This is a genomic window from Effusibacillus dendaii, assembly GCF_015097055.1.
Lineage (GTDB): Bacteria > Bacillota > Bacilli > Tumebacillales > Effusibacillaceae > Effusibacillus > Effusibacillus dendaii.
Genome location: NZ_AP023366.1, coordinates 3,330,778 through 3,446,120, shown reverse-complemented (window position 1 = coordinate 3,446,120; position 115,343 = coordinate 3,330,778). Strand labels below are relative to the sequence as shown.

Sequence of the window (115,343 nt, the reverse complement as noted above, 5' to 3'; positions counted from 1 at the left end):
AAAAAAATGATTGATATTTATGAAGCGTTGGTTGCCGAAAACATGGACATCAGTTACAGCAGCGTCAAGCGTTTCATTCGGTTAAAGGTGGAGAAACCACAGGAAGCCTTCATCAAGGAGCGCTACTTGCCGGGCAACGTGTGCGAATTCGACTGGGGCGAAGTGAAATTGACAGTCAATGGCAAGCTGCAGACGTTTCAGATGGCGGTATTTACGCCGGCCTATAGCAACTACCGATATGCCTATTTGTTTACCAAACAGACGACGGAATGCTTTCAAGAGGCGCATGCGCTGTTTTTTCAAGAGGTAGGCGGCGTATTCCAGACGATGGTGTATGACAACATGAAAGTCGCGGTGAAACGCTTTGTCGGTACGGAAAAACAACCGACCGACGGGCTTCTACAGTTGTCCATTTATTACGGGTTCCGTTTTCGATTTTGCAATATCCACAGCGGCAACGAGAAAGGCCATGTGGAACGGAGTGTGGAAGTGGTTCGCCGCAAAGCGTTCGCCTTCCGGGACACCTTCGACACCCTGGGCGATGCGAATCGGTATGTGCATGAGGTTTGCATAAGACTGAACGGTAAACCGCAAGATACCCGGGACGGCTGCACCGCTGCGGAGTGTTTCGAACAAGAGCGTCCCTCCCTGCTGGCCTTGCCGCCAATGTTCGATGCAGCCCGTACCGTACATGCCCGGGTAGATAAGTATGCTACCGTCGTCGTGGACCAAAACCATTACTCCGTGCCGGATCATCTGGTTGGCAAGCTGGTCCTGGTCAAGATTTACTCGAACCGTATCCAGTGCTTCTACCAAGACTACAAAGTCGCGGAACACATCAGGCTTACCGGTAACCACGAATGGCGGCTGGAACTTGATCACTACCTGAACACGTTAAAGAAGAAGCCTGGTGCGTTCGCCGGTAGCGCGGCGCTGCAGCAGGCCCCACAGAAAATTAAAACGATGTACGAAAAGCATTATACCAGACGCGAGAAGGAATTTGTAGAGTTGTTGCAATTTATGCAAACCAGTGCAAGCTTAGCGGAAGTAGAGCACGCGATCGATGAACTGTGCCACATCCACCCGAGCCATGTCACGACCGACAAGATTAAAGTCCTATGCGCCAGAAGCCGGGAAACGGCTCCGCCTGCCGCGACGCTTTCGCAGACAGCGCAAGAGATTGCGGAGCGTGCGAAAGCGCATTTGCGTGCATACGACGACCTGTTTCAAACCCATATATCTGCACCGGAGGAGGCCATCGCATGAGTCATGCACCGCGCAAAGCGTGGAAAGAAGCCATTTTGGAATACAGCAAAGAACTGCGGCTCCCGATGATTCGCAAGCATCTGGATGAGCACGTCCAAGAGGCTAACCAGCGGGACGCCTGCTACGAAGAGTTTCTGGCGCAGCTCTTGGAGAAAGAATGTGATGCCCGGCGGGAGGCTTCCCGGTACAACCGGATTCGGATCGCCGAATTCACGCACAAGAAATATTTGGAGGATTTGTCGATCCAGGATCTGCCCGAGGACGCGCAGAAGAAGCTCAAGCTGCTCAAGACCCTGGAGTTTATCCCGGAAGGACGCAACGTCATTCTGGCAGGAAATCCGGGTACTGGCAAAACTCATGTCGCCATCGGGCTTGGTATGAAAGCCTGTCTGGAAGGCTACAAAGTGTGGTTTACAACCATCCCCTTGCTCGTCAACCGGATTAAGGAATGCCGAGCGGAACAAACGCTGCGCGTGTTTCAGAACCGCTTTGAGAAGTATGATCTGGTGATCGCCGATGAGATGGGATATATCTCGTTCGACAAAGAGGGCTCGGAACTTCTGTTTACCCACTTATCCCTCCGCGCCGGCCGGAAGTCGACGATTATTACGACGAATCTGTCATTTGAGCGCTGGGGTGAGATTTTTCAGGATCCGGTCATGACCGCTGCGATGATCGACCGACTGACGCACCAATCCTACATCGTGAACATGAACGGTAATTCGTACCGCATGAAAGAAACGAAGGAGTGGCTCTCCAAGCAGCAACTGGCGTAAAAGCATGAAGGAAATCGAATGGCGCGTCAAGCTGGGGCTTGAACCGGAGTTACCATTTTGATTCTATGGTTGATTCCCTCACCCAAGCTAAGTTCCAATTTTCACAGGTGGGGGAATTTTAAATGAGCGAATGGCGGAATTTTCAGTTGACAAATACACTGCATAGAGCCGGGGACTACGATTGTTTCAGACGGCCACAGTTCCTACAAACCGCTGGCGGAAATCGGCTATATCCATGAGTCAAAAGCTTATTACAAAGAAGACAAAGAAGATTTTCTCAAGATGCTTCACAATATCATTGGCAATGTGAAAGCCTACATTCAGGGGACGTATCACGGACTGGGGCCGGCATACATTCAGTCGTATTTCGATGAGTTCTGTTTTCGGTTTAACCGTCGATTTAATCCGAACGAAATCTTCGACCGCCTTTTGAATGCATGTGTTTTAGCAGATCCTCATCCGATGTCCTGAGGCAAGTGCATAGTCAGAACACACATTCGCATCCGGTCGTTTTTATGATATTCTATGCTTGTACAACAGAATCGGCTCCATGGGGCGGGTCGCTCATCCTCATTCCCAATAGGAAAGGGGGTGATGCCATGACAGTATACGAAGTGTTGTCGTTGATGGTAACGTTCGGTACACTACTTGTTGCTATACTGTGCATTCTTCAACAAAAAGAAGCAGACCCTTCACCTCATGACTGTGGTCTACTTCTCAGCTGAAAATGAGCCGACTCCCTTGCAGGGGCGACTGTTGTATGATGGCGCGGGTACTGCAACATCCGCGCTTTTTAATCTTTGTATTTAACACGTATTTTATCACAAGCCTCAGCAAATGCAAATTGCCCGCCTGCATAACCCGAACCGTATCCTCCAACGCCATTGGTCACACGTTGCTAATCCCAATTCAGCGCGTCTTTGGCAGCGTCTTTCACTTTTTCAAAAAAGGTTTTTTGCTGCTCGTTCGGTTTGACGCCGATTTCATCACCCAACTGGCGCAACAGATCTTTCTGTTTTTCGGTTAGATCGGTTGGCGTCAAGACGACAACACGAACATGCTGATCGCCATGCCGGGAACTGTTCAGTTGAGGCATCCCTTTGCCGCGCAAACGGAACGAAGTACCGGTCTGGGTGCCTTCCGGTATGCGAAGTTTCACTTTACCGTCAAGCGTTTGCACCTCAATCTCATCCCCTAACGCGGCCTGTACAAAGCTGATCGGCACCCGGCAGAACAGATCATCTCCGTCCCGCTCAAAAAACTCATGCTCCTGCACATAGATCACAATATACAGATCGCCCGGCGGAGCCCCTTTGTCTCCCGCCTCTCCGCCGCCGCTGATGCGAATGCGATTACCCGTGTCGACACCGGCTGGGATTTTGACGTTGATCCGTTTCCGTACCTTGACTTTGCCCTCGCCCCGGCATTCGTTACAAGGATCTTTAATGATTTGACCATCGCCGCCGCAGGCGGTACAGGGACGTCGGTTGACCATCCGTCCGAGCGGTGTATTCACCACCTGTTCCTGCATACCCGTCCCCCGGCAGACTGAACAGGTCTGCGGATGCGTACCCGGTTTGGCACCCGAACCATGGCAGGTCGGGCACTCTTCCGTACGGGGAATATCCAGTTCCCGTTCAATGCCACGGAACGCATCTTCCAGACTGATCTGCAGGTTGTACTGCAAATCGGCTCCACGGCGCGGCCCTCGCTGCCGCCCACCGCCGCCAAAAAACATGTCAAAAATATCTCCAAACCCGCCGCCAAAATCGCCGAATCCTCCCGCACCTGCACCGCCGCCGAACCCGGCACCCGGATCCGCGTGACCGAACTGGTCGTAGCGAGCTCTTTTTTCCTGGTCGGAAAGCACTTCGTACGCTTCCGTCACTTCTTTGAATTTGGCTTCCGCGCTCGGATCATCTTTATTCACATCCGGGTGATATTTACGGGCTAATTTTCGGTACGCTTTCTTTATCTCGTCCTCGCTGGCGTTTTTACTTACACCAAGCACTTCGTAAAAATCCCGTTTGCTCAAGGACGCCCCTCCCTTACTCGCAACTGTGATTCACCCTATACATAAACAAAACAAAACTTGGCTTCCGCCAAGCCTCTGGCGCAGGCGGAAGCCAAAGTTACACCCGCCAAAGTGCTTGTCGCTTTGGCGGGGCCGCTTGCATTTGATTCTCTACGCTTACTTCTCTTCTTTCACTTCTGTGTATTCGGCGTCAACGACCGTATCATCTTTCTTGCCTGCGTTTGCGCCCGCATCAGCGCCGCCCGCCTCCTGTGCCTGCGCCGCCTGTTCGTACAGTTTGATTGACAGTTGCTGCACCACTTGGCTCAATTCGTCCGATGCTTTCTTGATCGCTTCCGTATCGGTGCCATTCAGCGCTTCTTTTAATTTATCTTTCGCTGCGTTTGCTTTGTCGACTTCCGCTTGATCCACTTTTCCTTCCAGATCTTTCAGTGTCTTTTCAGTGGTATAAACCAGCGTATCCGCCGTATTCCGAATTTCCACTTCTTCCCGCCGTTTGCGGTCGGCGTCGGCGTTCATTTCCGCCTCTTTTACCATCCGCTCGATTTCATCCTTATTCAAGCCGGACGAAGAGGTGATCGTGATCTTCTGGCTCTTGCCGGTTCCACGGTCTTTCGCCGATACGTTTACAATTCCGTTTGCGTCAATATCGAATGTCACTTCGATCTGCGGAATGCCGCGCGGTGCGGGTGGAATATCGCTTAACGTAAAGCGGCCCAACGTTTTGTTGTCACGAGCAAATTCTCGCTCCCCTTGCAGAACGTGAATTTCCACAGAAGTCTGATTGTCTGCCGCCGTCGAGAACACCTGGCTCTTCGAAGTCGGGATCGTCGTATTGCGTTCAATCAGCTTGGTCATTACACCGCCCAATGTTTCAATTCCGAGTGAAAGCGGCGTCACGTCAAGCAAGAGTACATCTTTTACTTCTCCCGTCAGCACGCCTGCCTGAATGGCAGCTCCAACCGCCACCACTTCGTCCGGGTTAACTCCTTTTGTCGGTTCCTTGCCAATCAATTTCTTGATTGCTTCCTGTACAGCCGGAATCCGCGTCGAACCCCCGACCAGAATTACCTTATCGATCTGCGATGCCGACAAGCCCGCGTCACTCAACGCCTGGCGTGTCGGGCCGAGTGTCGACTCCACCAAATCAGCCGTCAATTCTTCAAATTTGGCACGCGTCAAATTCACTTCCAGGTGTTTCGGGCCGCTTGCGTCAGCCGAGATAAACGGCAACGAAATCGTTGTCGTCAAAACACCGGACAGCTCTTTTTTCGCCTTTTCCGCCGCATCTTTCAAACGCTGCATCGCCATTTTATCGTTTTTCAGGTCAATTCCCGTATCACGTTTAAACGTGTCGATCAAATATTGCATAATGCGCTCGTCAAAATCGTCTCCGCCCAGACGGTTGTTCCCGCTCGTTGCCTTCACTTCGAACACGCCGTCACCCAATTCGAGAATCGAAACGTCGAACGTACCGCCACCAAGGTCGTAGACAAGAATCGTGCCTTCTTCTTCTTTATCAAGACCGTAAGCGAGAGCGGCTGCCGTCGGCTCGTTGACAATCCGCAGCACTTCCAGACCGGCAATTTGACCCGCGTCTTTTGTCGCCTGCCGCTGCGAATCGTTGAAGTATGCCGGAACGGTAATCACCGCTTGCGTAACCGTTTGACCCAGATACGCTTCTGCGTCCGATTTCAGTTTTTGCAAAATCATCGCCGAAATCTCCTGCGGCGTGTACTCTTTGCCTTCCACTGTTACTTTATGGTTGGTGCCCATATAACGCTTAATCGAGATGACCGTATTTTCCGGATTGGTGACAGCCTGCCGTTTTGCCACGTCACCTACCATTCGTTCGCCATTTTTGATCGCCAAAACAGACGGAGTGGTGCGGCCTCCTTCCGCGTTCGGAATGACAACCGGTTCTCCGCCTTCCATCACGGCAACGCAAGAGTTTGTTGTCCCCAAGTCAATGCCTATTACTTTGCTCATCGTATAAGCCTCCTACAGCAATTAGTAATCACACATACATAAATCAAATCTAGCAGCAAGGAATTCGAGAAGCGCCATCTACTCTGCCACTTTCACCATTGCGGGACGTATAACCCGCTCATGCATCAAATACCCTTTGCGAAGTTCTTCCACGACCGTGCCGGATGCGTGTTCATCGCTTGGCACCTGCATGACCGCTTCGTGCAGATTTGGATCAAACGGCAGACCCACCGCCTCAATCGCTTTCAAACCTTCTTTTTCCAAACTGCTTTGCAGTTGGCGGTAGACCATTTCCACACCTTTTTTGAGCGATTCAGCATCTGATGTATCCGCCGCCAAAGCAAGCTGGAAATTGTCCAATGCAGGCAGAATTTCCTGTACAAAGCGAAGAGCCCCGAATTTGCCCAGATCCTCTTTTTCCTGTCGGGCCCGCTTACGGAAATTGTCAAAATCGGCTCCGGTCCGCAGCAGCCGATTCTGCAAATCCTGTACTTCCTGCGTCAAACGGTCGACTTCCGCCAAAAGTTCCTCTCGCGAACGGGAATCTTCCGCCGCCGCGTTTTCCCCATCGGCAGCTTCGGGAGTTGCCGCTGCTTCCTGCTCGGTTTCTTCCATTTGTTTCTGATCCTGGTTCATAAGGTCCCTCCCTGCGTGGATGTTAACCCGTTCGTGCTGGTCAATCGAGACGGGTCATTGTCGATGTAAACGTGTCATCAGATCGGACAGAAGGATCGTCAGATAGTCCATAACTCCGATCACCCGCCCGTACTCCATCCTCGTCGGCCCCAATACTCCGATCGTTCCGGCCGGTTTCCCATCTATATAATAACTGGTGGTCACCAACGAGCAATCCTTCAATTGTTCCAGATCATTCTCCATGCCGATTCGCACCTGAATGCCAGGCATATCGTTTTGGGTCAGCAGATGCACAATATCTTGGTTCGTTTCCAACATATCAAGCAACGGACGCAACTTTTCCACATCCTGGAACTCGGGCTGATTGAGAATTTTGGTGGTTCCGCCGAGATACAGGCGATCATCTTTTTCAAGCGGAACAATTTGATCCAACATCGTCATGACGCCTTCGAACCTGTGAATATAGCGGTTCAGTTCCCCCATAATCTCACTGTACAGCTTCGCTTTCAACTGATTGAGGGAAATGCCGATCAGTTTTTCGTTTAAGATGGCGACAAATTTTTGGATGTCGTCCGTTGAAATTCCATCCGGCACCGACACCTTCTTGTTTTCCACATGTCCGCTGTCGGTTACAATGATCGCTACAGCCGTACGTTCCGACAGGGGAATCAGTTGAATATGTTTCAGTTTATTTTCCTGCAGTTGCGGCCCCAACACCAGCGCCGTGTAGTTGGTCAGGCTGGACAAAATTTGCGCCGTCTGCTGCACCGTTTGCTCCATGACATCAATCTGATCAATGATCGTTTTCTTTAGAAGCTGTATCTCTTCCCGCGTCAACCGGAACGGATGAACAAGATTATCCACGTAGAAACGGTATCCTTTTTGGGAGGGTATACGGCCTGCCGACGTATGCGGCTGTTCCAAAAAGCCCATATCCTCCAAATCGGACATTACATTCCGGATCGTTGCCGGAGAAAAGCTGACTTCCGTATGTTTGGAGATCGTGCGTGAACCAACCGGCTCTGCCGATCGAATATAATCCTCAACGATCATGCGTAAGATCATTTGCTGACGTTCTGTCAACATCACATACGCCCCCTTTTGTTAGCACTCTTTGAAGCCGAGTGCTAATCGCTACCTAAAAAATATCAAATCACGCTTCCCCTGTCAACTGACCAAAAACCCCATGAATACTTCATTCGCAAGCGGCAGCGCCTGTCTGGTCAGCCGAACGTTCGTTCCATCGTCTTGCAGCCACTGTTTTTGTACATATTGTTCGATCACATCGCCAAACGCTTCGTACAGGCTGATCCCGTGCCGCTTCCGGAAACGTTTGTGCTCAACGCCTTTAATCAAACGAAGCCCCAAAATCATTGTATCTTCCTGCTGAATTTCCGGTGAAATTTGCTCCCGTTCGACAATCGGCCGCCTGCCGGCCAGGCTTTCTTCGATATACTCCGGTACGCTGTGGCGAATCACATAGCGTTCTCCGCCGACATACCCGTGCGCCCCGGCGCCTGCCGCTAAATACGGTTCATTTCGCCAGTACACCTGATTATGTCTGCATGCATGACCATTTTTTGCAAAATTGGAAATCTCATACATCCCATAGCCTTTGTTTTCCAACGTTTCCATCAACAGCAGATACATGGCCAAATCGTCTTCTTCCGGCGGCAGCTGCAGCTTGCCTCGTTCCTGCCAGACAGCAAACGGAGTGCCCTCCTCCACCTTAAGCGAATAGGCAGATATATGTTCCGGCTGCAGATCGATAATTTTTCGCAAGCTGTCCGCAAACATGTCAACCGTTTGCCCCGGCAGCCCAAACATCAGATCCAGATTAATTGACGAAAATCCGGCTTGACGCGCTTTTTCGTAACTATGATACACAGTCAGGCTGTCATGCAGCCGCCCCAGTTTTTTCAAAATCGAGTCGTCAAACGACTGCACGCCAAACGAAAGGCGATTCGCCCCGCCTTCTTTCAGCATCCGCAGCTTTTCCAGATTCACCGTGCCGGGATTTGCTTCCACCGAAACTTCCGCCCCATCCGCCAATCGAAAATAGCGGTGCAGCAGTTCCAACATCCGTTCCGTCTGCCGAACGTCAAACAAAGTCGGTGTACCGCCGCCAAAAAACACGGTCTGCAGCGGTTCCCACGGCAATTCTTCCGCCATCAGCCGCAGCTCCTGTTCGAGTGCGTCCAAATAACGATCCATCACATCTCCGGTTGATACATACGAATTAAAATCGCAATAGTAACACTTGCTGGCGCAGAACGGGATATGAATATAAAGAGAACTGGCTATCATCAAAAAACATCTCCGTTCGTTTCAAGCTGCCGCGAACCAACTGTCTCCCAAGCGCAGATTCTGCTTAATAACGGGTGCCTCCTAATGCGGTATGAACAAAAAACTTTTTGCGCGGGACTTCCATCCGCTCGCCAATCATCAGATGTTCCGTCCGTTTCTGGCAATATTGTTTCAACCGATGCAGCCAAACCTGGTCGACGGTCGGCACCAGCCGCAAAATTTCTCCAGCAATCTGCTCGGCAGAGCGTGGATCCGATTCGGCCCGGAAAGGTTGTCCATTGGCGTCAAACTCTGCCCGTTCCTGCCAGGGAAGCCGCGCCGACTGCGCCAAATAACCAATTGCATCGGGAACAATATTAATTTCAACCGTCCAGGAAAAAGCAAACGAACAAAACAGCAGTTCTTTGCGCTCCCATACATCAGCCGCAATTTCCACTACTTCGTCATTAAACGAAGCAATCACAATTCCGTTTTTACCCGATTTGACCATTTCCGCAAACGAACGGACAGGCAATCGCAACAGAGCGGCCAACGCGTGGGCCAAGGGTTCACTGCCCGCTCCCGCCGCCGCTACATACTGATATTTTGGAAAAACGGATATTTGCTCAATCAGGGTCTGCAGTCCGACCAGAACATTTGCCACCTGTTGGTAATCAAAATTGACAAACGTATAACGGCCTTCTGAATCGTTCGGTTCATTCGGATGGTCTTCTTCAAACAAACGAAGCAGAATGTTGCCATACTGTACAAAATGCCAATCGCGAATCGTGTCCGCGCCGTACGTCTGAAGACGCTGCAGCATCTGGCTCAAATAGACCAGCTGCAGGCGCCCCTCACCGCTCGCTTCATTGACCAGTTCGGCAAATTTGTGAACAACTGCCTCCGCTTCCTGCAACCTGCCGAGAAACATCAGCAACTGTGCCATGTAAAACGCAATGCTTGGCGCTTGTTCCAATTCAAACGCTTTTGCAAAGAACTGCAGCGCTTCCTCATGATAAAACTCTTTCATCAATACATAAGCAAATTCATAATTGGCGGCCGGAGCCTCAGGAGCCAGTTCCACGCAGCGGCACAAAGGGCCAAGAGCCGGACCGAACAATCCTTCCTGCACCAAATCGTAACCCAATCGAAAAAAACGCTTCCGGGTCGTTTACGTCAGCCACCACATTTTCAAACATTTCCGCTCCTTTATCCCGCTCCAACATGCGAAGCAAAAAAGCGCATTTTTCATAAACGCGAACGTCAAATTCGGGACGACGCAAAGCGAACTGCAAAATTTGCAGCGCTTCTTCATACTCTTCCGAATCGATTTTCTGTTCGGCGCTGGCAAGAATCTGTTCGATCACATTTGTTTCCGGCCTGTTTGTCTCCTGCTCCATCATAGCCTCCGGTTTCCACTAGTCCATTTTTAAAACGGCCATAAACGCTTCCTGCGGCACTTCCACCGAACCGACCTGCTTCATCCGCTTCTTGCCTTCCTTTTGTTTCTCAAGCAGTTTCCGTTTCCGCGAAATGTCGCCGCCATAACATTTGGCCAATACATTTTTACGCATCGCCTTAATCGTTTCCCTCGCAACCACCTTGTTTCCGATCGCTGCCTGAATCGGCACTTCAAACTGCTGACGGGGAATCAACTCTTTCAGTTTTTCGCACAAAATCCGCCCCCGGTCATATGCCTTATCACGGTGAACGATGAAAGACAGTGCGTCCACCACCTCACCATTCAGCAAAATATCCATCTTCACAAGGTTCGACGTCCGGTAGCCGATCAATTCATAATCAAACGACGCATACCCTTTCGTGCTCGATTTCAGGCGGTCAAAGAAATCATATACGATTTCGGTGAGCGGAACCTCGTAAATCAAGGTGACGCGTGTCTGGTCGAGATATTGCATATCGACGAAAACGCCACGCTTTTCCTGGCACAGTTCCATCACGGGACCGACATAATCTTTCGGTACAATAATAGATGCTTTCACGTACGGTTCTTCTACATGGTCAATGCGGCCCGTGTCCGGCATTTTGCTTGGATTGTCAATCTCAATCACTTCACCGTTGGTCGCGTATACGCGATACACCACACTCGGCGCCGTCGTAATCAGCGTTAAATTGTATTCCCGCTCCAACCGCTCCTGAATCACTTCCATATGCAGAAGTCCCAGGAACCCGCAACGAAAACCGAATCCGAGCGCAGACGACGTTTCCGGTTCATATTTCAGGGCCGCGTCGTTTAACTCCAATTTTTCAAGCGCTTCCCGCAAATCGTTGTAATCGGCTGTATCGACCGGATACAGCCCGCAGAACACCATCGGGTTGATGCCCCGATAACCGGGCAACGGCTCTGCTGCCGGTGCTTTTGCATCTGTTACCGTATCGCCCACACGTGTATGCTTGACGTTTTTGATCGAAGCGGCGATATAGCCGACATCGCCTACCATTAGTTCGTCGACCGGCGTCATGCGCGGTTTCAGCGCTCCGATTTCCACCACTTCATACTCGGCGCCAGTCGCCATCATCCGGATTTTCATGCCCGGCTTGATCGAGCCGTTGACCACCCGAACATAGACAATAACGCCTTTATACGGGTCAAAATGAGAGTCAAAAATCAGCGCCTGCAGACGTTCATCCGGATTCCCGGTTGGCGCCGGTATTTTTTGCACAATCTGTTCCAGTATTTCTTCAATGCCGATGCCGGCTTTGGCAGAAGCGAGCACCGCTTCTGACGCGTCAAGCCCGATCACATCCTCAATCTCCTGTTTGACCCGTTCCGGTTCGGCGGACGGCAGGTCGATTTTGTTAATGACCGGCAAAATTTCCAGATCGTTTTCCAATGCCAAATAAACGTTTGCCAACGTCTGCGCTTCAATTCCCTGTGCAGCATCGACGACCAGCAACGCCCCTTCGCAGGCGGCCAACGAACGGCTCACTTCGTATGTAAAATCGACGTGACCCGGTGTGTCGATCAGATGCAGGATATAGTCCTTGCCGTCTTTCGCCCGGTAATTTAACCGGACCGACTGCAGTTTGATGGTGATGCCCCGTTCTCTTTCCAGATCCATGTTGTCGAGCACCTGTTGCTGCATTTCACGCGCCTGCAACGTGCCGGTAAACTCCAAAATGCGATCGGCAAGCGTCGACTTGCCGTGGTCAATATGTGCAATAATCGAGAAATTCCGTATCATTTTTTGACGTTCTCTGGCGTCCATCGCATGTTCTCCCACTTTCAAAAAATGCTATCGAACATTATAACATATAAAAAGCGGCAGCACACTGGCTGTCGCTCTTCTGCCCTATTTCGCTATCTTATCGACAACGGCTGTCACCCATCGAATCAATTCTGCCGAAACAGTCTGCAGCGTGTGTCCCATTCCAACACTGGCCTGTTCAAACGAACTTCCCACCTGCAGCTTGGCCGCTTCAAACTGGCGGCTCCACCGGTCTCCCAATGTGCCGGGCGCCGATACGACCTGTTTGCCCAACACAGTGACTTGTACGGCCTGCCGGTTCGCATCGAGGTACACTGATTGGGGGGGACCTCCCGTTCCCACCAACGCCTGCATTCCCCGTTCCGCCGTCTGAAAGCCGACACCGATCATCGTTACCGTCAACGCCAGCAGACTGGCGTACAACAGCAACCTTTTAAATATCCGCATGATTTCGGGTCCTCCCTGTATCCGCTCTACAAATCTACTATCCTTAGTGTGTTCGGGAGGCCCTTCTTCTATACCATTGTTTGTCTCATTTGCTTTATTTCCCCTGTTGGGACGTTTTTTGCTCATCCGCCAACACGGAGGCGATCACGTCTGCCAGCAGATCGGCAGTTCGCTTTGCTTCTTCCAAAGTATTTTCCGGTCCGCCGATTTCAAATAAAATCGACTGCGGATGGAGGTCCTGATTGTATCGTGTGTCATAAGCCGTACTCCGCTTCGTATAGGCGCCTTTTGACAATCCGGGATACATCTGCTGCATTTTTTCATGCAGTTTCTTCGCAAACTCCTCATTTTTCTGATAATCTTTGTTGGAACCGCCAACAATCAGATAGACGCTGGCCACTTGCTGTCCGTTAATAACCGCCGTTGTTTTGTCGCGCGGCTGCGAATCACGGTGAATATCAAATACCATTTGAATGCTTTTGTTTTTGGCCAGTACGTCTTGCACCGTTTTTCTTGAATAATCATACGCATTGTCAAAGTTCCCCATCGTCCAATAATCCACTTTCGTTTGAATTGTCTCAATCTGTTTGGCTTCCAGTTTCTTGACCAACTCTTCGCCGACAAGCGTGATATTCTTGTCTTTATCGTAAGCCATATTGAAATCCTTTACGCCGTTTAAGTCAGGCAGATACGCTTCCCGGTTATGTGAATGATATACGTAGACAAGCGGCTTTCCTTTTGTCGGCACCGGTTCCGGCTGTGTGGAAGGAGGCTGGCCATCCCCTTGCTTTTGGTTCGGCGGCACTTCATCACCTGGCTGATATTTCGAGTCTTCCGTCAACGGTTCAAAATGGCTGACTGCCATGGCAGCAATCGATCCGCCCAGCATCGTTTCCGGATGTTCCACATTTACGTCAGTAAACAGGTAAAACAGCAACGAACTGAAACTTTCCTGCGGTTCTTTCGACCCCCCGGCGTGATTCGGATCGGCTGACGCGTAAAGTGGGATTTCCTGACCAATGATCGAATTAAGTGACTGATTGCTAATGGAATGCAGAAACCGGGACGCAACTGTATTTTGATTTTTGGCCTCCATCAATTGGGCCGCAAATATGCTCATGACAAAAAACAGAATCGCCATCGTCACGCTTAGCGCCACCACCAGAGCACGCATTCTGCCTGTCCCTATATTGATCGTGACAGTTCGAAACTGTCTGCTGCGCGGCATCGTTTCGGGTCTCATTCGCGACCGCAAGTGTGGTATATTCATAAAAAATGCCCCTCTCATCCTGTGTCTACCAGAATGATATGTTGCGAGAGTTGGCTTTATGACGGGCTTTTTAAGGCAAAAAAAAATGTCCGGCGCTTGTCCGGACATTTTTTTACTAGATTCAAAGTTTGTCAGGATTGCAGAAACATCGGCGCATCTTCCGGTGTAATCGACTGATGCAGGGCCATATTCAGCCCGTTTGCCACTACCGCTGCAATATCATCGATAAACCGGTCAATTTCTTTTGGCGTTACCATCAAATTTTGACCGAGCGGCTGCAGCACTTCATGAATCAGTCGTCTTCTTTCCTGATCATTGAAATTGTCAAACAGCTTGGCGCAGTCGTTGCCCGGTACAATTTGCGATAACCGTGACATCAGATGCTGCATTGTATCATGCGCGATCGTCACCGCATCGACGACGGTCGGCACTCCAATCGCCACAACGGGAACTCCCAGCGATTCTTTATTCAACGCTTTCCGTTTGTTTCCGACACCTGACCCCGGATTGATGCCCGTATCCGCCACCTGAATGGTCGTGTTCACCCGCTCCAGCGAGCGGGAAGCCAGTGCGTCAATGGCGATCACCAGATCGGGTTTCATATGCTGTACAATTCCATTTACAATTTCGCTTGTCTCAATTCCGGTGATGCCGAGCACTCCAGGCGATACGGCTGCCACCGGACGAAAGCCGTCGTTTAGCAATTCGGGCATGTGCGCATAGAGATGGCGCGTTACAAACACTTTCTTTGCAACGGAAGGACCCAAAGCGTCAGGAGTTACGTTCCAGTTGCCCAAGCCGACAATAAGAACACTCGCCTTATCCGGCAGATTAATGAATTTCTGCAGTTCCTCTGCAAACCGTTTCGCCACGTTTTGGTGCAGTTCAGGGTCTTTCTGCCGCAATCCGGGAATTTCAAACGTCAGGTAACTGCCTTCCTGCTTGCCCAGCATTTTGGCGGCCACTTGATCGGTGATCCGCATTTTCGTAATGCGAAATCCGTCCGCTTCTTCCTCTTCACTTTCGACACCAGGGATGGTCGCCGCTCCGTGTGTTGCTCCCGCCATCTGATGCGCTTCCAATGCCAAATCGGTGCGAACCGAATATCCTTCGTATGCATCTGTACGTTCTGTCTGTTCGTTCCGTTCCGTCTGTTCCATCCTCTCACCCCAACATTTGTCCTTTCGGCTAGATTTTGCAAAAGGCGAGCCATCTATACGGTTTAGGATAAACAGATTCGCAACGGGCCTAAAAATAATGAAAAATTAAGTTGCACTGCCGATTCCGACATGATAAAATATCCATTGTCCGTCAAGTAGGATCGTATCTATGCTGTAAGGAGGTGAACAGAGTGCCGAATATCAAATCTGCTATCAAAAGGGTAAAAATTACTCGTACGCGTACCCTTCGCAATGCTGCGGCAAAATCTACCCTTCGTACGGCGCTTAAAAAATTCGAGGCTGCGGTTGCAAACAATGATCTGGAAAACGCAAAAGCATTGTTGAGCCACGCAACCCGTACTTTGGATAAAGCGGTAACAAAGGGCATTATTCATAAAAACACGGCTGCCCGCAAAAAATCCCGTTTAACCAAAAAATTCAACAAACTGGGCGCTTAACGGAAATTCAAAACCCCCGATCACCGATCGGGGGTTTGCTGTGTGTCTGCCATCTGTTGTTTTGCCATTTCAATCATATGACGAACCATGGCACCGCCTAACTTGCCTCCCACTTTGCCAGCCTGCCGGGCGGTCAGATCCCCATTATCGCCATGTACGAGCGGCACACCCACTTCCTCTGCCGCTTCATATTTCACATCATTCGGATTTATAGCGCAGGAGGCACTTGGAGACCCGAACGTATCCCGGATCAGTTCACATTTTAGACGATCCAAACTGGCCTGCGCTTCAGGCACCAACAACCGATTGCGTCTGCGAGCCACAGCTTGCACCTCCGGTACCCCAGAATAAGAAGCTACCTTTCTAGGATGCCCCGCCATTCGCCACCACATGTGTGGCCGAATGCCGCATAGATCACTTATCCTGCCGTCCCTATTTTACCCTGCATGGTTAACAGGAACATTTCCAGCGCATGCCTGTCCCTGATACGCCCGGTTTTAATCTGATAGTCAATATCCCCCAGTTCCATAAGAAACCGTTCCAAATCCTGGCGTGAAAATCGTCTCGCCTGCTCCGCCGCGATTTTGCAGGCATATGGGTGCGCACCAATCTGCCCGGCAACCTGCTGAACCGATAGACCGCGGACAGTTTGAATTTTGACCTGCAGCATGATGCGGATTTGTCTGGCGATCATAAACAACAGGTAGACAGGCGACTGTTTATTTTTCAGCAAATCGCTCATCATCCGCAGCGCCTGTTCCGTCCGCAGGCGGACCACTTCGTCGACAAACACGAATATATCCTGCTCCAACGTACGGGAAGCGAGTGTGTTTACCATATCTTCATCGATCGTATTGTTCTCTCCCGCATAGTGCGAAAGTTTTTCCAATTCGGTATCAAGAAAGGTGAGGTTTGATCCGCACATAAAAAGCAGCCGATCCACCGCCTGCGATGTGATCGTTACCTTTTTCCTGCGGGCTGCCTGTGCCATCCAGGCTTTCAGTTCCTGTTCCTTAAGCGGCAGAAAAGCGGCCACTTTCCCGTTTTTTTGTGCCGCCTTAAAAATCTTTTTCCGCTCATCAAGCTTTTCAGCCGTCACCGTGCAGACAAACACAGATGTGGGAGAGGGGTTTTCCAAATAATGCAGCAGCGCATCCGTATCGTGTTCAAGGGATGATTTGGCGCTTGTAAAAACGGTCGCATTCTGCGCCACCACCAGCCGTTTCTCGCTCAAAAAAGGAAGCGTCTCCGCCTCCCTTACAGCCGTTTGGATTGGCACCTCGTCACAGTGAAAACGCTGCGTGCCAAGCGGATCGTCTGCGGCAACCGCCTGTTCAAGCGCTTCCAAAACTTCTTTCATCAGCAACGTTTCCGTTCCATACAGCAGGTAAACCGGATGAATGATCCCTTTTTCAATTTCCTGTACCAATTGTGAATACGACATGCCTTAACTCCTAAAAAGCCGCGTTTCCCTTTCCGAGAAACACGGCCCGAATTTTATACCGATTTGGTGAACTGCCTGTTTTTCTTCGCCAAAAGACCGATTCCGCCGATCGTCAGCAACCACTTCGCTTTCGATGCTTCCTTCATCAAAGCGGCAACAGATCTTTTTATCCGCATTCCCTTAACGTTTCCTACGCCGATATCCGATCCGAGCGAAGCGAGGGTTCCCATATAGTGGAAGGAGAACGGCTTAAGCGGTTGACCGTTTGTGATGGCCACAATATTGTCTACCACATGTTGTCCCATCTGCTGCGCCAATTGGGCAGTGGGAGGCAGCGGACGGCCGTCTTCTCCAACAAAACAAGCGGAGTCTCCCAGCACAAAAATATTCGAATAATTGACCGATTGGAGATATTCATTTACCTTAGCCCGACCGCGCGGATCGCAATCAAATCCGGCTTCCTGCAGCAGCGGGTTGGCGCGTACGCCGCCTGTCCAGATGATGGTTTTGGCATGAATTTGCTCACCGGTCGCCAATTCAACCAAATCTTGATCAACACGGACAATTTTTTCATTGGTGCGGACTTGCACTCCATGCTTGGACAATTGATGAAGGGCTTCTTCCTGCAAACCTTTATCCAGCATAGGAAGAATGGTTGGAGCCGCCTCCAGATTGATCAACTCGATTTTCGAATCCGGAATGTGGAATTTGCTCGCCAAATGCGGCAAATACTCAGCCAGTTCGCCACAGAGTTCAACCCCGGTCAATCCCGCTCCGCCCACTACAATCCGCAAACGGGCAGGATCTTTATCTGCTGCGTATTCGGCAAACATTTCTTCAATGTGGGAACGAATTTCTTTGGCGGTGTTCAAGCTGCGGAGCAGCAGGCTGTGTTCTGCCAAGCCAGGAATTCCGAAAAATTCAGGGGCATTCCCCAATGCAAAAATCAGATAATCAAATTCATATTCGCCTTTTTCTGTTATTACTTTCTTCTCCTTGGGACGAATTTCCTTCACCAAATCTTTTACGATGGTTACCTCTTTACTGTTCAAAATATCGGACAGCTCTACATAATAGGGATCAAAATCATTCCGACCGCCAGCCGGTTCATGCAATAAAGTGGTGAAATAATGATATGAATGCTTGTTAATAATTGTAAAAGGAATACGCCTTTTTTGCATATTCACGGCTGCCGCCATACCACCATAACCGGCACCCAGCAATAATACTTTTGCCATCTTGTTGTTTCCTCCTCGCACTCCACATCTCTGTTTGTTGTTCCTAGTGTTCGAATAAGTGGCGAAAGCCATACACCAATCCGATTTCGATGAATGGAACATATGCAGATGTATTTTGTGAAAAAATGAACTTACTTAATTATATCACAGACCGTTCATAAATGTACTACACATTTGTAACTTTTTTCACAAATATTTAAAATCGGCCTTTGCAACAGGCTTTTGCAGCCTCGCAGCACGTATTATGCGCCCCGCAAACGTGAGGAGGAGTCCCATTTGCGAATTCGCTGGAATCAATCCGCCTCGCCATCAATCGGGTCATCCTATCAGTATCGGGTTGTTAGCCGAACAGGAAGAACACAGGTGTTGCATCTGCGCTTCATGATGGTAACAGGTGTTGCACGATTTGCTTTCCAGCTGGATTGTTGGATGTCCGATGCCAAACCGGTTCCACATCGCATCCTGCACCTGCTGAATGATCTGTTCCCCCTGCTCGATCGTTGTAACCGTGACTGCCAAATGACAGGACATCATAATCTGGCTCTCTGTGATCGACCAGATGTGAAGATCGGTTACCGCACTCACTTCCGGAATAGAGAGTATCGCCTGTTCCACTTCCTCCGGGTCGATCTGACGAGGAGTAAATTCAAGCAAAATGTGTACGCCGTCCCACGCCATTCTAGCCGCCGCAACGGCAATCACCAGACCAATCAAGACAGATAATATGGCATCCACCTGATACCAGCCGGTAAAATAAATCACCGTCGCCCCGACCAAAACCGCAACGGATGACATCGCATCACCCAAGAAATGGAGCCAGGCGCTTTTGGCGTTCATGTTTTCTTTCTTTGTCCCCATCAGATAAGCGAGTATGGAATAAATTACAAGTCCGGCGAGCGTGATCGAGAATACCCAACCGCCCGATACGGGATGCGGTTCGAGATACTGCCGGTACCCCTCATAGATGATATACAATCCGACTCCTACAAGAATCAGGTTTGCCAGGAATGCGGTCAAAATCTCTGTTCGATACATGCCGAAACTGCGCCGTTTCGTGGCAGGTTTTACCGATTGTTTCACTCCCCACCAGCTTAGCAGGAGAGTTACCAAATCCCCCGCCAAATGCCACCCGTCTGAAGTTAAGGCGAGAGAGTCTGTTAAATATCCGCCGATCATTTTTAGTAAAAAAACAAGGAAGGTAAGCAGGATCCCGTAACTGATAATTTTCTCCGACGATAAGGCAACCGTCTGATACGCCTGCATGTTTTCCGTATTTGTCTGTGTCTGCATGCGCTTCTCCTCCATATGTCTGCTTCCTTTAATATACCACGAAAAACTAAGAAATGGCACAAAAATTTAAGTTAGATTTGTTATTTAGTCTGAAAACGCTTATCATTGTCATTTTTGGCCATTTACTTGATACTGAAAATTATTCTCAATAATTATTCTAATCTATTGTCAGGCCGAAAAAAGAGCCTGCCCCGAAAAAGTAATGAACATTACTCACGGGTTAAGCCCTTTGCTTTCATTCCTGCACATATCTTCGTTTACTGAAGATGGCGTCATTTGATGAAGATGACGTTTAATGCACATAACGTCCTTCCTTGGGAATTTCCGTACGATCAAAATCACGTGCCAGATTTTCCAGACCGCGCGTCAACTCTTCCCCCGACATCGGTCGGCCATGTCCGGTCACCGCAATTGACGGTTTTAACGCGGCAAGTTTTTTACCGATTCCCGCGACGCCTGCCAATCGGTTGTGAAATAGGCAGGGGGGCCGTGTAATTCCTGGTCTTGGATGATCACTTTAAAAGGCGATTCCTGCTTCACCGTAATAAATGCGTCTCCTGCAATAAGAGCTCGATCTTTTTCACGAAACAAGGAAATATGTCCGGTGCAACTGCCTCACCATCCGTTCCTCCAAACTTACTCAAATCTACACATAGGTAGCTTTGACGTTGAATTCCTGCTTCGTCGAGGCTGCCCCTGTGTTAGCAGGTCTTACGCTCTCTCCACAGGCTGTCGCCGTGGAACTCACGGCCAATTTCATCAGATTCCTTGCAGCATTCAAGTCTCGATCATGATGGATTCCGCACTCAGGGCATGTCCACTCGCGTATCGACAGTGGCATGTCCTCTTCCTTTGTGCCACAATCTGAGCATGCCTTGCTCGATGCAAACCACCTGTCTGCGACAATCACCCGTCCGCCTCGCATCGCCGTCTTATACTCCAACTGCCTGCGAAATTCATGAAAACCCATGTCGCCAACCGCTCGCGCCAAGCGATGATTCGTCATCATACCTTTGACGTTTAGGTCCTCGATCACGATCACGCCATATTGGCTCGCCAGGTTGGTCGTCAGCTTGTGCAACTCATCATGGCGAATGTTGGCGATCCGCACGTGGAGCTTCGCTAATTTCTGTTTCGCCTTCGCTCTGTTCTTTGAACCTTTTTGCTTACGCGATAGAGAGCGGGACAGACGGCGCAACCGTTTCAAAAGAGTCTTATAGGGCTTCGCTCCCGACACCATCGTCCCGTCCGACAAGGTGGCAAGACGATTGATTCCCAAATCCACACCGACGATGGCTTGGCTTTCGCTCATCGGCGGTACGTCTTCGGTGTCTACCGTAATACTGACAAACCACTTGCCCGCCTTACGCGAAATGGTGGCGGACATGATTTTGCCGGAAAACCTCAACGCTTCCTGCATCCGTACCCAACCAAGATTCGGGATGCGGATTCGCTTGCCACTGACCGCAAACTGATCGTTGGTCAACGTAAAACTGTCATGGACGCCTTTCTTTTTGAATGTGGGATACTTCGCGCGACCAGAAAAAAAGTTCCTGAACGCCTGCCCCAAATGGATGATCGCCATTTGCGGGGCGTTTTTCGTCACTTCGAGCATCCACGGAAACTGATCTCTTTTAATCGAGTTCAGTTGACGGCGAAGTGACGCTTCTGTCGGCTTTTCACCTGCTTCATACTGTCGCTTCCATTCTGCCAAGCCCCAATTGAAGGCAAAGCGAGCCACACCACACGCTTTTGCGAAGTAGGTGGACTGCTTGTTATTCGGTTGAAGCGCAATCTTATGGCTTCTCAGCATCCTCAACCACCCGCTTCATCCCTTCTATGAGCTTCTGGTTCTTGCGTAAACGCGAACCGTAGAGCCGTGCAGAAAACACCGTGATAATCTCCAAAACATCCTTGGCAAGATCTTCTTCAAACGTAGTGTCTTCGCCCTGGTTGAGAATCACCACTTCCACCTCTTTCGCCTCACAAATGGCGAAGACCAGCTCCGCACCAAAACGAAGGAGACGATCTTTGTGTGTGATGACCAGTCTGCCTACTTCGTCCTGCAAGATGGCGTGTAAGAGGCGTTTCAAACCTTTTTTGTGGTAGTTCATTCCCGATCCAAGGTCAGAAACCACTTCAAACGTCCACCCTTGCGAAGCGCAGTACATTTCAAGGACTTGTTTCTGTCGCTCCAAATCCTCTTTCTGATCGTGGCTTGATACTCTGGCATAGGCCACGGTTGTTCTGTCGCTGCGCTGAAGCCGGAACAATTCAGGCCGCAGTTTCACAAGATCGTATCGCCGATGGCCGCCGGGGGTAATTTCATCCGGTTGCAAACGGCCTTCTTTTTCCCATCGCCGGAGTGTTGTAATCGATACTCCCAACACCTTTGAAGCTTCGCCTATCGTTACTAATCTGTCCATATTGATAGTATACAGTCAGTTTTAGGCAGAATCAATGTTTACAGTTCAAGCCCCGCTTCTTACGGTTGTTACCGGAATAACTGTATGTTCGAATGGACTTTCCAAGAAAGTACCCCCCATCAGGAATTTGTGATTTGCAGATCACCTTCACCTCCAATATTGTTTCCCCTTGACAAAAGGCAATACGAGCAGTTTTCATAGCAACAGACCTGATTTTTATGAAAGCATTAGGTGTGCGGATGCAGCACTTTCAATGTTTGTCTCCGTCTGTACAGCACGGAAAGCAAAGCAGTGCCGCCAATCAGTAAAATCGAACCGCTCCCCGCAACGATAACATTTCTTGAAATCCGATTTGCCGTACGATCCGGATGGTTGGCTTTCCATTCGGAAGCGGCCGGATGATCCCGCACCTCTTCGGCTGTCAGAATGTGCTGCCGTTTCGGATCATAAAAAACGGTTGTCGTTCTGTAAGCCATCAGCCCCTTTTCTATTTCCGCCTCCGCGTATTGAAGCGCTTCCCCATTTTGAATCGAAATCAATTGCTGCTTGCGTGTTTCCAATTGCTTCTGTCGCTCGTCCAATCTGTTATACTCTTGGACTTGCTTGTCCACTTTCTGCTGAAACATGCTGCGCAGCATGGCCGCATCATCGGCCGTAAGCCGTCCATTGGAAAAATCGTTTTCCACTGCCTGAATTGAACTTTGCCTGTCTTCGCGTATGGCATTTGCCTGCGCTTTTTGGGCCGCTATCGTTTCGATTTGCTGCTCGATCGAAGACAGTTCCTGTTTTATTTCAGCAGCAGAAGGGGCTCTATTCTGCGGAGGCAATTTCTGCCATTCCCCGATTATAATGTTTGTCGCGTCATTCACTTGTAATTCCTTTTGCAAAAATGAAATGGCAGCTGATTTCCGCACCGGATCGGTATCCGCAGTGCCGCTTCCCATTTTCCAGAATCGGGAAGCTTGTCCACCGGCCGCTGCCCATACAACGACTGTCGCAACGAGAGTGCATAGTCCGACCAGCCAAAATTTCCGTTTTGCAAACATTCCACTTCCCTCCCTGCATCATCTAGTAGAAGATATGCAATCTATCTATTTTAATGACAGATTCATCGGGGTCATAATCCGATTCCCTTCGCGGGGATCATCCCGCAGCCAGTGTCAATGTTCTAACTATGAATTAAAGAAGGCCCCCTGCGGCGGCCTTCTTTAATACACTTTAATAACTTAATTTTTTGATATGCGTCCAGGTGCTCCAATCGTTTTGAGGAGCGGAAGATTTGCCCTGCGTTACGGCCGGTGTCGGCTGCAGCAGGAGTGCCGCCATCAGGCAGATGGCTGCGATTCCGCTTGTCATTTGCCGCACTGCGCCACCTCCTGTCATTCTCGATTATTCAGGCGACCACAAAACAAGATCGTTCGCGTTGGCGGTGTCATCCAACTGATAGCCGCCTGCTTTCATTATTGACACAATTTTCTCGGATATATCGTGCGTAGCCGAATTTGTATTCTGATCATCATTTCCTGGCCGGATATCCATACGGCCCGTCACCACATAAGTATCATCATGCTGTCCGTCAATTGACTGCAGTACCGAAACAGACTCCACCTGCCCCACTTCACGGATCTGAGAAATGAACTGTTCATCTGTAATCCGGTCGTTAGTCGGAACATGCGCGATAAAATCAACCTTATAACTGCCGTTGCCCTGCGAAATCACAACATCTGCATGTGGACTGCCTTCATCTGCCAAATCCAGTCGCGAATGGATCAACGTGCTCTGTTCGGCTTCCACCGAACCAAGCGGTATGTCGATCCGATTGCGCACCAACGTAACAGGAGCCCGTTCATCCATAATATCAATAAATTCCTTTACGAATGTCTCATACATCTCGATACCTCCTTCTTCACTAGGATTGGAAGGATCATTCCGACTTATGCAAAAACATGGAAAAGCCGACCGCCTGCGGCAGCATGTGCAGCACAGACGATCGACAGGGATGGAATTACTTCGACCGCTTCGCCATTTCATCCTCAGCCAAGCGGATCATTCTGCGGACCATATTCCCACCGATTTTGCCAACCTGTCCGGTGGTCATATTCTCCCAACCTTTTTCCATGAATGCTTTTAAGGAACACTGATCTTGTTTTGACCCATGACCGTTTCAATTTGCAGCCGGTTTCCATCCGTCGTGATCGTAACCGCCCCCGATTGGTCAGTTCGGAAGACGGTCGCCCCCTGTACAGTCAGATTTTTGATTGTCTGTGGACTAGGGTGATGGTAAAGATTCCGTTTACCTACCGATATAACAGCGACTTGCGGTCTGGATCGGGCGAGAAACTCCTCTGTGGAAGAATGCTGACTGCCATGATGCGCCACTTTCAGTACGTCAACCGGATGCAGGTACGGAAACAGATCCGGTTCCTCTTCGCCATCGATATCCCCCGTAAACAAAAAGGAGCGTCGGCCGTAAGAAAGTTCAAACACAATACAATTGGCGTTTGCATCGCTTCTCGTTCCCGTCCGGATGGCTCCTGGATGCAGAAACCGCCAGAACACCCCTGGTTCGATTGGCCATCCGACTCCCTCCAGAGATCTGTATACAGGGATGTTTTTTTCTTTCGCTTTACCCAAAATTTGCTGAAACACGCGGGCCGGATCGTCATAACCGGATACAATCAGGTGACGGATCTGTACCTGATTGATGACCGCCAAAAGCCCTTTTACATGATCCTCGTCCGCGTGTGTCACAACCAGATAATCGATGGCCGAAATCCCTTGATGACGCAGAAACGGCAGCACAATGCTTTCCCCCGGGTCAAAATCGGATTCCAGAAAAGACGGTGTTCCCCCGCCATCCACCAGAATTGCCTGTCCGCCAGGTGTTTCAATCAGCGCGCTGTCCCCTTGCCCAACATCCAGAAACGTAACGCGAAGCGGTTTAGGTTGCAGCAAATAAGCGGCTAACAGGAGTACCAGCAGAAAACCGGTCCCTATAGCAGCCTTGCTGCCCCAACCCTTGAACCGCTTAGCTGGAATAAAGCCTGATGTGCGGAAGGAATACTGGCCGAACTGCCGCTCCAGCCAGGCAGCGGCCTGTCGCCAGAACAGCAGCAACAACAGAAGCAGGTAAATCAACCAGACGCCCCATGTCGGCGGGCTGGCGATTGTCCATGTAAACTCAGCGGTCACATTCGACAGCCATACAATCGGCTTCATCAAACACCAAACCAGCACACGAACCAGTCCGACGAAAGGAATCGCCAGCCAGGGGTGAACCGATCCCAAAACAATCACCGCAAATCCGACAGGAACCAACACGAACATCAGCGGCATGGCATACAGATTGGCTGCCAAAGAAAACGGCGATACGCGATTGAAGAAGTAGATCAGGATTGGCAGAGAAGCAATTTGTGCGGCAATTGTAATGGCCAACGCGGATCGAATCCAGCGGGGACCGGGGAGTCGGCTTGCGATCCGAGGGGTCAAGAGAAACAAACCGATCGTGGTGACAAAGGAAAGCTGGAATCCAACATCACTTGTGACCATAGGCAGATAGAGCACAGAAATCAAAGCGGCCACTGCTACCATCGTAAAAAAATCGGCTTTTCTGCTGTGCGCGGAACCAAATACAGCCAAAGCGGCCATAAGCCCGGCCCTTACCACCGATGGGCCAGCACCCGCCAAACTGACAAAAATCACAATTATACAAATCACCATCGCATCGGAAAGCCGTTTCGGAAAGCGCAACCTTTTCAGCAAGAAGAACAGTGATCCCGCAATTAAACCAACGTTCATACCGGAAGCGGCCAACAGATGAGTCAAACTTAACGATTGAAAAGCCGATTTCCATTCGTCAGGCAATTCGTTTGCAAATCCCATTACCAAACCGCCAATCAGGTCCGCCTCAGTGGATGGAAATAACGTTTGTATCGTCTGTTCAGTATGCTGGCGCAGCGGTTCCATCAGAAATCCGTAGAAAGTGAACCGTTTTCCGTATGTTACACATTGCGCTTCGGTTCGGACTGTGATTCGCCCATGAGTTACTTTTCTGGCCAGAACTTTGCGATCATCGTAACCGCCAGGATTGCGTGCGGGAGAGGGTTCTTGCAGAATGCTGCGCAATTCTACCCTTGTGCCATAAGCCGGGAGCTGCTCTTTTGTCCGCACATCGGTAACTTCTACTCGATCTGTTAGCGAAACTTTTTCATTTCCTGCTTGCAAATGGTCAAGTAGAACGGTGTAGTGATATTTTCCGTTTCGTTTCTCGGATGCGCTTACAACTTCTCCGTAAGCGATGATCGATTTTTGATAATAAGGGGTTAAAAGATTGGGGTGAAAAGCGTCGTACGTTTGGCTGTAGAGAAAACCCGCGAAGAGGAAGCATACCATCAGGAGCGAAACAGGAAAGGGGCGATGCTGACGGTGTGTAATCCACCAGCCGAAGCAGACGATGGAAAAGCTGACCAGCGCAGACACAATTAGAACAGGAGGAGACTGGGAGGGCACAAAACCGGCGCACACCACACCGGCGAGAAAACAAATGACAAAACGAAACAACGTTCGGCGCAAAGGCACCACCTCGTACGAATTAAAAATAAACGGCTTGAGGGCAGGAGGGTCCACAGACCCTCCCTGAAAAAAAAGTACCGCAAGCCTCCGCCCGGCTGAACCGCTTCTCTTGCGGCCGAGACCGGACCGATTTTTACTGCTGGCTTTTACGCAGCGCTTGATCCAGATCGTAAATCAGATCGTCAACCGTTTCCGTTCCGATCGACAGACGAACCATATCCGGCGTTACACCGCTTGCTTTCTGTTGTTCTTCCGACAATTGCTGATGTGTGGTGCTGGCTGGATGGATGACGAGCGACTTCGAATCCCCCACGTTCGCCAGATGAGAGAACAGTTGGAGAGAATCGATAAACTTCCTTCCAGCGTCGACACCGCCTTTTATGCCGAATGTAAAAATGGCACCCTGTCCCTTTGGCAAATACTTCTGTGCCAGTTGATGGTAAGGGCTTGACGCGAGACCGGGGTAATTGACCCAGCTAACGTACTCATGTTTTTCCAGGTACTGTGCAACCGCAAGCGCGTTTTGCGAATGACGTTCCATGCGCAGATGAAGCGTCTCCAGCCCCTGCAGCATTTGAAACGCGTTGAACGGGGAAATGGCAGCCCCCATATCGCGCATGAGTTGAACGCGGGCTTTTACAATATACGCGAGATTCCCCAATGCTTCCGTGTAGGAAATTCCATGGTAGCTGGGATCTGGGTCAACCAGACCCGGGAATTTGCCGTTCGCCCAATCAAATGTACCGCCATCGACGATAATTCCACCGATGGAAGTACCATGCCCGCCGATAAACTTGGTGGCCGAATGTACCACAATATCCGCACCGTGTTCAATCGGGCGGCATAGATAAGGAGACGGGAAGGTGTTGTCAATGATCAAGGGCAGACCTGCCGCATGGGCAATATCCGCAACTGCCCGAATGTCGAGCACATCGATCCGCGGGTTGCCAATTGTTTCCGCGTAGACCGCTTTTGTCCGCTCCGTGATAGCGCGACGAAAGTTTTCCGGATCGTCCGGATCGACAAACTTCACATCAATGCCCAGTTTTTTTAATGTGATGGCAAACAGATTGTATGTACCGCCGTATAAGTTGGTGGAAGAAACGATTTCATCTCCAGGCCCGGCAATGTTTAAAATCGAGTAGGTAATCGCTGACTGCCCGGATGCTGTGGCAAGCGCTCCGACTCCGCCTTCGAGTGCAGCCACTCTTTTTTCAAAAACATCCTGCGTGGGATTCATGATTCTGGTGTAAATGTTGCCCGGTTCGGCCAAGGAAAACAGATTGGCCGCGTGCTCCGTATTGCGGAACACATAAGAAGTAGTTTGATAAATTGGCACTGCACGGGATCCGGTCGTCGGATCCGCTTCTTGTCCAGCATGTACAGATAAAGTTTCCAATCCCCATTTGCGTTCTGTCACAAATAACACCCCTTTTCGAAAATTATAACATTTTGATTCCGTTTAATTCACCGTAATTTGTTCCCGAAGCGATTCCAAAAGTTTCGGTCCAAATCCTTTTACCTTCAACAGATCATCCACCGATTGAAAAGGTCCCTGCCGTTCCCGAAACGCGACGATATCGTTTGCTCTGGTTGAACCAATCCCGTTAACAGCATCCAGTTCGGCGGCGGTCGCCGTATTGATGTTTACTTTTCGCTGCACGGAGCTGGCGGTGCTTGCGCCCGCTTCCTTTTCACCTTTGACGGGTATGACCAACATACCGCCGTCAACCAATTTTTGAGCCAGATTGACCGTTTGCAAATCGGCCTGATCGTTTGCGCCGCCTGCCGCCTGCAGCGCATCCGCAACCCGAGAACCGACCGGCAGCGTATAGACGCCCGGCAGATGGACAGCCCCTTTTACGTCCACTTTCATTTCGGTCACAGAATTGGGGACTGCGGATTTGGTCGGCACCTCCGACTGGCTCCCCGCTGAACCGGTCCCCGCAGGACTTATGTTTTGCGTCTGACTGGATGCCTCCCGATACTGTGCATCCGTTTTCGGCAGCGGTATGTTCGCAGACAAGCCGGGTCGCCCGTACATATAGATGCCTGACGCAACCAGAACGACCAGTAAAAAACCGATCAGAATCGCCTGTTCCCGTCTGCTTAATCGATACATGGAACCACCTCTTTTTCTCCCCCCTGATTCCTTTTCGATGTGCGCCCGGCAATCCCCTTCTGAGATTTTAAATTTTAGAAACTTGGATTACGGTCGAATCTTTTCAAAAATTTGCCGTATAGCAGCTACCACCATTTCCGGTTGTTTCACACAAAAAAAGGAAAAGTCCGAACGGAATTCGGCTTCTCCTGATGAAATGAAAACATATTTCATTCAACAGCTTATCAAGACTGTTTAATCCCCAATAAGCTTTCAATCTTTGGTTTGAGGTTCTGAAATCCTTTGTCTCCCGCAGCCCGGAAGAACAGCTTGCCTTCCTTATCAAACAGGAAAAAGGCAGGCACGAATTGATTTTGAAACTGATCTGTAACCTGGTGCAGATTATCAACAGCTACCGGCTGTGTGATGCCATATTCCGCAATGTCTTGTTTCACCTTTTCCAAATCCGTGTCGCTTTCCTGTTTCGGCATATGCACCCCGACAAATTGAAGTCCATACGGTTTATATGTATCCCGATATGCAACCACTTCCGGCATAACCTCGTGGCAGATATGGCAGGATACAGCCCAAAAATGCACTAACACGGGATGATTCTGCAACTGAGCGGGATCAAATCCTTGTGCATTGAACCATTCAGTTGCGCCATCAAGAGGAGGCAATGGGCTGCCTAATCGCATTGGCATATCGATATTCCTCCATTTGTGGAATCACAAGGTTTTTTGTCCCGGTTTCCAATCGGCCGGGCATAATCCCCCTGATTGCAGCGCTTCCAATACACGGAGCGTTTCATCCACACTGCGTCCGACATTCAGATCATGCACCACCTGATAACGCAGGATGCCCTCCGGATCAATAATAAACAGACCGCGTAGCGCCACACCTTTTTCCTCAATCAAAACATCATAATCGCGTGCCACTTGTTTGGTAATATCGGAAGCGAGCGGATAATTGACCTGACCAATTCCGTTCTTGTCGCGGGGTGTTTCAATCCATGCCCGGTGGACATATACGCTGTCCACAGATACTCCGAGAATTTCAGCGTCCAGATCGAAAAATTCTTGTGCACGATCGCTAATCGCTGTAATCTCAGTCGGACACACGAATGTAAAATCCATCGGCCAGAAGAATAAAACCAGCCACTTCCCTTTGTAATCTGCAAGACTCACTTCGTGGTTGAGCTTCTCCAAGTTTGTGGTGGTGAGCATTTTGAAATCGGGTGCTTTTTGTCCTACTAACGGCATTTGTAACCCTCCCTATGTAAATGGATTGCAAAATTAACCCAAGAGGCGCAAGAACCCCCTCTGTTCTTGCGCTTGGGTATTTCGGTTGACACCTGTATCGTAACCTAATAATAAATAATTATCAAGCATATAATCATTAGTTATTGCAAGATTTTCTGCATCTCTCATACGCGAGACGGCCTGCGGAATTGCACAGTCGTCTTTATCGAAAGCTTATGGGCTGCTTAGCAGCAAGCTCCTGGCTTTCCCGCTTCCTCCGAAGTACGGAAGGAGCTGCCGCAGCCGCACGTAGACACAGCATTTGGATTGGAGATTTTAAAACCGGCTTCCATAATGGAATCCACATAATCCACTACGGCACCGCTCAAAAACCTCGCACTTTGTGGATCAACCAGTACCCGGACACCGTTTTCCACCAGAACTTGGTTATCACTCTTGGCTGAATCCAACGCCATACCGTAAGAAAATCCGCTGCATCCTCCCGGCTTGATAAACACACGGAGAGCAACTCCCTGTTCTTTGTCTGCAAGCAAGTTTTTTACTTTATCTGCTGCCTTCTCTGTTAAAGTAAGCATCAAAATCTCCCCTTCACATGATTATGGTGGATTGGCAAACTGTCATGGTATATGATATCAGTGTGGTCCCATCGCTCGATACGGGAGTATGTCACTGCTGATAATCAGAAATGTTTATTTAAGAGCTCCGTTCATACTATAGAACGGGGCTGATTTATTTTCCCTCATCGTTCTTTGTGATGTGCTTATCATCAGTTTTTCTGACTATATGCCTTGTTTTAAAAAGGTTGCGAATTTGCAACCCGATTCAGTTCCATAGTACAATGAATTGAGATAGGATTCGAAAGTGAGGAAGCGCAATGTTAACACCCAGCATGGAAGATTACCTGGAGAAGATCTACGAACTGATGAAAGAAAAAGGCTATGCTCGAGTGTCTGACATTGCTTCATCATTGTCGGTACAGCCTTCCTCCGTCACCAAAATGATTCAAAAACTGGACGAACAAAACTATGTCACCTACGAAAAATATCGTGGCATTATTTTAACCCAGCGCGGCGAACAAATGGGCCATTTAATGAAGCAGCGGCATAGGATGTTGGAGATGTTTCTCCGCATGCTGGACGTTTCGGAGAAAACAATCGAAAAAGACGTGGAAGGCATTGAACACCACGTTAGCCCGAGCACGATGGATAGCTTGAAAAGCCTTGTGCTGTTTTTTGAACAATATCCAGAATGCTTGGAGGAATACCGGCAGTTTCGTCAACAACTGCGGGACCTGTCCGCAACGGACGGCGAAAGCCGCTGATGCAAGTACGCCTCCCTAGTGGGGCTTTTTTTCTTTGTACAACAGGAGAGGAGTGACTTTTTTTGTCGCAAAAAATCCGGGTGGGTGTTATATTCGGAGGCCAGTCGGGCGAACACGAAGTGTCGATTCATTCGGCCCGATCTGTAATGGAAAATCTCAACAGCGAAAAATACGATATTCTGCCAATCGGAATCAGCAAGCAGGGCGTTTGGCATGTGGGACTCAGCTCTTTTGAAGAATTAGGAGCAGAGATTCCCGATTCCTTAAGAAAAAGGATTCTTGTGGGATCGACAGCGGTCCCCTCGGAGAATGGCAATTTTTTGCCCGACTCCTCCCTTCGATCAGTCGACGTGATTATTCCGGTCTTGCATGGTCCGCATGGAGAAGACGGAACCGTCCAGGGATTGTTTGAACTGCTGGACGTTGCTTATGTAGGCGCCGGTGTGCTTGCGTCCGCTGTAGGCATGGACAAGGCAATGATGAAGTCAGCTTTTGCCCACGCCGGACTGCCGCAGTGCAAATACAAGGTGTATCTGCGTCATCATTGGGAGCAAAACTCCGAGTCCATCCTAAGCGATATTGAGAGGGAGTTGGGTTTCCCCTGCTTTGTTAAGCCTGCCAATTTAGGTTCTTCTGTAGGAATCTCGAAAGCGAAAGATCGTGAAAGTTTGATTCTGGCCATGCGGGAAGCAGCCCGATACGATCGAAAGATCGTCGTGGAAGAAGCGGTCAACGCACGTGAAATTGAAGTGGCCGTGCTTGGCAACGACGAGCCGCGTGCATCGGTTGCGGGCGAAATTGTACCGAAGGCAGATTTTTATGATTATAACGCGAAATATGTGAACGGCACATCAGAGTTGATAATTCCGGCCGAATTGACCGATCAAAAGATGTCGGAAGTACGCAAATTGGCGCTTCAAGCGTATCGGGCGATTGATGGGTCAGGTCTTTCGCGCGTCGATTTTTTCCTGGAACGTGAAACCGGACGATTGCTCGTCAACGAGATCAATACATTCCCCGGTTTTACCGTGTATTCCATGTACCCGAAGTTATGGGAAGCGACCGGACTGTCTTATGAAAACCTATTGGACGAATTGATCGGGCTGGCACTGGAACGCCACCGTGAGAAAAATCAGATATCCGGCTAACCGCTCACAGAAAACCCTCTATCTATACATTTGATAGAGGGTTTTCATTATTTACTTAAAACTGAATTCCTTCTGGATCGTATTCAATCGATGCCAATTGTTCTTGAGTCGATGCGGATACATTCTGTGTGCCGGCTGCGGCCTTTTCTGCTACCATTGTGATCTGGTCTATTGACCGAACCACTTGTTCCGCACCTGCTGACAGTTGTTGAATCGCCGCAGATACCTCTTGGATTTGAGTCGCCACTTCCGCTACGGACTGTTGAATCTGTTCAAATGAGGCACCCGCCGTATTCACCACATCAATTCCTACGGCTACATCTTTCGTGCCCGCTTCCATGGATTCAACCGCTTTGTGGATTCCTTATTGGATGGTCACCACATACTCCCCTATTTTTTTGGCCGATTGAGAAGATTCTTCCGCCAATTCCTGTATAATCGCCGCATTGTTTTCCGCTGCTTGATTGGACTGTTCGGCACTTGCCGTTAACTCTTCCGATGAGGCAGCTACTTGTTCAGAACAAAGCGCCACTTGACGAATCAATTTTTTCAAGTTGCTTGTCATAGTATTAAAATCATTTGCCAATTGGCCAATTTCATCTTTAATTTTCACCGATATCGACTCAATGGTTAAATCTCCGTGGGACACCTTTTCGACCTGCTCCACCATCAGTGAGATCGGTTTCATAATATGATTCGTAAACAGCCAAACAACAGCAGCCCCAATTATGAGGGCAATTCCTAAAGTAATAAGAAGAAGGTATAGAACCTGATTGGCTCCCTGGTTGAACTCACTTAAATAAGCCCCTGCGGCTACAATCCAACCCCAGTTCGGCTCCGCTTCCACATAAGTAATTTTTGATTCTACTGCTTTGGTAATGGGGTTAGGCCACATATATGAAAAAGACCCGCCGCCATTTGTTCCTGTTTGAACAAGTTCCTGACCCAGCATGACTCCATCTTCCGTTTTCAGATTCGTAAGATCTTGTCCCTCAATGGAAGGGTTCATTACGGATATCGCATTCTTATTGACAGCAAAAATATATCCTCTCTGACCGATAACATAACGTGGATTCATTGGGCGTTTATTATCTGCCCCTTTTTTGCCAAGAATCTCTTGGCGTACAATTTCTTAAGCTTCTTCAAGCGTTACATGTCCGGCCTTAACTTCTTTGTCCATTAAATTGACCTTGAATTAACACCGTTGAATCTACTTTACCCAATTTATGAATTAGGTTTACAGTTCTCTTCATTACTTCGCTTTTCGTAATCAGTCCCGGAATATCGGTAACATTTTCGCGGAGTTCGAGCAATTCTGAACGATAACGTTCTACCTGTGCCTCTATTTCTTTCAATTGTTCTTTTAACGTCAGCAGTTCGGTAATATCTCTCGAATTACACACAACCCGTTTAATATTTCCTTCACTATCAAAAATGGGATTTCCAGTAGCCATAACACGTTTCCCAAACTTCGTTTCCTGGATCATCGTTACCCTTTTACGTTCTTGCAGTACCTTCAGGGCTACCGAAGGTCTAACGGCAACATTTCTGCCAATCAACTCCTCTGCGGAAGCTTGAAAATTCCGCTCAAGTCCTTTATTGACATATAATGTAATACCTTGGCCGTCTGTTACGTACCATCATATGAAAATGCCAGGATTTCTAAAAGATCGTCCTTCAGTACAGTGAAGTCAATGGAAGCCATCAAATCACCCCTCACTTCCAGCTCAAAGGTCAAACTTAAGTTCCAAGCCCATTTTCAGATAAAATCTGCAACGATCTTATGAAAGGTTATTTGGCATACATACCTTTAACTGTAGCACATATAGAATCACTTTTTTACTGGTAATCTTCACAAGTGATTGGCGCGTGCAGCGAAATAGGGGGCGTTTTTCATGTCACGTCAACAGAAATACTCAAATGGGGAGGCAGGATGGACGAATACCGTTCCGAAGCAAGTATCTGCCTCATACCGTATACCATCTTTGAAAAAAAAGGGGGGCTTTTCATGTACGGAGTATTTGGAGGATATACCCGCTGGGCAGTTGTATTCTTGATCATCTTTGTTCTCTTCTTCCTGCTCGTTCCTGGCTACGGATACGGTGCAGGCGGAGGAGCCTACTAAGATTGAAAAACACCGGAAAGCCGGAAGCCCACTTCCGGCTTTCTCTTTACGCAAATCATTGAAACCAAATCTGTTAATACATCATCCTTACGAAGAGGTGGTGAACAATCAATGAACATTCAGCAACGCGCAAAAGGTTTGGTAGGAAAGAATGTTGCAGTCCGCCATAAGGACGGGAAGATTTACCACGGTGTACTCCATTCGGTTACGGATGACGGAATCATTGTCCGTCCTTTGGGTCCCGTTCACGCTGCCGCCAATGCAGACGAATTGGTTGTGCAACACGCAGATGCCTCCATCCAGCAGGAGGCCAATTCTGCGCCTGATGATGTAAACGCGGCGCCTGTTTGGTTTGCAGCCTGGTGGTTAATCGCTTGGGCATTGATTCTCGGTCTCTGGGCGGCGGCTTGGGGCAGCTGGGGATACCGGGCAGGAGGATATGCGCCCGGGTACCGCGCAGTTGTACCTAGATACGGAGTCACGCGAAGAGTGTATTGGTGATTCTTAGGGGATATTGGTTTTGCTAATAGTTAGGGCCGCTGTCAGCGGCCCTATGCGGTATTTCCTATTTCTGAACGGCGGATACTTGCTCCAATTGCTGCAGCACTGTCTCGTAATCCGACTGTTCCTGCGCTTTGAACTGCAAATTTCGATAACGGATGACGCCCTGTTGATCAATCACAAAAACGCTTCGTTTTGCCACCTGCATCTGCTCATCCAGAACTCCGTACATTTTGGCAGTTGTCCGATGCCAATCGGACAACAGAGGATACGGAAGCATGCCGAGTGACGCATTGAACACATTGAGCGAATAAATTTGATCGACACTAACAGCCAGCACTTCCGCACCCGCTTCTTGAATCCGCTGGTAATCCCTCTTCCAGAGGGCCAGTTCCGTAATTCAGCCAGGTGTAAACGCCAGCGGAAAAAACGCCAGCAATATCATTTTTCGACCGCGGTAATCAGATAATCTGACTTTCTGCTTGCCGCGTGTCCAAGACAGTTCAAACTCGGGGGCCGGTTCGCCAACATTCGGAACCATGTTCTCATCCTTCCTTTGTTGTCGATACCATTCATTATGCCCAAATTCTGTCAAACTACAATGTTGACCAGTTTACCGGGGACTACGATACATTTCTTGATCGGTTTGCCCGCCATCGCTTCACTGACTTTATCGGACTTCATCGCAAGTTCCTTAATTTCGTCCTCTGCCGTGTCTTTTGAAACGACAATTCGATCACGCAATTTGCCGTTTACCTGCACAGCGTATTCGATTTCGTCCTGAACCAGAGCGGCCGGATCAAAAACGGGCCAGTCTTGTTGATGCACGCTGTCCGTGTGTCCGACCATCCGCCACAACTCTTCCGTAATATGCGGCACAATCGGGGAAAGCAGCAAAATTACAGTTTGGATCGCATTCAGCTTGACACCTTTATCTGCTGTTTCCGGATACGCGTATACCGCGTTTACCAATTCCATAACGGCAGAAATCGCCGTGTTGAATTGATAGCGCTCACTGATGTCTTCTGTTACTTTTTTAATCGCATAATGAGTTTGCTGCCATAGTCTTTTCTCATCAGATCCGGTCACATTTATGGCCGGCCGGTTGGCAAACAGAGCCGAATGTGTATCAACAAGGCGGAATACTCGACCCAGGAACCGGTATGCACCCTCAACCGCCTGGTCGTTCCATTCCAAGTCCCGATCGGGGGGCGCCGCAAATAGAATAAACAGTCTGGCTGTATCGGCACCATATTTGTTGACAATGTCTTCCGGTGAGACCACATTTCCTTTTGATTTGGACATTTTGGCGCCTTCTTTGATCACCATGCCCTGGGTCAAAAGACTTTCAAACGGCTCTTCAAAATTGACCAGACCGGCGTCGAACAGCACTTTTGTGAAAAAGCGGGAATACAGCAAATGCAGCACAGCATGTTCAATGCCACCGATATACTTGTCAACCGGCAGCCATCGGTTTACCACGTCGGTATCAAACGGTCCGTCATTCTTTTTGGCAGACGGATACCGCATATAGTACCAGGAAGAATCGATAAACGTATCCATCGTATCCGTTTCGCGGATTGCATGGCCGCCGCAAGAAGGACATGTGGTATGAACAAAGTTTTCGTTCGTTGCCAATGGAGATTTACCCGCCACTTCAAACTCGACCTGTTCAGGCAGAAGAACCGGCAGTTGATCTTCTGGTACTGGCTGCGTACCGCAATTGTCACAATACACAATTGGAATCGGACATCCCCAATAGCGCTGGCGAGAGATCAGCCAGTCGCGCAAACGGTAGGAAGTTTTCCGTTCCCCTTTGCCTTCTTGCTCCAAATTGGCGGAAATGACGTCGATCGCTTCCAAATTGGGCAAACCGGTAAATTTGTCAGAGTCAACCAATCGACCATCTTCCGTATAAGCTTGCGTCAGAGGAAGCTGCAATTCACCAGCTTCCGGCTGAATCACAACCCGAATCGGCAGGTTGTATTTGGTCGCAAACTCAAAATCCCGCTGATCGTGTGCCGGTACGCCCATGACCGCACCTGTTCCATAATCGGGCAATACATAGTTTGCGATCCAGATGGGAACCGGATCACCCGTTTTGGGATGAATCGCATATTCACCTGTAAACATGCCAATTTTTTCAGAATCCACCGATGTCCGTTCAATCTCTGACTTCTTGCGGACTTCTTCAATAAATGCTTGAATTTCTGCTTTTTTCTTCGATTTGCGGGTAATTCGTTCAATCACGGGGTGTTCCGGCGCCAATACCAGATAGGTTACACCGTACAACGTATCAGGACGGGTGGTAAACACGGTAATCAGACCGTCGTGCTTATCGATTCCGAAAATGATCTCGGTACCGTTTGATTTGCCAATCCAATTCCGCTGCATGGTTTTTACCCGCTCAGGCCAACCGGACAGTTTGTCCAAATCGGTCAACAACCGCTCCGCATAATCGGTAATTCGCAGATACCATTGTTCAAGATCTTTTTTCACCACTTCCGTGCCGCAGCGCCAGCAGCAGCCCTCTTCCACCTGCTCATTGGCCAGTACGGTGGCACACTCGGGGCACCAGTTAACCGCCCCTTTTTTCTTGTAGGCAAGTCCTCTTTTATAAAACAGCAGGAACAACCACTGCGTCCATTTATAGTAATCCGGACGGCAGGTGGTCACTTCCAGATCCCAATCGTATGATACCCCTAATTCTTTTTGCTGTTTCCGCATAAAATCAATATTGTCATATGTCCACGGTGCCGGATGGCTTTTGTTCTTGATGGCAGCGTTTTCAGCCGGCATACCAAACGCATCCCAGCCCATCGGATGCAGTACGTTAAATCCCTGCATCCGTTTAAAACGGGCAACGACGTCACCGATCGAATAGACCCGCACATGCCCCATGTGAAGACGTCCGGACGGGTACGGGAACATCTCCAAACAATAAAAATACGGATTATCGGTCGCTTCTTTCGTTTTGTAAATTCCGTTCGTTTCCCATTGTTCCTGCCACTTTTTCTCGATTTCGCCCGGAGCATATTTTCTTTCACTCATCCGGATTGCCCCCATTCCACCACATAATAAAACCCCTCGCCCTGCAAAACATGCTAGGGACGAGAGGTTTGATGTCAATTCCCGCGGTACCACCCTGCTTGACAGATTTTGTCTGCCCACTCGAACGTCCGATAACGAGGACGAGACGTTTACAGGTACCAAAATCCCCGCAACTGTTCAGAGGTGAGTTCACCGTATGTAACCTGTCAACTCCCACCAACCGTTGACTCTCTGAAAGGTTCTTACTCGGGTACTACTCCTCATCCACACATTACCCTTTTCATTTCGTTATAAATATACGATTGTAAGTATACGCAAAGGGGCAATCCTTTGTCAAGAATCGACAATTATCTGAACTCCACCAACCCGTCGTCTGCCATCACGATGCTGCCGTTGATCACATCCGATTCGTCAGATGCAAGAAAGGCAACCACATTGGCAATCTGTTCCGGTGTCAACAGCCTGCGGCGCATATGTTTGCGTGCCATTACATCTTCCAGACCCGCATCTTTATATCCCTGCAGCATTTGTGTATCTACACCGCCGGGTGCAACCCCCACAACGCGAATTCCGTAAGGAGCCAATTCGAGCGCTGCTGCCTGCGTCATGATGCGGACCGCCCCTTTTGCCGCATGATACCCTATCACACCCGGTGTGCCAACATATGCATAGACAGACGCGGTGTTGATAATGACGCCTTTGCTACCGATCTGCTGCATTTTGCGACCTGCCGCCAGAATCCCATAGTAGACTCCATACTGGTTGACTTTTACAACTTTGTCGTAATCCTCCGGTTCATGCTGCAGTAACGGCTTGTTGACACCAGTGCCCGCGTTGTTAAACATCACATCAATTTTTCCATATGTATCCACCGCCGGTAATCACTGCCACTTTTCCCTGTAACCGCATCATATATCCCCCGTTTTTTACGACTTGTCCTATTTATACCATGTGGAACCAGAATCTTAAAACTTGACCTGATGATTGAAAAAAATCAAGTCCGAAAAAATACTTTTCGAACTTTAAACGTATCCTGAAGAATTGTCCAATTTTGCGGAAACGAATGTCCCAACATCCAGTAACTGATGCCGCGCAGTCCATGTTCCTGAACAAGATGCAGTTTGGCCAAAATCGAACGGGCATCTTCAAACCAAACCTGGCGCAGTTCTTGGTCAGCGCCCCGATACACGAATGTGGGAGAAGCCGATTCCGGATGAAAATGAATATGCGTGTTTGCCCGGACCGCCTGTTGAATGGAAGCTTGCGGCGAAATTCCCGCCGCCCGCTGCCCCTCTCGAAACGGCATCGGCCAATTGTATCCGTAAAGCGCCATGCCCATAAAAATTTTATCGGCCGGCATTACAGACGACGCATAACAAATGACTTTTTGTATCATATGCAAAGGAGCGATCGCCATCGGCGGACCACCCGCCCATCCCCATTCAAACGTGAGCAGAATAATCTGGTCGGCGATTTGACCCAACGCTGGATAATCGTAGGCTCCCACCCAGGGGTTAGAAGGATTGTCAGCCGTTTTGGGACCGGACGTAACCGCTACCGGAATCTTTTGAGGCTGCGCGCATTCTGACAATTCCCGGACAAAAGCGGTAAAATAGGCCCGATCCTGCGGATACAGATGTTCAAAATCGATGTTAATCCCATAATGGCCTTTTGATTGAACAAGATGCAAGATGTTTTGAATGGTTTGGCGGCGCAGCTGTCGGTCTTTTATGATCCAGCGGGCAAGTTCCGGATTGAACTGCGACCCGTCAAAATTGGTGATGGTAGCAAACGCTCCCACTCTTTCCTGCCGCATTTTGCTGAGCGCCTTTGCATCCGATAGATCACTCAGGGTTCCATCACGTTGCACTTGATAACTGAACAGGTCGGCAAATGTCAGACAGTCTGCCGTGTCATGCAAAATCTCCTCATCAAGTTCGCTTCCCGTCGGGATCAGAAACGCGTGCACATCGATCAAACGATGCGAACGGACCGGAACCGGCAGCCAGATTGTTTTCCCCGGCTCCAGGCTCTGTTCGGCAAACCGCTCATTGCTGGCTCGGACAATAAACGGGGGAAGTTTCTTTTGCTGCGAGATGGATTCCAGCGTATCACCCGGTTGGATTACATAACGCTCTAATGTGGTGCTCGGGCCTGCCGGGATGATCAGGCCCATGCCAGGAACAATATCATCTCCCTGCAATTGGTTGGCGGCCCTGATTCGTTCTGCCGTACCGTCGTAAAGTTCTGCAATGGAATAAAGTGTCTCTCCTGCCTTTACAACATGTACAAACATAATTTGTCCTCCCTTACAGCGTGGCTGTTACCTACTATATGAGGAGGACAAGTTGACATAAAACTATTTTTTCTTATCCGAACACTTCCCCGCCGCGTTTGTACTCGACATCCCCCATACCTTCGCGAACATTGGCGGTTCGAGCCACCGCAAAGAAAAAATCGGACAGGCGGTTTAAATAGCGACGCACCTCTTGATTGATCGGCTCTTCTTCCGCAAGCGTTACCACCCGCCGCTCCGCCCGCCTGGCGACCGTTCGGCAAACATGCAGAGCAGCCGAAACAGGGCTCCCGCCCGGCAAAACAAATCGTTTAATGGGTGGACACTCCGCATCGTACCGATCAATCCACTGTTCCAGACGAGTGACCATGTCTGCATTGATTTTGTATGTGATCTGCGACCCTTCCGGTGCTTTTACATATGCCAAATCGCCGCCTGCATCAAACAATTCGTGCTGAATTTCCGTCAAATCGGCAATCATATCTTGATATTTGCTGCGGTCCATCAAAACAATCGCCTGGCCAACGAACGAATTCAGCTCATCAACGGTACCGTAAGCCTCGACCCGGATCGAATCTTTCCGGACGCGTCCGCCAATCACGCCTGTCATTCCTTTGTCGCCTGTTCGCGTATAGATTTTCATTTGATCACACTTCTTTCCTCAAACATTTTCATGATCGAAAAAAGGCGTTCCATATCAAGCTCCGTTTCCACCGTATCGGCCCATTCGTCAAACGCTTCCTGCCGCCGACGGTGATTGGATACTGTTGTTTCAAGCGGTGCGAGTCCTTTCCCGATCCGAATCTGATCCAATAAGATTCTGCGGAATGAATCGTTATGTAAAATACCGTGTAAATACGTACCGATCACAGTGCCTGTTTCGTTCACCGCTCCCTCTTCCTGTTTTCGGCCATTTTCACTTTCCAGCCGGCAAAAGGGGGCCACCCGTTTTCCCCGCTCCGACTGCCCCATATGGATTTCGTATCCTTCCACTGGCAGACCGGACAAAACAGCCGATTGGGCTGGCAGCGTTAAAACGGTTCCTTGCGCCTGAACCGTTGTTTTCTGAGGTAAAAACCGGGTTGTCACGTCCAACAACCCCAATCCTTCTAATTCCGGCAGGTCAGACTCGACAAAATCGGGATCAAACAGACGGCTGCCCAACATCTGATAGCCGCCGCAAATGCCCAGGACCCGGCCATCTTTTGCCCGACACCGGATTGCCTCCGCCAAACCGGATCGTTTCAGCCAAACCAGATCGTCAACCGTGTTTTTAGTTCCCGGCAAGATGACTAAATCCGGCATTCCAAGCTGATCAACGTCAGCTACAAAGCGCAGCGATACATCCGGCTCAAACCGCAGCGGATCCACATCCGTAAAATTGGAGATAAAGGGAAACCGGATCACCGCTACATCAATCTGGTTTTGTCCTGCGGCCGCCGCAGTTAAGCTGTCCAATACAACCGAATCCTCGCTTTCAATATAGAGATTCCGCCGATAGGGAACTACGCCAAGCACCGGAATTCCAGTCCGTTTTTCCAGCCAGTCAATGCCTGGCGCAAGCAGGCGAATATCGCCGCGAAATTTATTGATAATAAAGCCTTTCACCCGGTTTCGTTCCGCCGCCTCAAGCAGTTCCAGCGTACCGACAATCGATGCGAAGACGCCGCCCCGATCAATATCCGCCACCAAAATCACAGGTGCGTCTGCCAGTTCGGCTATTTTCATATTCGCGATGTCCCGGCTTTTCAAATTGATCTCGGCCGGACTGCCTGCCCCTTCGATAATCAATACTTCAAATTCGCTTCGCAAACGGTCCAGCGACTCCTTAACCACCTGCAGAGCCTGCGGAATATAATTCTGCCGATATTCGACAGCCGACATATCCTGTAAGGGAACACCGCGCACCACCACTTGTGATGTCATATCCCCTTTGGGCTTTAATAAAATCGGATTCATGTCGACCGTCGCTTCCACGCCGGCAGCTTCGGCCTGAACACCCTGCGCCCGGCCAATCTCCTTGCCGTCACTCGTTACATACGAGTTGAGCGCCATATTTTGTGATTTGAAAGGCGCGACCCGGTACCCTTTTCTAGCAAAAATCCGGCAGAGCGCCGTACACAACAAACTTTTCCCGACGTCACTGGAGGTTCCCTGCACCATCAACCGTAAACTCAACAAAACTCCCCCTTTCATCCAGCAATCGCGAAAGAGGGAGTTCCAGCAATTCTTGAAAGGTGTACCCCAATTCGCGAGGGCAATCTGCACATCCGAGCATCATAAGGGGTCTGGCTTTACAGTGGCGCGACCGCCCGGGAATTTCACCCGGTTCCCTGCATGTAGCTTTTATCAACAGTTTACTTGAATGGAACCTTTCTGCCAATCAAATTGTTTACCGTATCTTCGCTTTAAAAAAATACCTTTTCGCTCCTTCGCCCGGTTCGTTCCAGTGAAAATCAGCACCGCATGTTACTTTTTCAAATCCTGCCTGGCGAAGCAGCCCTTCAATCACTTCTCGCGGATAAGCCCGCTGCCAATGGGTTTCCTGAAATCGACGATACACATCCGCTTCCGTTTTGGCAAAAAAAGTCACATCGTATTCTACTTCACACCGCCGTCCATCAAATCGACTTTGCCAGATGTACGCAATGTCCTCCCGAATATCATAGAACGTCTCTTGGCCCAACTCCTGTTCCAAATGATACGGCGTATGCATGTCAAACAGAAAAACGCCGTCCGGTTTCAATTGGGAGCGAATGGATTGGAACGCCGCCAACAAATCGGTTTCCTCCCGCAAATAATTGAGAGAATCGCAAAACGACACGGCACAGTCAACCGCTTCCGGCAGCCGCAAATGCCGCATATCCTGCTGCAAGAACCGCAAAAAAGGTGTGGGGCGATTCAGTTTCGCCTGCGCCCGCACCAGCATGTCCTCTGACAAGTCAACCGCACATACCTGATGTCCCAACTCCATCAAACGGATGGATAATGTGCCGGTTCCACAGCCAATGTCGGCGACTTTCAAGCGACGGTCCCCGCCAAATTCCTGCTGCATCGATTCTGTAAACAGCCCCAACCACAGATCATAGGGAGCATCTTCCATCAGCATATCGTAAAATTCCGCAAAATCGCGATACGTAGACCCCTGCATCTCATCACCCCAAATCAAACTTCTGTCCAGACTGCTGGCAGAAGGCCGTTTAAAGCTGTTAAAAAAACCCGATTCCGCGAAGAACCGGGCCAATCATTTATTATACGATACTCAACTCGTGTGCGTCGCTCCAAATTCGGTCAAGATTGTAAAATTCCCTTTCTTCTTCCCGGAACACATGAACCACCACGTCTCCGCAATCGATTAAAACCCATTTTGCCTCGTCGTACCCTTCCATCCCTTTAACTGTAATCCCTTTCTGCCCCATCTTTTCCTTTACCGCTTTTGCGATAGCTTGCACCTGAGTAGTGGAATTTCCGCTGCATAAGACGAAGTAATCCGCTATTACCGACAATCCTCGTATGTCGAGCATAACAATGTCTTTCGCCTTCTTGTCTGCGACCGCCGCAGCAGCCAAACGAGCATATTCCACCGTTTTTTCACCCATGCACTTGCCTCCTAGGAAATTAAGAATGGTTTTACTGCATTTTATGCCAAAAGAGTCTCAACGTCCCCGGCTGTCCTTCTGTTTCCGCCACAGATCATTTCGTGCAACGACAGACAGCGGAAAGATGGGGAGCCGACGTTTTAACAGGAACTCAATCGTGTTGTCCATCGACAGAGCGACTGCCTTGTCAAGATCCTCTTCTGCCACCTTGCGAATGTCCTCCACAGCAGGATAGTCACGCCCCGGTTCAATTGCATCGGCCAGGTAAACCACTTTTTCAAGCAGTGTCATGTTCGCCCGACCGGATGTATGATAGCGGCAGGCGTTCCTCACTTCCGGATCGACAATTCCGAACTCCTGCGGCGCAATTTCAGCCGCAATGTGGCCGTGAAGCAATTCGGTCACTTCAAAATAGGAATCGTCTATACCTAATTCTTTCGCCACCTGAACCAGTTTTTCCTCTGACCATTCCTTACAATAATCATGGATCCAGGCGGCCAACCTCGCCTGTTCCGGATTGACGCCATATTTTCGGGCCAAACGGTCAGCCGTTTCGACAACCCCTTCTACATGCTGAAACCGCTTTTCTTTCAAGGCCGATTTGACTTTCTCGCGAATTTCACTCTCCGTCATACAACCGATTCTCCTCGATAAAATGAATCACCCGGTCAGGAATCAAAAAATCAACTGCCTGCCGATTGCGGATTCGTTCTCTTAACCATGTGGAAGATATCTCAAGACCGGGCATGTCAACAAAATAAACCCGCTCTTCACTGCCGGGAATCTCCTTTTGCAAAAGCGCTTGGCATTTATCAAGGTCAAAACCTGGTCTCGCCATCCCAACTAAGCGGGCCAACTGCAGGATCTTGTCCGGTTGCCGCCAGTTCGGGAAATCGTGCAGCATATCGGCCCCCATAATAAAGTATAACTCGTCAGCAGGATATTCAGACCTGTAATGAGTCAGCGTATCCACCGTATAAGACGGCCCCTGCTGTGTGAGTTCCCAATCAGACACGGAAAAAACGGGATCGTACCCGGCAGCCAACACTACCATCTGCAGCCGTTTTTCAGCAGGGGTGACGGAAACCCCCATTTTATGCGGGGGAAATCCGGTTGGAATGAAAATGACCCGGTTCAGACCCAGAGCTTCCAACGCCACGCGGGCCGCCACCATGTGTCCAATGTGGATGGGATCAAAGGTGCCCCCAAAAAGCCCAATTTTCACTCCTTATCACTCCCGTATGGCAGATCGAATCTGTTTTTAGCGCGGCAGTTCGATCTGCTTTTGTTCGGCCGATTCCCTGTATAAAACGACCGTTTTACCGATTAATTGGACCAGTTCGGCGTTCGTGCCGTCCGCCAGCTGTTCCGCCACTTCCTCTTTGTCGTATTCACAATTGTTGAGAACCGATATTTTGATCAGTTCGCGCGCTTCAAGCGCCAGCGACACCTGTTCCAGCATGTTATCCGACACACCGCCTTTCCCTACCTGCATGACCGGGTTAAGGTGGTGCGCCAACGAACGCAGATATCTTTTTTGTTTGCCTGTCAGCATGCAGATCTTCCTTTCAAAAAATTAGAGCGACGATTCGATGGTTTTCCGCATCAGTTCGACAGGCGCATCCTCACCTGTCCACAGCGTGAACGCCTCCGCCCCTTGATATATGAACATTCCCAATCCACCATGCGTCTTTGCACCCCGCTTGGCCGCTTCCCACAGTAAACGAGTTTGACGCGGATTATAAATCAGATCGGATACCACCAATTTTTCATGCAAAAGGTCTGGCGGAAGCGGGATCTCCTGTTCATTTGGGTGCATGCCAACCGATGTGGTATTGACCAGCAGGTCTGCTTCACTGACCAATTCCGGTAAATCCTGGTAGGAAACTGCTTCCGCCGGACAAAACGTCCCAAGACGTTCGGCAAGTTCACGCCCCTTTTCCGGCGTCCGGTTGACGATTTGAATCCGTTTGGCGCCCTGCAGTGCCATTGCCGCCGCTACTGCCCGCGCTGCACCACCTGCTCCCAGCACCAAAACGTTCGCATCAGGCAATGATAATCTTGTTTCTTCCAAAAGTGAACGGACATAGCCGCTCCCATCCGTATTATGTCCAATCAGTGTACCTTTTTCATTGACAACTGTGTTGACTGCACCAATCAGTTTCGCTGCTGGACTCAATTCATCCAGACAAGCCATGATATCCACTTTATGCGGAATTGTTACGTTAACGCCGCGCATCCCCAATATCCGAATGCTTTCCGCAGCCGTTTTCAGTTGTTCGGGAAAAACATCAAACGCGACATATGTATACGGGAGTCCTTTAGCGCGAAACGCTGCATTTTGCATGAGTGGCGACCGGGAATGATGTATCGGATGACCGAACAAACCGATTAAAGTTAAATGCCCATTCGAATTCATGGTTCTCCCCCCCAACTCCATCCTACTATACCAAATTTTTAAGAAATAAAAAATCACCCTGTTTGTTTACACGGTCTTGCAATGGCCGTGTAAACAAACAGAGTGTGAAATGTTCGAAACCATTTTGACGGCTATCTTCGGAAATCGATATGAAGTACGACTCCCTGCCGAAACGACACTTTAACATCGTGTAGATGATATCCGTCAAGCGATGGGTCTTCGCGACGAACCAACGAAACTTCCCTTTGCAAACGGTCGATCAACTCATCCATACGCAGAGGGTTACAGTGAAATGCGTTATCCATACATCGCTCAACTAACCGTTTGGACTCCTGTGTCTGAACGTTGCTCATCTCTTTCCCCCCATACCCCGTAAAAGATTGGTATATTACCGTATGCATAGATTCGAGCGGCTATGATTTAATTCGTCAAAAAATTACGTGTTCAGATTACGGAGGGTCGCAAAGAAACATCTACGCCGCGCGGTACATGGACATTAACCTGACAGCCGTCCCCGTGCACAGCAATCCAGCCGAGTCCGGAGATCACAATATCAGTGGATTGTCCTTTTTTCAACTGCAGTTTATGCACAATCCAATCACGCAAATGATTTCCACACTGATCGCAAGGTGGCGCCAACAAGCCGCCCACATGTTTTTCGTAGAGAGAATCAGCGTTTTCCAGCTTGGTTCGGTGTATCTCTAACTGATTGGCAACATAACAGACAAACGGCTGACGCTCTCCGCTGAGGAAATCAAATCGTGCCAACCCGCCAAAAAACAACGTCTGTTGACTGTTCAACTGAAAGACGCGGGGGTCAATCGTCCGATCCGGAACAATCAGTTTTAAGCATTTTGCACAAACCAGATCTGTCAGCCGGTGATTTGTTAGAATACCGGGCGTATCGATCAACGGATGTATATAGTTCGGAATCTCAACCCGTACAGCTGACAGAGTGGTCCCCGGGAAGCGTGAAGTGGTCAGTTCCACATCGCCCGTTTCCCCAAAGAGTCCGATCAATCGGTTAATCAGTGTTGATTTCCCGACATTTGCAGTACCGACCACATACACATCGCGCATGTTTGCATGCCGTTCAATGGCTGTTTTCACCCGCTCAATGCCAATTCCTTTAACTGCCGATACAAGCGCGGTACCCGCCAGTTGAATCTCCTTTTTTTCGACTTCCCTTTGCAGCCATCGGGAAGCCTTTTCAAGATTCGTTTGTTTTGGCAACAAATCGACTTTGTTAGCCACCAAAAACAAAGGGTTGTTACCTATGTATTTTCGCAGATTGTCAATCCAAGAACCGGAGAAATCAAACAGGTCCACCACTTTCAGGACAAACGCTTCTTTTTCTCCAATTTCGCTGACGATCCGGATAAAGTCATCATTCAAAACCGAAACGGACGACACCTCGCTGTAATGTTTGATTCGAAAACAGCGGCGGCAAATCGGCGTTTCCTTCGTCATGGCAGAAGCAGGCGCATAACCGGGCCTGTCCGGATGCTCAGTCTGCAACTGAATGCCGCATCCTCTGCACGTGATCACTGGGTCCATTCGATCCATCCTTCCATTCTCTCAGTCCCCCGCATTTAGTGAATTCTTCCGGCTAACGATTCTCCGATGCAGTCAATTCTTCCAGGGTACCATCCCCCGGCGATGCAGGTCTTTCAGCACAAAACGCTCCATCGCACGAAGCAGTTTCGTGCCGATAAATTCTTTTTCGGCCAGCGGAATTACAAGAATGGTGTATAATCCCATCCGATTGCCGCCTAACACATCCGTAAAAATCTGGTCTCCGATCACAACCGTTTCATGCGGCTGTGTGCCGATCAACCGCATAGCCTGCCGAAACGCTTTGCGGATTGGCTTTTTTGCACTAAATATCGACGGAAGACCCAACTGGCGCGCAAAACCTTCCACCCTCGGCTGTTTATTGTTTGAGACAATGCAGACTTTCATTCCCCTTCGCTTCAGTTCTGCCAACCAGTTGGCAAGCTCGGGCGAAACCTCCGGCGAATTCCAGGCAACCAACGTGTTGTCCAAATCGGTCAGAATCCCTTTTATTTTCTGTGCCTGCAACGCATCCAGGTCAATATCATAAATCGATTTTACATACAACGACGGAATCAATTGTCTAAACAAATTTGTCACCTCAACGCGTTGTTCCTGTTTTCTTATCCTACCATAGTATCGGATGGCAAGCACAACCAAAAAGAAAACCTGGAACGAAGCCCAGGCCTTTTTGCACGAGAGGATATCCTAAAGTTTGTACTCGTACCGTGTACACTCAGGACGATTTTATCAACAAATATAGGGGCTTACGCCCCCCAAAAATTATATACGTTCCGGCAGAGTAAAGGGCTGGAGTTTCCAGCGGCTGGAATTGGCTCCAACCGCTTCTGGCTACCTTATCATTCCATGCCGGATCGCCTCTGCAACAGCCTGCGCCCGGTGCTGTACACCCATTTTTCGCATCGCCGATTGAATGTACTCGCGTACCGTATACTCGCTGATGCCCATTTCAACCGCCATTCCTTTGATGCTGTCGCCATCGGACATGCGCTGCAGCACCTCGATCTCCCGTTTGCTGAGCGAACCTTTTCTGGCGATCCGAACGGGAGACCCGACCGTTTCCCCGATCAGTGTTCCGTAATTGTATAGAGATTGCAAAATCGGTTCGCTTGGCAGCTTTCCGTCACTGCGATCCATCAATGCGCAGCCGACCACTGTAGAATTATGGCTGATCGGAACGACTGCCAGGGAGGATAGACGAAATTCCTGCACATATCGATCAGGAAACAAGTTTTCCCGGTCTACATGCAGCGCAAACTGTGGCTGCAGGTTCTGTATGGCGCGATAGATGGGTGGAATTCTTCGCACGTCTTCCTGTATAAACGCGATGGAAAATACCCCTTCTTGGTTGATTCCGAGCAAGCCTTGACCAAAATGGCTCAAGGGAGAATAGGCATAAAGCGATGCCCGGTCAAACGGAAACAGTTCGACGAATCCGCGAAGCAATCTCTCTAATTTTTCTTCATGATTTTCGGCGGTCTTCGCCAGATCGATATATCGTTTCATTTGCACGCTGACCATCAGATGAATCGCCTCCCTGCTTTTTGGGGGATAACATCTTTTTCTAGGACGCGTATGATGAAGGTAAGCAATTATATTTTAGCAAAAAATAAAACCGAATAAAATTCTCTATTTTTTGAATTAACTGAATCTAAGGAGGGGTACACAATGAGAACAGAAGTTATCACGACAAGTCCTAGGGGTTTGCAAACCGATTCACTGCCTTACCGTCTCTATGAAAAAGCCAAACGATTTGGCGTATGGAACCCGAAAGACATCGATTTCAGCCAGGACAAAATTGATTGGCATCAGAAATTAAACGATCAGCAGCGTGAACAGACGCTTCGTTTGATTTCCCTGTTCCAAGCGGGTGAAGAAGCGGTAACACTGGATCTTTTGCCGCTGATTATGACAATTGCCAAACAAGGACGAATTGAAGAGGAAATGTTTCTGACGACATTCCTGTTTGAAGAAGCCAAACATACCGAATTTTTCCGTTTGGTCCTGAACGCCATCGGCGAGACGGGCGATTTGTCGCACCATCATACACCCACCTACCGTAAAATTTTCTACGAAATCCTTCCGGAGGCAATGGATCGGTTGGTGCACGACCAGTCACCGGAAGCAATTGCAGAGGCGTCAGTTGTCTACAATATGTTTGTCGAGGGAGTGTTGGCAGAAACCGGTTACTGGTCATTTTACGAAGGGCTGAACAAGGCAGGTTTGATGCCTGGTCTGATGAAAGGAATCGGTTATCTGAAGACGGATGAATCCCGCCATATCGGCTATGGAACATTTCTGCTGCAGCGTTTGATTTGCGAACATCCTCATCTGTTCGATCTTGTCCAAAAAAGAATGGAACAGTTGGCTCCTCTCTCGTTTGCCCTTAATCAGGAAGGGTATGAAGTAAACAATGGAGTCAGCGCGTTTGAAGTTCCGATTGAAGAAACCATGCAATTTTCACAAAAACAGATTATGGTCCGAATGGACGTCTTGGCACGGGCAAAAGGCCAGACAATGGAGGAAATTTACAAAACTACTGAAGCATCTGTAGGAGTTCTGTAATTAAAATTGGAGGTATGTCTATGTCAACAACGATGCAAGTGATGGAATTCCCTCTTTTTATTAACGGACAATGGCGCCCTGCGAGCAGCGGCGAAACGTTTGATGTCGTTAATCCCGCCACTGGTGCAGTAGTAGCCAAAGTTGCCAAAGCCACCAAACAGGATGCAGAGGAAGCGATCAGAGTCGCCCGGGAAACGTTCGATTCCGGTGTCTGGTCGCGCAAAAAACCGCAAGAACGGGCACAAGTCTTAGTGCAGTTCGCCCAAAAAATTGTGGAACATGCACAGGATCTGGTATTTCTTGAATCCGTCAGTTCTGGCGGTACGATTCGTCGGATAGGCAACTCCGACATCCTGCAAATAGCAGATTTATTGCAGCAGACGGCAAAATTCGCAATGGAGTATTCCTACGTTCAGTCGCTGCCCGTTGTTTCTTTCCCTGCCTCCAACAACAACCAAATCTGGCGGGAACCGATCGGTGTTGTGGCTGCCATTACCGCTTGGAATTTCCCCATGATTTTGGCTATGTGGAAGCTTGCTCCCGCCCTTGCCATGGGCAATACCATTATCGTGAAGCCAGCTTCCAACACACCTCTTTCCACATTAAAATTGGCCGAATTGGCGGTGCAAGCAGGACTTCCTGCCGGTGTCTTCAATGTAATAGCAGGCCCCGGTGCCAGTGTTGGCGAAACGCTTGTCACACATCCGCAAGTGGATAAAGTTGCGTTTACCGGTTCCACCGAAGTTGGCAGAAGAATCATGCAGCTTGCCTCCGGCACAGTGAAACGGGTAACACTGGAATTGGGCGGAAAATCGCCATCCATTGTGTTGCCGGATGCGGATCTGGAGCTTGCGGTTCCGGGTATACTGTTTGGCGTATTTCTTCATTCCGGTCAAATTTGCGAATCGGGTACGCGCGTATTAGTTCACGATTCGATTTATGACGAGGTCGTATCCCGTTTGGCAGAAGCAGCAAAATCAATTCGATTGGGCAATCCGCTAGACCCTGCAACCGGTATGGGACCTGTTGTTTCCAAACAGCAACTGGACACAGTACTTGGTTATATTGAAGCGGGCATCCAAGAGGGAGCACGGCTTGTATGCGGCGGCAACCGGGCTGTAGGGGCCGGACTTGACAACGGGTATTTTGTGGAACCGACAATTTTTGCCGATGTGACAAACGATATGAAGATCGCGAAAGAAGAGATTTTCGGACCGGTCTTGTCGGTCATCCGTTATTCCACCGTAGAAGAAGCGATCCAGATTGCAAATGACACGATTTACGGTCTGGCATCAGGCGTTTGGACAAGTGATGCGAATAAAGCACTGCAAATTGCCCGCGAATTAAAAGCCGGTACAGTTTGGATCAACGATTGGCACATGTTCCGCAGCGACGCACCGTTTGGCGGCTACAAACAAAGCGGTTTCGGGCGCGAGTTGGGCCGTCATGCGCTGGATGAATACACGCAAGTCAAACACGTTCACCTGTCAATGACTTCTGAAATTGAACAAAGGCCTTGGTTGAACATTCTGTTTAACTAAATCCGCTTGAAATAAATCACGTTCAACTGAATCCATTCAAAAAGAGGGATCGTTATGCTGCCCGATACCCATCCCCTGCCCCAATTCGTTTTTACGAAACCAGCACGGGAGTTGATTGACCGTATCTACCATGACTATCAAAGCCCGCTTGTCTTGATGATTGCAAACGGCTGTTGCGAAAGCACAGCCCCTTATCTGTATGCAAACTATTTGGTTAGTGAAGAAACCCGCGTCGTTTGGGAAGATCATCAAGTGGCGGTACATCTGTCAAATCACTTGGTCTTCCCGGACGGCTCCCGGTTCCGGCAAGTCATTGATGTGGAACCAAACGTACTTGGCGACAGTTTTTCAATTGAAACAGATTACGGCAGCCGGCTTGTACTGCGAAGGGAACAAATCTCCTGACAGACCCGGAACCGTGTATCACATACGCCGTGAATCACTAGGTAAATAATTTAGAAATGTAGGTGATCTCATGATTCATTCCTTTTTCTCATTCGCAATGCGAACAACCGTCCACAGTGGTGCAGGCTCCAGAAGTTTATTGCCCGAATTGGTCAAAGGATTAGGTGGCAGACGGGCTGTCCTGTTTACCGACAAAGGATTAACAAATGTCGGCATTACAGCCAAAATCACCGAACTGTTTGAAATCATGCCCGGCACTCAACTGGTGGGTGTGTTTGATGAGATTGAACAGGATGCGAAAACAGATATTATCAATCGGGGAGCTCAATTTTTTAAAGACCGCAACGGTGACACATTGATCGCACTTGGCGGTGGAAGTGTACTGGACACTGTGAAAGGAATCAAATGGATGCTGCATAAGCGGCTCATTGACATTCGCGAGGGGGTGCTCGGCAACACGATTGAGATGTGGCCGGAAGCCCAGTATATTATGATTCCGCATCTGGCTATCCCCACAACAGCCGGCACAGGCGCGGAAGTTTCACCGATTGCCGTCATGTATAACGAACTTCTTGGTGTCAAAACCAATCTGATCAATCCGTTCATCAATGCTGATATTGCAATTCTTGACCCGGAACTGACCGTGGGATTGCCGCCGTCGATTTCGGCATTCACCGGATTTGACGCACTGACCCACGCAGTAGAAGCCTATTTTTCGCCAAAAAACAATCCGATGGCCGATTCCTTCGCGATTCAATCCATCCGGATGATTGTCGAGAATTTGCCCATTGCTGTCCAGGATGGGAAAAATCTGGCTGCTCGCGCCAACATGCTGATGGCCAGCACAATGGCAATCACCTGTTTCAGTCTCACGATGAACGCGATACCTATCCATAATATGGCGCACGCATTCGGAGCCAAATTTGGCATCCCGCATGGACTTGCTAATGCTGTTTTACTGCCAAACGTTATGGAGTCTCTGCCACCCTTCTATCTGCCCCGTATTCACGGATTTGCAAAAGAACTCGGGGTGGAACAGATTCCGCAAGATCCGCTGGAATGTTTGGCTGCCGTTACGAGCTTTATTCGCAAACTACGGGAACAAGTCGGTTTGCCGAGTACATTTGCGAAGTTCAATATTTCCTCTGACCACCTGCAAAACATCGTGCCGCTCGTGCAATCGGATCCGGCCGGTGTCGTATTCCGAATTCCACCGGAAGTAATCAGCAAGGTGACCACTGAAGTTACCGGTCTGACGACCGTTGCGATGTAACGCTTTACCGGACGCCTGTATTCGGTTTTCCCCATATGACGTGTTCCGCCGCAAAACATGCGGCGGAACTTTTGTCAATTTTCCAATCGTCAAGTAATCGGCGCGCAGTCGTTTGGCTGTACTCTTCTCCCGTCCATTCAGACCGCTATTATTTATGCAATCGTGTCGCTGCCCAAAATGCCAATAACATAGCGGCAATCGCTCCCTCTACCACGCCGGTCCATCCCCCCAGCTTCCATAGAAAGCCCAACAACGTGCTGCCGAGGCTGCCGCCCGCATAATAAAAAATCAAATAAAGACCCGACGCGCTTGCCCTTGCCTCTGTCGCATGCTGGTTGACCCAGGCACTGGCCGACGCGTGAGCCCCGAAAAATCCGAAACAGAATACGAGCAATCCTGCAATAATTCCGAGAAGAGAAGGAATAAGCAGCATACACAATCCGATTACCGCCAATATCAATCCCATAAAAATCGTCTTTTTTCCGCCAATTCGGTCCAAAACCCGTCCAGTCAGGGTAGAGCTTACCGTACCGGCAAAATAGGTCAGAAAAAGCGATCCAATCAGACTGCTGGACAGCCGATAAGGAGCGCCGCTTAATAAAAAAGTCAAATAATTATAAATGCCGACAAAACAAAACATCAATAGAAAACCAATCAGAAACGAATATCGCAGGGATTCGCTGCGCAAATGGCGAAACATGCTCAGGACGGCGTCTTTTAGATTGAATGGCTTTGCACTAAAAAAACGGGACGCGGGCAGCAAAAAATAAAACACTGCCAGTCCCAGAAGAGTAATAATGCCAAACAAGAAAAAAGAGGCTCGCCAGGAGAAAAAATCGACCATGATTCCGCTGACAATCCGGCCCCCCATGCCGCCAAGCGTATTGCCGCTGATATAAAGACCGACCGCAAGCCCCAGTGCTCCCGGCGAATATTCTTCTGCCAAATATGCCATAGCAACAGCCGGTAATCCGGCGAGACAGAAACCTTCCACCATGCGCAGTCCCAACAGCGTATAGAAATTGTCAACAAAAGGGGTCAACAAGGTGGGGATGACACTCAGGGCCATCGACCAAAACATGACCGGTTTACGACCCACAGCATCCGACAGCGGTCCATAAAACAGCAGCCCCAGACCTAACGAAAAAATCGTCAGTGATACGGACAAACTCGACACTGCCGGTGAAACGCCAAATTCCTTAGTAAAAATCGGCAACAGCGGTTGTGTCAAATAGATCGTGGCAAATGTCAAAAAAGAAGCAATCGATAAGGCGATCGTCGCCTGCCAAAAAGGCCGGGTTCCCGGCAAAATACGCATGACAGGCGACGATTGTATTTGCTCAACTTCGATATCCATCGTTTTCATTCTATCGCTCTCCCAATAAAAAAGGCTTCTACCGAAGCATATTCAACGATGAAGCGGCGCCTATTAAAGGAACCCTTTTTCGACAGCCGAAAGTATAAAAATGGTGATGGAATATCACATTTCTATACTTTCTAAGCTGTTCAAAAACCGCCTTTTCCTGAGCGTTATCTTACACACACTCCATTGTCGCGGACCTTGTACAGGTGCCCCATCAACTGGCGCTTGGTGAGCGGGAGCAGGATGTCAACTGCTTCATACAGTTTACCGATTTGCAAACCGGTCGAAATCCCCATTGATTCCAGCATATACACTAAGTCTTCCGTTGAACCGTTACCGGCAGCTCCCTTCGCAAACGGACAACCGCCCAAACCGCCGATTGCGGTATCAAATGACGTAACCCCCGCCTGCATGGCAGCCAGCGTGTTGGCGAGAGCCATTCCCCGTGTATCGTGAAAATGGGCCGTAAAGCTCGCTTGCGGGAATTCCGCTTTCGCTTTTGTAAACACTTCAAACACCTGTTTCGGATTGGCGATGCCGATCGTATCAGCCAGGTCAATTTCATCCGCCCCCATCGCCAGGAACTGTTCCACCATCGTCAGAACTTTTGAAAGAGGCACCTCATTTTCATATGGGCATCCGAACGTAGTCGCCACATACGCACGAACGAACATTCCATCTTGTTTCGCCTGTTCCACAAGCGGGCGAAGCCGTTGCATAGATTCTTCCGTCGTCATATTGATGTTTTTCTGGTTAAACGTACTGCTTGCGCCAACCACCAGCGCAATCGCGTTGACGCCGCATTCCTTTGCCCGCTCATATCCCTTTTCGTTCGGAATCAATGCGATTTGCTGAACATCGTCCGGCAGTTGGATTCCTGCCAGTACCTCCGCCGCATCCGCCATTTGCGGCACCCACTTGGGAGAAACGAACGACGTAACTTCAATCCGTTTCACGCCTGATTCGGCCAATTTTTGGATCAACCTGATTTTATCCGGCGTTGAAATAAGATCCTGCTCATTTTGCAACCCGTCGCGAGGCCCTACTTCCACAATTTCAATCGATTTTGGCCATTGGTTCATTTAAATAACCCCCTTGTTTTTCAAGTTCTGCAGCTCAGTATCCGAATAATGAAGCATCTTTTGCAAGACTTCCTCTGTATGCTGTCCCAGTTCAGGCCCTACCCAATCGATATCGCCCGGCGTTTCACTCAATTTCGGAACAATGCCTGGCACTTTCAACTTGCCTATCCCGTTTACTTCTACTTCCCGAATCATCCCGCGCGCTTGAAAATGCGGATCGGCCGCAATATCGGCAATCGAATAGATCGATCCGGCAGGAACCCTCGCTTCATCCAGCACTTTCAACGCTTCATCGATTGTTTTTGTTTTCGTCCATCCTTCAATAATGGAATCCAAAAAATCGGCATGTTCGGAACGTCCCGCATTGTTCTGAAAACGGGGATCTTCCGCATATTCAGGATACCCGATGGCAGCCATCAGACGCTTGAAAATACCGTCTCCGTTCGCTCCGATCACCACATACTTGCCATCTTTACAAACATATGTATTCGATGGCGTGATACCAGGCAAAGTGCTGCCCGTCCGTTCCCGAATAATTCCCGCACGATCATATTCAGGCAACAAACTTTCCATGAAACTGAAGACCGCTTCGTAAAGTGCCACATCCACATACTGCCCTTGGCCAGTCCCCTTCACATCACGATGGTAAACAGCCATTAACGCCCCCATTACCGCATACATGGAAGCGATTGAATCCCCGATGCTGATGCCCACACGCGTCGGAGGCCGGTCCGGGTAACCGGTCAAATACCGCAATCCGCCCATCGCTTCCGCAATCGAGCCAAATCCCGGCTTATCCCGATAGGGTCCATCCTGTCCATATCCGGATATACGAACCATAATCAGGCGAGGATTGATCTGTTTCAGCTGTTCATAGCCAATCCCCCATTTCTCCAATGTGCCAGGCCGAAAATTTTCCACGATAATATCTACTTCCTGAGCCAAGCGACGGACAATTTCCTGCCCTTCCGGTTGCTTCAGATCGACAGCAATCGATTTCTTGTTTCGAGACTGTACATACCACCACAAGCTGGTGCCGTTTTCAACAATCCGCCATGTTCGAATCGGGTCGCCTTCACCCGGACCTTCAATCTTGATAACCTCCGCCCCAAATTCGGCAAACAGTCGGGTGGCAAACGGCCCTGCGATCAACTGTCCCATTTCCAGGACTTTCAACCCTTTTAATGGTTTCTCTTTCAATTCGGACCCTCCTTCTGATTTTACAACCTGCGTTTACTTTTTTGTTCTACCGTTTTTGCTTTTTGTTCAGCCATATCTGATGGAGAAGACCTTTGCCCAGCTGGCTGATCGTGCAAGAACACGGTTTTGAAATGGGCAAGATCTTTCAAAATGTGAGACTCCATTTCTTCCGCTGCCAGCTTTTCATTACGATCCACCAACGCTTGCAAAACAGCCTCATGCTCCGGCAAAAAATCTCCGCCGCGTTGATATTTGGTAAACAACGTGCTGCGAAACAAAAAAACAAGCGACCGAATATGACTCATCATCTTTTGCAAACGAAGATTTCCGCTCGCCGTCAGAATTGTCTCGTGAAAATAGGTGTTCAGTCGGATAATATCATCCGGGCGATTGGCAGCCAGCGCCTTTTTCACATCTTCCAGAGACCGCTTTAAATCGTCAAGCTGCTGATCTGTCAAATTCTGCGCCGCCCAATAAGCAGCGACTGATTCCAAACCTGCTCTGACCTGGTAAAGTTCCACTATATCTTGCAAGGAAGGCTCGTACACGTACATAATACCGTCGCGATTCTCTAAAAGCCCATCCTGTTCCAGTTTGCGGAACGCTTCCCGCACCGGGCTTCGACTCACCTGCAGTTTTTCCGCAACCCGACTGTCAACCAATCGTTCACCAGAGCGAATTTCACCAGAAAAAATGGCGGTTCGCAAATTTTCATAAATTTGTTCATATAAAGGGTTTTCTCTCATAATCGCTTTCATCGAATCACCCCTTTCAGTATACAGTCGACAGTCTACTGCAATTTTACTCCTCTGCACAAAATCCGTCAATCCGAAAGCTCCTAAAAACTCGCCAAAAAGTCAGTCAATAAAAAAGATTGAAAATTTATGCGTTGAATACCTATTCATGTATGTTAAACTATCAGTATTAGCAGGCTTTTACGCTTACTTTGGATTAGGGGGAATTAAGCAATGCATTTTCGACTAACTGACGAGCAACGAATGGTCCAGCAGACAATCCGCAAATTTGTTGAAAAAGAACTAATGCCCTTGGAAACAGAAGTGCTGCGCAATGAACGGGAAGGGCGTCCTGGAATTTCTCGGGAGAAAATCAATGAATTACAGGAAAAAGCAAGAAAAATAGGTTTCTGGGGAATCAATACACCGGAAGAATACGGCGGCGCTAACTTGGGCCAGATGATGCAAGCGATTGTTTCGATGGAAGTTTCACGCACATTTGTACCATTCCGGTTTGGCGGATTTGCCGATAACATTCTTTATTACTGCAATGAAGAGCAAAAGAAACGTTACCTGATTCCGACCATTAACGGGGAACGAATTTCCTGTTTTGCTTTGACCGAACCCGGAGCTGGTTCCGATACCCGACGAATCAGCATGAAGGCTGAAAAAGACGGGGATCATTGGGTGCTGAATGGTGAAAAAATCTTTATCACAAACGGGAACGAAGCTGACTTCGCTATGGTATTCGCCGTAACCGACAAAGAAAAACAAGGCCACGGCGGCGTTACCTGTTTCTTGGTTGACCGTGATATGGGCTGGCGATCCGAGTATATTCATACCATGGGGGAATGGGGACCGGCATCGCTGATTTTTGAAAATGTGCGGGTGCCGGAAGAAAACATTCTCGGTGAACTGCACAAAGGATACAGCCTCGGATTGGAATGGATCGGATTTAACCGTTGGCTCGTCGGCGCAAGAGCCATCGGGGCTGCTGAACGACTGCTGCAAATGGCGATCGATTATGCGAATCAACGGGTTACGTTCGGCCAACCGATTGCCGAAAGGCAAGCCATTCAGTGGATGATTGCCGATTCGGCGGTTGAAATTGAAGCTGCCAAGTGGCTTGTGTTTAACGCGGCTTGGATGTTGGACCAGGGCCTGGACAACCGCCATCAGGCATCGATGGCAAAACTGTACGGAGCAAATATGGGAAATAATGTAGTAGACCGTGTATTGCAAATTCACGGCGGTATGGGCTATACGAAAGAACTGCCGATCGAGCGCTGGTACCGTGAAGCGCGCCTGTGGAGAATTTACGACGGAACAGATGAGATTCAGCGGCTGATTATCTCCCGGAATCTACTTAAAGGTCACGTCAAAGTCGGTGAAGGTCTCTAAACCGACAAATAAATTGCCCCTCAACGTAACGAGGGGCTTTTCCAATTTTTCACCCATACAATTCCTGATCAACTTTCGATAATACTTCACCGATCGATTCATGCAGGACCAGGTCGGCATACCGATCAAACGGTGTTGGATCACGATTCACGATCACCAGGGTGACTCCCTGTTCTCTCGCTTTCATCGGGTATTCATTAGCCGGATACACCTGCAGCGAAGACCCCAAAACAAGAAACAGGTCTGCCTGATTCGTCAACTTATCTGCAAGTTGAATCACATCGTATGACAGCATTTCCCCAAACAACACCACATTCGGTCGCACAAACCCACCGCAGCCTGCCTGTTCGCAATCTGGCAGTTGCCCCTTTTCCGGGTCAAATGACAAATAATATTCGGCCGGATATTGACGACCGCACTCTGCACAGCATAACGTTCCCAGATTGCCGTGCAATTTGGCAATCTGCCGACTGCCAGCCAGTTCATGATAGTTCTCCACGTTCTGTGTTATAATACCCTTGACAAGACCCTCCTTCTCCCATTTTGCAAGAACGTGATGTCCTACGTTCGGTTGGTGGCTTCTCATTTCTCGAATTCGCCACTGATAAAAACGTACAAATTCTCTTCGATTCCGATTCATTGCCTCTACACTGGCCAACTCCATCGGATTTCGATTATTCCAAAGTCCCCGGTCAGCAGAACGAAAATCCTGCAATCCGCTTTCTGTGGACATACCGGCCCCGGTAAACACCACCACCGAACTGGCTTTCCGCAGAATGTGACTTAACATGCCCCCACTCCTTCCCCCTCTTGTTAACTATCATTAGTGTAACACTTCGCCGAAAGGTCGGAAAAGTTTGGCAGTGTGATTAAAAGCGTAATCCATCTTACAAAAAGAGGTTTCTGTTGGAAAATGACGCCTGCAAATGATACAACTATATTGTATCTGTATATGTTCATTTAAGCGTGAAGCGAGGAGACGTGCATATGACCACTTTATTTACTCCCTTTCAACTAAAAAGTTTGGAATTGAAAAATCGGATTGTGATGCCGCCAATGTGCCAATATTCAGTAGAGGCAAAAGACGGAGCTCCAAACGATTGGCATTTTGTCCATTATACAAGCAGAGCGATCGGTGGAGCGAGTCTCATCATCATGGAAATGACCGATGTAGAACCGGACGGCCGAATTACTGATTTTGATTTGGGAATCTGGTCTGACGATCATATACCTGCGTTCGCACGAATCATCGAATCCTGCCATCAATATGGTGCAAAGATGGGAATTCAAATCGGTCATGCGGGGCGCAAAGCTACTGACGCAGCGGTGCCTGTTGCTCCATCCGCGGTTCCGTTTGATGAAAACTCCAAAACACCCCGGGAATTAACGACTGACGAGGTGAAAGGGACAGTTGAGAAGTTTCGGAAAGCTGTTAAACGCGCTTTGCAAGCAGGAGTTGACACGATTGAACTGCATGGTGCGCACGGCTATTTGGTTCAACAGTTTCTTTCCCCATTAACCAACAAACGAAACGATGAATACGGGAAAGACCTGCTCAAATTCGGGGAAGAAGTGATTCAAGCGGCAAAAAGCGAAATGCCTGCCAATATGCCGCTGATTATGCGAATATCTGCCATAGAATACGTAGAAGGCGGTTACGGATTGGATTACAGCATCGAATTCTGCAAGCGGTTTAAAGCGGCAGGCGTTGACATGTTCCATATTACGTCAGGCGGTGAGGGCCCTATCGGTTCCGGCGGCCGACCAGGGGCCAACCCTGGCTATCAAGTTCCTTTTGCCCGTGCTATCAAACAAGCACTGGGCGTTCCGGTGATTGCTGTCGGCAAATTGGAAGATCCCGCATTGGCAGAATCGACAATCGGCAATCAGGATGCGGACTTAATTGCCGTCGGACGCGGCATGTTGCGTGATCCGTACTGGGCGCATCACGCCGCTCAAACGTTGAACTGCAAGCCGGAAGTAACCAAACAGTATGCAAGGGCTTTTTAACTGTCTGGCACAGAAGCACGAAAGACCCGCAGAGCGGGTCTTTCGCATATACGTTCAAGTTCGCAGGCGCGGCACCACTTCTTCTTTTAAAAGCCGCAGAGATTTCTGCCAAGCTTCCGGATTTTCGCAGTAATCGTAACCGGTCACCAACAGAGTGCCAAATCCTCCCGTTTTGTCATACAACGTTTGCAGCTTTTTGGCCACCGTTTCAGGCGAACCGACAAGCCAACTGGTTTCCGCCATATATTCGGCTGTTACCTCTTCATCGGGGACGTTAGGGTCATGTTTGAACACCGATATCGCGCCCAGATTGGCAAACAGCGGCAGCCAATATTCACGATGCTGGCGTCCCATATCCGCTCCCACCGAGTAACGGATTGCTTCTTCGTCCGTTTCTGCCACAAACACATCGCGCGTGATTCTCCATTCTGTCCGCTCCGGTGTCAAGCCGCTTCTCGCAGCCCCTTCCAGAACGGCGATCCAATGGCTCGCAATATAATCGTCATTTCCGCCAAGACTCATTGGAATAAATCCTCTCTCACCTGCCATCTTAAGTGTTTCCGATCCTGGGCTAAGTCCTGCGATGCCGATTGGCGGATACGGTTTTTGATAAGGGAAAATATGATGTTTTAAAAGATCAAACATTGGTTCAATCATGTTAAATTTCCAATAGTTGCCCCGATATTCAAAAGGCGCCTGTTCTGTCCATACTTTCAACATAATATCGAGCGCTTCAGCGGTCATCCGGCGGTTTTCCCCGTTCATGCCGTCTACATCATACAGTTGCCAATCGCTTGGCAATCCGCCTGATCCAATTCCAAGCATCAAACGCCCCTGCGCCAAGTGATCCAAGTAAGCAACACGGTGAGCCAATTCAACCGGATTGTGATAAGGCAGCAAATGTGCACCAGGTGCCAGCTTGATCTGTTTCGTTTGTTTAATCGCCTGCGCGATCAGCAGATCGGGCGCCGGTATCGGCTCCCACGGTGAGGTAAAATGCTCCCCGATCCATGCTTCCTTATATCCGAGTTCATCTGCCCATCGGATCACTTGCAAATCCCACTCGGTACCCTCATACAAACTTCTTTCCGGCGGATGGGACGGCATTAAAAACAAGCCGAGTTCAAGCACATGTATTCCTCCTTTAGTCACGATCTGACTATTCAGAATTATCATAACAATATTGTATGAGCGTACCCCATCCTCTATGTCTGCATAAAAAAGGCTTCTACCGAAGCATATTCAAGAAAAAACAGCGTCTAATAGAGGAAGCCTTTTTCGACAGCCGAAAGTATAAAAATGGTGATGGAATATCACATTTTTATACTTTCTAAGCTGTTAAAAAAACCCGCCATATGGGCAACAGCGGGTTAGACGATCTATACCACTTGTACAGGGGACTCTGCCTCGATAGTCGAATCATGATTGTCAAAAACAATCGAGAAAGTCGTAATGTCTTCGCTTGAGTCACAATGAATCCAACCACCGTGCTTCTCAATAATTTGTTTGCAAACATACAAACCGATTCCTGTCCCTAGTTCCTTCGTGGTTACAAAAGGTTCAAATATCGCTTGCTTTAAACGAGCGGGGATAGCGGGTCCGTTATTGGAGATGCACATTTGCAGCTGTCCGTTGGACACCTTGCAGCAGACTGATAACTTTCTGTTTCCTCGCCGATTTTCTAACGCGTCAATCGAATTTAAAATAATATTAATGATGACCTGCCGAATTTCATCCCGGTATCCATATAACCAGAGAGCCGGATCGATGTCAGCATGAACATGAACCTGACCATTGACAATGCTTGGGTAGATAAAATCAAGAATCTCTTGGATTAAGTCTTGAATCGAAAACTTTTCTTTTGACTTGGTTACCACTTCTTTTTTTGAAACCAGCAAAAACTGTGTGATTCGATAGTTAAGCTGCTCCAACTCGTTTGCGATAATGTCTATGTATTCAAGTTCCGGGTATTTTTCCTTCAACAGTTTGGTAAATCCCATCACAGCCGTTAACGGATTCCGAAATTCATGTACAAAACTGGCAGACATTTGCCCAAGTATCGTCAATCGGTCTTTATGGGTCTGGTTGATAAACAGATTTTTTTCTTCCAGCTCTTTGTTTTTCAATTCCGTATATTTGCGTATAGCAAAAAACAAGAACAGATCAAAGCACTTATTAATTTTGACAATGATCGGCTGCAAATCTTCGATACTCGCTTCGATTTCGGACAGGTGCCTTAACAGTTCACTTCGTCCCAAATTGACGTTATAGACGAACTCTCCGATATTTACATTTGCCTGCAGTAGTTCCAAAGCAACCTGATCAGCCAGTTTCTCAATTTGCTGCTCCGACATTTCACCGCGTATGTAAGAAAGGACCAGATAAACCATGGAACGTCCATTTTCATAGACTTTGTCCTTATACATATCACTTTCTGAGATGACAACAATTTCGTTCCATTTACTTAAAAAAACTTCAAGATTGTTCTCCAAGAAAACACAAAATTGTTCCTTCACCCTGGACACCCAGCCCACCCCATTGTATTTTACAACAAATTCATTTTGGGAGATAGTACGTAATCAGATAAAATCTAGTGCGTAATCGCTGATAAATGTTCGTAAATTCCAGTCTTATCTAGCTTATTATGAGACTGTTCGTAAACATTTTCAAGGGAAGGGATTTGCTGAATACTAAACATTCGTGGCGATCATACAATAATTACTAACACGAAAGAAAACTTGGCTTCGCCAAGCCTCTCGCGTAAGGCGAAGCCTTAGTTATACTTATGTCGATAGGATAAAATATATCAATTTCCTATCGACTACAAAAGGATCGATCGTATGGAAAATCAGGTGTTTTATTGCTTCCGGAACGCAGTCGGAAAATCGGCCGATCAGATCACCGAAAAGCTGGCCCAACAGCAAGCAGGAGTCGACCTGATCTGCACCGCGTGCATGAAGCTATGTATGCTTTGTGATCAAAGGCTGATCACCATTCTGAATCGTCAGGTCATAATCGCTAAAACGACGGAAGAATTGATTGCTGGCATTCAGCACAATCTTGAAAACAGCAGCGGCATTTGAATCATAATCGTTACATTCTGGATTCATGTCCAAACCTTTCTAACACATCCTTCATATCTTGAATTACTGACAATGGAAGGGTGTGAAAAAATGGTACGTATTGTTGATTTCAGGGCCACCGAGCCACGCCGCAGATTCAATTTAGGCAGAGCAACTGTGATTCCCCAGTCACAAAGAAGATTGCGATTGGCAACATTGCGCGTCACACTGCCGCAACGAGCTACTGTAAAATTACTCGGTACCGTTGGTGTGCGCGGCGTTACAGGTATCGCTCAGGTTTTGTTTAGAATCTTCCGCGATGGAAGAGAAATTTTCAATACCCAGCAAGGGATCGAATCTGCCGGGTCAGAGCAGAATTATACTGTCACCTTCCAAGCAATCGATTTTAATGTTACAGGGAACCACACTTACACCTTAACAGCTGAAAATAGAACAGTTGGTACAACTGCAACGATTGTAGGACCCGTTTCATTCAGCGCGTTGTCAGTCCGACGCAAAAATCGTTAGTGAAACTGAAAAACCAAGCACTCACTCCTGATCGAATGAGTGCTTGGTTTTTTATTTAAGCGACGGAGTTTTCAATCGCGTAGGTAACTTCCAGATCATTCGTGATATACTGACCATCTTTCAAAATCACTTTCAACTTGCTTTGATCCTGGAATACGCAGATGTTTTCAAGCGGATTCCCGTCAACGACCAGAATGTCGGCAAGTTTTCCCACCTCAATGGTTCCGATTTTATCTTCCATCTCCATAATTTGACCGCCGTATTTGGTAGCGCTTACAATCGCGTCCATCGGAGTCATGCCCACCAGTTTGACAAAATGCTCCAGGTCACGCGCGTATTGTCCGTGCGGACACCATTTGAATCCGTAATCGCCGCCGGGCAAGACCCGAACTCCCGCTTTATATAAGCGATTCATGTTGAAAAGAGCATATTCCAAACCTTCTTTATACCCTGTGGCGTCGATCGCTTCCTGCCCAAAGTATTCGGCCCCATGTTCGAGTGTGGAAACAAGCCAGTTCAAACCGGGAACGATGAAATGTTTGTCCTTGTTCTCCACAACCATTTCAAATACTTCGTCATTAATAAAATCGGCATGTGAGATAATATCGACGCCGGCTTCCACACAGATTTTGACCGAGTCGGAAGAACGTGCGTGCGTATATACTCTCTTACCGCGCGCGTGTGCTTCTTCAACCGCTGCTCTGACTTCCTTGTACGTATACAGCGTCATTTCATTGCGAGCATGCGCGGTCAGACTTTCACCGCTCACGTTCAACTTCACAAGGTCGGCCCCTTCCTTAAACAAGCTTCTTACAGTCCGGCGGACTGCGTCTTCGCCGTCGGCGAAAATGCTCAATCCATTGACTTGCACATGGTTCGGATGCAGATCGGTGAAACTGCCCGTTGCGGTAACCTCCGCACCATTTGCCAACATTCGAGGACCGACAATTTGGCCACGGTTTATCGCGTCGCGAATCGCAATATCAACTCGTCCCCTTGCGGCAGCGCTCACACAAGAGGTATAGCCGCACTTTATCATCGTTTTTGCATTCAAAATCGCTGCTACCATGGTTTCTTCAATCGGCTTAAAGTCAATATCCTGAATATAAAGCGCATCTTGCCAGGTCAAATGCGTATGGGCTTCCGTCAGGCCCGGCATAATGGTCTTCCCGCGCAGTTCGATAATGTCAATGCTGCCTGGCTGATACTGCTCGGGGATTTCCAGATTTTGTCCGATGGCTGTGATTTTGTTGCCCTCCACCAGAACATCTACCAATTCTTGCGGGTCCCGACCTGTACCGTCAATCAGAAAACCTTTCCGAAACAGTTTTGCTTGCATGGATTGTCCCCTCCCGGACCGTATTGGAATTCTATTAGACTTTTAAAAACGACAATAGAACACGGTTTACATCCGAAGGTTTCTCTACAGTGGCCCAATGGCCGCAGTCTGCCAAAACCTCCACTTTTGCATTTGGAAAATGATCGTAAAGCTGCTTTGCCATGGAGATCGGACTCACGTTGTCTTCATCGCCGACGATCAGCAAAACGGGGACTTTCACTTCCTCATACGCAATGACCATACCATTTGCCAGCGCTTTACAGGAAGCGCCGTACGCTTCCGCGTCATTTCTCTGCAGCAATTCTCTGACCAGTCCGGCCACCGCGCTGTTCGCGTGCTTGGAATAGGCGGAAAGCCCTCCTTCAATGACAAGATCGGCTACAGCATCCATCCCATTTTCCTTGACCAGATTGGCCCGGTCATGCAGGCCTTTTTTGCCCGCTTCCGGTATCTCCGTAATGCCTCCGACCAACGTCAGGCTCGCAACCATTTCCGGATAGGCAACTGCAAAATGTTGGATGATCAGGGTTCCCATCGAATGGCCGACAAAATGAGCACGTTCGATTGCCTCCGTCTCAAGCAAGGATTTCAAGTCTTCCACCCATAGATTGATGGAGTATTCCGGCACGGAAATATCCGACCGTCCAGACCCCCGCAGATCATAGGTTAAAGTCTTGAAATAGCGAGAGCAGATTTTTACCTGGCTATGCCAAATATTAAGACTGCCGCCCAAGCCATGAACGAATACAACCGATTCTGGTCCATTTCCTTTTACCTCGTAATTCAGCGTTGTTCCATTAATTTGTTTGAACATCTTATACCTCCCTTTCGGCTAGCTAGAAAGAATATATGTACGGCCAAAATCGGATATACCAATCACGCTGATTTGTCATACCGATTTTTTGTTTTGAGAATGAATTGGCACACATCGACATACTGTGGTTATAAGCCACTGCTTTCCTGCACCCAGTTCACTCAGTTTTCTATTGGTTTGACCGGCTTCCGATTTGTGGTTTATACAGGTCTCGCTGAAAAGGGAGGTAAGACCAATGAATGGGGGGGGAGAATCATGGATCGCACTCACCTGTTTTTTACTCCAGTCGGGCAATCAAAAGCTTTCTTAGAGATTGCCCAGCAAATCAGGGAACATATCGAAAACGGAACGTTGAAAATCGGCTCCCGACTGCCGTCCGAACGAGAACTGGCGGAAATGTTCCGAACCAGCCGGCCTACTGTTAGAGAAGCACTGCGGGCACTTGAAATTCTGGATATTATTGAGAGCAAAGTCGGACAGGGCACGTTTGTGAAAACGGCCAATTTTTCCGGTGTGAACGGAGTGTTGTTGGAAATCTCCAATCAAACGAGTCCGTCCGATGTATTCGACGCCCGATTCGCCATCGAACCTTACCAAACATACCTTGCGGCCCTGCATGCCACGCAGGAAAACCTGATGAGTTTGAAACATTGCCTGGATCAAACGGAAGAAGCAATCAAATCAAAGAACATCAAACGTTTTGAAGAACTGGACGGCGCGTTTCACCACGAAATTGCACTGGCCGCCAAGAATTCCCTGTTGTTGCGCGTGACTGACATTATTAACAGCGTTCGTTCGGAAAAATTTTGGGGCACTTTGAAAGAACGCAGCCTTTCCGAAGAAAGGATGCGGCTATATGCGCAGGAACACTTGCGAATTTACGAAGCGATTAAAGAGCGCGATGTTCGAAAGGCGAAACACAGCTCCTTAAACCATCTGAAAAATGTCCGAAGCAATATGCTGGGCTACTAGGAGGAATTTATATGTATCTATCGACATTTTTATTTCAAGGCAAACAGACATACGGTTTTCTCACCGACTGCCAAAACTTTGTGGTCGATGTTCTGGCGGCTGAAACATACACCTTTTCGGAAACCCGGCTGCCCGCTGCCCTTCTGAACGCAATCGGTTGCCGCGAAGCAGTTGACCGTTTATACGAACTGCATGACAAATTTCACGAAAAAGGAAACCACCCTTTCGTTATTCCGGTTTCTGAAATTGTTCTGCAAGCTCCCATTCCAAATCCGAAACGAAACATTTTCTGTTTAGGCATTAATTACCGCGAGCATGCCTATGAATTCAGACAAACTAAAGACGAGGCAAAAGCCGTTCCCAAGTACCCTATTGTTTTCAGCAAAGCAACAACAACCGTTATCGGGCCGGGGCAGCAAATCAACAGCCATCCGGAAATTACGAAAGAACTGGATTATGAAGCGGAGTTGGCCATCATTATTGGAAAAGAGGGAACCAACATTGGAAAGGAGGAGGCGTATGAGTATATCTTCGGATATACCATGATAAACGATGTGACAGCCCGCGATTTGCAGCGGAGAGATGCCCAATGGCTTTTGAGCAAAAGTCTTGACACGTTTTGTCCGATGGGTCCCTGTCTGGTAACATCCGATGAAATATCGACGCCGGTAAAACTGAACATTCAAAGCCGAGTGAACGGTGAGATCCGCCAAAACTCGAACACCGAATACCTGATTTTTGATATTCCGACCATCATCCAAACCGTTTCCACAGGCATTACGTTAAAACCGGGAGATATTATCGCAACCGGCACTCCGTCAGGCGTAGGAATGGGCTTCCAGCCGCCCCGTTTCCTAAAGTCCGGCGATGTTGTAGAAGTCGAAATTGAAAAGCTTGGAGTCTTAAAAAACATCGTTTTGTAGTCTCTTTATAACAATTCTCAACCGGAGCAGAAAGGAGAAAAAGAGTATGCTTGACGCCACATTACTGGAAAAAACATGTGCCAATTACACAGAAGAACAAAAGGACGCGATTATGAAAGGTTTTTGCCCCCATTGTTTGCCCAAATTGACCCCTTACAGAATTCTCAATACATTTTACAGCGAACAATTCGAGATGATGGTTCACCGTGTAAAATGCCAGGATATCGTAAGATGCGAATGGGAGGAACTGGTTCCCAACCGCCGCTCCGATAACGGGCTTGAAAATTTCTTTCATTCGTAAGCGCGGATGGGATTTGGCCGGCAAAGATAACGTGGGGGTGGGTTGGGTATTTGCAAGCTTGGCCGTTGTTATATCTTCCTTATTCGCTGTCGTACTGGATCTTGTATGGTGCAAAGAATAATCGATGCTTATGGTAAATCCCCCAATTCGGGGGATTTTGTGTGGAACCGTATTCGTTTCCCGCTTTTTCAAGTGACCTTAATCACATTGCTTCTTAGCATCGACGTGGCTTGCGCTATACTGAGAGCCAATTGCCACGTTCCCAGGCCTCCCAACTGGTATTGACGTATGAGCAGCCCCTTTTCCATCAAGCTTCTCACATCTTCAAACCAGACCACATGCCGCTGCCCTTGTTCATCCGTATAGTAAAAGAACGGTGATTTATATTCCTCAGAATATTCAATAGGAACCTGATGCCTTATCGCAAGACGAACCGCCTGTTGGCTTGAAATAGCTCGAACCGGAGATCCGGGTCGATAAGGGAGCGTCCAGTCGTAGCTATGAAAAGGGATTCCCAATAAGATTTTATTTCGTGCAACATGCTCTAAGGAGAACTCAATCGTTTGTCTGACTCCATTTATTGGCGCTACCGGTCCAGGTTCACTGGCCAGATGGTGCCAATCGTAAGCCATGAGGAACATATAGTCCACTACAGAACCGATTGCACCAAAATCATATCCTCGCCACCACGGAATATCCTCACCCGTTTTTGCAGGAACCGCCACAGTTAAAACCAAGCCACGCGGTCGAATCCGATCCCTTAAAAAACGCAAGAAATCGGAATATAAGTCGCGATCCTCAGGCAACCCCCCTTCAAAATCAATGTTTACACCTGCATATCCTCTTGTAGATATCAAATTCGCAATGTTTTCAATGAGCCTTTGTTGAGTGGAAGGATTATTTAGTATCGTTCGAATGAGTTGTGGATCAAACCCTGTTTCCGTCAGATGCTATACAAAGTATCCCCGGGCTGGACGGTATAATATCGATTGGTGATCAATAAGGCTAGTCCGGGAACCACATTGTTTTCTGTTAGTCCATTTACAGCTCGAATGGTATCTATCGGTATGTCATACTTCTGACTGATTAAAAATAAAGAATCGCCAGGTTTGACGGTATAAACAAACATGATATACCTCCCTTCTAACCCCAGCCTATGAATAAAGAAAAATTTTTGTGCACGGCTGTATTTTTTGTAAAAGATGGATATTATGGACGCCGCTAAAGCAAACTATACTGGAAAATTTCGTTAACGGTGAAAGGATGTTTTTCCAGTGGATGATGTATTGCTTGCCAGAGCGCTATTCGGAACGACTATGGGATTTCACATCATATTTGCGACCTTGGGAGTGGGCATCCCCCTGATGATTTTGGCAGCGGAGGTATTGTACCAGCGAACGAAAGACACGGACTATTCCATCATGGCAAAAAGATGGACAAAAGCGATTGCAATTCTTTTGGGTGTGGCAATTCCCTCCGGCACAATCGCAGGTGTTCAGCTCTCCTTGCTTTGGCCTGGTTTCATGGAAGTTGTGGGAAAGGTAATCGCTTTGCCCTTCCAAATCGAGATCTTCGCTTTCTTATTGGAAGCGCTTTTCATGTCGATTTATGTTTATGCCTATGACCGCTTGTCTTCCTCCATGAGAATCCTGAGCGTCAGCCTGGTTGCTTTGGGAGCCGTCGCATCTGCGGTTCTGATTACAAACGTTCACGCATTTGAAGGAACCCCAACCGGTTTTCGGATCGAAAACGGGGATGTGGTGGCGGTTGACCCGTGGGCCGCTTTCTTTAATCCCGGTTTTTATGTTACCGCCGGACATGTTGCTTTAACAGCCTATATGACGGGAGCTTTTGCCATCGCGTCAATCGCTGCTTTCAAAATGATAAGACACAGGCTCCAACAAAAACAGTTTGCGCTGCATCAAAAGGCTCTTCTGCTTTCGCTCGCGATCGGCGGAATTTTCTCGTTGGCCAGCGCGGTTAATGGTCATGGCAACGCACAATTTTTGCACCGGCACCAACCGGAAAAATTGGCTGCTGCAGAAGGGCTGTTCGTCACACAATCCCATGCCCCCCTTGCCATAGGCGGTATTGTTGACCGGGAAAACAAGCAAGTGAAATATGCAATCGAGCTTCCCGGCGCTCTCAGTTTCCTGGCGGGCAACCGCTTTGATGAAGTGGTCAGAGGTCTGAACGAATTTCCGGAAGAAAATTGGCCTCCCTTATTCATCCACCTTCTTTTCGATAGCATGGTTGGCGTCGGCATACTGCTTATTCTGCTTTCGATTATTGGTTTTTCATGGAATAAAATCCTGAAAAGAGAGGGTTTCCCCCGCTGGATGATGTGGGGATTTATCGCGAGCGGGCCGCTAGCCATGCTCGGGATCGAGTTCGGATGGATCTTCGCCTGTACGGGTCGCCAGCCCTGGGTTCTATACCACATCATGAAGACGGCAGATTCCGCAACAAAATCCGGAAATCTCGGAATCCTGTTTACCCTGTTTTTTGGAATGTACGTGTTTTTCGCCGTTGTAACAGGATTAGTTATGTACTTTTACTTTAGGCGGCATCCTCTGTCAAGTGAGCTGGAACAGGACAATCTGAGTATTTGACCGGAAAGGAAGATTTGAGTGACAGATACAGTTATAGCGATCACACTGCTGTGGATATTTGTATTTATTTATGCGGTGGCTGCCTCAATCGATTTTGGCGCGGGTTTTTGGTCCATGATTTACATATCCCGTCCGCAAACCGAAGTCACCAATATTGCCAATCGGTATCTCTCCCCTTCCTGGGAGGTGACCAATGTGTTTATTGTTCTGATTGTTGTTGCTTTAGTGAGTTTTTTCCCCGGTGCAACCTATACCTTGGGTACGGTTTTGCTCCTGCCGGGCAGTCTGGTTTTATTGCTTCTCATGTTTCGGAGTGCTTTCATGGTATTTTCCCATTCGCTTGAGGGATTCAGGAAGCTGCTTTCGATCGTTTCCGGGATCACCGGCCTGTTTATCCCTGCTTTAATAATTGCTGTTTTGCCCATTTCCCAGGGGGGATTTATCCAAACGGTCAATGGAGCCGAAAGGCTGCTGATGCGCAAGTTGTTTGCAAGCCCTTCCACATACACTTATATTGCGTTCGCACTTGGAAGTACACTGTTTCTCTCTTCCTTGCTGCTTGCCGATTACTCGAAAGTGTCCGAAAAATCAGCCGCTTATTCGATCTACAGAAAAGGTGCTTTGGCTGCAGGTCCCATCAGCTTATTATCAGCGATTCTGATTCTGGTTGCCATGAAGTTCAGTTCGCCCTGGCTGTATACAAATCTTATCCGTCACTCCGCCTGGTTGATCGCATCGATTGCAGCGTTTACCGTGGGTTATATCACCCTGTTAATCGGCAAACCGCGCCTTTCGGTAGTTAGTGCCATAGTTCAATATCTGCTCGCCAGTTACGCATACGGCGCCTCTCATATGCCATATATCGTTTACCCGACCGTCACCATCCAGTCCGGTTTTACTCATCCCGAGACATTCCGCGCATTATTTGCGTCCTATATTGTCGGTTTTCTGATCCTGGCTCCTGGATTTATCTATTTCTGGAGAATGTTTATGAAAGACAGGAGATACTTGAAGCAGCAATAAAATACACATGTTGCATACCACACGCGTCTCAAAAAGGACGGCGGAAAAAATATAAGCCTGCCCGGTATAGCAGGCTTATCTGAATCGATATTTCCCTAAAGGCGATTAATCCGCTTTGTTAAGAATGTGCAAACTTTTTCACCTGTTCTGCCGGAATCGCTCCGACGGACCGGTCTCAAAGTCCTACAGGCTAGTCACCAGTCTGCGCCAAACTCTAAGACAACAGGTTTGGTTTCTTTCTCAACAAGTGTTTCGTAATCAGGCGTTTAATGGTTTGCGCCATGATGGTTCCCTCCTTTATGAAGACCTTCATTAAGAGATGTAACGTTCCACCTGTTGTTGTGCGGGCTGAATTTGTTGCTGCGGTTATCCGTAACACTGATTAGACTATGTAAAAGTTACCTGGTTCATCCGAAAAAGATGCAAAATATGAGACCTACTGGGCATGAACAACACAAAGATGATCAGAAACACAACAGCCCAACGGGTGAAACCACCAAATTGTCCGTACAACGTACCCCCTTTTCACCGTATGCAATAAATGAAAGGCACCCGGAAAAGGTGCCCGCAACTTTATGCCCGATTTTTCGGCCGGAACTCATGAAGCAATTTCGTTAGTGCTCTCTTTTCAATACGAGATACATAAGAGCGCGAGATTCCCAGTTCTTCCGCAATTTCTCGCTGGGTTTTCTCTTCCCCGTCCGGCAGCCCAAATCGCCCGCGTATCACTTCCTGTTCTCGCTCGTCCAAAAGCGACAGATGGGAGTAAATTTTTGCTTTCTCCAGTTTTAACTGGACTTTATCGATCACATCGTCCGATTCGGTTCCCAGCACGTCGATTAATGTGATTTCATTCCCTTCCTTATCCGTTCCAATCGGATCATGCAGTGACACATCCTTGCGTGTTTTCTTCAAGGAACGAAGATGCATAAGGATTTCGTTTTCAATACACCTGGCAGCATAGGTGGCCAGTTTGGTTCCCTTATTCGGTTGAAAACTTTCAATTGCCTTGATCAGACCAATCGTGCCGATGGAGATTAAATCTTCGTTATCTTCGCCCGTGTTCTCAAACTTCTTTACGATGTGCACGACCAGCCGCAGGTTGTGTTCGATCAGAACATTACGGGAGTTTTCGTCGCCGGCAGCCATCAGTGTCAGGTGTTTCTCTTCATCCGATTCGGAGAGCGGTTGGGGAAATGCGTTGTTTTTAATGTACGAGACAAACAGCGCCACTTCCCGAATCAACCATGCGACTGTCGCCAAGAGTCCAGGCATGATGTCTGTCACCTCCAGAAAGTATGTAAGCAAGTCGTCCCCATCCATTCGACAATTCGCCTGTGGTCTACTATATGTGCCCTTCTGGGCAGTTGTGCCTGTCTATAGAAAAAAGGACGTGTCGCCACGTCCTCGATCCTGTTGTTTCTTAAATATTTCGTCCCATGAACCACTTTTTTACCGTAACAAAAACGTCAGAAATTCTGTTGCATTGCTGCTTGAAACGCTCAGAAATGAATACTTCTTTGTCAATCTGCGGACTTGTCAGTGAATCACCCTCTACAAGTTTTACATGCACCCGTCATATAATGTTACAATTCCTGCTTTATTCGAGAACTTTTGTAGTGGATCAACGGGTTAAGGGGGTAAAACGGCTGGTCAAAATGGAACGAAGTTCATTGGCCGTTTGTCGATCCAACTTTTTCGGTGTGGACATAGCGAAACAGCCTCCTTCCAGTTGCGATTTGACAACATTATAACCTGCCGACAACGGATAAAGAAGGAGCCATCCAGTGGATGAATCGCCTCGTTCACCCTAACCGCACAAACCTCCCGCTGCATACAAACGCACCGCTTCCTTACATTGGTTCGTTTTCACAACGTGTTGACAATGTGCACCACCAGCCGCAGGTTGTGTTCGATCAGCACATTACGGGAGTTTTCGTCGCCGGCAGCCATCAGTGTCAGGTGTTTCTCTTCATCCGATTCGGAGAGCGGTTGGGGAAATGCGTTGTTTTTAATGTACGAGACAAACAGCGCCACTTCCCGAATCAACCATGCGACTGTCGCCAAGAGTCCAGGCATGATGTCTGTCACCTCCAGAAAGTATGTAAGCAAGTCGTCCCCATCCATTCGACAATTCACCTGTGGTCTACTATATGTGCCCTTCTGGGCAGTTGTGCCTGTTAATCGAGTAGGAGGCTGTCCCAAAAGGTCGGTAAAAACGGATTTCTTGGGAGCAGCCTTTTTCTTTTTCTTAATTCGTTGGATAAAAATGGGGTTAAGTAGATGTTATGAAGGTTTTTGACTCTATTCTTTACACTTTTTGAGTTTCTTTTGGGTATGTCCTTCCCATTTTTTCAGATTATGGGCAATGCAAATAAGACCCCAATCCGTGGTGTTTTTGGATAGGCCTCTTAGGGAAAAACGGTCAAACCCGCGATTGTATTTGATTTGGCCAAAGACAGGTTCCACGTCTATCTTTCTTTGCTTGTATTTTTCATATTGGAACGTGAGTCGTTTTTGGTTGGCACAAATCCACTCATCTAGCTCTTCGTCATAGGTCATGTTTTCCACACGACCGACCTGTTCCTTCCATGCCTCCGTCTGTTCCTTGTCAACGGCCTCGATAGACATGAAATAAATATTTTCGCCCAGTTGTTTAGCAATTTGGCGAGAAGAGTAGATTCGGTTGGTGTAGGCGTAAAGAATAACTTTTAACATCATTTTAGGATGAAAAGAAGGACGGCCCCCACCGGGAAAGAGTTGGTTCAGGATATTGGGGACCATCTTTTCCACAGCGGTATGGACAATGCGGCTAAGATGTTGATTGGGAATGAGGATTTCAAGATCCATTGGAAGAATTAATGGATCCATGTTATACTGAACATACATAAGAAAACCGTTCCTTTCTTTGGTTAGTTGGTTGTGGTGACTAAATTATACCAAAGAGAACGGTTTTCTTGTTATTTTTTCCAAAAAAGAGGGTGTCCCTAAGCCAGGCTTTCGGGACACCCTCTAAAAGGAGAGGAGAAATATGGGTTTCATGATCATCTTTTCCTGATTCGGGCTTGTTTATACACCGATTGCCCATTTTTTTCATATGGTGATAAAAGCCTAGACAGGAGGGATGACAATTGACAGCTGCCATCGCGTTTCAACACATCACACAAAAGTATTTGTCGTTGTCAGGCGAAACAACGGCGGTCGAACAGTTCGACTGTAAGATTGAGGAAGGTGAGTTTATCGGCATTGTAGGACCGAGCGGATGCGGCAAAAGCACTCTGCTTTCTCTGCTGGCCGGCCTCTTTCGCCCCACCGTTGGCGACGTGCGACTGTTTGGCGAATCGGTCACCCAACCTTCGCCAGCCATCGGGTATATGCTGCAGCAGGACTATTTGCTGCCCTGGCGCACCATTCTCGACAACGTCTGCATTGGACTTGAAATCCGTGGACTGAAAAATAAAGAAACGATTGATTACGCGCGCGAACTGCTTATCGAAATGGGGCTTTCCGGCACGGAAAACAAATACCCGCATCAATTGTCGGGCGGTATGCGGCAACGGGCCGCGCTGGTCCGCACCTTGGCCGTAAAACCGAAAGTATTGCTGCTGGATGAACCATTCTCCGCCCTGGATTATCAGATCAAACTGCAGCTCGAAGAACTGATTGCGAAAACACTGCAAAAATACCGGATGACATCCGTTCTGGTAACGCACGATTTGGGCGAAGCGATTGCCATGTGTGATCGTGTGCTGGTCATGGCGAGCCGCCCCGGCCGTTTAAAAAACGTCGTCGATGTGCCGCAGGAAATCCGCCGTTTAGCACCTATGGAGGCGCGTGAACACCCTGATTTTCACCCGTTGTTCCGGCAGTTATGGGAGGATTTGCAAAATGAGCAATGAACACCTGGAATATATCCGGCAACAGCGGCGCCTGAAGTTAAAAGTGATATTTTCCCAATGGGGGCTGCTGGTCGTTCTGCTCGTGTTGTGGGAAATGGCCGCGCGCAACAACTGGATCAATCCGTTTATTTTCTCATACCCGAGTAAAATCTGGGATCTGTTTGTCAGCAAGCTACAGGACGGCAGCCTGCTCCACCATTCGGCGATCACCATCACCGAAACTGTCGTCGGATTTGTAATCGGCACCCTGGCCGGCACGATATTGGCCGTCTTGATCTGGTGGTCTCCGTTTCTCAGCCGAGTGCTCGATCCCTATATCGTCGTATTCAACGCCATGCCGAAAGTGGCGCTCGGGCCGATTTTTATTGTGGCGTTCGGTCAGGGATACCTCTCCATCATAATGATGGCGCTCGCCATAACGGTTATCATTACAACCATTGTGGTGTACACGGCGTTTCAGGAAGTGGACGCCAACATGATCAAGATGGTCCGGACATTCGGAGCCAATCGCTGGCATATTTTCCGAAAGGTAGTATTTCCCGCTGCCCGTCCGACGATTCTGTCGTCGCTGAAAGTAAACGTCGGCCTCTCTTGGATTGGAGTCATTGTTGGCGAGTTCCTGACCGCCAAAGCGGGACTTGGTTATCTAATGATTTACGGATTCCAGGTTTTCAATCTGACGTTGGTGATGATGAGCTTACTGTTCGTCTCTTTACTGGCCACTTTGATGTATCAAGCCGTTTCTCTGCTGGAAAAACACTGGCAAACCTGGCGCGATTAGCTGGTGGATTCAACAGCCAGCTAACCGAATGAATGGGAGGGAACTGTTTGCGATCGCAAAACAGGGTTCTCGCAATCCTGTTTTTTTTGTACAATAAATACTGTATTTTATCACGAAATACTGTATTTTATCGCGTAAAAGGCACAGTATTTATCACGTAAAGAAGGTGCTCCTGCTGAACCGTAAAACACTGCTAGCCGATCTGACATTATTACTTGTCACATTTATTTGGGGAGCCACATTTGTATTAGTGCAGGATGCGACCGAATCGATGCCGCCGTTCAGCTTTCTGGCTGTTCGGTTTGCCGTTGCCGCTGTGCTATTGTACCTGATTTTGTTGATTTGGAAACCGGATCAACTCCGTTTCCGCAAAAAAATCTGGTCGGCTGGCGCCATCGCCGGTTTCTGGCTGTTTGCCGGGTACGCCTTCCAAACTTTCGGTTTGCAATATACGACCGCCTCAAAGGCCGGTTTTATCACCGGGTTATCTGTGATTTTGGTGCCTCTGTTGGCGATTTGGATGCTGCGTATGATGCCCACCCGTTGGACGATTGCGGGAGCTGGAATGGCCTCTGTCGGACTCGCAATGCTTTCTTTGAATCGGGTGGAAGCGGCCAATTTTGGCGACCTGTTGGTTTTTTTTGGCGCCTTTTCATACGCCATGCAGATTCTTCTGGTTGGCAAATATGCTCCACTGTTTCCTGCGCTGCCGTTTGTATTGGTGCAGATTATTGTCATTACCATTCTCAATGCGCTCGGAGCGGTTTTGTTTGAACCGTGGCAATCTGCTCTGCGGCCACATGTGCTGTTGAACTCGACTGTCATCGCCGCGATTATCATCTGTGCCTTATTCGCGACCGTATTCGCTTATGTGACACAGGCGGTTGTGCAAAAATTCACGACCGCTACCCGCACCGCCCTGATTTTCTCAATGGAACCGGTATTTGCCGCATTGGCCGGATATCTCTGGGCGGACGAGCGGTTAACCCTGCAGGCGGTGGTGGGCTGTCTGCTGATTTTGGTCGGCATGATCCTGGCCGAACTGGGCGGCAGCCAGGAAAAAACGGAGCGGATGCCGGATACGAGACCTGTTCCCTAATCCTTGTACTGCATAGGATTTTCCGGCCATTACGCGATTTCCAATATCTGCAATGGGAGTAACCGAACAAGTGGAGGAACTGGTCCGAATGGATTTGCGAAACACCGTCGTCTGGGCAGCCGTTTTGACAGGTATAGGAATTGCAGCTGTCGTATACGCCTTCTTGATTGAGCGAACCGATTACCCTTATAAAATTGCAATAATCTTATTCAATTCCATACACAATCGGAGCCGTTTTTTCCAAAACGTTGTTCCGATATACCTCATATCGAATCGAGCGTTCCACCGTTTTGATTGTGTAAACGACATGTTCTTTTGCCGGATCTTGCGAACCGGCTTTCTGCTCGTTTACATATACTTTTATTGTTTCAGCGTCCAATTGCGCTTGTATCGTTTGCGCATTATCCCAGTCCACCTTCGAATACAGGGTAAAGAACTGATAGCCCGAGTGAGTAATGACACCGTTTAGATAAACTCCATTTTGTACATCTTCGATTTTGTACGACTGAAACTTCATCGGAATTCCGGTGTAATGTTCAATTTGTTCTGGCAGGAACAGCGCTTCTTCCAACTGTAACGGAATTTTTACCGCTTGCCCGTCAACAGGAGTATAAACATTCATCGAATTCCCGATCTGTAAAAGAAATTGTTTGTCCATATCCGGCCCGGCAATCCCTATCGATGTATGATTTTTGTTGGCATACAACTCGTTCCATTGTACTGTCGAGTCAGCACTCAATGAAGAAGCCGTACCCGGACTGAATGTCCAATCTGTGCGGTTGTTTGCCGGATCGGGCCGTTCCACGATTTGCAGGGAAACTTCATTTCCGTCCGGATTCCGATCGGGGTTCCCATCATCGCACTGGTTGGCGCCAATTACGTTGGTGCTGTCTTTCATCTGCCAAACTGGACAATGACCGGTTTGGCAGCGATCCTGCTGGACTTTTGGAGGGCTTCACATGAACATTGCCGGGTTCTCACGAATGGTGTATGCACAGGCAAAGGTCGGCGACTTTCCGAGAATTTTTGCTGATTTGCACCCTGTCTACAAGACCCCGTTGGCGGCATTATCGGGCTTGGCAGTAGTGTTCACTGTGATTTTAACTATCTACGGGTTATTTCACCCAAACCTTGGAGCCATGATTCAGTGGCCGAGTATCATATTTTGGGTCCTTTACACGGTGGCGATGGCCTCCGCACTTAAACTGCTGCCGACCAGGGACTACGGATGGTGGATGGCGTTGGTTTCACTGGTTGTATGCGTCGTCCTGTATCCGTTTAGCGGCCGGGCATGTTTGTACCCTCCCGCCCTTCTGGCGGTTGGGTGGCTGATGGCTACACGGTTCACCCGAAAGAAAATGATTGTATACGGGAGTAGCGAACAAGGAGGTCGCAAGACATGAAAAAAGCGGGACACACGTCTCGCGACACTCGTCCCGCTTTCCTTATGCCTGCGGCATGCTTTCCGTCTCCGTATCCTCACCCACCAGATAAGGAGCCAGCAGACCCCACAACTCATCCTTGCCTTGTCCGGTTTCAGATGAGAACAGCACCATTGGCACATTTTTCGGAAGTTGTAATGCTTGCCGGATGACTTTCTGATGCTTCGGCCAATGCCCGCGCGAAATCTTGTCCGCTTTGGTGGTCACTACAATCCGCGGGATACCAAAATGGCCCAGCCACTCAAACATATGTATATCCTCTTTGCTCGGCGGATGGCGCAGATCGACCAACTGCAGCACCGCTTTCAAACAATCCCGTTTGGACAAGTATTGTTCAATAAATTTGGACCATTGCGCCTGAACCGGTTTTGGCACTTTCGCAAATCCGTATCCCGGCAGATCGACAAAATAAAACGATTCGTTAATATGATAGAAATTCAATGTTTGCGTCTTCCCCGGTGTAGACGACGTGCGGGCCAAATTTTTCCGGTTGATCATCTTATTGATCAAGGAGGATTTGCCCACGTTGGAACGGCCAGCCAGCGCAATTTCCGGCTGATTGCCTTCCGGATACTGTTTCGGACCGACCGCCGATATGATAAATTCAGCAGAACGAATAATCATTGCCGTACCAACGCCTGTTCCAGTACCTGGTCGAGATGGTCGACCAATACGATTTTCAATTCTTTCCGGACACTTTCCGGTATATCATCGACATCCTTGCCATTGTCCTTTGGCAGCAGAACTTTCTTGACGCCCGCCCGGTGGGCAGCCAGACATTTTTCCTTGACACCGCCGATAGGCAGTACCCGACCGCGCAGCGTAATCTCGCCGGTCATTGCCACTTCCCGCGATACCGGAATCCTGGTCAGTGCGGACATCAACGCAGTAGCCATTGAAATTCCGGCGGACGGACCGTCTTTGGGAATTGCCCCTTCCGGAACGTGAATGTGTATATCAAATTTTTCATAAAAATCGGCTTGAATCTTGAGATCCTCCGCGCGTGAACGGATATAGCTGAAAGCCGCCTGCGCGCTCTCTTTCATGACATCACCCAGTTGACCGGTCAACTGCAGCTTTCCTTTGCCGGGTACGACCGATACTTCAATCGAAAGCGTATCGCCCCCCATCTCCGTCCAAGCCAGACCTGTCACTACGCCGACCTGATCCTCCGTTTCTGCCAATCCAAAGCGGAATCGGGCTGCGCCTAAATATTTACTGAGATTCTTCGGCGTAATGGAAACCCGCTTTTTCTCGTCGGATACGATTTGCTTGGCTGCTTTCCGGCAGAGCGCACCGATTTGCCTTTCCAGGTTCCGCACGCCCGATTCCCTTGTGTAATCGCGAATGATCTGCAAAATCGTTTCATCGGACAAGCTCATTTTTTCTTTCGTTAACCCGTGTGCCTTTAACTGCTTCGGCAGCAGGTGTTTTTTCACAATCGCGAGCTTCTCCAGCTCCGTATAGCCTGGAATATAAATCATTTCCATCCGGTCCAGAAGCGGCCTTGGAATGTTTTGCGCCACGTTCGCCGTACAGATGAACAGCACGTTCGACAGGTCATAGGGCAGCTCGATGTAATGGTCGCTGAACGAGTTGTTTTGCTCCGGGTCCAGTACTTCCAGCATGGCCGAAGAGGGATCGCCACGGAAATCGTTCGACATCTTGTCGATTTCATCCAGCAGGAACACAGGGTTTATCGACCCCGCCGTTTTCATTCCCTGCAAAATCCGGCCTGGCATCGCGCCGATATAGGTGCGGCGATGGCCGCGAATCTCCGCTTCATCCCGCACACCGCCAAGCGAAACCCGTACGAATTTACGCCCCAGCGAGTTGGCGATTGATTTGGCCAATGATGTCTTCCCTACACCAGGCGGCCCGACAAGACAGAGGATCGGTCCCCGCATATGCTTGACCAGCTTCTGTACCGCCAAATATTCGAGGATGCGTTCTTTTACCTTCTCCAATCCGGCATGCTCGTCGTTCAATATTTTCTCCGCTTTGTCAATGTCAATCTCGTCTGTTGTTTTATCCGACCAAGGCAGCGATAGAATCCAATCGATATAAGTCCGGACTACAGTGCCTTCCGCCGATGTGGCAGGCATTTTTTCCAGCCGGTCAATCTCTTTCTCAACTTTTTCCACAACTGCTTCCGGCAGCGTCATTTTCGCGATTTTGTCGCGCAGTTCATCCACTTCCGCCTGGCGGCCTTCTTTTTCCCCCAGTTCTTTCTGGATCGCTTTCATCTGTTCGCGCAGGTAGTATTCTTTCTGCGTTTTTTCCATCTGCTTGCGGACGCGCTGATGGATTTTCCGTTCCAGTTCCAGCACTTCCCGCTCGTCCGACAAAATCCGCATTAAAGTTTCCAGCCGCGCCTTGACATCAACCGCTTCCAGGATGGACTGCTTGTCTTTGATTTTCAGCGTCAAATGGGAGGCGATCGCATCCGCCAAACGGCCCGGTTCCTCAATATCGGTTACAGCCGCAATCATCTCATGATTGGTTTTTTTCGATACTTTTACGTATTGTTCGAACTGCTGCAAAACCGCCCGCATCAGGGCTTCCACTTCCGGGTCCGTCTCTTCCGTTTCATGGATTTCAAACACTTCGACTTCATAATGGTCATCCGTCTCGGTATATTCAAGCACTTTGGCACGGGAGACTCCCTCTACCAAAACGCGGATTGTCCCGTTCGGCAGTTTCAACATCTGTTTCACGCGCGCGACGGTTCCCATGTCAAAAATATCGTTCGGTTCCGGATCATCTATATTCGTTTCCGTTTGGGAGGCAAGCACGATCAAGTTTTCACCGACCATTGCTTTTTCCAATGCTCGGACAGATTTTTCCCGACCCACGTCAAGATGCAGCACCATTGTGGGATATACCAATAACCCGCGAAGCGGTAAAAGAGGCAAATTCTTTTTGGAAGAAGGGTTGATATTCAATCGGGCCACCTCCACAGGTTCATTCCAAAATCCGAATTAGAAAAGTATGGAATACATTGTACCCTATCCGTCTCTCTTCATGCAATCGGCATACACACAAAAAGCAGGGAGCAATCCCCCTGCTAGTCTAACAGACGGCCTCTTCCGCCGGATGTAATTTTGCTTACGGCAAAGATTGTACGGACGGAGAAGCACTCAAAACCCCTGTTGATGGAGAGACAATCGGCACTCTCTCCACGTTCTCTTCCTTCACCAGCGCCTGATCGATCACCTGCTCAATCCGGTCGACCGGAAGTACCTGAATGTCTTGCATGTTGCGAAAAATTTCCTGCCAATTATCACGGGGAATGAACACTCGCTTGACGCCCGCTTCACGCGCCGCTTCCACTTTGGCGACAACTCCTCCGACCGGTTTGACAAAGCCGCGAATCGAAACCTCGCCCGTCATGGCAGTGTAATTATCGACCGGAATTCCTTTAATGGCTGAATAGATCGCAGTTGCCATCGTAATACCGGCGGACGGTCCGTCAATCGGTGTGCCGCCAGGAAAGTTGACATGTATATCATAGTCAAACGGATTGACATTCATTGTGCGCTGCAGCGCCGTCATGACGTTTTCAATGGAGCCGCGCGCCATGCTTTTGCGTTTCATCACGCGCTGACCGCCACCCATTTCCTCTTCTTCCACAACGCCGGTAATCGTCAATCTGCCACGACCCGATTCCTTCGCTTCCTGTGCCGTTACTTCCAGCTCCAGCAGCATTCCCATGTTCGGTCCGTAAACGGCCAACCCGTTGACGAATCCGACTTGCGGGTGTGCAGGCACCGATTTTTCCGGACGTGGAGAGATCTGGGAGGAATGAATCACCCATTCGACATCCTCCGACTCGATCGAGTGGCGGTTTTCCGATAACGCGATACCGGCCGAAATCTGTACTACATTGACGGCTTCACGCCCGTTTGTCGCATACCGCTTGACAACCTCGACCGCCCGTTCCTCAATCGGGAACTGGATTTTTTCAGCCGCCTTCCGGACAATGGTACCGATTTCATCCGGTGTCAGCAATCGAAAGAAAATCTCCACACAACGGGAGCGGATCGCCGGTGGAATTTCGTTGGCAGTCCGGGTCGTGGCACCCACCAGTCGAAAATCGGCCGGCAGCCCATTTTGGAATATATCGTGAATATGGTTTGGAATGTTGTTGTCTTCCGAACTGTAATACGCACTTTCCAGAAACACTTTACGATCTTCCAGCACTTTCAGCAGCTTGTTCATCTGGATCGAATGGAGTTCACCGATTTCGTCGATAAACAGCATGCCGCCATGCGCTTTTGTTACGGCGCCTGCTTTCGGCTGCGGGATTCCCGCCATTCCCATAGCGCCCGCCCCTTGATAGATCGGATCATGCACCGAACCAATCAGCGGATCGGCAATTCCCCGTTCGTCAAACCGAGCCGTTGTGGCATCCAATTCGACAAATTTTGCATCCGCATTGAATGGAGACAGCGGATTTTTTTTCGCTTCTTCCAAAACTACTCTGGCAGCCGCCGTTTTTCCCACCCCAGGTGGTCCATAAATAATCACATGCTGCGGATTCGGGCCGCAAATGGCTGCCCGCAAAGCACGCAATCCTTCCTGTTGACCCACAATATCATCCATCGTAGCTGGACGCGTTTTTTCCGCCAATGGCTCCGTTAGTGAAATAGCCCGAAGTTTTCGGAGTTTCTCCAGCTCCTTTTTCGATTCGCGTTCCACTGCAAACCGATTATTTTGCTGCGACTTCAACAGATTCCAAAAATAAAGCCCGATCACAACGGCAAAAAATACCTGAACCAGACTTACAATTGTCATCACGTTCACCAGATAACCCCCCTCGGCGCCAGTTATGTCTAGAAACCAGTATGCCCAGAGGAGGTAAAAATAAACGAAGGCAGGAGTTGTTCTCCTGCCTTGGTACGATCTCTTTATGCAGTTTCTTCTTTCTTTTTCTTCTTGCGGTTGTCAGATGTGAGCAGCACGGGCGGCTCTTTGGATATGACCGTCTCTTTTGTCACAACGCATTTTGATATATCGAGACGGGACGGGACTTCATACATCACATCGAGCATGATGCTTTCGATAATCGCCCGCAGGCCGCGCGCACCGGTATTCCGTTTGATCGCTTCTTTGGCGATTTCAGCCAGCGCCTCCTCGGAAAACTCAAGCTGCACATCGTCCATTTCCATCAATTTCTGGTACTGTTTGACAAGAGCGTTTTTCGGTTCCGTCAAAATTTGGATCAGAGCCGCCTCGTCCAACGCTTCCAACGTGGTGAGCACCGGCAGACGACCGACAAACTCCGGAATCAAACCGAATTTTAAAAGATCTTCCGGCAGCACTTTCTGCAAGTAGGAACCCGGTTTGTTTTCGTTTGCCACCTGTTCCTCATTCGTTCCAAAGCCGATCACCTTTTTGCCCAGTCGGCGCTTGATAATCTGCTCGAGCCCGTCGAACGCACCCCCGCAGATAAACAGGATGTTGCTGGTATCAATCTGGATAAACTCCTGATGCGGGTGCTTGCGGCCACCTTGCGGCGGAACGCTGGCAACCGTGCCCTCCAGAATTTTCAAAAGGGCCTGCTGTACGCCTTCCCCGGAAACATCGCGTGTAATCGACGGATTTTCCGATTTGCGGGCAATTTTATCGATTTCGTCGATGTAGATAATGCCTTTTTCCGCTTTTTCCACATCGTAATCGGCCGCCTGAATAATCTTCAACAGGATATTTTCAACGTCTTCCCCTACGTATCCCGCTTCCGTCAAGGAAGTGGCATCTGCGATCGCAAACGGCACATTCAGAATGCGCGCCAATGTCTGCGCCAGCAATGTTTTCCCGCTGCCAGTCGGTCCGATCAGCAGAATATTGCTTTTCGAAAGTTCTACATCATCGTTGCTCTTTTGTGCCGTATTAATTCGCTTATAGTGGTTGTAGACGGCTACCGACAAAGATTTCTTGGCTGTTTCCTGGCCGATCACATACTGATCCAGAATATCCCGGATTTCACTCGGTTTCGGAATATCTTTCAATTCGAATTCTTGCTCTTCGCCAAGTTCTTCCTCGACGATCTCGTTACAGAGCTCAATACATTCGTCACAAATATATACACCTGGACCTGCCACCAGTTTACGGACCTGATCCTGCGTTTTGCCACAGAATGAACATTTCAGTTGACCTTTTTCGTCGTTAAACTTAAACATCTCTTCACCCCTTATTTCAAATCATTACGGGAGAGAACCTCGTCAATCAGGCCATACCGTTTGGCCTCTTCAGCTGACATAAAATTGTCTCGGTCCGTGTCCTGTTCGATTTTTTCAATCGGTTGTCCGGTACGTTCCGCATAGATCCGATTGATTTTTTGTTTGGTGCGAAGAATCCAGTCAGCATGAATTTTGATATCGGCCGCCTGCCCCTGTACACCGCCCAGCGGTTGGTGAATCATAACTTCACTGTGGGGAAGCGCATACCGTTTACCTTTGGCCCCCGCCATCAGCAAAAAGGATCCCATTGACGCGGCCATTCCAATGCAAATGGTAGACACATCCGGTTTAATAAACTGCATCGTATCGTAAATCGCCATACCCGCCGTAATCGAACCACCAGGACTGTTGATGTAGATATGTATGTCTTTTTCCGGGTCTTCAGCGGCCAAGAACAGCAATTGCGCGACTACCAAATTGGCCACATCATCGTTGATCGGCGTACCAATAAAAATGATTCGGTCTTTCAACAAGCGCGAATATATGTCATAGGAACGTTCGCCCCTGCTCGTTTGTTCCACCACAATCGGTACCAGATTCAAAAATGATTCCCTCCCCATGACGCATAGTGGAAAACAAGGCACTTTATAAAAAGTGCCTTGCCGCGTGCTTATTTTTCGCATGCTTATCTATAATGATACACGATCTTACGCCAGTTTGCTATGGTCTGTCAAGAAAGAAATCGTCTTGCGGCTGAGAATGTCTGACCGCAATCCTTCAAAATTCGGATCGCGCGATTCCAGAATCGTTTTCACCTGATCAAAATCCATTTTTGCCATATCCGCCACTTTTGCAATTTCTTCCTGAATATCATCTTGTGTGACTTCGATATTTTCCGCTTTGCCGATTTCCTCCAAAACAAGTCGTGTGCGAACCCGCTTTTCCGCATTTTCTTTCATGTCATTACGCAGGTTGTCTTCTGAAACGCCCGTAAACTGCAGGTAAGCATCATACGGAATTCCCTGCATTTGCAAACGTTGTTTGAAATCCTCCAGCATGACGTCTGTCTCGTTTTCGATCATGACTGGCGGCAAATCGATTGTCGCGTTTGCAACCGCTTTATCAATCACTTGTTCTTCGATGTAGTTCTTTTTGTCTGTCTCCGCTTTTTCCTTCAGCCTTTTCTCGACATCAGCCTTCAGCTCATCCAGCGTGTCAAATTCGGAAATGTCCTTCGCGAACTCGTCATCCAATACGGGCAACTGTTTGCGCTTGATTTCATGCAGATGCACTTTGAACACGGCTGGCTTGCCCGCCAACGCAACAACATGATAGTTTTCCGGGAAAGTCACGTTCACATCGCGGTCTTCCCCTTTTTTCATACCAATCAGCTGTTCTTCAAAACCGGGGATGAATGTGCCCGATCCGATTTCCAACTGATATTTTTCCGCTTCGCCGCCTTCAAACGGTTCGTCATCGACAAACCCTTTAAAGTCGATCAGAACGGTGTCTCCTTCCTGAATCGAACCGTCATCTTCCACAACGACGATTTCCGCATGGGATTTCCGGAGGTTTTCCAGTTCCTTCTGGACATCTTCCTCCGTTACCGCAAATTCTTTCGGTTCAATCGTAGTGTTCTTGTACTCGCCGAGCTGCACTTCCGGTCGAACGGTAACAGTCGCCTTGAAAATCAGCGGCTTGCCTTTTTCAATCTGTACGACATCAATTTCCGGGCGGGAAACCGGTTGAATGTCGGTTTCCTTGACTGCATTGGTATACGCTTCTGGTAGCAGGATGTCCAACGCGTCCTGATATAATACGGCCGTTCCGAAACGCTGCTCAAAAATCGGGCGCGGTACTTTCCCTTTACGGAAGCCCGGAAGGTTCACCTGTTTGACAACTTTTTTGAAAGCCTGATCGATCGCCTGATCGACCTTTGCGCTTTCCACTTCCACTTCCAATATTCCAATGTTGCTTTCTTTCTTTTCCCATTTTACAGACATTGCAAATTTTTCCTCCTTGTAAATCCCCAACGCAGAATATGTATGGCATTGTTGACATTATGTCTATACGGATGAACTTCCTCATTATAGCATAACTGATTTGGGTTTCAAATAGATATTCGCCCATTGGAAAAACAAAGAAAAAAGAGCGGTTTACGCCGCTCTTGTCGATTTGGTGTGCCTAGCAGGATTCGAACCTGCGACCCTTCGCTTAGAAGGCGAATGCTCTATCCAGCTGAGCTATAGACACAAACTGAAGAAAATCCCGAACAAAACTAAGTATATGAAAATCTGCTTCTCCACGTCAAGTGAAATCGACAGGAAAATGCGGAAAATCAAGGGTGCATCTGTTCGGTCAGCATCCGAATGGCGTTGGCGCGGTGGCTCACCTGATTTTTCTCTGACAGGGAAAGTTCGCCAAATGTTTTCCCAAACTGTGGAACCAAAAACAACGGGTCGTAACCAAATCCCGCATCCCCCTGCGGAGCTTCCAGGATCAGCCCCTCACATTCGCCACGCGCCAAGATCGTATTTTCGCCAGGCCTTGCAAACGCCAGCACGCAGACAAATCGGGCAGTGCGCCGGTCTTTCGCGATACCTGACAACTCTTTCAACAATTTGCTGTTATTTTCTTGATCGGTTGCATGCAAACCGGAATAACGGGCTGAAAAAACACCCGGTCGCCCGCCAATTGCATCTACTTCCAAGCCGGAATCATCCGCCAATACCGGAACGTTCAGCCAAGCGGCGACCGACTCCGCCTTTTTGGCTGCATTTTCCTCAAATGTCAAGCCATCTTCGACGACTTCTGGCAGGTTTTCCGGCATCGGTTCAACCGTATATCCGAATTTGACCAGAGCTTCCTGAAATTCACGCAGTTTCCCTTTGTTGCGACTTGCCAAAACCAGTTTCATTCCGCTCACCTACGATTGCTGTCCTACGAGATCGCCGATTTGACTTGCAATTTCACCTAACGATTCGCGCTGCTTCCCCATTATATAATCTATGCCTTCCTTTGCCAAAGACAGCATATTGGTCAGTTCCGGTGCGGAAAAAGGCCGTTCTTCACCGGTTCCCTGAATTTCCACATATTCCCCTTTACCGGTCATCACAACGTTCATGTCCACTTGCGCGGTGGAATCCTCCGCATAGTTCAGATCCAGTACAGCCGCTCCGCTCACAATGCCGACACTGACAGCCGCCAGATAATCGGTAAGCGGAATTTTTTCATAAACGCCTTTTTCCATCAGTTTATGCATCGCCTCTGCCATCGCGACAAACCCTCCGGTAATGGACGCGGTACGGGTTCCACCGTCCGCCTGAATGACATCGCAATCGATCCATAGTGTGCGTTCTCCCATTTTTTTCAGATCGACGACCGATCGCAGCGCACGTCCAATCAGCCGTTGAATCTCCATTGTCCGACCGCCGACTTTGCCTTTTGTTGCTTCTCTTTGGTTGCGCGTGGGCGTAGCACGCGGCAGCATTGAATATTCCGCTGTAATCCAGCCTTGTCCGCTGCCCCGTAAAAAGGGCGGCACTTTCTCCTCAATCGTCGCCGTGCATATCACTTTCGTCTCGCCAAACGTTATAAGAACGGACCCTTCCGGATGCTTTACATATCCTCGTTCGATCCGGATGTCACGTGTTTCGTTTTCCCTGCGCCCGTCTGCTCTCATTCTGTGCCCCCCCGTTCATGCTCTGTGCCCGACCGATTCTCAGAACTATAGTAGCATACCCATTCCAGTAAAATCCAACAGGAAAAAAATGAACTGACAGACCTCCCACCACTGTCTGTCAGTGTACCCGTTTCGCACGGAACGAAATCATTGATTACAACTGTTTCTGATTGACTACCTGCGGACGACTGACCGGTTTGCTCAGGTCGACACCGGCAAGCGTCGGCGGTTGGCCCTTGACGGTTATTTTGACTTTCCGGGCAGGCGTGTTTTCCAGAACGGACAATACGATCGAATTGAGGACCTTGCTTTGTTCCGTACTGGCCCCCTCTGTCAGCAAGTTATCCAAATCAAGCGACACCGTGTCACCCGACTGACTTTCGCTCAACAATTTCAGAGCAGGCGAAACGGTCGGTGATAACCCTTGAACCTTTGGACCGGCAGCCAGCTCCGCAATCGTAGTTTTAATCAAATCTTCATTGGTTTTGCCAATTATGCGGGTGACGGGCACCAGATAATTGAAATTCCCCGCGCTGTTGGTTCCTTGATAATAGAGGGTGAGTTTTGTGGTTTCCGCCGGATTGATGTTTGGCGCCACTTGCAGGTTAATTCCATTTGCGCGGCTTAACGGTTGACCAATCGGAGTCCCGCTGGTCGGCAGAGCCGGGATCACATTGCCATTTACTTTAATCTGCACCTGTTTGATGCTGGGGAATTCAGTCAATGTCCAGACGACCGAATCGACAAGCTGCTGTTCCGCTTTGGCATCTTTCATCTTCAGCACTTCTTGGCTGAAATCGACCACCGCCAGATTATCTTTGATGTTGACCGACATTTTGGCACCTGAGGGGATCAAGGCATGCAGGCCAGTTCCGGTTAGCAATCCGCCCGATTTTTCAGGCGTCAAATATGTCAGGGCTTGGTTAGCAATCCCCTCCACCTTCGGAATGTTTACCCGCAAAGGCACAACAAATCCTTTTTCATCCGCAAAATAGAGATTGACCGCATACATCTCTGTTGCAGGTTGCGCCGCTTGATCTCCTTTCGGCGGCCGGGGGGAGACCGGACTTGACGTTTTGTTCAACATTCCACATCCCGTCGTTCCGGCCAGACCAAGCACTAAAACACCAGCCAACAATTTTTTATGATGGCGCATGACTACGTCCTCCTCCACCTGTTTTCTACTCTATGTATACGGCGGGGTGGACGAAGTATGCTTGTTTTCATGGACAAATTACGGCAAGGTTAAATGCTGCAGGGCGATCGGCTGCTGTAACCATTTTTCCGCCACTTCCGTAAAATGCTGCTGATCTCCCGTAGTGTAGAATTTGTGAACGGGCGATAAGTTATTGTCATTTAACAGATTGCGGTCGGCCAATAGCAAGGAAGCTTCCCGCGCCGTTTCTTCGGCAGATGAAATGAGCTGCACATCCTTCCCAGCCACTTTTTGAATCAATTTACTTAAAATCGGATAGTGTGTACATCCGAGAATCAGCACGTCCATCATTTCTTCCTTAAGAGGCGCCAAATATTGCTCCACAATTTGTTCCGCCTGCGGCGAATCCAGATCGTTGTCTTCCACAAGCTGTACGAACGGACCACAGGCTTGGCTGATCACCTGCAAGCGCGGATTGATGCGGTGAATCTCTCTGGCATACGCTCCGGTTTGAACGGTGACTTCCGTACCAATAACCCCAATCCGGCCCGTTCGCGTCGCGCTGATGGCAGCCCGGCTGCCCGGTGTTATGACGCCCAGCACGGGGATTGGATAGTGTTGTGAGGCCTGTGTAAGAGCGGCAGCGGTTGCTGTATTGCAGGCAATGATGATCATTTTGACATCCTGTTGCATAAGAAAATCCATAATTTGAAACGTAAATTGCCGCACTTGTTCGGGCGGGCGATTTCCGTATGGACAGCGGGCATTATCGCCCACATACACCAAATTTTCCTGCGGCAATTGCCGAAACATTTCCTTCACCACCGTGAGTCCCCCGACCCCCGAATCGAACAAACCGATCGGCTTGTAGCTTGACACCGAAATCATCCTTTCTGACCGAGGGAATCGGTCGCTTCTAGTATACACCTGAATAGACAAACTGGCTGAAAAAAGTAAAAGACCCTACTCGTCAGTAGGGCATAACCAGGTAGTTAAATCTTTATTTCCTCCAGCCGCACCAATTCCACCACGGCCTGCGACCGTCCTTTTACATTTAGCTTTTTCATAACATTGCTGATATGATTTCGAACGGTCTTCTCGCTGATAAAAAGGACTTCCGCAATTTCTTTGGTCGTCTTGTCTTGTACCAACAACTCGAATACCTCTCGTTCACGGTTGGTGAGAAGTGATTTGCCACGTGCGTCCTTTCCCACAGACACTTCTTCGATCCCTCCTTGCTCGGGTCATGATTGACAAGGTCAAGGGATACAGTCAAATTATACTATGTCAAGTTGCATTTGTTGGTGCAGTCAGGCATCAACAATTTTAAGAAAATCTCATTCATCGCTTTATTTGAATCAAATCCAACTGTAAAAGACCTTCTGCCGGAGTGAACCGGGCAGCACCCGTTCACGAAGCAGAAGGTCTAAACAGAAGGTGTAAAGTTTATTTTCGCACGTGTAAAGCTATTTCCGCAGCCAACTGGTCAGTGCATAACGGTTAACCTGTCCGTTCATCGCCGCGATTGAGGTAGTCAGCGGGATATTTTTCGGACAAACCTGCACACAGTTTTGCGAGTTGCCGCACTCATGAATGCCGCCTTCTCCCATCAGCGCTTCCAGACGCTCATGCGAATGCATGGCACCGGTCGGATGCTCGTTGAAAAGACGGGCTTGCGAGATCGCAAACGGGCCAATAAACGAAGTTCTGTCGTTTACGTTCGGACACGCCTCAACACATGCACCGCAAGTAAAGCATTTGGACAGTTCATACGCCCATTGACGATCCCGTTCCGCCATGCGGGGACCAGGCCCCAGATCATACGTTCCGTCGATCGGAACCCAAGCCTTGACACGTTTTAACGCCTCGAACATGCGGGACCGGTCAATTACCAAGTCACGAACGACCGGGAACGTGCGAGCCGGTTTTAAACGAATCGGCTGCTCCAACTGGTCAACCAACGCGGAGCAAGCCTGGCGCGGTTTGCCGTTGATGACCATCATGCAAGCGCCGCAAATTTCTTCTAAGCAGTTGCATTCCCATGCAACCGGGGCGGTCTTTTTGCCTTGCGCGTTGACCGGATTCCGTTGAATTTCCATCAACAGGGCAATCACGTTCATGCCGGGACGCTGCGGAATTTTAAACTCTTCCGTATAAGAAACGGAATCATTCGAGTCTTGCCGCTCAATAATAACGTGAACCATTTTTTGTTCGCTCATGATTTGCTCTCCTCCTTATCCACGCTGTAGTTGCGCTCCCGCGGTGGAATCAGAGAAACATCAACATCTTCATATTCAAAAACCGGGCCGTCCGGACTATATTTCGCAATTGTCGTTTTCAGCCAGTTTGCATCATCCCGCTTCGGGAATTCCGGCTTGTAATGAGCACCGCGGGACTCATTACGGTTCAATGCGCCAATCGTGATCACGCGGGCCAACTGAAGCATGTTCCACAATTGGCGGGTAAACGGCGCCATCTGGTTTTCCCAACGGGACGTGTCTGCCATGCCGATCCGCTTGTAGCGCTCCATCAACTCGAGAATCTTTTCGTCCGTCTTTTTCAACCGGTCGTTGTGGCGGACCACCGTAACGTTGTCAGTCATCCATTGGCCCAATTCGCGGTGAATCTGGTACGGGTTTTCATTGCCGTCCATTTTGAGAATGTTTTCATACTGTTCTTCGCGTTTCTTGCGCTCTGTTTCAAACAGGTGCTGCGCTACGTCGCCGGAAGCTTTTTTCATGCCCTTAATATAATGAACTACATTCGGTCCAGCCACCATGCCGCTATAGATGGCGGACAATAGCGAGTTTGCACCCAGACGGTTTGCTCCGTGCTGCGAATAATCGCATTCGCCGACTGCAAACAATCCTTCCACATTCGTGTGCTGATCGTAGTCAACCCACAAACCGCCCATCGAATAGTGAACGGCCGGGAATATGCGCATCGGAACTTTGCGCGGATCTTCCCCGACAAATTTTTCATAAATTTCAAGGATACCGCCCAATTTGACGTTCAACACTTCTTTCGGAATATGAGAAACGTCCAGATACACCATGTTCTCGCCATTTATGCCAAGTCCCATGTCCACACAAACGTGGAAAATTTCACGAGTCGCAATATCCCGCGGAACCAGGTTTCCGTAAGCCGGATATTTTTCTTCCAAGAAGTACCATGGTTTACCGTCTTTATACGTCCATACGCGTCCGCCTTCGCCACGAGCGGATTCGGACATCAAACGCAGCTTGTCGTCGCCCGGAATGGCAGTCGGATGGATTTGAATAAACTCTCCGTTTGCGTACTTGACGCCCTGCTGATACACAGCGCTGGCAGCCGTACCGGTGTTGATGATCGAGTTTGTGGTACGACCAAAAATCAAACCAGGTCCACCCGTTGCCAAAACCACCGCATCACCGACAAAACTGTGAATTTCCATTGAACGCAAATCCTGCGCTACAATACCTCGACAAGTTCCTTCCTCGTCCTGTACCATCGACAGGAATTCCCAGCCCTCATATTTTTGAACCAGTCCGGCCGCCTCAAAGCGACGAACCTGCTCATCCAGCGCGTACAGCAATTGCTGGCCAGTTGTCGCACCGGCAAACGCCGTTCTGTGGTGTTTTGTGCCCCCAAAGCGGCGGAAGTCCAACAATCCTTCCGGTGTACGGTTAAACATAACGCCCATCCGGTCCAACAGGTGAATAATGCCGGGAGCCGCTTCACACATTGCCAGAACAGGCGGCTGGTTTGCCAAAAAGTCACCGCCGTAAACCGTGTCGTCAAAATGTTCCCACGGGGAGTCTCCTTCCCCTTTTGTATTGACCGCTCCGTTAATACCGCCTTGCGCGCAAGCGGAGTGCGAACGTTTAACGGGAACTAGTGAAAAAAGATCAACAGGCACGCCTTCTTCCGCAATTTTGATGGTTGTCATCAAACCGGACAAGCCGCCGCCCACAACTATAACTCGTTGACTCATTGTTCTGCCCCTCCTTTACGCTCCAGGATATTTAAACGCAACCAAAGCGCTAACTCCAAGGAATGAAATTACCACCCAAATACCGCTCATAACATACGCCGATACGCGCTGCGAGCGGGGACCTACTGTCAAACCCCAGTGAATCAGGAAACTCCAGAGGCCGTTTGCAAAATGGAAAGCGGCCGCTACAACCCCAATGATCATAAACCAGAATGTGAACGGACTGTTGACAAGCGTTGCCACCATATCGAAGCTGGGAGCATTTCCGCTGAAACGGGTTGTCCACAAATGATAAACAACAAAAATAAACGTGATAACGCCTGTAATACGCTGCCAAACAAACATCTGGTTGCGGAACCAAGAAAACTGACCGACATTGTATCCGGAAGTAAACGCGATAAACATCCCATAAACGCCATGATACAGGAGCGGCAGAAAAATAAAGATCGTTTCTACCACAGGCAGAAACGGGATCCCGGCAATATCTGCCACCGCTTGGTTATAATGATCCGCCCCGCCTCTGGCTTTTGCGTTCGTAAATAAGTGAAAAAGCAAAAAAAGGCCTACTGGCAACACGCCCAATAACGAATGCAACCTTCGGAACCAAAAATCTTTTTGTTGTTGTACCACTGAGTTCTGGTCCTCCCTCCGAAATTCCACTTGTAATCTGCTTTCCTTAAAATTTTCACCATGCTGACAAGACTGTTCTTCTCTGCTAACATGTGCCCCCTTTTATCTATAAACAATCCTTACCAATCAAATACACAAGAAAATATTCGCACTTATTTACAGATGTGTCAAGAATGTAACAATTGTTTTTCAGCAAAAAACAGCCTTCACAGACATATTCAGCGGTCTTTCCTAAATTGGGCAAAATAGCAAAAATATATGCGGGCTTATCGCCCGCATCGTTTGTTATCTGTTTTTTTCCAAAAACCCTCCGACCCATTCATTCATAATCTCAAATTCAATTAAAAATCCATCATGTCCGTATACAGAACGGATTTCCCGGTATTCGACCGATTTCTCTTTTGCTTTCAGCAATTCGTATGTTCCAACCATCTCGCTAGCCGGAAACAAAAAGTCCGAATCAATGCCTATCATTAAAGATTTCGCTTCGATCTGTTCCAAAACCGATTCGTAGGGAGCGCGGCCACGTGAAATATCATGCAGATCCATCGACTTGAGCAGATACAAGTACGAATTGGCATCAAACCGTTTGACCAGCTTCGACCCCTGATAACTCAAATATTGTTCCACTTGAAACTGAGACTCCATCGCATACGGATCGTCGCTCGACACCATCGACAACCCAAACCGTTCCTCATATAACTCGAAGCTGCGGTACGTAATCATGCCTAAACGGCGGGCCAAATTCAACCCTTTTTCGGGAAACGAGCGACCGTAATAATCGCCGTTATGCCAATCCGGATCGTTTAGAATTGCCTGCTTCATCACATTGTTGAAGGCAATGCCCATCGAGGAAAAACGGGTGCATGTCGCAATCGGAATATAGGTTTCCATCATCTGCGGATAACTGACCGCCCATTCGTAAACCTGCATGCCGCCCATGGAACCGCCAATTACTGAAAACAAGCGGTCGATGCCAAAACTTTTGACGAGATAATACTGTGCCTGCACCATATCCCGTATGGTAACAACGGGAAATCGCATGCCATAAGGCTTCCCGTCTGCCGGATTCACTGAGGCGGGTCCGCTGGAACCGGAACACCCCCCCAGCACGTTAGCGCAAATCATGAAGTAACGGTCTGTATCAAGCGCTTTGCCAGGACCAATCAAACCATCCCACCAGCCAGGGTTGCCGCTCGTGCTGCCCGCATGAGAATCCCCTGTCAGCGCATGACAAACCAGAATCGCGTTATCCTTTTGCTCATTCAGCGTTCCGAATGTTTCGTAAACCAGAACAGCATTGCGCAACCATTGTCCGCTTTGCAACATCATATCCGGCAACTGGAATTCCCTTCGGGCGACTTCTTCAAGTTGAACGGCCATGCGATCACCTCGCCTTCCCTCTAGAATGCAACTGTCATAGTCCGTAATAAAAAAACAATTAACAATAAAAAAAGCCCTCCGCAAGAGGGGGCTTTATTGTCGCACCACCTCTTATCTGCCAGAATACCAATGATTCTGCAGGAATTGGCACCAAGAATCGAAACGATCCGTTCCGTACGATTCCGGTTGCCGGGCTTCATCGGGCCAGTCCCTCCGCCACTCTAGATAAGAGTTCACCTATTTCGTTCAGAAAATCTTGAAACGAGTGTAACACGCTGCCGCACAAAACGTCAAGACAGATCGGAAGCCCCAGACATTCTGCATGCACCGCTCACCGTGGTTGTCCATTTCGCATGCATATGCTACTTTTGATGAAAATCCACTGCAAAGAAATCTTGGGAGATGATTGCGATGTTCAGAGAATTCAAGAAGTTCGCCGTACAGGGAAACGTGTTGGATCTGGCGATCGGGGTCATCATTGGCGGCGCTTTCGGAAAAATCGTCACATCGCTGGTCAACGACATCATCATGCCGCCGATCGGCTTACTGCTGGCAAAAGTCGATTTCGGCAATCTGTATATCAATTTATCTGACAGGCATTATGCTAGTTTGGCAGAGGCCAAAGCAGCTGGTGCCCCGACCCTCAACTATGGACAGTTCCTCAATAACGTGCTTGATTTTCTGATTGTTTCGTTCATCATCTTTCTGGCGGTTCGCCAGATCAACCGTTTTCACCGCAGAGAGGAAGAGGCCCCTACCACCAAACAATGTCAGTTTTGCATCAGTGAGATTCCTTTGAAAGCGACGCGTTGTCCGAATTGTACTTCCAATCTGAGTGAGTAAGTAATTGAATATATGAAGTCATTAACGAGGAAAACATCAACTTCAGTTTCGGGAAACTGAAGTTACAGAAACGCATGAATCAGAAATAGAACTGCAAAAGCCAATCCGAATCGCAAATGCCATTTTCGGTCCATTCTTCGATATCTGAACAACCCGGATATTGGAACAGGCAGAAGAACCAATAAAGCAAGAAATCCGCTAAGGTAATAGAAATCAAACGTAAAACCGTAAAGAAAAGCCCCAGCCACATGAAGAACGATCAGCCCGATGGCCAGGATAGCAATCGGAGTATGGTACGCACGAGTAAACCGGGACAAAGAAATCATCCATTTCTTGAGGATATCCCAACGATTTGCCAGCCGCTTTTGAACAATCAACGCAAATATATAGTTTGCCAGAACAAAGAAAAGGGCAATTCGAGCCAACGAACCGTAATTTTTAAATAAAAATTTAAACTGACGCGTATGAAAGTCATTCGGCAGGATATGATACATTTTCCAGATGCCCATCAAAATGATTACCACCGCTAAAACAATCGCTAAAAATCCCCTTCTGCGTTCCTTTATATTTTGAATCCAAGGCTTATGTATCGCTTGAGACATTTTTTCACCTTTGCTTTCTTCGTAATTTTTAGTCAAACAGCAAAAAATCAGTTGTATATCATTTTTTACAACAGGATGATTAAAAAACAGTTAAATTGTTTACAGGCAAGGAAAACCGGCTTGGAAAAGATTCCATAGCCGGTTTCCGCGATATTGTCACTATTGATTTTATCTTGCTTACTTCGCCACCGTGGCCACTTCCACCGAGTCCAAGTTGAACGCGGTGTGCAGCACCTGCACCGCTTTGTGCACTTCGTTGGCATCGATCACACAGGAAACCTTGATTTCCGATGTGCTGACCATCTTGATCTCAATGTTGTTTTCCGTCAGCGTTCTGAACATCTGAGCCGCCACACCCGGATTGCTGATCATGCCGGCTCCAACGATCGACACTTTCGCCACACCCTGTTCGCTAATGACTTCCTGCGCCCCCAGCCTGGATTGCAAATCGTTCAACACTTCCAACGCGCGGTCCAGATCGTTTTTGGCTACGGTAAAGGAAATGTCCGTACAGTCGTTTTGCACAACGCTTTGCACGATAATATCGACATTGACGCTTTCCTGGCCCAACGTTTCAAAAACGGTCTGCAGATTTTCCAGACGATTTGGCACGCATACCAATGCCACTTTTGCTACATTCAGATCATGCGCGATGCCGCGCACTGCAATCCCTTTTTCCATAACGGCCTCCTCTTTCACCAATGTTCCCGGATTTGTAGTAAAGCTCGAACGAACCATCAACGGCACATTGTACTGTTTCGCGTATTCGACGGCGCGCGGATGCAGCACGGCCGCCCCCAGATTGGCCAGTTCCAGCATCTCGTCATACGAGATTTCCGGAATCTTGCGGGCAAATTTTACAACACGCGGATCGGTCGAGTACACGCCTTCCACGTCTGTATAAATTTCGCAAAGATTCGCTTTCAGTCCGGCCGCCAAAGCAACTGCGGTCGTATCGGAGCCGCCGCGTCCCAATGTGCTGATGTCGCCTGCTTCCGTTACGCCCTGAAAGCCGGCCACCACAACGATTTTCCCTTTCGCCAGTTCACTATGAATCCGGGACGGGTTCATATCGGTAATGCGAGCTTTGCTGTGAACCGCCTCTGTCCGGATGCCTGCCTGACCGCCCGTCAGGGAAATGCTGTCCTTGCCGATATCCTGCAGCGCCATCGCCAAAAGAGCGATCGAAATCTGCTCGCCGGTTGTCAACAGCATATCCATTTCACGAGCGGACCGTTTGCTGGATACTTTTTCCGCCAGTTCAATCAGATCGTCAGTCGTATCTCCCATCGCAGATACAACAACAACCACCGAATGTCCCTGATCAGCTGTCGAGGCCACGCGTTTCGCCACCCGTTTGATGTGTTCGGGGCTCGCTACGGAACTTCCCCCAAACTTCTGAACGATTAAAGCCACACTCCCCACTCCTTGCATCTATTCTCAAATTTTACAGAATCCCGTTTGGTAATAGGGATAATCCCTCCAAACAATAAAAGCGGCAATAGAAGGTTGATTCAGAGTCACCTGTCTACTGCCGCCTTGTGTACATACTGGCGTCATAGTGCCTCCTCTTGGCAAAATCGGCCCGCTGCCGCGCCCACAGGCACCGCTAACCACAGACCCATTCCACTCCCCTTTGTCATCTCAGTGAGATAGTGCTCCACGGCAGATCAGGGGAATCTGCAGTGACAGTCCTGCACCTGTTCGGTGCAGACCCAGCCAGACATTCCGGGTAAATGTCCGCTTCGGCGAACATCCCTTTCGCGATGAGTCGTCAAGAACCCGTCTCTCGTCAAAGCTACTCATGATCGTTCGCGCCTCTACCTCACCCCTTCAGAGATGAGGCAATCTATAATTCATGTTCAATTTTAAACGTATTATATCATTCGCTTTCCAATCGGTCTACCTTTTAATTTTAAAAAACCAGAGGTAATACTGGCGCGAAATAAAAAGCGTTGCAAACAGGGTAATCCAGGACCAATACCAGGCCCATTTTTTATATTCAATCAAGTCAGTATAATCTTCCAATATCCATTCAGGAAAAACGACAGCGGAGCAGTAAATGACGTAATGCAGAAATTTTCGCCATCTCCCTCCGTTTTCCGGGTAGCGCAGGTTAAATAACACAGCGATCGACGGATCGATAAAATAGTCATACGTAAAACTGCTTTGGGTTCCCCCCGCGAAGATTCGCACAGGATATTCAATCAGCTCCCAATGGGCCACCATCAGGCCAAAAACCCACGTCATCGCCTGTTTAAACAGAAAAATAACGTGCGCTTCCCGGATTTTATTGCGCGGCACAAATTTCCACAGCAAGTACGCCATAATCAACCAAGCAACCAATGAAATCAATCGTTCCGTGGACAAGCAGGTCACTTCCCGTCTTCTGGTTTTCTGGCGCTATTGGGAAGTTTTTAGCTTTTCTATATTTTTGTCCACAATTTATATTTTCATGTTTGGTTTCCGAAATTCTTCACGTCTGCCGCAAAAATTGCAAAATCTCCCGAGCCAGTTTGTCGCCGATCCCGATCTTGCGGAATTCTTCGACAGGCGCTCCTTTTATCGCATCAAGCGACCCGAAGTGTTTCAGAAGCTGCTTGCGGCGCTTTTCCCCTACGCCCGGTATGTCGTCCAACACCGAGCGAATCGCCTCTTTCCCATGCGTATTGCGATGAAACGCAATCGCAAAGCGATGCACTTCATCCTGAATACGCGTCAGCAGATAAAATGCCTGTGACGAACGATCAATCGGCAGCGGGTCCGGTTCATGCCCGAAAAAAAGCTGACTGGTGCGGTGACGGTCGTCTTTCGCCAATCCGCATACGGGCACTTCGAGATCCAGCTCATTTTCCAACACGTCAAGCGCCGCATGAATCTGCCCCTTGCCGCCGTCTATGACAATAAGATCGGGCAGCGGCTGCTTTTCTTTCAAAGCGCGGATAAACCGGCGGCGGATTACTTCCCGCATCGACTCGTAATCATCCGGACCTTGCACGGTACGGATTTTGTATTTTCGGTATTCTTTTTTCGCCGGTTGGCCGTTGATAAACACCACCATCGCCGCCACCGGGTCGGCTCCCTGAATGTTCGAGTTGTCAAACGATTCGATCCGGACCGGCGTTGGAATCGCAAGAATTTCACCCAACTGCTGTACCGCGCGGACCGTCCGGTCCATGTCGCGGTCCATCATTTTAAAGCGCTCTTCCAGGGCGATTCTTGCATTTTCACAGGCCATGTCGACCAACTGCTTCTTGTCGCCCCGCATCGGCACTCTGATTTTAACCGACAGCCACTCTTCGATCACATCGGTATCAAGGCCGATCGGCAGCAAAATCTCTTTCGGCAGATCCGCATTTTCAAAATAAAACTGGGTGACGTATGACAGAAAATCTTCTTTTTCCTCGCCGTGATGCTGAAAAATCGCTACGTCACGCTCAATCAGCTTGCCGGAGCGAACGTAAAACACCTGGACGCACATCATGCCCTTGTTCGCATAGTAGCCAAACACATCGCGGTGGACCGTGTCGCCAAGGTCGATCTTTTGCTTCTCCATTACTTTGTCAATATGCTGAATCAGGTCACGCAGTTCCTTCGCCCGCTCAAAATGGAGCGCTTCCGCTTCTGTTTGCATCTTTTCTGTCAACTGCTGTTTGATCACGTTGTGCCCGCCATTCAAAAATTGGCTGATTTCCTTGACCATCCGGTCATACTCATTCGGATCCACCGGAAATTCGCAAGGCGCGACACATTGGTTGATATGATAGTACAGACAGACTTTCGGTTTTAACTTCACGCATTTGCGAAGCGGGTACAACCGGTCAAGCAGTTTCTTTGTCTCAGCCGCGGCGCCTGCGTTTGGATAAGGCCCGAAATAGCGCCCGCCGTCTTTTTTGACCCGCCGCACGATCTCCAGCCTAGGATGCTCTTCGTTCGTAATTTTAATGTACGGATACGTCTTGTCGTCTTTCAGCGCAATGTTGAAATGCGGTGTGTGCTTTTTGATCAGGTTGTTTTCCAGAATCAACGCTTCCACGACCGTATCGGTCACAATATATTCAAAATCGGCAATGTTTGAAACAAGCAGTTGTGTCTTGCCGTCATGCGATCCTGCAAAATAAGAGCGCACACGGTTTTTTAACGCTTTTGCCTTGCCGACGTAAATGATCTCGCCATGCTTGTCTTTCATTAGATAGACGCCCGGTTTGGCGGGCAGCAGCGCCAATTTTCCCTTGATATTTTCGCGTGTTGTCATTCCCATCACCAATCCGGTAGATTCCTGTTACTGAACTTACATTCACCCTACGATTTATAGTAACGAATCAAATGCAGCGCAAAAATGCAGGCCAAAAGCCAGAAACCGCCCGCTGCAAAGCCCGCCAATACGTCGCTTGCGTAATGAACACCCAGATACACCCGGCTTACTCCGATCAGCAGTACCCACGCCACCGTTAAAATCGGCACATACCAATTGGGCCTGCCTTGTTTTCGCAGGAAATACCAGATCAAATAGCCGAGCATCCCATAAGATCCGGCCGCCACCATCGCATGACCGCTCGGGAAACTGTATCCGCCCGCTTCCACCAAATGCTGCAGGTCGGGCCGGGAACGCTGAAACAGCTGCTTTAAAATCACATTCAGGGCGAGCGATCCGATACCGCTGATCACAAACATCATCGCTTCCCAGAAGCGGTGCAATCGGAACCAGAGATACCCGACCACTATGACAAACAGCGGAAGCAGCACATATAACGAGCCCAATTCGGTTACCGCGATCATCCCTCTGGTCAACCAAGGGGCAGCAACTCCTCGCAGCAAATCGCCGGCCGTTTGGTCAAATGAGATGGTTCCCGGCTCTATCACATCTTCCGCCAAATTGGCAAATACAGCGAGACAGGCAATAGCTGCGATAAAGCCGCCGACCAGCAGCCCGCTTATCTTCGGTAAAGGTTTTCGAACTGAACTCATCCAGACCCCACTCTCCGCACGCGGACGTTATCCCGTTTTACCTTGCAGTTCCCTATTATAACAGAAATAACGAGACGGCCTCCCCGCAAAAAAAACGAAAAATTTCCCAAAATCTCTTTCTCCTTTCGAGAAGTTTTGACATAATAGATAAAAGACAATTAGGATACGCGAGGTACTGAAATGGACATAAACAGCACGAGCAACCAAATTCTTCACCTGCTTCATGAAAATTCGCAGCTTTCGCATGAAACGATCGCGACGATGCTAGGCATCGAAACGGCTGAAGTAACTTCCATCATTCAACAGCTTGAAAAAGAAAGAGTGATTCTCCGCTATTCGGCTGTCATCAACTGGGACAAAGTAGAAAAACAAAAAGTAACCGCCGTCATCGACGTGAAAGTGACACCGCAGCGCGAGGTCGGTTTTGACGCGATCGCAGAGCGAATTTACCGGTTCCCGGAAGTCAAGTCTGTCTCCCTTATGTCAGGCGCCTATGATCTTCAAGTGATCGTAGAAGAAAATCATTTGCAAGACGTGGCCCGGTTTGTTGCCCAGAAGCTGTCAACTGTCGAACACGTCAATTCGACGACTACCCATTTTCTTTTAAAAACATATAAATCGGACGGCGTCATTTTTGACGATCACGAAGATGATCAACGGCTGGTGATCGCGCCGTGAGTTCCCTCTATGATCGACTGTCTCCCGTTGTCCAAACGTTGCCCCCATCGGGCATTCGCCGTTTTTTTGATCTGGCCAACCAAATGGAAGATGTGATCTCGCTGGGGGTGGGAGAACCTGACTTCGTAACTCCGTGGCATGTGCGGGAGGCCTGTTTTTACTCGTTGGAACGCGGATTTACCACGTATACATCCAATAAAGGATTGCCCGAATTACGAAAGGCAATCGCCGATTACCTGCAAAAATTCGATCTGCAGTACGACCCGGAGGAATTGGTGGTCACCGTCGGCGGCAGCGAAGCGATCGATATCGCCCTGCGCACGCTGATCTGCCCCGGAGATGAAGTTCTGATTCCGGAACCTGCCTACGTGTCCTACCGTCCCTGCGCGGTGTTGGCGGGCGGTCGTGCGGTTGGCATACCCACATTCGCGGCAGATGACTTTCGTCTGATGCCGGAACATCTAAGGGCGAGAATTACGCCTCAGTCAAAAGTGCTGATTCTCTGCTTCCCCAGCAATCCGACGGGAGCCATCATGACCCGGCAGGATTTGCAGGCGATTGCCGACGTAGTGATCGAACATGACCTGTTCGTGGTTTCAGATGAAATTTACGCAGAGTTGACTTACGAAGGAGAGCATGTCAGCATCGCATCACTGCCTGGCATGAAAGAACGAACCGTTGTGATCAGCGGGATGTCGAAAGCGTTCGCGATGACCGGGTGGAGAATCGGCTATGCTGCCGCACCGCCCGAAATTTTGAATTTAATGCTGAAGATTCATCAATACACCATCATGTGCGCTCCCATCATGGGACAAAAAGCCGCACTGGAAGCGCTTTTGCACGGCGAATCGGAAAAGCGCCACATGGTCGAACGATACGACCAGCGACGCCGTTTGATTGTCAAAGGATTTCGTGATATCGGTTTGGCTTGTCACGAGCCAAAAGGCGCTTTTTATGCGTTTCCTGACATTCGATCCACCGGCTTGACTTCGGAACAGTTTGCGGAACAGCTTTTACACTACGGTGTCGCCGTCGTGCCAGGCAACGTTTTTGGCGAAGGCGGCGAAGGATTTGTTCGCTGTTCTTACGCAACTTCTACCGAAAACATTCAAAAAGCGCTTGGCCGAATCGGACAGTTTGTGCAGCACTTGAAACAGAACAGCAGTCAACCGGTTCCGGCTCCGAGCAAAGCGGCCAAATAAAGTGAATCATTATCTCTACTCCGGAAATTCGCGTTATTAAACGCGAATTTTCTTTTCCCCACCGGGTGTCCGCCAGTTTGACTTCCTCATCAATTTAAATAATGCCTGGACCCGCACGATACAAATTAAAGTTTATCCCAATAACGGCAAAACGTCCCAAAAAGCTCTTCTAAGCCCGCTAGGACGTAGTAAATTATTATTCTTTGAAAACAATTGCAAGTCAATCAGCAGATCATCGAAAATACCAGCTTTTGCCTTGTCCTCTTTCCCATAAACTGCATTCAATTCATAGCAACCCTTCAAATTCAAGGTAAAAACTTCGATTGTACTGTTGGCTGGCTCAACAATCCAGTATTCTTTAACTCCTGCAGACTCATACAACTTATACTTGATCCAACGGTCAATCTTTCCTGTTGATGGGGAGCGAATTTCAATGATCAGGTCAGGACTTCCTTTACATCCTTTGTCGTCCAATTTCTTCGGATCACAAACCACAGTGATATCAGGCTGTACGACATTCGTAATCTGTTCGTCTGTCTTACCTTCCACAGCGTTCTTCATTTGGACAGTTCATGTAGTCCTGATAACTATACTTCCGCTTTGGATGATTTATAGGCGAACTCACGATTATCACCCTTCGCTTTGTGCAAACTCTTTCTTCTATATTAAATTATATCATACACAATTTTGCCCTAAAGAAAACTTGGTTCGCCAGGCCCAAGCGCAGGCGAGGCAAAGTATCTTATGTCAATAGGATAAAATATATAAATTTCTATCGGCTAAGATAGTAAAACGCCTTGGAATGACCAGTCGTTCCAGGGCGTTTTACTTCACCTCATTTATGTGTTTCAACGCACCACTCCTGTGATGCGGGAAAGGATATGTTTCCTGATAAGAAGCCTCCGGCTTACAGCGCTACCGACTGATCCACCCGGATGTCCAGCACGTCATAAACGGTCTGCAAATTGTTCAATGGATACAGATGGACCCCCGCCACATGCGGTTTCAGCGCATGATAAAGTTCCTGTGCGATTTCCACGCCTGCTTCACGTCCAAATGCTTCCACGCGATCAATAATTTCCTGAGAAATACTGATTCCCGGCACTTTTTCATTCAGGAATCGCGCCTGCTTACCGCTCTTTAACGGCAGAATCCCGAACAGCACATAAACAGGCAGTCCCTCTTTTTCGACCCGTTCCTGATAACGAAGCGCCGTCTCTACGTCAAACACCGGCTGTGTCTGCACAAACCGGACACCAGCTGAGGTCTTGGCCCGCAGCTTGGAAAATTCCACTTCCTGATCTTCCGCACCCGGATTCGCTGCTCCTCCAATAAAAAAATCGGTTTTCGCATTCAACGATTTACCCGCCAAATCCTGTCCTTCATTCAAAGTCTTGGCGATATTCACAAGCCCGATCGCATCGACTTCAAATACACCCTGTGCATCCGGATGATCGCCCCGGCTTGGTTGGTCGCCCGTCAATGTCAGAATGTTCCGCACGCCCAATGCGGCGGCCCCCAAAAGCTCCGACTGCAGGCCCAGAATATTTCGGTCGCGGCAGGTCAGATGAAAAATCGCCTCTAACCCAAGATCCTGCTGTACAATATGAGACAGTGCAATCGGACTCATTCGCAGCGTCGCCATCGGCGAATCCGCAATATTGACAGCATCCACATACCCCCGCAGATGTTTCGCAGTGAGCATCGTCGGCATCGGATCGGCCCCTTTCGGCGGCTCCAATTCGACTGTCACAACACTTTTGCCAAGCTGCAGTTTCTCTCTTAATCCGTGAATTTGGTACATCTTTACGCTCCTCCCTGAAACCTCTCTCTGCGAGGGTCCACATACAAAAACCTCTTTCTCATTCTGGAGAAAGAGGTTTGCTATGTATCGCCAGCAACCCTCTCTCATCTTTCGAGAATCAGATTCTCGTCGGAATTGGCACCGTGCTACATACGGTCATTTGCAGCAGCAGCCCTGGCTGCCTGCTTTCCCGTAAAGTCGGTTGCTGCGGCTTCATCGGGCCAGTCCCTCAGCCGAACTCTTGATAAGAGCGGTTCCACACTATTCAAATAGATTATATGTCTAAGATTACTTTATGAATTGTACAGTTGTCAATACAAAGAATGCTCCACCACGGCCACAAGAAAGGAGACCGTAACCTTCGGCTCGCATGCATGGCTCTCATAGTGTAGATCGAAAACGAACCGTTTCGGAACAAGTGATTTGCAGCGTATGTGATACACCGTTCCGTGTCCGGCTTCGGTCACACGGTAAGAGAGCCGTTTAATGCATATACCGTGCAGACGGCAACCCTGTCTCCTCAGCACAAAGCTTTTTAGTTAACAAAAGGGCCAGCCATTCACCCGCTGTATTCAGCAGAGCAAACGACCGGCCAGTTCGACAGCCCCACCTGCGCTGTCGAATTTGACAGCCACCCTTGCTGTCCTGCCTGTGCATGACGAATTCGCTTCGCCATGAATAAAAAATGGGATTCGTCCCCATCCAGTTTCCTCAGTTGATTCGTCCGTATGAAATCCCCTAAACCAGATCAAAACCCCGTTCAGCGCGAAGCGATGTTCACGCGTCGATTAATATACCAAACTATACAATTATTTGTCAATTATTTTTTGTAAAAATCTTACTGACGACTCTCCGGTTGGCCTGAACCGACACCGGCTTGCAGCGTTGTTTGCTGCCGAATCGCTCGTACCATCTCTGGTGTCAGCTGTCTTTCGAATGAGCGGAAACCGGCCAGCTTAAATCCGTGCTTTCTCGCCATTGAATCGATTTCTCTTACTTGCTCGATTGAAATATTACGACCCAGTGTGAAGCACTCATACCTTCTTTCCAATGCAAGCAGCATCGTTTCCGCCATGCAAGCATATACAACCCCCTTTGGCAGGCCAAAACGCAATTTGGAAGCGTAATCGGACGGAACTTCCACCAGCCCTCCCTCGATCACCAGTACATCCGACCGTTGCTCCGCCACTGCTTTTGCCACATCACGCGGCCTGGCCACATCGCAAACCAACGCTCCGGGGCGTAAATCGCCCGGAAAAATCACTTCATTCGGACTCCCGGTTACAGTCACGATGATGTGGGCACGGCGGACAGTCTGCCGGGGATTTGTTGAAATATCCACTGATTTACCCGATTCACTCATGATGAGGCCTGCCAGATGTTCCAGTTTCTTCTGATCGCGGGCAACCAGCGTTAATTTTCCTACATGCGGAGCCAGCATGCGGGCACATATTGAACCGATCGAACCGGTAGCCCCTACAACGACCAATTCCGATTTTTCCGGTTCCATATCCATCAGAACCGCTGCCTGCCTGGTGGCCTGAATAGCGGTCGCTACCGTGTAACTGTTACCTGTTGTGACAGGGATTCGCAGATGTTTGGCAATCGTGATTCCGGCATCACCGACAACGGAAGTAAACGCTCCCAGCCCCAAAATTTTAGCGCCTGCCCGTTCCGCCCGTCTGCCGGCCCGGATGATTTTTTGCAGCACCGTCTGCAGCGGCAGTTCCAATATCTGTCTGGCTGTCAACGTTGTCGCCACAAACCAGCCTTCCGCCCGATTGTGTTCCGACTCAATATACCGTAAATGATCGACCAGAATGGGAGGGCTGTACCGCATCATGTTTTCCAAAAGGGACGGCGGCCAGTTTTGCAAAGCGGGGAACTTTTTCGCCACATCTGATACATCTTGCGGGTGCACCACAAATCCAAACGTATCCATTCGGTCATCTCCTAGTTAGCAGTTAGGTTCTTCCTCTTCCTTCGAAACGCTGTTTGACCGCTTTCAGCATCGACTCGCTGTTCTGTTTCAACTTCAGTTTCGCTACCGGATTGAGCAGTCCCGACAACATGGGAACGCCAAAATCAAAATCGACCGTCAGCCGCACGACCGTCTGCTCGCCGTTTTGTTCCAATCGCCACTCGCCTTCGAATTTTTTCAAATCGCCTTCCGTTTGCGTATAACGGATTCGATAATCGTCTTCCATAAACTCGTCCCGTTCCTGCCACTTGAATGACTGCCCGTTTAACACCGCATCCCAGGCGGTGATGGTCCATCCGTCTCCCTGTTCGACGACCCGCACGTCATTCAGGGATGGCATAAACTTCGGATAGGATTCCATATCTTTTAACAAGTTATAAATTTCGTCCGGCCGGCCTTCAATCGTTTCCTGCACTTCCACCAGCGGCAATTTACATCCCTCCGTCGCATATGAGAATCCGTCTTACATCCGTCGCCTGATCAGGAAATCTCCAACAGTTCACATCCCTGCTGCAGCGCATCATCAAATGCATCCGCCACCTGCTCGAGTTCCCTTTTCTCGATCGTTAATGGCGGTTCCATCCGGGTGACCTGCAGTTTGTTCAAGGCGAATGCGGTCAACACGCCGTTTTCGATCAGTTCGGCCATTACCAGCCCGCCAATTTCCGGGGAAGTAAATTCGATTCCGATCAGCAAGCCTCGACCGCGAATTTCCTTTACAGTTCCTGGATAACGGTCTGCCGTCGATTGCAGTCGTTTGATCAGATAGTCCCCTTTTACGGCAGCCTGTTCCGCCAATTTTTCCTCCCGCAATGCGTCTATTGCCGCATTTGCCGCAGCGCATGCGAGAGGATTTCCGCCAAATGTAGAGGTATGCAACAAAGGCGCCTGCAGGTAAGCTTCGTACAGACAACTGCGTGCGATGTAAGCCCCAATCGGCATGACACCGCCGCCGAGCGCTTTCGCCAAACAGAGAATGTCAGGCGTCACCTCCTCTTCTTCACACGCAAAAATCCGACCGGTCCGCCCCATGCCCGTCTGCACCTCATCGGCAATCAACAAAACGCCTTTACGGTCGCACATTTCTCTCACCGCCCGCAAGTACCCTGCAGGCGGAACGATCACGCCCGCTTCCCCTTGGATCGGTTCCAGCAGTACGGCAGCCGTTTGTTTGTCGATCGCCATTTCCAATTTTTCCAAGTCTCCAAACGGAACATGCACAAACCCTGGTAAAAGCGGTTCAAACGGCGCCCGGTACAGCTCTTTGCCCGAGGCCGACAGAGAACCGTACGTTTTGCCGTGAAACGAATTGAACATCGAAATGATTTTCGTTTTTCCCGTCGCGATACGGGCCAGTTTGATCGCTCCTTCGACCGCCTCCGTTCCCGAGTTGCAAACGAACGTATAGCGCAAATCGCCGGGTGTGATCTGCGCCAATTTTTCGCATAAATCGGCCATCGGTTCACACAGCATGACTTTGCTGGAAAGCGGCATTTTGTGCAGTTGCTCCTCTACCGCCTGCACAATGCGCGGATGTCGGTGGCCGAACGCAAACGTGCCATACCCGCCCACGCAATCGATCATCCGCTTGCCTTCCCAGTCGGTGACAATTGAGCCCTGCGCCTCCCGCTCCACAGCCGACAATCCCATAAACCGCAACAGTTTCGCCAGCCCCGGGTTAACAAACGACTCATACTTGGCCAATACATATTCACTCTTCGTCATACGCTTGCCTCTTCGCCCCCCTACACGTTAATCAAATCAGGATCACAACAGGAACAAACGCACGGCCATTAAAGGAAGCAGCAGCCCCAGATACGGTACACCTCCGGTTTCAAGTCTTTAGTATGGCAAAAAGAACCAAAATTAAAACGTCTTTTCTCATATCGGAATGTTTTTGTCAGGATGGCAAATACTAGAGGAAACGTAACGCTTTGCATCCAATGGAAAGGAGGATGAAGGGATGGGCTATTACAAGCTTTCCGAAAATCCGGCAGACCGTTCACGCCGAATGCAGGGAAATCAGGAGTTGGAAATTGTGCAAGCGTGGCAGAAAGATATTTTGCCAGAAGAATTTCCGGAAGGCGCCTACGGATCCACGATGTACGTGGATCAACCGATCGGCAAAGCAACCGATTGGAAAGCGGGTCAACATGTGGTGAGCCGGTTTCAGGATGAGAACCCGACGACCAGCGATTTTAAAGTACCGGACAGCAACGAACTGCCGGGATTGTAAAACCGGCCGTGTTGTAAAACGATCCAGATTTGTAAAACTGGTAAGGCATGGACACGATGCTCCGTGCCTTTTTTGTTCCTCAAAAAATCCATTTTCGCCTGAAAGTTTGTCTATCTCGTGATGCGAGGCTTCCTGTGGAAATCATAACAATGTAGTCTATCATACATACAGGGAAAGTAATTATGGAATATAATGATTTCGTTTTTGTCATGAGTCGGAAGAGGAATGAAATAAAGGAGACAGCCATCATGGGACAACTTTCACGTACGAAAACTACCGTTCTCATTACCTTTCTCGTTGTTGTATGGGGAGTAGCCTGGCCTATATACAAAATCGCATTGGCTTACACCCCTCCTCTTCTATTCGCAGGGATGCGTACGTTGTTAGGAGGTCTTTTTCTAGCCGTACTATTATTGCCGAAACGGAAACTGCTCCGCTGGAAAGAAAACCGGTCGATCTATCTGATTTCGTCCATATTCAATGTTGTAATATTTTATGGTGTACAGTCGATTGGGCTTCGATATATACCGGCAGGATTGTTTTCGGTGATCGTTTATCTGCAACCGATTCTCATCGGTATTTTCGCCTGGCTCTGGTTGGGAGAATCAATGACCGCATTAAAGGTGATCGGGTTGATTTTAGGATTCTTTGGTGTGGCGGCGGTCAGTTCAGAGGGATTCACAGGTCATATTTCCGGTCTTGGTATCGTATTGGCTCTCGTGACAGCAGTTGGTTGGGCAGTTGGGACGATATACTCAAAGAAAGTGGGCCACCGAGTGGACGCTATGTGGCTTTCAGCATTTCAATGTATCATTGGAGGAATCATCCTCACCGGCAGCGGTTTCGTCTATGAAAACTGGTCAGAGATCATTTGGAATGTTCCTTATGTATTCGGTCTCGTCTTTGGGGTCGTGTTGGGAATCTCAACGGCCTGGGTAGTCTATTTCACACTGGTTAAGGCCGGTGACGCAAGCAAGGTAGCCTCATATACGTTTCTCGTTCCGCTCATCTCTGTCTTTAGCGGAACATTGTTCTTGGGCGAACCGTTCACGGTTTCTCTTTTGATTGGACTTCTTTTAATCGCTGTCAGCATTTATTTGGTAAACCGAAAACCTAGCGTAAGCATGAAACAAAACCGCGAGACGGCATAGTCTTTTAAAACTGTTAATAGTACTTGATATTACATATTCTCAGTTCATTCCTGTTCAGTCAGGGATGAACTTTTTTTTCCGTGTCTTGAAGGTTATACATAATTTATCCGTACTGGGAAATCTTGAATGTTAAAGGATAATGTGCAAATCCTTCCAGTTATCCCGAAAGGATCCTTCGTATGGACAAAAGAACCGAAACCGTCAGCGTTCTACAAGTTTCCATGATACTGATGTCATCGGCGGGTATTATTGACCACGTAATTGTGATCCCTATGCTACTCCAATCTGCGGGCCGCGACTCATGGCTTTCCATTTTATTTGCTGGCGTGATTTTTGCAGGATGGATCCTATGGATTTACTTTATAATCAAACGGATGGAAAAACAACACATTCTGGATTGGCTCAAACAACGTACCGGAGCGGCAATTGCCTGGACAATTATTGCAATGGTGAACGTACTGCTGTTTTTTACGGGCGCGTTCACACTCCGCGACACAACCGTTTGGACCAATATTTCGTATTTGCCTAAAACCCCGAATCTTATACTTGTACTCTTATTCGGCTCAATTTGCTTATACTCCGCTTATTCAGGAATCCGTACAATGGCGATTACGAACGGTATATTATTGCCATTTGTAGTTATATTCGGCTGGTTTGTCGCTCTCTCGAATATTCCCAATAAAGATTACTCGCTGTTACTTCCCGTTTTTGAACATGGGTTTGACCCTGTTTTAAAAGGAATGGTGTATGCCGGCAGCGGGTTCCGTTTCCGACGCCGCTGGAAACAATTATTATGATGTCGTGTTTGAAATATTTCGCGAAGCCGGTTTACGGTTGCCGAGTGCAGTCGGACAAACATTGGCTGTGGTCGGGGGGGTTAATCATTGGAGAATCAGCCATTCGCGCCGGGTTGACCAGTCCCGCCATGCTGGTTATCGCAGGAAGCACCGCAGTGGCAACCTTCAATCTAGTTAATCAATCTTTAACCGGAATTGTCAGTGTCTTGCGGATTGTGGTGCTGCTTGTGTCTGCCTTTTTTGAGTGTTTGGTTTCTTGATCTCTGTTTTTTGCCATTCTTACCTATATGGCGAACATACGATCCTTCGGAGTGCCTTTTCTGGCTCCGCTCGCGCCATTAAATTTAAGTGATATAAAACGTTCCTTGTTCGTTCTGCCGCGCCGAAAGCGTCCCAAAATGCTGAACCCGCATGATCGGAACCGAAGGGGGAGCGGCAAGTGAACCGGAAACAGTTTCATTATCTTGCCATCTGCCGCTCCCCTTAATAATTTCTCTCTAAAAAAAATATTTTCAAACACTTTACGGCAGGTTTTTGATCAAGAGAATGTTTGATCATTTGATTCAGATATGTAAATTTTCTCAACTCCAAACCTGACCAATATTTTTTCTAATAAACAAAAACCGGTGAGGGATGAAATAATTAAATTTACACCGACAAAAGCTGTGAACAATAACCAATATGGACTAACGTAAAGACCTAAAAGCAGACTTAAAAGAATAAATATTCCGGCGATTAGTCGAATTAAATTCCCTTTTCCATTTATAACATACATATGTTCCACCTCTTTACTTAAATAAAAGGTGACTCCAAGTGGTCAGCAACATCACCTTACGTAAATACCTATGCAGGTATATACCCACATAGGTATTATACGGAGCGAATAATTCTTTTGTCAATATCCGAATGTGGCATCATTAAATCCATGTAAGAGTATGAAGTCAACCCCCGCTGGCTGGTTCTAGAGAAATTAAACACTTAGTCTAAGTGTAAATTATAAATTTAACCGCATAAGATAATGTGTAATAAATATACAAAAACATGTAACAACTCTGTGACTTTTACGCTCTTCTGACAGCGTCATCAACTAAAGAAGGAGAAGGCAATCAGCCCTCCCCTTCCGGAACTTTACACTACTAATATCTCTCGTCGACTGCCATTTGCAGCGCCATATTCGCCCTACGCAAATCCCCTTGAATGATCTGTTCCAATGAGTAGGCCGGATATAATCCCCGCTCATACATATAGTTGAAAATATGCGCATGTGATCGGATACTGTCATGCAGCTGCCTGTTCAATACTTCCCGTACCCGCGGAGTGGCCGTTTCGGTAATGGCAGCAGCCAGATTGCGAACTCCCGTCTTTGCAAAGCCAAGCAACTCTCCCGCCATATGTGCGTCATGTTGATTCATATTGATTTCCTCCTGCTTGTGAAATCGGATTACGAAATCATCGGACGATGCTGCAGCAGCTCGACAATCTCTCGAATATGACGTTCGGTGGCTGTCATACTTTCCATGTACAACCGGCGCAACTCCGGATCATGGATGTGCGGCAACGCCATTTTCTGTCTCATCAAACCGTTCGTTTTAAATGCAAGAATTTCATGCAACTCAAGCGTTTCATGCGGGGCGAGGTGACCACTGCTGCTAACCGTGTCACGGACAGGGACATAATACGGCATCGGATACATTCCCATTCCTCCTTAGTGAGGTTCGCTTTATGTGCTTATTTTTTAGTCAATTCACTATATTGAGGAATCCGTCTATGGTTGTAAGTCCTAGTAAA

General features: G+C 48.7%; 115 protein-coding genes, 1 tRNA gene, 7 pseudogenes, 3 riboswitches and 1 other annotated feature (1 of these 127 running past the window's edge). Of the genes and pseudogenes, 33 read left to right on the top strand and 90 right to left on the bottom strand.

Annotation, left to right across the window (positions count from 1 at the left end; translation table 11 throughout):
• The 4 genes from istA to skT53_RS19295 all read left to right on the top strand — a co-directional run.
• Window positions 1-1,266: the 3' portion of an IS21 family transposase gene (gene istA / locus skT53_RS18280; protein WP_226375286.1), read on the top strand. It extends 288 nt beyond the left edge of the window; the window shows 1,266 of its 1,554 coding nt (coding positions 289-1,554); its start codon lies beyond the left edge, outside the window; it ends in the stop codon at window positions 1,264-1,266.
• Entirely contained in the window at window positions 1,263-2,042 is a 780-nt protein-coding gene (gene istB, locus skT53_RS18275; RefSeq protein ID WP_200759188.1) for an IS21-like element helper ATPase IstB, read from the top strand. The genes istA and istB overlap by 4 nt, the downstream gene beginning before the upstream one ends.
• Before the next feature lie 153 nt (window positions 2,043-2,195).
• Window positions 2,196-2,513: a transposase gene (locus skT53_RS19300; protein ID WP_200761058.1), complete on the top strand. Its 318-nt coding sequence runs from the start codon at window positions 2,196-2,198 to the stop codon at window positions 2,511-2,513.
• Complete coding sequence (locus skT53_RS19295) at window positions 2,480-2,767, top strand: putative holin-like toxin (protein WP_404828912.1); 288 nt, start codon at window positions 2,480-2,482, stop codon at window positions 2,765-2,767. Before skT53_RS19300 ends, skT53_RS19295 begins: the two co-directional genes overlap by 34 nt.
• Before the next feature lie 173 nt (window positions 2,768-2,940).
• Here skT53_RS19295 and dnaJ read toward each other — a convergent pair whose 3' ends face one another.
• From dnaJ to gpr, 11 genes are all read right to left on the bottom strand, one after another.
• Window positions 2,941-4,077 carry a molecular chaperone DnaJ gene (dnaJ, locus tag skT53_RS18265; RefSeq protein WP_200759187.1) on the bottom strand — a complete coding sequence of 379 codons (1,137 nt, stop codon included), beginning with the start codon at window positions 4,075-4,077 and terminating at the stop codon, window positions 2,941-2,943.
• Window positions 4,078-4,233: 156 nt separating this feature from the next.
• Window positions 4,234-6,066, bottom strand: a complete 1,833-nt coding sequence (gene dnaK, locus skT53_RS18260) for a molecular chaperone DnaK (protein ID WP_200759186.1) — start codon at window positions 6,064-6,066, stop codon at window positions 4,234-4,236.
• Between the two features lie 78 nt (window positions 6,067-6,144).
• Window positions 6,145-6,702, bottom strand: coding sequence for a nucleotide exchange factor GrpE (grpE, locus tag skT53_RS18255; protein ID WP_200759185.1), 558 nt, complete (start codon window positions 6,700-6,702; stop codon window positions 6,145-6,147).
• Window positions 6,703-6,756: 54 nt separating this feature from the next.
• Complete coding sequence (gene hrcA, locus skT53_RS18250) at window positions 6,757-7,788, bottom strand: heat-inducible transcriptional repressor HrcA (RefSeq protein WP_200759184.1); 1,032 nt, start codon at window positions 7,786-7,788, stop codon at window positions 6,757-6,759.
• An 81-nt stretch (window positions 7,789-7,869) separates the two neighbouring features.
• Complete coding sequence (hemW, locus tag skT53_RS18245; protein WP_200761057.1) at window positions 7,870-9,009, bottom strand: radical SAM family heme chaperone HemW; 1,140 nt, start codon at window positions 9,007-9,009, stop codon at window positions 7,870-7,872.
• Window positions 9,010-9,073: 64 nt separating this feature from the next.
• A complete protein-coding gene (locus skT53_RS18240; RefSeq protein ID WP_200759183.1) occupies window positions 9,074-10,120 on the bottom strand; it encodes a hypothetical protein in 1,047 nt (348 codons plus the stop codon).
• Window positions 10,056-10,388, bottom strand: a complete 333-nt coding sequence (locus skT53_RS18235) for a hypothetical protein (RefSeq protein WP_200759182.1) — start codon at window positions 10,386-10,388, stop codon at window positions 10,056-10,058. Before skT53_RS18235 ends, skT53_RS18240 begins: the two co-directional genes overlap by 65 nt.
• An 18-nt stretch (window positions 10,389-10,406) precedes the next feature.
• Complete coding sequence (lepA, locus tag skT53_RS18230) at window positions 10,407-12,215, bottom strand: translation elongation factor 4 (RefSeq protein ID WP_200759181.1); 1,809 nt, start codon at window positions 12,213-12,215, stop codon at window positions 10,407-10,409.
• 84 nt (window positions 12,216-12,299) lie between these two features.
• The gene (locus tag skT53_RS18225; protein WP_200759180.1) at window positions 12,300-12,662 is read right to left on the bottom strand and encodes a DUF3679 domain-containing protein; all 363 of its coding nucleotides are present in this window, start codon (window positions 12,660-12,662) and stop codon (window positions 12,300-12,302) included.
• Between the two features lie 94 nt (window positions 12,663-12,756).
• On the bottom strand, window positions 12,757-13,932 hold the full coding sequence (gene spoIIP / locus skT53_RS18220) for a stage II sporulation protein P (protein WP_226375284.1): 1,176 nt from the start codon (window positions 13,930-13,932) through the stop codon (window positions 12,757-12,759).
• A 131-nt stretch (window positions 13,933-14,063) separates the two neighbouring features.
• Window positions 14,064-15,092 (bottom strand): GPR endopeptidase, encoded by a 1,029-nt coding sequence (gene gpr / locus skT53_RS18215; protein WP_200759179.1) that lies wholly within the window; start codon window positions 15,090-15,092, stop codon window positions 14,064-14,066.
• Window positions 15,093-15,283: 191 nt separating this feature from the next.
• On the opposite strand from gpr, the gene rpsT reads away from it, so the two are divergent.
• Window positions 15,284-15,550 carry a 30S ribosomal protein S20 gene (rpsT, locus tag skT53_RS18210; RefSeq protein WP_200759178.1) on the top strand — a complete coding sequence of 89 codons (267 nt, stop codon included), beginning with the start codon at window positions 15,284-15,286 and terminating at the stop codon, window positions 15,548-15,550.
• A 20-nt stretch (window positions 15,551-15,570) separates the two neighbouring features.
• Here rpsT and skT53_RS18205 read toward each other — a convergent pair whose 3' ends face one another.
• From skT53_RS18205 to skT53_RS18125, 17 genes and pseudogenes are all read right to left on the bottom strand, one after another.
• A complete protein-coding gene (locus tag skT53_RS18205) occupies window positions 15,571-15,873 on the bottom strand; it encodes an alpha/beta-type small acid-soluble spore protein (protein WP_226375283.1) in 303 nt (100 codons plus the stop codon).
• Window positions 15,874-15,968: 95 nt separating this feature from the next.
• Window positions 15,969-16,994, bottom strand: coding sequence for a DNA polymerase III subunit delta (gene holA, locus skT53_RS18200; protein WP_200759176.1), 1,026 nt, complete (start codon window positions 16,992-16,994; stop codon window positions 15,969-15,971).
• 53 nt (window positions 16,995-17,047) lie between these two features.
• On the bottom strand, window positions 17,048-18,232 hold the full coding sequence (locus skT53_RS18195; RefSeq protein WP_200759175.1) for an NAD(P)/FAD-dependent oxidoreductase: 1,185 nt from the start codon (window positions 18,230-18,232) through the stop codon (window positions 17,048-17,050).
• Window positions 18,233-18,550: 318 nt separating this feature from the next.
• Window positions 18,551-19,522: a cation diffusion facilitator family transporter gene (locus skT53_RS18190; RefSeq protein WP_200759174.1), complete on the bottom strand. Its 972-nt coding sequence runs from the start codon at window positions 19,520-19,522 to the stop codon at window positions 18,551-18,553.
• 292 nt (window positions 19,523-19,814) lie between these two features.
• Window positions 19,815-20,137 (bottom strand): annotated as a pseudogene (locus skT53_RS18720) (MBL fold metallo-hydrolase); the annotation flags it as partial.
• A 31-nt stretch (window positions 20,138-20,168) separates the two neighbouring features.
• The gene (locus skT53_RS18180; protein WP_200759172.1) at window positions 20,169-21,335 is read right to left on the bottom strand and encodes an RNA-guided endonuclease InsQ/TnpB family protein; all 1,167 of its coding nucleotides are present in this window, start codon (window positions 21,333-21,335) and stop codon (window positions 20,169-20,171) included.
• Window positions 21,319-21,948: an IS607 family transposase gene (locus skT53_RS18175; RefSeq protein ID WP_200758990.1), complete on the bottom strand. Its 630-nt coding sequence runs from the start codon at window positions 21,946-21,948 to the stop codon at window positions 21,319-21,321. The genes skT53_RS18180 and skT53_RS18175 overlap by 17 nt, the downstream gene beginning before the upstream one ends.
• 227 nt (window positions 21,949-22,175) lie before the next feature.
• Window positions 22,176-22,994: a hypothetical protein gene (locus tag skT53_RS18170; RefSeq protein ID WP_200759171.1), complete on the bottom strand. Its 819-nt coding sequence runs from the start codon at window positions 22,992-22,994 to the stop codon at window positions 22,176-22,178.
• Window positions 22,995-23,166: 172 nt separating this feature from the next.
• Window positions 23,167-23,313 carry a hypothetical protein gene (locus skT53_RS18165; RefSeq protein WP_200759170.1) on the bottom strand — a complete coding sequence of 49 codons (147 nt, stop codon included), beginning with the start codon at window positions 23,311-23,313 and terminating at the stop codon, window positions 23,167-23,169.
• A gap of 24 nt (window positions 23,314-23,337) precedes the next feature.
• On the bottom strand, window positions 23,338-23,838 hold the full coding sequence (locus tag skT53_RS18160) for a hypothetical protein (RefSeq protein WP_200759169.1): 501 nt from the start codon (window positions 23,836-23,838) through the stop codon (window positions 23,338-23,340).
• A 115-nt stretch (window positions 23,839-23,953) separates the two neighbouring features.
• Entirely contained in the window at window positions 23,954-24,067 is a 114-nt protein-coding gene (locus skT53_RS18155) for a small, acid-soluble spore protein, alpha/beta type (RefSeq protein WP_200759168.1), read from the bottom strand.
• Window positions 24,068-24,075: 8 nt separating this feature from the next.
• On the bottom strand, window positions 24,076-26,520 hold the full coding sequence (locus skT53_RS18150) for a ComEC/Rec2 family competence protein (protein WP_200759167.1): 2,445 nt from the start codon (window positions 26,518-26,520) through the stop codon (window positions 24,076-24,078).
• Window positions 26,521-26,653: 133 nt separating this feature from the next.
• Window positions 26,654-27,940, bottom strand: coding sequence for a homocysteine synthase (locus skT53_RS18145; RefSeq protein WP_200759166.1), 1,287 nt, complete (start codon window positions 27,938-27,940; stop codon window positions 26,654-26,656).
• 42 nt (window positions 27,941-27,982) lie between these two features.
• The gene (locus skT53_RS18140; protein ID WP_200759165.1) at window positions 27,983-28,642 is read right to left on the bottom strand and encodes a ComEA family DNA-binding protein; all 660 of its coding nucleotides are present in this window, start codon (window positions 28,640-28,642) and stop codon (window positions 27,983-27,985) included.
• 224 nt (window positions 28,643-28,866) lie between these two features.
• Window positions 28,867-29,325 (bottom strand): TlpA family protein disulfide reductase, encoded by a 459-nt coding sequence (locus tag skT53_RS18135; protein ID WP_200759164.1) that lies wholly within the window; start codon window positions 29,323-29,325, stop codon window positions 28,867-28,869.
• 24 nt (window positions 29,326-29,349) lie between these two features.
• Window positions 29,350-29,883 (bottom strand): peroxiredoxin, encoded by a 534-nt coding sequence (locus skT53_RS18130; RefSeq protein ID WP_200759163.1) that lies wholly within the window; start codon window positions 29,881-29,883, stop codon window positions 29,350-29,352.
• A 224-nt stretch (window positions 29,884-30,107) separates the two neighbouring features.
• Window positions 30,108-30,458, bottom strand: coding sequence for a HesB/IscA family protein (locus skT53_RS18125; RefSeq protein WP_200759162.1), 351 nt, complete (start codon window positions 30,456-30,458; stop codon window positions 30,108-30,110).
• Between the two features lie 299 nt (window positions 30,459-30,757).
• Here skT53_RS18125 and mntR point away from each other — a divergent pair, with 299 nt between their 5' ends.
• Window positions 30,758-31,204 carry a transcriptional regulator MntR gene (gene mntR, locus skT53_RS18120; RefSeq protein WP_200759161.1) on the top strand — a complete coding sequence of 149 codons (447 nt, stop codon included), beginning with the start codon at window positions 30,758-30,760 and terminating at the stop codon, window positions 31,202-31,204.
• 62 nt (window positions 31,205-31,266) lie between these two features.
• Window positions 31,267-32,352 (top strand): D-alanine--D-alanine ligase, encoded by a 1,086-nt coding sequence (locus skT53_RS18115; protein ID WP_200759160.1) that lies wholly within the window; start codon window positions 31,267-31,269, stop codon window positions 32,350-32,352.
• Window positions 32,353-32,407: 55 nt separating this feature from the next.
• Here the strand turns inward: skT53_RS18115 and skT53_RS18110 are convergent, their stop codons facing one another.
• From skT53_RS18110 to skT53_RS18100, 3 genes and pseudogenes are all read right to left on the bottom strand, one after another.
• Window positions 32,408-32,713 carry a methyl-accepting chemotaxis protein gene (locus tag skT53_RS18110; protein WP_226375472.1) on the bottom strand — a complete coding sequence of 102 codons (306 nt, stop codon included), beginning with the start codon at window positions 32,711-32,713 and terminating at the stop codon, window positions 32,408-32,410.
• Between the two features lie 3 nt (window positions 32,714-32,716).
• A complete protein-coding gene (locus skT53_RS18105) occupies window positions 32,717-33,430 on the bottom strand; it encodes a methyl-accepting chemotaxis protein (RefSeq protein ID WP_200759158.1) in 714 nt (237 codons plus the stop codon).
• 85 nt (window positions 33,431-33,515) lie between these two features.
• Window positions 33,516-33,980, bottom strand: a pseudogene (locus tag skT53_RS18100) (PAS domain-containing protein); the annotation flags it as partial.
• Window positions 33,981-34,588: 608 nt separating this feature from the next.
• Here skT53_RS18100 and skT53_RS18095 point away from each other — a divergent pair.
• Window positions 34,589-34,978: an LSm family protein gene (locus skT53_RS18095; protein ID WP_200759157.1), complete on the top strand. Its 390-nt coding sequence runs from the start codon at window positions 34,589-34,591 to the stop codon at window positions 34,976-34,978.
• A gap of 64 nt (window positions 34,979-35,042) precedes the next feature.
• On the opposite strand, the gene skT53_RS18715 is transcribed toward skT53_RS18095, so the two are convergent.
• The 16 genes from skT53_RS18715 to skT53_RS18010 form a co-directional block, all read right to left on the bottom strand.
• Complete coding sequence (locus skT53_RS18715; RefSeq protein ID WP_226375281.1) at window positions 35,043-35,519, bottom strand: redoxin domain-containing protein; 477 nt, start codon at window positions 35,517-35,519, stop codon at window positions 35,043-35,045.
• 50 nt (window positions 35,520-35,569) lie between these two features.
• Window positions 35,570-38,029 carry a leucine--tRNA ligase gene (gene leuS / locus skT53_RS18080; RefSeq protein ID WP_200759154.1) on the bottom strand — a complete coding sequence of 820 codons (2,460 nt, stop codon included), beginning with the start codon at window positions 38,027-38,029 and terminating at the stop codon, window positions 35,570-35,572.
• A gap of 52 nt (window positions 38,030-38,081) precedes the next feature.
• Window positions 38,082-38,305 (bottom strand) — a binding site (T-box leader).
• Between the two features lie 71 nt (window positions 38,306-38,376).
• On the bottom strand, window positions 38,377-38,901 hold the full coding sequence (locus skT53_RS18075) for an SDR family NAD(P)-dependent oxidoreductase (protein WP_200759153.1): 525 nt from the start codon (window positions 38,899-38,901) through the stop codon (window positions 38,377-38,379).
• Window positions 38,902-39,023: 122 nt separating this feature from the next.
• The gene (locus skT53_RS18070; RefSeq protein ID WP_200759152.1) at window positions 39,024-40,325 is read right to left on the bottom strand and encodes a glycosyl hydrolase family 18 protein; all 1,302 of its coding nucleotides are present in this window, start codon (window positions 40,323-40,325) and stop codon (window positions 39,024-39,026) included.
• Between the two features lie 73 nt (window positions 40,326-40,398).
• Window positions 40,399-40,968 carry a cob(I)yrinic acid a,c-diamide adenosyltransferase gene (locus tag skT53_RS18065; RefSeq protein WP_200759151.1) on the bottom strand — a complete coding sequence of 190 codons (570 nt, stop codon included), beginning with the start codon at window positions 40,966-40,968 and terminating at the stop codon, window positions 40,399-40,401.
• Window positions 40,965-42,503, bottom strand: coding sequence for a cobyric acid synthase (locus tag skT53_RS18060; RefSeq protein ID WP_226375280.1), 1,539 nt, complete (start codon window positions 42,501-42,503; stop codon window positions 40,965-40,967). Before skT53_RS18060 ends, skT53_RS18065 begins: the two co-directional genes overlap by 4 nt.
• Window positions 42,504-42,717: 214 nt before the next feature.
• On the bottom strand, window positions 42,718-43,476 hold the full coding sequence (locus skT53_RS18055; RefSeq protein ID WP_200759149.1) for a class I SAM-dependent DNA methyltransferase: 759 nt from the start codon (window positions 43,474-43,476) through the stop codon (window positions 42,718-42,720).
• Between the two features lie 100 nt (window positions 43,477-43,576).
• Window positions 43,577-43,924: a ribosome silencing factor gene (gene rsfS, locus skT53_RS18050; RefSeq protein WP_200759148.1), complete on the bottom strand. Its 348-nt coding sequence runs from the start codon at window positions 43,922-43,924 to the stop codon at window positions 43,577-43,579.
• Window positions 43,925-43,981: 57 nt separating this feature from the next.
• Window positions 43,982-44,557 (bottom strand): bis(5'-nucleosyl)-tetraphosphatase (symmetrical) YqeK, encoded by a 576-nt coding sequence (gene yqeK, locus skT53_RS18045; protein WP_200759147.1) that lies wholly within the window; start codon window positions 44,555-44,557, stop codon window positions 43,982-43,984.
• Window positions 44,544-45,149: a nicotinate-nucleotide adenylyltransferase gene (nadD, locus tag skT53_RS18040; protein ID WP_200759146.1), complete on the bottom strand. Its 606-nt coding sequence runs from the start codon at window positions 45,147-45,149 to the stop codon at window positions 44,544-44,546. Before nadD ends, yqeK begins: the two co-directional genes overlap by 14 nt.
• A gap of 36 nt (window positions 45,150-45,185) precedes the next feature.
• Entirely contained in the window at window positions 45,186-45,479 is a 294-nt protein-coding gene (yhbY, locus tag skT53_RS18035) for a ribosome assembly RNA-binding protein YhbY (RefSeq protein WP_200759145.1), read from the bottom strand.
• Between the two features lie 21 nt (window positions 45,480-45,500).
• The gene (locus skT53_RS18030) at window positions 45,501-46,343 is read right to left on the bottom strand and encodes a shikimate dehydrogenase (RefSeq protein ID WP_200759144.1); all 843 of its coding nucleotides are present in this window, start codon (window positions 46,341-46,343) and stop codon (window positions 45,501-45,503) included.
• A gap of 131 nt (window positions 46,344-46,474) precedes the next feature.
• Entirely contained in the window at window positions 46,475-46,696 is a 222-nt protein-coding gene (locus skT53_RS18025) for a hypothetical protein (RefSeq protein WP_200759143.1), read from the bottom strand.
• 91 nt (window positions 46,697-46,787) lie between these two features.
• On the bottom strand, window positions 46,788-47,900 hold the full coding sequence (yqeH, locus tag skT53_RS18020) for a ribosome biogenesis GTPase YqeH (protein WP_200759142.1): 1,113 nt from the start codon (window positions 47,898-47,900) through the stop codon (window positions 46,788-46,790).
• A gap of 72 nt (window positions 47,901-47,972) precedes the next feature.
• Window positions 47,973-48,497 (bottom strand): YqeG family HAD IIIA-type phosphatase, encoded by a 525-nt coding sequence (locus skT53_RS18015; RefSeq protein ID WP_404828909.1) that lies wholly within the window; start codon window positions 48,495-48,497, stop codon window positions 47,973-47,975.
• Between the two features lie 252 nt (window positions 48,498-48,749).
• Window positions 48,750-49,439 carry a response regulator transcription factor gene (locus skT53_RS18010; protein ID WP_200759140.1) on the bottom strand — a complete coding sequence of 230 codons (690 nt, stop codon included), beginning with the start codon at window positions 49,437-49,439 and terminating at the stop codon, window positions 48,750-48,752.
• A gap of 147 nt (window positions 49,440-49,586) precedes the next feature.
• Between skT53_RS18010 and skT53_RS18005 the strand changes: the two genes are divergently transcribed.
• From skT53_RS18005 to skT53_RS17990, 4 genes are all read left to right on the top strand, one after another.
• Complete coding sequence (locus tag skT53_RS18005; RefSeq protein ID WP_200759139.1) at window positions 49,587-50,483, top strand: R2-like ligand-binding oxidase; 897 nt, start codon at window positions 49,587-49,589, stop codon at window positions 50,481-50,483.
• A gap of 20 nt (window positions 50,484-50,503) precedes the next feature.
• Window positions 50,504-52,024, top strand: a complete 1,521-nt coding sequence (locus skT53_RS18000; protein WP_200759138.1) for an aldehyde dehydrogenase family protein — start codon at window positions 50,504-50,506, stop codon at window positions 52,022-52,024.
• Between the two features lie 54 nt (window positions 52,025-52,078).
• Window positions 52,079-52,429, top strand: coding sequence for a DUF779 domain-containing protein (locus skT53_RS17995; protein WP_200759137.1), 351 nt, complete (start codon window positions 52,079-52,081; stop codon window positions 52,427-52,429).
• A gap of 70 nt (window positions 52,430-52,499) precedes the next feature.
• Window positions 52,500-53,702, top strand: a complete 1,203-nt coding sequence (locus skT53_RS17990; protein WP_200759136.1) for an iron-containing alcohol dehydrogenase — start codon at window positions 52,500-52,502, stop codon at window positions 53,700-53,702.
• Window positions 53,703-53,850: 148 nt separating this feature from the next.
• Here skT53_RS17990 and skT53_RS17985 read toward each other — a convergent pair whose 3' ends face one another.
• The 4 genes from skT53_RS17985 to skT53_RS17970 form a co-directional block, all read right to left on the bottom strand.
• Window positions 53,851-55,068 carry an MFS transporter gene (locus tag skT53_RS17985; protein WP_200759135.1) on the bottom strand — a complete coding sequence of 406 codons (1,218 nt, stop codon included), beginning with the start codon at window positions 55,066-55,068 and terminating at the stop codon, window positions 53,851-53,853.
• A gap of 164 nt (window positions 55,069-55,232) precedes the next feature.
• Window positions 55,233-56,147, bottom strand: coding sequence for a hydroxymethylglutaryl-CoA lyase (locus tag skT53_RS17980; protein ID WP_200759134.1), 915 nt, complete (start codon window positions 56,145-56,147; stop codon window positions 55,233-55,235).
• A complete protein-coding gene (locus skT53_RS17975; protein WP_226375279.1) occupies window positions 56,148-57,347 on the bottom strand; it encodes a CaiB/BaiF CoA transferase family protein in 1,200 nt (399 codons plus the stop codon).
• 20 nt (window positions 57,348-57,367) lie between these two features.
• A complete protein-coding gene (locus skT53_RS17970) occupies window positions 57,368-58,105 on the bottom strand; it encodes a GntR family transcriptional regulator (protein ID WP_200759133.1) in 738 nt (245 codons plus the stop codon).
• 210 nt (window positions 58,106-58,315) lie between these two features.
• Here skT53_RS17970 and skT53_RS17965 point away from each other — a divergent pair, with 210 nt between their 5' ends.
• On the top strand, window positions 58,316-59,482 hold the full coding sequence (locus skT53_RS17965) for an acyl-CoA dehydrogenase family protein (RefSeq protein ID WP_200759132.1): 1,167 nt from the start codon (window positions 58,316-58,318) through the stop codon (window positions 59,480-59,482).
• A 49-nt stretch (window positions 59,483-59,531) separates the two neighbouring features.
• Here the strand turns inward: skT53_RS17965 and skT53_RS17960 are convergent, their stop codons facing one another.
• Entirely contained in the window at window positions 59,532-60,272 is a 741-nt protein-coding gene (locus skT53_RS17960) for an NAD-dependent deacylase (protein WP_200759131.1), read from the bottom strand.
• Window positions 60,273-60,469: 197 nt separating this feature from the next.
• On the opposite strand from skT53_RS17960, the gene skT53_RS17955 reads away from it, so the two are divergent.
• The gene (locus skT53_RS17955; RefSeq protein ID WP_200759130.1) at window positions 60,470-61,492 is read left to right on the top strand and encodes an NADH:flavin oxidoreductase/NADH oxidase; all 1,023 of its coding nucleotides are present in this window, start codon (window positions 60,470-60,472) and stop codon (window positions 61,490-61,492) included.
• Window positions 61,493-61,546: 54 nt separating this feature from the next.
• Here skT53_RS17955 and skT53_RS17950 read toward each other — a convergent pair whose 3' ends face one another.
• Window positions 61,547-62,623, bottom strand: coding sequence for an LLM class flavin-dependent oxidoreductase (locus tag skT53_RS17950; RefSeq protein WP_226375278.1), 1,077 nt, complete (start codon window positions 62,621-62,623; stop codon window positions 61,547-61,549).
• 248 nt (window positions 62,624-62,871) lie between these two features.
• Window positions 62,872-64,008: a histidine kinase N-terminal domain-containing protein gene (locus skT53_RS17945; RefSeq protein ID WP_226375277.1), complete on the bottom strand. Its 1,137-nt coding sequence runs from the start codon at window positions 64,006-64,008 to the stop codon at window positions 62,872-62,874.
• A 324-nt stretch (window positions 64,009-64,332) separates the two neighbouring features.
• On the opposite strand from skT53_RS17945, the gene skT53_RS17940 reads away from it, so the two are divergent.
• Window positions 64,333-64,575, top strand: coding sequence for a DUF1450 domain-containing protein (locus skT53_RS17940; RefSeq protein ID WP_200759129.1), 243 nt, complete (start codon window positions 64,333-64,335; stop codon window positions 64,573-64,575).
• Window positions 64,576-64,665: 90 nt separating this feature from the next.
• Window positions 64,666-65,082 (top strand): exosporium protein C, encoded by a 417-nt coding sequence (locus skT53_RS17935; protein ID WP_200759128.1) that lies wholly within the window; start codon window positions 64,666-64,668, stop codon window positions 65,080-65,082.
• 55 nt (window positions 65,083-65,137) lie between these two features.
• Here skT53_RS17935 and skT53_RS17930 read toward each other — a convergent pair whose 3' ends face one another.
• A complete protein-coding gene (locus skT53_RS17930; protein WP_200759127.1) occupies window positions 65,138-66,421 on the bottom strand; it encodes a metal-dependent hydrolase family protein in 1,284 nt (427 codons plus the stop codon).
• A 34-nt stretch (window positions 66,422-66,455) separates the two neighbouring features.
• A complete protein-coding gene (locus skT53_RS17925; RefSeq protein WP_200759126.1) occupies window positions 66,456-67,235 on the bottom strand; it encodes an alpha/beta fold hydrolase in 780 nt (259 codons plus the stop codon).
• Between the two features lie 255 nt (window positions 67,236-67,490).
• Here skT53_RS17925 and skT53_RS17920 point away from each other — a divergent pair, with 255 nt between their 5' ends.
• From skT53_RS17920 to skT53_RS17910, 3 genes are read left to right on the top strand one after another with little or no spacing between them, the layout of a single operon-like run.
• Window positions 67,491-68,207 carry a FadR/GntR family transcriptional regulator gene (locus tag skT53_RS17920; RefSeq protein ID WP_200759125.1) on the top strand — a complete coding sequence of 239 codons (717 nt, stop codon included), beginning with the start codon at window positions 67,491-67,493 and terminating at the stop codon, window positions 68,205-68,207.
• An 11-nt stretch (window positions 68,208-68,218) separates the two neighbouring features.
• Entirely contained in the window at window positions 68,219-69,130 is a 912-nt protein-coding gene (locus tag skT53_RS17915; RefSeq protein WP_200759124.1) for a fumarylacetoacetate hydrolase family protein, read from the top strand.
• Between the two features lie 46 nt (window positions 69,131-69,176).
• The gene (locus tag skT53_RS17910; protein WP_200759123.1) at window positions 69,177-69,431 is read left to right on the top strand and encodes a hypothetical protein; all 255 of its coding nucleotides are present in this window, start codon (window positions 69,177-69,179) and stop codon (window positions 69,429-69,431) included.
• A 188-nt stretch (window positions 69,432-69,619) separates the two neighbouring features.
• On the opposite strand, the pseudogene skT53_RS17905 reads toward skT53_RS17910, so the two are convergent.
• A pseudogene (locus skT53_RS17905) lies at window positions 69,620-70,560 on the bottom strand (glycosyl hydrolase family 18 protein).
• A gap of 145 nt (window positions 70,561-70,705) precedes the next feature.
• On the opposite strand from skT53_RS17905, the gene skT53_RS17900 reads away from it, so the two are divergent.
• Both skT53_RS17900 and skT53_RS17895 read left to right on the top strand, forming a co-directional pair.
• Window positions 70,706-72,043 carry a cytochrome ubiquinol oxidase subunit I gene (locus tag skT53_RS17900; protein ID WP_200759122.1) on the top strand — a complete coding sequence of 446 codons (1,338 nt, stop codon included), beginning with the start codon at window positions 70,706-70,708 and terminating at the stop codon, window positions 72,041-72,043.
• 18 nt (window positions 72,044-72,061) lie between these two features.
• Window positions 72,062-73,066 carry a cytochrome d ubiquinol oxidase subunit II gene (locus skT53_RS17895; protein ID WP_200759121.1) on the top strand — a complete coding sequence of 335 codons (1,005 nt, stop codon included), beginning with the start codon at window positions 72,062-72,064 and terminating at the stop codon, window positions 73,064-73,066.
• A 573-nt stretch (window positions 73,067-73,639) separates the two neighbouring features.
• Here skT53_RS17895 and sigK read toward each other — a convergent pair.
• From sigK to skT53_RS17880, 3 genes and pseudogenes are all read right to left on the bottom strand, one after another.
• Window positions 73,640-74,341, bottom strand: a complete 702-nt coding sequence (gene sigK / locus skT53_RS17890; protein WP_200761052.1) for an RNA polymerase sporulation sigma factor SigK — start codon at window positions 74,339-74,341, stop codon at window positions 73,640-73,642.
• A 606-nt stretch (window positions 74,342-74,947) separates the two neighbouring features.
• Window positions 74,948-75,145: pseudogene (locus skT53_RS17885) on the bottom strand (RNA polymerase subunit sigma-70); the annotation flags it as partial.
• Window positions 75,146-75,370: 225 nt separating this feature from the next.
• Window positions 75,371-75,850 carry a transposase gene (locus tag skT53_RS17880; protein ID WP_449757740.1) on the bottom strand — a complete coding sequence of 160 codons (480 nt, stop codon included), beginning with the start codon at window positions 75,848-75,850 and terminating at the stop codon, window positions 75,371-75,373.
• 347 nt (window positions 75,851-76,197) lie between these two features.
• Between skT53_RS17880 and skT53_RS17875 the strand changes: the two genes are divergently transcribed.
• From skT53_RS17875 to skT53_RS17865, 3 genes are all read left to right on the top strand, one after another.
• Window positions 76,198-76,965 (top strand): ABC transporter ATP-binding protein, encoded by a 768-nt coding sequence (locus tag skT53_RS17875; RefSeq protein WP_200759119.1) that lies wholly within the window; start codon window positions 76,198-76,200, stop codon window positions 76,963-76,965.
• Window positions 76,955-77,746: an ABC transporter permease gene (locus skT53_RS17870; RefSeq protein WP_200759118.1), complete on the top strand. Its 792-nt coding sequence runs from the start codon at window positions 76,955-76,957 to the stop codon at window positions 77,744-77,746. Before skT53_RS17875 ends, skT53_RS17870 begins: the two co-directional genes overlap by 11 nt.
• A gap of 166 nt (window positions 77,747-77,912) precedes the next feature.
• A complete protein-coding gene (locus tag skT53_RS17865; protein ID WP_318978576.1) occupies window positions 77,913-78,845 on the top strand; it encodes a DMT family transporter in 933 nt (310 codons plus the stop codon).
• Window positions 78,846-79,050: 205 nt separating this feature from the next.
• Here skT53_RS17865 and skT53_RS17860 read toward each other — a convergent pair whose 3' ends face one another.
• The gene (locus skT53_RS17860) at window positions 79,051-79,743 is read right to left on the bottom strand and encodes a hypothetical protein (protein ID WP_200759117.1); all 693 of its coding nucleotides are present in this window, start codon (window positions 79,741-79,743) and stop codon (window positions 79,051-79,053) included.
• A 61-nt stretch (window positions 79,744-79,804) separates the two neighbouring features.
• Between skT53_RS17860 and skT53_RS17855 the strand changes: the two genes are divergently transcribed.
• Window positions 79,805-80,248, top strand: a complete 444-nt coding sequence (locus tag skT53_RS17855; RefSeq protein WP_200759116.1) for a hypothetical protein — start codon at window positions 79,805-79,807, stop codon at window positions 80,246-80,248.
• Between the two features lie 42 nt (window positions 80,249-80,290).
• Here the strand turns inward: skT53_RS17855 and yihA are convergent, their stop codons facing one another.
• The 16 genes from yihA to metX all read right to left on the bottom strand — a co-directional run bounded on the left by yihA (window position 80,291) and on the right by metX (window position 97,293).
• Window positions 80,291-80,911, bottom strand: coding sequence for a ribosome biogenesis GTP-binding protein YihA/YsxC (gene yihA / locus skT53_RS17850; RefSeq protein ID WP_200759115.1), 621 nt, complete (start codon window positions 80,909-80,911; stop codon window positions 80,291-80,293).
• Window positions 80,908-83,226, bottom strand: coding sequence for an endopeptidase La (gene lon, locus skT53_RS17845; protein WP_404828970.1), 2,319 nt, complete (start codon window positions 83,224-83,226; stop codon window positions 80,908-80,910). The genes yihA and lon overlap by 4 nt, the downstream gene beginning before the upstream one ends.
• Before the next feature lie 169 nt (window positions 83,227-83,395).
• Window positions 83,396-85,084, bottom strand: a complete 1,689-nt coding sequence (lonB, locus tag skT53_RS17840; protein WP_404828969.1) for an ATP-dependent protease LonB — start codon at window positions 85,082-85,084, stop codon at window positions 83,396-83,398.
• A 113-nt stretch (window positions 85,085-85,197) separates the two neighbouring features.
• Window positions 85,198-86,469, bottom strand: coding sequence for an ATP-dependent protease ATP-binding subunit ClpX (clpX, locus tag skT53_RS17835; RefSeq protein ID WP_200759112.1), 1,272 nt, complete (start codon window positions 86,467-86,469; stop codon window positions 85,198-85,200).
• An 11-nt stretch (window positions 86,470-86,480) separates the two neighbouring features.
• Window positions 86,481-87,071 (bottom strand): ATP-dependent Clp endopeptidase proteolytic subunit ClpP, encoded by a 591-nt coding sequence (gene clpP, locus skT53_RS17830; protein WP_318978575.1) that lies wholly within the window; start codon window positions 87,069-87,071, stop codon window positions 86,481-86,483.
• 105 nt (window positions 87,072-87,176) lie between these two features.
• A complete protein-coding gene (tig, locus tag skT53_RS17825; RefSeq protein WP_200759111.1) occupies window positions 87,177-88,472 on the bottom strand; it encodes a trigger factor in 1,296 nt (431 codons plus the stop codon).
• Window positions 88,473-88,645: 173 nt separating this feature from the next.
• A tRNA-Arg gene (locus skT53_RS17820) sits at window positions 88,646-88,722 on the bottom strand.
• Window positions 88,723-88,807: 85 nt separating this feature from the next.
• Window positions 88,808-89,386 carry an XTP/dITP diphosphatase gene (locus skT53_RS17815; protein WP_200759110.1) on the bottom strand — a complete coding sequence of 193 codons (579 nt, stop codon included), beginning with the start codon at window positions 89,384-89,386 and terminating at the stop codon, window positions 88,808-88,810.
• Between the two features lie 9 nt (window positions 89,387-89,395).
• Window positions 89,396-90,151, bottom strand: a complete 756-nt coding sequence (gene rph / locus skT53_RS17810; RefSeq protein ID WP_200759109.1) for a ribonuclease PH — start codon at window positions 90,149-90,151, stop codon at window positions 89,396-89,398.
• Between the two features lie 154 nt (window positions 90,152-90,305).
• Window positions 90,306-91,307 carry a GerMN domain-containing protein gene (locus tag skT53_RS17805; protein WP_200759108.1) on the bottom strand — a complete coding sequence of 334 codons (1,002 nt, stop codon included), beginning with the start codon at window positions 91,305-91,307 and terminating at the stop codon, window positions 90,306-90,308.
• A 78-nt stretch (window positions 91,308-91,385) separates the two neighbouring features.
• A complete protein-coding gene (gene racE, locus skT53_RS17800) occupies window positions 91,386-92,186 on the bottom strand; it encodes a glutamate racemase (RefSeq protein WP_200759107.1) in 801 nt (266 codons plus the stop codon).
• 113 nt (window positions 92,187-92,299) lie between these two features.
• On the bottom strand, window positions 92,300-92,527 hold the full coding sequence (locus skT53_RS17795) for a helix-turn-helix domain-containing protein (protein ID WP_318978574.1): 228 nt from the start codon (window positions 92,525-92,527) through the stop codon (window positions 92,300-92,302).
• Between the two features lie 246 nt (window positions 92,528-92,773).
• The gene (gene sdhB, locus skT53_RS17790) at window positions 92,774-93,526 is read right to left on the bottom strand and encodes a succinate dehydrogenase iron-sulfur subunit (RefSeq protein WP_200759106.1); all 753 of its coding nucleotides are present in this window, start codon (window positions 93,524-93,526) and stop codon (window positions 92,774-92,776) included.
• Complete coding sequence (gene sdhA, locus skT53_RS17785; RefSeq protein ID WP_200759105.1) at window positions 93,523-95,280, bottom strand: succinate dehydrogenase flavoprotein subunit; 1,758 nt, start codon at window positions 95,278-95,280, stop codon at window positions 93,523-93,525. The genes sdhB and sdhA overlap by 4 nt, the downstream gene beginning before the upstream one ends.
• A gap of 15 nt (window positions 95,281-95,295) precedes the next feature.
• On the bottom strand, window positions 95,296-95,910 hold the full coding sequence (locus skT53_RS17780; protein ID WP_200759104.1) for a succinate dehydrogenase cytochrome b558 subunit: 615 nt from the start codon (window positions 95,908-95,910) through the stop codon (window positions 95,296-95,298).
• A gap of 285 nt (window positions 95,911-96,195) precedes the next feature.
• Window positions 96,196-97,293, bottom strand: coding sequence for a homoserine O-acetyltransferase MetX (gene metX / locus skT53_RS17775; RefSeq protein WP_200759103.1), 1,098 nt, complete (start codon window positions 97,291-97,293; stop codon window positions 96,196-96,198).
• Between the two features lie 108 nt (window positions 97,294-97,401).
• Window positions 97,402-97,525: riboswitch (SAM riboswitch) on the bottom strand.
• Window positions 97,526-97,704: 179 nt separating this feature from the next.
• Between metX and mscL the strand changes: the two genes are divergently transcribed.
• Window positions 97,705-98,136 (top strand): large conductance mechanosensitive channel protein MscL, encoded by a 432-nt coding sequence (mscL, locus tag skT53_RS17770; RefSeq protein ID WP_200759102.1) that lies wholly within the window; start codon window positions 97,705-97,707, stop codon window positions 98,134-98,136.
• A gap of 62 nt (window positions 98,137-98,198) precedes the next feature.
• Here the strand turns inward: mscL and skT53_RS17765 are convergent, their stop codons facing one another.
• The 5 genes from skT53_RS17765 to skT53_RS17745 form a co-directional block, all read right to left on the bottom strand.
• Complete coding sequence (locus skT53_RS17765) at window positions 98,199-98,738, bottom strand: hypothetical protein (RefSeq protein ID WP_200759101.1); 540 nt, start codon at window positions 98,736-98,738, stop codon at window positions 98,199-98,201.
• 177 nt (window positions 98,739-98,915) lie between these two features.
• Window positions 98,916-100,154 (bottom strand): aspartate kinase, encoded by a 1,239-nt coding sequence (locus skT53_RS17760; protein ID WP_200759100.1) that lies wholly within the window; start codon window positions 100,152-100,154, stop codon window positions 98,916-98,918.
• Between the two features lie 229 nt (window positions 100,155-100,383).
• A riboswitch (Lysine riboswitch) is annotated at window positions 100,384-100,569 on the bottom strand.
• 71 nt (window positions 100,570-100,640) lie between these two features.
• Window positions 100,641-101,108, bottom strand: coding sequence for a CBO0543 family protein (locus tag skT53_RS17755; RefSeq protein WP_200759099.1), 468 nt, complete (start codon window positions 101,106-101,108; stop codon window positions 100,641-100,643).
• A gap of 106 nt (window positions 101,109-101,214) precedes the next feature.
• Complete coding sequence (gene uvrC / locus skT53_RS17750) at window positions 101,215-102,993, bottom strand: excinuclease ABC subunit UvrC (RefSeq protein WP_200759098.1); 1,779 nt, start codon at window positions 102,991-102,993, stop codon at window positions 101,215-101,217.
• Window positions 102,994-103,040: 47 nt separating this feature from the next.
• Complete coding sequence (locus skT53_RS17745) at window positions 103,041-103,706, bottom strand: phosphatase PAP2 family protein (RefSeq protein ID WP_200759097.1); 666 nt, start codon at window positions 103,704-103,706, stop codon at window positions 103,041-103,043.
• Window positions 103,707-103,886: 180 nt separating this feature from the next.
• Between skT53_RS17745 and skT53_RS17740 the strand changes: the two genes are divergently transcribed.
• Both skT53_RS17740 and skT53_RS17735 read left to right on the top strand, forming a co-directional pair.
• The gene (locus skT53_RS17740; RefSeq protein WP_200759096.1) at window positions 103,887-104,384 is read left to right on the top strand and encodes an Lrp/AsnC family transcriptional regulator; all 498 of its coding nucleotides are present in this window, start codon (window positions 103,887-103,889) and stop codon (window positions 104,382-104,384) included.
• Window positions 104,381-105,586 (top strand): aminotransferase class I/II-fold pyridoxal phosphate-dependent enzyme, encoded by a 1,206-nt coding sequence (locus tag skT53_RS17735; protein ID WP_200759095.1) that lies wholly within the window; start codon window positions 104,381-104,383, stop codon window positions 105,584-105,586. The genes skT53_RS17740 and skT53_RS17735 overlap by 4 nt, the downstream gene beginning before the upstream one ends.
• Before the next feature lie 132 nt (window positions 105,587-105,718).
• Here the strand turns inward: skT53_RS17735 and skT53_RS17730 are convergent, their stop codons facing one another.
• The 5 genes from skT53_RS17730 to skT53_RS17710 all read right to left on the bottom strand — a co-directional run bounded on the left by skT53_RS17730 (window position 105,719) and on the right by skT53_RS17710 (window position 111,096).
• Window positions 105,719-106,147, bottom strand: a complete 429-nt coding sequence (locus skT53_RS17730) for a Uma2 family endonuclease (RefSeq protein ID WP_200759094.1) — start codon at window positions 106,145-106,147, stop codon at window positions 105,719-105,721.
• Between the two features lie 346 nt (window positions 106,148-106,493).
• Window positions 106,494-107,390 (bottom strand): methylenetetrahydrofolate reductase, encoded by an 897-nt coding sequence (locus skT53_RS17725; RefSeq protein ID WP_200759093.1) that lies wholly within the window; start codon window positions 107,388-107,390, stop codon window positions 106,494-106,496.
• A gap of 101 nt (window positions 107,391-107,491) precedes the next feature.
• Window positions 107,492-107,641: riboswitch (SAM riboswitch) on the bottom strand.
• A 587-nt stretch (window positions 107,642-108,228) separates the two neighbouring features.
• Window positions 108,229-109,332, bottom strand: a complete 1,104-nt coding sequence (locus tag skT53_RS17720; protein ID WP_200759092.1) for a shikimate dehydrogenase — start codon at window positions 109,330-109,332, stop codon at window positions 108,229-108,231.
• 22 nt (window positions 109,333-109,354) lie between these two features.
• Window positions 109,355-109,792 carry a type II toxin-antitoxin system RatA family toxin gene (locus skT53_RS17715; protein ID WP_226375470.1) on the bottom strand — a complete coding sequence of 146 codons (438 nt, stop codon included), beginning with the start codon at window positions 109,790-109,792 and terminating at the stop codon, window positions 109,355-109,357.
• 59 nt (window positions 109,793-109,851) lie between these two features.
• Window positions 109,852-111,096: an aspartate aminotransferase family protein gene (locus skT53_RS17710; protein ID WP_200759090.1), complete on the bottom strand. Its 1,245-nt coding sequence runs from the start codon at window positions 111,094-111,096 to the stop codon at window positions 109,852-109,854.
• 238 nt (window positions 111,097-111,334) lie between these two features.
• Between skT53_RS17710 and skT53_RS17705 the strand changes: the two genes are divergently transcribed.
• The 5 genes and pseudogenes from skT53_RS17705 (at window position 111,335) to skT53_RS18705 (ending at window position 113,998) form a co-directional block, all read left to right on the top strand.
• Window positions 111,335-111,607, top strand: coding sequence for a hypothetical protein (locus skT53_RS17705; RefSeq protein ID WP_200759089.1), 273 nt, complete (start codon window positions 111,335-111,337; stop codon window positions 111,605-111,607).
• A 248-nt stretch (window positions 111,608-111,855) separates the two neighbouring features.
• The gene (locus skT53_RS17700) at window positions 111,856-112,758 is read left to right on the top strand and encodes a DMT family transporter (protein WP_200759088.1); all 903 of its coding nucleotides are present in this window, start codon (window positions 111,856-111,858) and stop codon (window positions 112,756-112,758) included.
• 179 nt (window positions 112,759-112,937) lie between these two features.
• Window positions 112,938-113,441 (top strand): annotated as a pseudogene (locus skT53_RS17695) (GerAB/ArcD/ProY family transporter); the annotation flags it as partial.
• Between the two features lie 64 nt (window positions 113,442-113,505).
• Window positions 113,506-113,598 (top strand): annotated as a pseudogene (locus tag skT53_RS19290) (hypothetical protein); the annotation flags it as partial.
• Window positions 113,555-113,998 (top strand): annotated as a pseudogene (locus tag skT53_RS18705) (spore germination protein). The pseudogenes skT53_RS19290 and skT53_RS18705, both read left to right, overlap by 44 nt.
• Before the next feature lie 95 nt (window positions 113,999-114,093).
• Here the strand turns inward: skT53_RS18705 and skT53_RS17680 are convergent.
• From skT53_RS17680 to skT53_RS18695, 3 genes are all read right to left on the bottom strand, one after another.
• On the bottom strand, window positions 114,094-114,330 hold the full coding sequence (locus tag skT53_RS17680; RefSeq protein ID WP_200759085.1) for a YgaP family membrane protein: 237 nt from the start codon (window positions 114,328-114,330) through the stop codon (window positions 114,094-114,096).
• A 361-nt stretch (window positions 114,331-114,691) separates the two neighbouring features.
• Window positions 114,692-114,967, bottom strand: a complete 276-nt coding sequence (locus skT53_RS18700) for a spore coat protein (protein ID WP_226375276.1) — start codon at window positions 114,965-114,967, stop codon at window positions 114,692-114,694.
• 29 nt (window positions 114,968-114,996) lie between these two features.
• Window positions 114,997-115,248 (bottom strand): coat protein F, encoded by a 252-nt coding sequence (locus tag skT53_RS18695; RefSeq protein WP_226375275.1) that lies wholly within the window; start codon window positions 115,246-115,248, stop codon window positions 114,997-114,999.
• Window positions 115,249-115,343 lie beyond the last annotated feature (95 nt).

Excerpts from the sequence above, each read along its gene's own strand:
- istB (WP_200759188.1), top strand. The coding sequence starts at position 1,263 with ATGAGTCATGCACCGCGCAAAGCGTGGAAAGAAGCCATTTTGGAATAC.
- skT53_RS19295 (WP_404828912.1), top strand. The coding sequence starts at position 2,480 with ATGTGTTTTAGCAGATCCTCATCCGATGTCCTGAGGCAAGTGCATAGT.
- dnaK (WP_200759186.1), bottom strand. The coding sequence starts at position 6,066 with ATGAGCAAAGTAATAGGCATTGACTTGGGGACAACAAACTCTTGCGTT.
- grpE (WP_200759185.1), bottom strand. The coding sequence starts at position 6,702 with ATGAACCAGGATCAGAAACAAATGGAAGAAACCGAGCAGGAAGCAGCG.
- hrcA (WP_200759184.1), bottom strand. The coding sequence starts at position 7,788 with ATGTTGACAGAACGTCAGCAAATGATCTTACGCATGATCGTTGAGGAT.
- hemW (WP_200761057.1), bottom strand. The coding sequence starts at position 9,009 with ATGATAGCCAGTTCTCTTTATATTCATATCCCGTTCTGCGCCAGCAAG.
- skT53_RS18235 (WP_200759182.1), bottom strand. The coding sequence starts at position 10,388 with ATGGAGCAGGAGACAAACAGGCCGGAAACAAATGTGATCGAACAGATT.
- lepA (WP_200759181.1), bottom strand. The coding sequence starts at position 12,215 with ATGGACGCCAGAGAACGTCAAAAAATGATACGGAATTTCTCGATTATT.
- skT53_RS18225 (WP_200759180.1), bottom strand. The coding sequence starts at position 12,662 with ATGCGGATATTTAAAAGGTTGCTGTTGTACGCCAGTCTGCTGGCGTTG.
- spoIIP (WP_226375284.1), bottom strand. The coding sequence starts at position 13,932 with ATGAATATACCACACTTGCGGTCGCGAATGAGACCCGAAACGATGCCG.
- gpr (WP_200759179.1), bottom strand. The coding sequence starts at position 15,092 with ATGGAACAGACGGAACGGAACGAACAGACAGAACGTACAGATGCATAC.
- holA (WP_200759176.1), bottom strand. The coding sequence starts at position 16,994 with ATGTCGTATTCACAATTGGTACAGGAAATTGAAAAAGGGATCATTCAT.
- skT53_RS18195 (WP_200759175.1), bottom strand. The coding sequence starts at position 18,232 with ATGGCAAAAGTATTATTGCTGGGTGCCGGTTATGGTGGTATGGCGGCA.
- skT53_RS18190 (WP_200759174.1), bottom strand. The coding sequence starts at position 19,522 with ATGCAGACACAGACAAATACGGAAAACATGCAGGCGTATCAGACGGTT.
- skT53_RS18180 (WP_200759172.1), bottom strand. The coding sequence starts at position 21,335 with ATGCTGAGAAGCCATAAGATTGCGCTTCAACCGAATAACAAGCAGTCC.
- skT53_RS18175 (WP_200758990.1), bottom strand. The coding sequence starts at position 21,948 with ATGGACAGATTAGTAACGATAGGCGAAGCTTCAAAGGTGTTGGGAGTA.
- skT53_RS18170 (WP_200759171.1), bottom strand. The coding sequence starts at position 22,994 with ATGTTTGCAAAACGGAAATTTTGGCTGGTCGGACTATGCACTCTCGTT.
- skT53_RS18160 (WP_200759169.1), bottom strand. The coding sequence starts at position 23,838 with ATGTATGAGACATTCGTAAAGGAATTTATTGATATTATGGATGAACGG.
- skT53_RS18155 (WP_200759168.1), bottom strand. The coding sequence starts at position 24,067 with ATGGAAAAAGGTTGGGAGAATATGACCACCGGACAGGTTGGCAAAATC.
- skT53_RS18140 (WP_200759165.1), bottom strand. The coding sequence starts at position 28,642 with ATGTATCGATTAAGCAGACGGGAACAGGCGATTCTGATCGGTTTTTTA.
- skT53_RS18135 (WP_200759164.1), bottom strand. The coding sequence starts at position 29,325 with ATGCCAATGCGATTAGGCAGCCCATTGCCTCCTCTTGATGGCGCAACT.
- skT53_RS18130 (WP_200759163.1), bottom strand. The coding sequence starts at position 29,883 with ATGCCGTTAGTAGGACAAAAAGCACCCGATTTCAAAATGCTCACCACC.
- skT53_RS18125 (WP_200759162.1), bottom strand. The coding sequence starts at position 30,458 with ATGCTTACTTTAACAGAGAAGGCAGCAGATAAAGTAAAAAACTTGCTT.
- mntR (WP_200759161.1), top strand. The coding sequence starts at position 30,758 with ATGTTAACACCCAGCATGGAAGATTACCTGGAGAAGATCTACGAACTG.
- skT53_RS18105 (WP_200759158.1), bottom strand. The coding sequence starts at position 33,430 with ATGAATCCACGTTATGTTATCGGTCAGAGAGGATATATTTTTGCTGTC.
- skT53_RS18095 (WP_200759157.1), top strand. The coding sequence starts at position 34,589 with ATGAACATTCAGCAACGCGCAAAAGGTTTGGTAGGAAAGAATGTTGCA.
- leuS (WP_200759154.1), bottom strand. The coding sequence starts at position 38,029 with ATGAGTGAAAGAAAATATGCTCCGGGCGAAATCGAGAAAAAGTGGCAG.
- skT53_RS18070 (WP_200759152.1), bottom strand. The coding sequence starts at position 40,325 with ATGTTTGTACATGTTGTAAAGGCAGGAGAGACACTTTATTCCATTGCA.
- skT53_RS18065 (WP_200759151.1), bottom strand. The coding sequence starts at position 40,968 with ATGAAAATCTATACGCGAACAGGCGACAAAGGAATGACAGGCGTGATT.
- skT53_RS18055 (WP_200759149.1), bottom strand. The coding sequence starts at position 43,476 with ATGCAGGGGTCTACGTATCGCGATTTTGCGGAATTTTACGATATGCTG.
- rsfS (WP_200759148.1), bottom strand. The coding sequence starts at position 43,924 with ATGGGTGAAAAAACGGTGGAATATGCTCGTTTGGCTGCTGCGGCGGTC.
- yqeK (WP_200759147.1), bottom strand. The coding sequence starts at position 44,557 with ATGACGGAGAGTGAAATTCGCGAGAAAGTCAAATCGGCCTTGAAAGAA.
- yhbY (WP_200759145.1), bottom strand. The coding sequence starts at position 45,479 with ATGCTGACAGGCAAACAAAAAAGATATCTGCGTTCGTTGGCGCACCAC.
- skT53_RS18030 (WP_200759144.1), bottom strand. The coding sequence starts at position 46,343 with ATGAATTCGAATGGGCATTTAACTTTAATCGGTTTGTTCGGTCATCCG.
- skT53_RS18025 (WP_200759143.1), bottom strand. The coding sequence starts at position 46,696 with ATGAGCAACGTTCAGACACAGGAGTCCAAACGGTTAGTTGAGCGATGT.
- yqeH (WP_200759142.1), bottom strand. The coding sequence starts at position 47,900 with ATGGACCCAGTGATCACGTGCAGAGGATGCGGCATTCAGTTGCAGACT.
- skT53_RS18010 (WP_200759140.1), bottom strand. The coding sequence starts at position 49,439 with ATGGTCAGCGTGCAAATGAAACGATATATCGATCTGGCGAAGACCGCC.
- skT53_RS18005 (WP_200759139.1), top strand. The coding sequence starts at position 49,587 with ATGAGAACAGAAGTTATCACGACAAGTCCTAGGGGTTTGCAAACCGAT.
- skT53_RS18000 (WP_200759138.1), top strand. The coding sequence starts at position 50,504 with ATGTCAACAACGATGCAAGTGATGGAATTCCCTCTTTTTATTAACGGA.
- skT53_RS17995 (WP_200759137.1), top strand. The coding sequence starts at position 52,079 with ATGCTGCCCGATACCCATCCCCTGCCCCAATTCGTTTTTACGAAACCA.
- skT53_RS17990 (WP_200759136.1), top strand. The coding sequence starts at position 52,500 with ATGATTCATTCCTTTTTCTCATTCGCAATGCGAACAACCGTCCACAGT.
- skT53_RS17985 (WP_200759135.1), bottom strand. The coding sequence starts at position 55,068 with ATGAAAACGATGGATATCGAAGTTGAGCAAATACAATCGTCGCCTGTC.
- skT53_RS17980 (WP_200759134.1), bottom strand. The coding sequence starts at position 56,147 with ATGAACCAATGGCCAAAATCGATTGAAATTGTGGAAGTAGGGCCTCGC.
- skT53_RS17970 (WP_200759133.1), bottom strand. The coding sequence starts at position 58,105 with ATGAAAGCGATTATGAGAGAAAACCCTTTATATGAACAAATTTATGAA.
- skT53_RS17965 (WP_200759132.1), top strand. The coding sequence starts at position 58,316 with ATGCATTTTCGACTAACTGACGAGCAACGAATGGTCCAGCAGACAATC.
- skT53_RS17960 (WP_200759131.1), bottom strand. The coding sequence starts at position 60,272 with ATGTTAAGTCACATTCTGCGGAAAGCCAGTTCGGTGGTGGTGTTTACC.
- skT53_RS17955 (WP_200759130.1), top strand. The coding sequence starts at position 60,470 with ATGACCACTTTATTTACTCCCTTTCAACTAAAAAGTTTGGAATTGAAA.
- skT53_RS17940 (WP_200759129.1), top strand. The coding sequence starts at position 64,333 with ATGGAAAATCAGGTGTTTTATTGCTTCCGGAACGCAGTCGGAAAATCG.
- skT53_RS17935 (WP_200759128.1), top strand. The coding sequence starts at position 64,666 with ATGGTACGTATTGTTGATTTCAGGGCCACCGAGCCACGCCGCAGATTC.
- skT53_RS17930 (WP_200759127.1), bottom strand. The coding sequence starts at position 66,421 with ATGCAAGCAAAACTGTTTCGGAAAGGTTTTCTGATTGACGGTACAGGT.
- skT53_RS17925 (WP_200759126.1), bottom strand. The coding sequence starts at position 67,235 with ATGTTCAAACAAATTAATGGAACAACGCTGAATTACGAGGTAAAAGGA.
- skT53_RS17920 (WP_200759125.1), top strand. The coding sequence starts at position 67,491 with ATGGATCGCACTCACCTGTTTTTTACTCCAGTCGGGCAATCAAAAGCT.
- skT53_RS17915 (WP_200759124.1), top strand. The coding sequence starts at position 68,219 with ATGTATCTATCGACATTTTTATTTCAAGGCAAACAGACATACGGTTTT.
- skT53_RS17910 (WP_200759123.1), top strand. The coding sequence starts at position 69,177 with ATGCTTGACGCCACATTACTGGAAAAAACATGTGCCAATTACACAGAA.
- sigK (WP_200761052.1), bottom strand. The coding sequence starts at position 74,341 with ATGCCTGGACTCTTGGCGACAGTCGCATGGTTGATTCGGGAAGTGGCG.
- skT53_RS17880 (WP_449757740.1), bottom strand. The coding sequence starts at position 75,850 with ATGGTCCCCAATATCCTGAACCAACTCTTTCCCGGTGGGGGCCGTCCT.
- skT53_RS17870 (WP_200759118.1), top strand. The coding sequence starts at position 76,955 with ATGAGCAATGAACACCTGGAATATATCCGGCAACAGCGGCGCCTGAAG.
- skT53_RS17860 (WP_200759117.1), bottom strand. The coding sequence starts at position 79,743 with ATGAAAGACAGCACCAACGTAATTGGCGCCAACCAGTGCGATGATGGG.
- skT53_RS17855 (WP_200759116.1), top strand. The coding sequence starts at position 79,805 with ATGAACATTGCCGGGTTCTCACGAATGGTGTATGCACAGGCAAAGGTC.
- yihA (WP_200759115.1), bottom strand. The coding sequence starts at position 80,911 with ATGATTATTCGTTCTGCTGAATTTATCATATCGGCGGTCGGTCCGAAA.
- lonB (WP_404828969.1), bottom strand. The coding sequence starts at position 85,084 with ATGACAATTGTAAGTCTGGTTCAGGTATTTTTTGCCGTTGTGATCGGG.
- clpX (WP_200759112.1), bottom strand. The coding sequence starts at position 86,469 with ATGTTTAAGTTTAACGACGAAAAAGGTCAACTGAAATGTTCATTCTGT.
- tig (WP_200759111.1), bottom strand. The coding sequence starts at position 88,472 with ATGTCTGTAAAATGGGAAAAGAAAGAAAGCAACATTGGAATATTGGAA.
- skT53_RS17815 (WP_200759110.1), bottom strand. The coding sequence starts at position 89,386 with ATGAAACTGGTTTTGGCAAGTCGCAACAAAGGGAAACTGCGTGAATTT.
- rph (WP_200759109.1), bottom strand. The coding sequence starts at position 90,151 with ATGAGAGCAGACGGGCGCAGGGAAAACGAAACACGTGACATCCGGATC.
- skT53_RS17805 (WP_200759108.1), bottom strand. The coding sequence starts at position 91,307 with ATGCGCCATCATAAAAAATTGTTGGCTGGTGTTTTAGTGCTTGGTCTG.
- sdhB (WP_200759106.1), bottom strand. The coding sequence starts at position 93,526 with ATGAGCGAACAAAAAATGGTTCACGTTATTATTGAGCGGCAAGACTCG.
- sdhA (WP_200759105.1), bottom strand. The coding sequence starts at position 95,280 with ATGAGTCAACGAGTTATAGTTGTGGGCGGCGGCTTGTCCGGTTTGATG.
- metX (WP_200759103.1), bottom strand. The coding sequence starts at position 97,293 with ATGGCCGTTCAACTTGAAGAAGTCGCCCGAAGGGAATTCCAGTTGCCG.
- mscL (WP_200759102.1), top strand. The coding sequence starts at position 97,705 with ATGTTCAGAGAATTCAAGAAGTTCGCCGTACAGGGAAACGTGTTGGAT.
- skT53_RS17765 (WP_200759101.1), bottom strand. The coding sequence starts at position 98,738 with ATGTCTCAAGCGATACATAAGCCTTGGATTCAAAATATAAAGGAACGC.
- uvrC (WP_200759098.1), bottom strand. The coding sequence starts at position 102,993 with ATGACAACACGCGAAAATATCAAGGGAAAATTGGCGCTGCTGCCCGCC.
- skT53_RS17745 (WP_200759097.1), bottom strand. The coding sequence starts at position 103,706 with ATGAGTTCAGTTCGAAAACCTTTACCGAAGATAAGCGGGCTGCTGGTC.
- skT53_RS17740 (WP_200759096.1), top strand. The coding sequence starts at position 103,887 with ATGGACATAAACAGCACGAGCAACCAAATTCTTCACCTGCTTCATGAA.
- skT53_RS17730 (WP_200759094.1), bottom strand. The coding sequence starts at position 106,147 with ATGAAGAACGCTGTGGAAGGTAAGACAGACGAACAGATTACGAATGTC.
- skT53_RS17725 (WP_200759093.1), bottom strand. The coding sequence starts at position 107,390 with ATGTACCAAATTCACGGATTAAGAGAGAAACTGCAGCTTGGCAAAAGT.
- skT53_RS17720 (WP_200759092.1), bottom strand. The coding sequence starts at position 109,332 with ATGGATACGTTTGGATTTGTGGTGCACCCGCAAGATGTATCAGATGTG.
- skT53_RS17710 (WP_200759090.1), bottom strand. The coding sequence starts at position 111,096 with ATGACGAAGAGTGAATATGTATTGGCCAAGTATGAGTCGTTTGTTAAC.
- skT53_RS17705 (WP_200759089.1), top strand. The coding sequence starts at position 111,335 with ATGGGCTATTACAAGCTTTCCGAAAATCCGGCAGACCGTTCACGCCGA.
- skT53_RS17700 (WP_200759088.1), top strand. The coding sequence starts at position 111,856 with ATGGGACAACTTTCACGTACGAAAACTACCGTTCTCATTACCTTTCTC.
- skT53_RS17680 (WP_200759085.1), bottom strand. The coding sequence starts at position 114,330 with ATGTATGTTATAAATGGAAAAGGGAATTTAATTCGACTAATCGCCGGA.
- skT53_RS18700 (WP_226375276.1), bottom strand. The coding sequence starts at position 114,967 with ATGAATCAACATGACGCACATATGGCGGGAGAGTTGCTTGGCTTTGCA.
- skT53_RS18695 (WP_226375275.1), bottom strand. The coding sequence starts at position 115,248 with ATGTATCCGATGCCGTATTATGTCCCTGTCCGTGACACGGTTAGCAGC.